This window comes from Caulobacter sp. GW821-FHT10E02, assembly GCF_059415225.1.
This window is the reverse complement of the sequence record NZ_JBWKMV010000006.1, coordinates 1-111,933: the sequence shown is the minus strand read 5'-3', so window position 1 is coordinate 111,933 and position 111,933 is coordinate 1. Positions and strand designations below refer to the sequence as shown.

Annotated in this window: 102 protein-coding genes, 1 tRNA gene and 1 pseudogene (1 of these 104 only partly in view); 55 read left to right on the top strand and 49 right to left on the bottom strand. The window is 68.9% G+C overall.

Features of this window, described 5'->3' with window-relative positions; genetic code table 11:
• The 3 genes from AC07NI_RS25190 to AC07NI_RS25180 form a co-directional block, all read right to left on the bottom strand.
• Positions 1-784, bottom strand: the 5' portion of a protein-coding gene (locus AC07NI_RS25190; RefSeq protein ID WP_494624271.1) for a hypothetical protein. Its footprint begins 161 nt before the window's first position; 784 of the gene's 945 nt are visible here — the first part of the coding sequence; it begins with the start codon at positions 782-784; its stop codon lies off the left edge, out of view.
• A gap of 224 nt (positions 785-1,008) precedes the next feature.
• Complete coding sequence (locus tag AC07NI_RS25185; protein ID WP_494624269.1) at positions 1,009-1,752, bottom strand: hypothetical protein; 744 nt, start codon at positions 1,750-1,752, stop codon at positions 1,009-1,011.
• A 74-nt stretch (positions 1,753-1,826) separates the two neighbouring features.
• Positions 1,827-2,309: a hypothetical protein gene (locus tag AC07NI_RS25180; RefSeq protein WP_494624267.1), complete on the bottom strand. Its 483-nt coding sequence runs from the start codon at positions 2,307-2,309 to the stop codon at positions 1,827-1,829.
• Positions 2,310-2,441: 132 nt separating this feature from the next.
• Here AC07NI_RS25180 and AC07NI_RS25175 point away from each other — a divergent pair, with 132 nt between their 5' ends.
• The 5 genes from AC07NI_RS25175 (at position 2,442) to AC07NI_RS25155 (ending at position 7,454) form a co-directional block, all read left to right on the top strand.
• Complete coding sequence (locus AC07NI_RS25175; protein WP_494624265.1) at positions 2,442-3,794, top strand: hypothetical protein; 1,353 nt, start codon at positions 2,442-2,444, stop codon at positions 3,792-3,794.
• 218 nt (positions 3,795-4,012) lie between these two features.
• Positions 4,013-5,278 (top strand): 3-isopropylmalate dehydratase large subunit, encoded by a 1,266-nt coding sequence (locus AC07NI_RS25170; RefSeq protein WP_494624263.1) that lies wholly within the window; start codon positions 4,013-4,015, stop codon positions 5,276-5,278.
• Positions 5,278-5,802 (top strand): 3-isopropylmalate dehydratase small subunit, encoded by a 525-nt coding sequence (locus AC07NI_RS25165; RefSeq protein WP_494624261.1) that lies wholly within the window; start codon positions 5,278-5,280, stop codon positions 5,800-5,802. Before AC07NI_RS25170 ends, AC07NI_RS25165 begins: the two co-directional genes overlap by 1 nt.
• A gap of 27 nt (positions 5,803-5,829) precedes the next feature.
• A complete protein-coding gene (locus AC07NI_RS25160; protein WP_494624259.1) occupies positions 5,830-6,699 on the top strand; it encodes an isocitrate lyase/PEP mutase family protein in 870 nt (289 codons plus the stop codon).
• A 104-nt stretch (positions 6,700-6,803) separates the two neighbouring features.
• The gene (locus tag AC07NI_RS25155; RefSeq protein ID WP_494624257.1) at positions 6,804-7,454 is read left to right on the top strand and encodes a hypothetical protein; all 651 of its coding nucleotides are present in this window, start codon (positions 6,804-6,806) and stop codon (positions 7,452-7,454) included.
• 20 nt (positions 7,455-7,474) lie between these two features.
• Here the strand turns inward: AC07NI_RS25155 and AC07NI_RS25150 are convergent, their stop codons facing one another.
• From AC07NI_RS25150 to AC07NI_RS25140, 3 genes are all read right to left on the bottom strand, one after another.
• Positions 7,475-8,659, bottom strand: coding sequence for a citrate/2-methylcitrate synthase (locus AC07NI_RS25150; protein ID WP_494624256.1), 1,185 nt, complete (start codon positions 8,657-8,659; stop codon positions 7,475-7,477).
• A gap of 23 nt (positions 8,660-8,682) precedes the next feature.
• Positions 8,683-9,723 (bottom strand): CapA family protein, encoded by a 1,041-nt coding sequence (locus AC07NI_RS25145; RefSeq protein ID WP_494624254.1) that lies wholly within the window; start codon positions 9,721-9,723, stop codon positions 8,683-8,685.
• Between the two features lie 67 nt (positions 9,724-9,790).
• The gene (locus AC07NI_RS25140) at positions 9,791-10,945 is read right to left on the bottom strand and encodes a 2-methylaconitate cis-trans isomerase PrpF family protein (RefSeq protein WP_494624252.1); all 1,155 of its coding nucleotides are present in this window, start codon (positions 10,943-10,945) and stop codon (positions 9,791-9,793) included.
• A 658-nt stretch (positions 10,946-11,603) separates the two neighbouring features.
• On the opposite strand from AC07NI_RS25140, the gene AC07NI_RS25135 reads away from it, so the two are divergent.
• The 5 genes from AC07NI_RS25135 to AC07NI_RS25115 all read left to right on the top strand — a co-directional run bounded on the left by AC07NI_RS25135 (position 11,604) and on the right by AC07NI_RS25115 (position 17,297).
• The gene (locus AC07NI_RS25135) at positions 11,604-13,064 is read left to right on the top strand and encodes a hypothetical protein (protein ID WP_494624250.1); all 1,461 of its coding nucleotides are present in this window, start codon (positions 11,604-11,606) and stop codon (positions 13,062-13,064) included.
• Between the two features lie 25 nt (positions 13,065-13,089).
• Positions 13,090-13,875: a hypothetical protein gene (locus AC07NI_RS25130; protein WP_494624248.1), complete on the top strand. Its 786-nt coding sequence runs from the start codon at positions 13,090-13,092 to the stop codon at positions 13,873-13,875.
• A gap of 215 nt (positions 13,876-14,090) precedes the next feature.
• Positions 14,091-15,938, top strand: coding sequence for a phosphoenolpyruvate carboxykinase (GTP) (locus AC07NI_RS25125; RefSeq protein WP_494624247.1), 1,848 nt, complete (start codon positions 14,091-14,093; stop codon positions 15,936-15,938).
• 80 nt (positions 15,939-16,018) lie between these two features.
• Positions 16,019-16,774 carry a triose-phosphate isomerase gene (tpiA, locus tag AC07NI_RS25120; RefSeq protein ID WP_494624246.1) on the top strand — a complete coding sequence of 252 codons (756 nt, stop codon included), beginning with the start codon at positions 16,019-16,021 and terminating at the stop codon, positions 16,772-16,774.
• Between the two features lie 232 nt (positions 16,775-17,006).
• Positions 17,007-17,297: a hypothetical protein gene (locus tag AC07NI_RS25115; protein ID WP_494624245.1), complete on the top strand. Its 291-nt coding sequence runs from the start codon at positions 17,007-17,009 to the stop codon at positions 17,295-17,297.
• A gap of 122 nt (positions 17,298-17,419) precedes the next feature.
• Here the strand turns inward: AC07NI_RS25115 and AC07NI_RS25110 are convergent, their stop codons facing one another.
• Entirely contained in the window at positions 17,420-18,313 is an 894-nt protein-coding gene (locus AC07NI_RS25110) for a DUF2971 domain-containing protein (protein WP_494624244.1), read from the bottom strand.
• A 405-nt stretch (positions 18,314-18,718) separates the two neighbouring features.
• On the opposite strand from AC07NI_RS25110, the gene AC07NI_RS25105 reads away from it, so the two are divergent.
• Entirely contained in the window at positions 18,719-19,765 is a 1,047-nt protein-coding gene (locus AC07NI_RS25105) for a methyl-accepting chemotaxis protein (RefSeq protein WP_494624243.1), read from the top strand.
• 3 nt (positions 19,766-19,768) lie between these two features.
• Here AC07NI_RS25105 and AC07NI_RS25100 read toward each other — a convergent pair whose 3' ends face one another.
• Positions 19,769-20,500 (bottom strand): enoyl-CoA hydratase/isomerase family protein, encoded by a 732-nt coding sequence (locus AC07NI_RS25100; protein ID WP_494624242.1) that lies wholly within the window; start codon positions 20,498-20,500, stop codon positions 19,769-19,771.
• 110 nt (positions 20,501-20,610) lie between these two features.
• A complete protein-coding gene (locus AC07NI_RS25095; protein ID WP_494624241.1) occupies positions 20,611-20,823 on the bottom strand; it encodes a hypothetical protein in 213 nt (70 codons plus the stop codon).
• A 286-nt stretch (positions 20,824-21,109) separates the two neighbouring features.
• Between AC07NI_RS25095 and AC07NI_RS25090 the strand changes: the two genes are divergently transcribed.
• From AC07NI_RS25090 to AC07NI_RS25075, 4 genes and pseudogenes are all read left to right on the top strand, one after another.
• On the top strand, positions 21,110-22,489 hold the full coding sequence (locus tag AC07NI_RS25090) for an MmgE/PrpD family protein (protein ID WP_494624240.1): 1,380 nt from the start codon (positions 21,110-21,112) through the stop codon (positions 22,487-22,489).
• A 75-nt stretch (positions 22,490-22,564) separates the two neighbouring features.
• Positions 22,565-23,710, top strand: coding sequence for an acyl-CoA dehydrogenase family protein (locus AC07NI_RS25085; RefSeq protein WP_494624239.1), 1,146 nt, complete (start codon positions 22,565-22,567; stop codon positions 23,708-23,710).
• Between the two features lie 6 nt (positions 23,711-23,716).
• A pseudogene (locus tag AC07NI_RS25080) lies at positions 23,717-24,289 on the top strand (YjbE family putative metal transport protein); the annotation flags it as partial.
• A 62-nt stretch (positions 24,290-24,351) separates the two neighbouring features.
• Positions 24,352-24,437 (top strand) — tRNA-Cys (locus AC07NI_RS25075).
• 54 nt (positions 24,438-24,491) lie between these two features.
• Here the strand turns inward: AC07NI_RS25075 and AC07NI_RS25070 are convergent.
• The 11 genes from AC07NI_RS25070 to AC07NI_RS25020 form a co-directional block, all read right to left on the bottom strand.
• On the bottom strand, positions 24,492-25,178 hold the full coding sequence (locus tag AC07NI_RS25070) for a GntR family transcriptional regulator (protein WP_494624238.1): 687 nt from the start codon (positions 25,176-25,178) through the stop codon (positions 24,492-24,494).
• 191 nt (positions 25,179-25,369) lie between these two features.
• Complete coding sequence (locus tag AC07NI_RS25065; protein ID WP_494624237.1) at positions 25,370-26,233, bottom strand: alpha/beta fold hydrolase; 864 nt, start codon at positions 26,231-26,233, stop codon at positions 25,370-25,372.
• Between the two features lie 22 nt (positions 26,234-26,255).
• Entirely contained in the window at positions 26,256-26,840 is a 585-nt protein-coding gene (locus AC07NI_RS25060; RefSeq protein ID WP_494624236.1) for a cation efflux transmembrane domain-containing protein, read from the bottom strand.
• Between the two features lie 32 nt (positions 26,841-26,872).
• Entirely contained in the window at positions 26,873-27,739 is an 867-nt protein-coding gene (locus tag AC07NI_RS25055) for an isocitrate lyase/PEP mutase family protein (protein WP_494624235.1), read from the bottom strand.
• Entirely contained in the window at positions 27,736-29,097 is a 1,362-nt protein-coding gene (locus tag AC07NI_RS25050) for an MFS transporter (RefSeq protein WP_494624234.1), read from the bottom strand. The genes AC07NI_RS25055 and AC07NI_RS25050 overlap by 4 nt, the downstream gene beginning before the upstream one ends.
• A 98-nt stretch (positions 29,098-29,195) precedes the next feature.
• Entirely contained in the window at positions 29,196-29,858 is a 663-nt protein-coding gene (locus AC07NI_RS25045) for a GntR family transcriptional regulator (RefSeq protein WP_494624233.1), read from the bottom strand.
• 50 nt (positions 29,859-29,908) lie between these two features.
• Complete coding sequence (locus tag AC07NI_RS25040) at positions 29,909-30,463, bottom strand: YbhB/YbcL family Raf kinase inhibitor-like protein (RefSeq protein ID WP_494624232.1); 555 nt, start codon at positions 30,461-30,463, stop codon at positions 29,909-29,911.
• Complete coding sequence (locus AC07NI_RS25035; RefSeq protein ID WP_494624231.1) at positions 30,460-31,884, bottom strand: MmgE/PrpD family protein; 1,425 nt, start codon at positions 31,882-31,884, stop codon at positions 30,460-30,462. Before AC07NI_RS25035 ends, AC07NI_RS25040 begins: the two co-directional genes overlap by 4 nt.
• Positions 31,881-32,528 carry a 3-isopropylmalate dehydratase small subunit gene (leuD, locus tag AC07NI_RS25030; protein WP_494624229.1) on the bottom strand — a complete coding sequence of 216 codons (648 nt, stop codon included), beginning with the start codon at positions 32,526-32,528 and terminating at the stop codon, positions 31,881-31,883. Before leuD ends, AC07NI_RS25035 begins: the two co-directional genes overlap by 4 nt.
• Entirely contained in the window at positions 32,528-33,925 is a 1,398-nt protein-coding gene (gene leuC / locus AC07NI_RS25025) for a 3-isopropylmalate dehydratase large subunit (RefSeq protein ID WP_494624227.1), read from the bottom strand. The genes leuD and leuC overlap by 1 nt, the downstream gene beginning before the upstream one ends.
• A complete protein-coding gene (locus AC07NI_RS25020; RefSeq protein WP_494624225.1) occupies positions 33,922-34,785 on the bottom strand; it encodes an isocitrate lyase/PEP mutase family protein in 864 nt (287 codons plus the stop codon). The genes leuC and AC07NI_RS25020 overlap by 4 nt, the downstream gene beginning before the upstream one ends.
• Positions 34,786-34,924: 139 nt before the next feature.
• Here AC07NI_RS25020 and AC07NI_RS25015 point away from each other — a divergent pair, with 139 nt between their 5' ends.
• The 3 genes from AC07NI_RS25015 to AC07NI_RS25005 are packed head-to-tail and all read left to right on the top strand — an operon-like array spanning position 34,925 to position 37,244.
• On the top strand, positions 34,925-36,310 hold the full coding sequence (locus tag AC07NI_RS25015) for an acyclic terpene utilization AtuA family protein (protein ID WP_494624223.1): 1,386 nt from the start codon (positions 34,925-34,927) through the stop codon (positions 36,308-36,310).
• Entirely contained in the window at positions 36,307-36,612 is a 306-nt protein-coding gene (locus AC07NI_RS25010) for a DUF4387 domain-containing protein (protein ID WP_494624221.1), read from the top strand. The genes AC07NI_RS25015 and AC07NI_RS25010 overlap by 4 nt, the downstream gene beginning before the upstream one ends.
• Positions 36,609-37,244 carry a class I SAM-dependent methyltransferase gene (locus AC07NI_RS25005; protein ID WP_494624219.1) on the top strand — a complete coding sequence of 212 codons (636 nt, stop codon included), beginning with the start codon at positions 36,609-36,611 and terminating at the stop codon, positions 37,242-37,244. Before AC07NI_RS25010 ends, AC07NI_RS25005 begins: the two co-directional genes overlap by 4 nt.
• Before the next feature lie 2 nt (positions 37,245-37,246).
• On the opposite strand, the gene AC07NI_RS25000 is transcribed toward AC07NI_RS25005, so the two are convergent.
• The 7 genes from AC07NI_RS25000 to AC07NI_RS24970 all read right to left on the bottom strand — a co-directional run bounded on the left by AC07NI_RS25000 (position 37,247) and on the right by AC07NI_RS24970 (position 43,774).
• Positions 37,247-38,314, bottom strand: coding sequence for a prenyltransferase (locus AC07NI_RS25000; protein WP_494624217.1), 1,068 nt, complete (start codon positions 38,312-38,314; stop codon positions 37,247-37,249).
• On the bottom strand, positions 38,311-39,024 hold the full coding sequence (locus AC07NI_RS24995; RefSeq protein WP_494624215.1) for a class I SAM-dependent methyltransferase: 714 nt from the start codon (positions 39,022-39,024) through the stop codon (positions 38,311-38,313). Before AC07NI_RS24995 ends, AC07NI_RS25000 begins: the two co-directional genes overlap by 4 nt.
• A complete protein-coding gene (locus tag AC07NI_RS24990) occupies positions 39,018-40,364 on the bottom strand; it encodes a glycosyltransferase family 4 protein (protein ID WP_494624213.1) in 1,347 nt (448 codons plus the stop codon). The genes AC07NI_RS24995 and AC07NI_RS24990 overlap by 7 nt, the downstream gene beginning before the upstream one ends.
• Positions 40,361-40,858 (bottom strand): hypothetical protein, encoded by a 498-nt coding sequence (locus AC07NI_RS24985; protein WP_494624211.1) that lies wholly within the window; start codon positions 40,856-40,858, stop codon positions 40,361-40,363. The genes AC07NI_RS24990 and AC07NI_RS24985 overlap by 4 nt, the downstream gene beginning before the upstream one ends.
• 33 nt (positions 40,859-40,891) lie before the next feature.
• Positions 40,892-42,376: an MFS transporter gene (locus AC07NI_RS24980; protein ID WP_494624209.1), complete on the bottom strand. Its 1,485-nt coding sequence runs from the start codon at positions 42,374-42,376 to the stop codon at positions 40,892-40,894.
• A 229-nt stretch (positions 42,377-42,605) separates the two neighbouring features.
• A complete protein-coding gene (locus tag AC07NI_RS24975) occupies positions 42,606-42,917 on the bottom strand; it encodes a hypothetical protein (RefSeq protein WP_494624207.1) in 312 nt (103 codons plus the stop codon).
• Positions 42,918-43,027: 110 nt separating this feature from the next.
• On the bottom strand, positions 43,028-43,774 hold the full coding sequence (locus tag AC07NI_RS24970) for a Coq4 family protein (protein WP_494624206.1): 747 nt from the start codon (positions 43,772-43,774) through the stop codon (positions 43,028-43,030).
• An 89-nt stretch (positions 43,775-43,863) separates the two neighbouring features.
• Between AC07NI_RS24970 and AC07NI_RS24965 the strand changes: the two genes are divergently transcribed.
• The 4 genes from AC07NI_RS24965 to AC07NI_RS24950 all read left to right on the top strand — a co-directional run bounded on the left by AC07NI_RS24965 (position 43,864) and on the right by AC07NI_RS24950 (position 49,332).
• On the top strand, positions 43,864-44,316 hold the full coding sequence (locus tag AC07NI_RS24965) for a MarR family winged helix-turn-helix transcriptional regulator (RefSeq protein ID WP_494624204.1): 453 nt from the start codon (positions 43,864-43,866) through the stop codon (positions 44,314-44,316).
• Entirely contained in the window at positions 44,313-45,884 is a 1,572-nt protein-coding gene (locus tag AC07NI_RS24960) for an MDR family MFS transporter (protein ID WP_494624202.1), read from the top strand. Before AC07NI_RS24965 ends, AC07NI_RS24960 begins: the two co-directional genes overlap by 4 nt.
• A 267-nt stretch (positions 45,885-46,151) precedes the next feature.
• Positions 46,152-47,894 carry an ATP-dependent nuclease gene (locus tag AC07NI_RS24955; RefSeq protein ID WP_494624200.1) on the top strand — a complete coding sequence of 581 codons (1,743 nt, stop codon included), beginning with the start codon at positions 46,152-46,154 and terminating at the stop codon, positions 47,892-47,894.
• Positions 47,887-49,332, top strand: a complete 1,446-nt coding sequence (locus AC07NI_RS24950; RefSeq protein ID WP_494624198.1) for a UvrD-helicase domain-containing protein — start codon at positions 47,887-47,889, stop codon at positions 49,330-49,332. The genes AC07NI_RS24955 and AC07NI_RS24950 overlap by 8 nt, the downstream gene beginning before the upstream one ends.
• 34 nt (positions 49,333-49,366) lie before the next feature.
• Here the strand turns inward: AC07NI_RS24950 and AC07NI_RS24945 are convergent, their stop codons facing one another.
• Together AC07NI_RS24945 and AC07NI_RS24940 are read right to left on the bottom strand one after the other, a co-directional pair.
• Complete coding sequence (locus AC07NI_RS24945; protein ID WP_494624196.1) at positions 49,367-49,909, bottom strand: VapC50 family PIN domain-containing toxin; 543 nt, start codon at positions 49,907-49,909, stop codon at positions 49,367-49,369.
• Positions 49,906-50,646, bottom strand: a complete 741-nt coding sequence (locus tag AC07NI_RS24940) for a hypothetical protein (RefSeq protein WP_494624194.1) — start codon at positions 50,644-50,646, stop codon at positions 49,906-49,908. Before AC07NI_RS24940 ends, AC07NI_RS24945 begins: the two co-directional genes overlap by 4 nt.
• A 347-nt stretch (positions 50,647-50,993) precedes the next feature.
• Here AC07NI_RS24940 and AC07NI_RS24935 point away from each other — a divergent pair, with 347 nt between their 5' ends.
• Positions 50,994-51,509: a helix-turn-helix domain-containing protein gene (locus tag AC07NI_RS24935; RefSeq protein ID WP_494624192.1), complete on the top strand. Its 516-nt coding sequence runs from the start codon at positions 50,994-50,996 to the stop codon at positions 51,507-51,509.
• Between the two features lie 138 nt (positions 51,510-51,647).
• On the opposite strand, the gene AC07NI_RS24930 is transcribed toward AC07NI_RS24935, so the two are convergent.
• Both AC07NI_RS24930 and AC07NI_RS24925 read right to left on the bottom strand, forming a co-directional pair.
• Positions 51,648-52,091: a MerR family transcriptional regulator gene (locus tag AC07NI_RS24930; protein WP_494624190.1), complete on the bottom strand. Its 444-nt coding sequence runs from the start codon at positions 52,089-52,091 to the stop codon at positions 51,648-51,650.
• Positions 52,092-52,197: 106 nt separating this feature from the next.
• On the bottom strand, positions 52,198-54,249 hold the full coding sequence (locus tag AC07NI_RS24925; RefSeq protein ID WP_494624188.1) for a 3-hydroxyacyl-CoA dehydrogenase NAD-binding domain-containing protein: 2,052 nt from the start codon (positions 54,247-54,249) through the stop codon (positions 52,198-52,200).
• 208 nt (positions 54,250-54,457) lie between these two features.
• Between AC07NI_RS24925 and AC07NI_RS24920 the strand changes: the two genes are divergently transcribed.
• Positions 54,458-56,188, top strand: coding sequence for a class I adenylate-forming enzyme family protein (locus AC07NI_RS24920; RefSeq protein ID WP_494624186.1), 1,731 nt, complete (start codon positions 54,458-54,460; stop codon positions 56,186-56,188).
• Between the two features lie 57 nt (positions 56,189-56,245).
• On the top strand, positions 56,246-57,538 hold the full coding sequence (locus tag AC07NI_RS24915) for a TetR/AcrR family transcriptional regulator (RefSeq protein ID WP_494624184.1): 1,293 nt from the start codon (positions 56,246-56,248) through the stop codon (positions 57,536-57,538).
• 179 nt (positions 57,539-57,717) lie between these two features.
• Here the strand turns inward: AC07NI_RS24915 and AC07NI_RS24910 are convergent, their stop codons facing one another.
• The 7 genes from AC07NI_RS24910 to nrdR all read right to left on the bottom strand — a co-directional run bounded on the left by AC07NI_RS24910 (position 57,718) and on the right by nrdR (position 66,234).
• A complete protein-coding gene (locus AC07NI_RS24910) occupies positions 57,718-58,827 on the bottom strand; it encodes an acyl-CoA dehydrogenase family protein (RefSeq protein WP_494624182.1) in 1,110 nt (369 codons plus the stop codon).
• A gap of 31 nt (positions 58,828-58,858) precedes the next feature.
• Positions 58,859-60,058, bottom strand: a complete 1,200-nt coding sequence (locus AC07NI_RS24905; protein WP_494624180.1) for an acyl-CoA dehydrogenase family protein — start codon at positions 60,056-60,058, stop codon at positions 58,859-58,861.
• 219 nt (positions 60,059-60,277) lie between these two features.
• Positions 60,278-61,153: an acyl-CoA thioesterase gene (locus AC07NI_RS24900; protein WP_494624178.1), complete on the bottom strand. Its 876-nt coding sequence runs from the start codon at positions 61,151-61,153 to the stop codon at positions 60,278-60,280.
• On the bottom strand, positions 61,150-61,722 hold the full coding sequence (locus AC07NI_RS24895; RefSeq protein ID WP_494624176.1) for a carboxymuconolactone decarboxylase family protein: 573 nt from the start codon (positions 61,720-61,722) through the stop codon (positions 61,150-61,152). The genes AC07NI_RS24900 and AC07NI_RS24895 overlap by 4 nt, the downstream gene beginning before the upstream one ends.
• A 28-nt stretch (positions 61,723-61,750) precedes the next feature.
• Complete coding sequence (locus tag AC07NI_RS24890; protein WP_494624174.1) at positions 61,751-63,172, bottom strand: CoA transferase; 1,422 nt, start codon at positions 63,170-63,172, stop codon at positions 61,751-61,753.
• A 110-nt stretch (positions 63,173-63,282) separates the two neighbouring features.
• Positions 63,283-65,499 carry a TonB-dependent receptor gene (locus AC07NI_RS24885; RefSeq protein WP_494624172.1) on the bottom strand — a complete coding sequence of 739 codons (2,217 nt, stop codon included), beginning with the start codon at positions 65,497-65,499 and terminating at the stop codon, positions 63,283-63,285.
• Positions 65,500-65,748: 249 nt separating this feature from the next.
• Complete coding sequence (nrdR, locus tag AC07NI_RS24880; RefSeq protein WP_494624170.1) at positions 65,749-66,234, bottom strand: transcriptional regulator NrdR; 486 nt, start codon at positions 66,232-66,234, stop codon at positions 65,749-65,751.
• 170 nt (positions 66,235-66,404) lie between these two features.
• Between nrdR and AC07NI_RS24875 the strand changes: the two genes are divergently transcribed.
• The 3 genes from AC07NI_RS24875 to AC07NI_RS24865 all read left to right on the top strand — a co-directional run bounded on the left by AC07NI_RS24875 (position 66,405) and on the right by AC07NI_RS24865 (position 69,296).
• Positions 66,405-67,151, top strand: a complete 747-nt coding sequence (locus tag AC07NI_RS24875) for an alpha/beta fold hydrolase (protein ID WP_494624168.1) — start codon at positions 66,405-66,407, stop codon at positions 67,149-67,151.
• Positions 67,151-67,810 carry a cysteine hydrolase family protein gene (locus tag AC07NI_RS24870; RefSeq protein WP_494624166.1) on the top strand — a complete coding sequence of 220 codons (660 nt, stop codon included), beginning with the start codon at positions 67,151-67,153 and terminating at the stop codon, positions 67,808-67,810. The genes AC07NI_RS24875 and AC07NI_RS24870 overlap by 1 nt, the downstream gene beginning before the upstream one ends.
• Before the next feature lie 121 nt (positions 67,811-67,931).
• Positions 67,932-69,296, top strand: a complete 1,365-nt coding sequence (locus tag AC07NI_RS24865) for an MmgE/PrpD family protein (protein WP_494624164.1) — start codon at positions 67,932-67,934, stop codon at positions 69,294-69,296.
• Positions 69,297-69,374: 78 nt separating this feature from the next.
• Here AC07NI_RS24865 and AC07NI_RS24860 read toward each other — a convergent pair whose 3' ends face one another.
• Both AC07NI_RS24860 and AC07NI_RS24855 read right to left on the bottom strand, forming a co-directional pair.
• On the bottom strand, positions 69,375-70,397 hold the full coding sequence (locus tag AC07NI_RS24860) for an alpha/beta hydrolase (protein ID WP_494624162.1): 1,023 nt from the start codon (positions 70,395-70,397) through the stop codon (positions 69,375-69,377).
• Between the two features lie 258 nt (positions 70,398-70,655).
• The gene (locus AC07NI_RS24855; RefSeq protein WP_494624160.1) at positions 70,656-71,567 is read right to left on the bottom strand and encodes a LysR family transcriptional regulator; all 912 of its coding nucleotides are present in this window, start codon (positions 71,565-71,567) and stop codon (positions 70,656-70,658) included.
• Between the two features lie 95 nt (positions 71,568-71,662).
• On the opposite strand from AC07NI_RS24855, the gene AC07NI_RS24850 reads away from it, so the two are divergent.
• The 8 genes from AC07NI_RS24850 (at position 71,663) to AC07NI_RS24815 (ending at position 82,851) form a co-directional block, all read left to right on the top strand.
• The gene (locus AC07NI_RS24850; protein WP_494624158.1) at positions 71,663-72,733 is read left to right on the top strand and encodes a 4-oxalomesaconate tautomerase; all 1,071 of its coding nucleotides are present in this window, start codon (positions 71,663-71,665) and stop codon (positions 72,731-72,733) included.
• Between the two features lie 53 nt (positions 72,734-72,786).
• Positions 72,787-73,428: a cysteine hydrolase family protein gene (locus AC07NI_RS24845; RefSeq protein ID WP_494624156.1), complete on the top strand. Its 642-nt coding sequence runs from the start codon at positions 72,787-72,789 to the stop codon at positions 73,426-73,428.
• A gap of 44 nt (positions 73,429-73,472) precedes the next feature.
• Complete coding sequence (locus tag AC07NI_RS24840; RefSeq protein ID WP_494624154.1) at positions 73,473-74,405, top strand: dihydrodipicolinate synthase family protein; 933 nt, start codon at positions 73,473-73,475, stop codon at positions 74,403-74,405.
• Between the two features lie 108 nt (positions 74,406-74,513).
• The gene (locus tag AC07NI_RS24835; protein WP_494624152.1) at positions 74,514-75,920 is read left to right on the top strand and encodes an MmgE/PrpD family protein; all 1,407 of its coding nucleotides are present in this window, start codon (positions 74,514-74,516) and stop codon (positions 75,918-75,920) included.
• A complete protein-coding gene (locus AC07NI_RS24830; protein WP_494624150.1) occupies positions 75,917-77,365 on the top strand; it encodes an MFS transporter in 1,449 nt (482 codons plus the stop codon). The genes AC07NI_RS24835 and AC07NI_RS24830 overlap by 4 nt, the downstream gene beginning before the upstream one ends.
• A 105-nt stretch (positions 77,366-77,470) precedes the next feature.
• Positions 77,471-80,551: a TonB-dependent receptor domain-containing protein gene (locus AC07NI_RS24825; RefSeq protein ID WP_494624148.1), complete on the top strand. Its 3,081-nt coding sequence runs from the start codon at positions 77,471-77,473 to the stop codon at positions 80,549-80,551.
• A gap of 72 nt (positions 80,552-80,623) precedes the next feature.
• The gene (locus AC07NI_RS24820) at positions 80,624-81,382 is read left to right on the top strand and encodes an alpha/beta hydrolase (RefSeq protein WP_494624146.1); all 759 of its coding nucleotides are present in this window, start codon (positions 80,624-80,626) and stop codon (positions 81,380-81,382) included.
• Complete coding sequence (locus AC07NI_RS24815; RefSeq protein ID WP_494624144.1) at positions 81,379-82,851, top strand: MFS transporter; 1,473 nt, start codon at positions 81,379-81,381, stop codon at positions 82,849-82,851. The genes AC07NI_RS24820 and AC07NI_RS24815 overlap by 4 nt, the downstream gene beginning before the upstream one ends.
• 24 nt (positions 82,852-82,875) lie before the next feature.
• Here AC07NI_RS24815 and AC07NI_RS24810 read toward each other — a convergent pair whose 3' ends face one another.
• Positions 82,876-83,073: a helix-turn-helix domain-containing protein gene (locus AC07NI_RS24810; RefSeq protein WP_494624142.1), complete on the bottom strand. Its 198-nt coding sequence runs from the start codon at positions 83,071-83,073 to the stop codon at positions 82,876-82,878.
• Positions 83,074-83,728: 655 nt separating this feature from the next.
• On the opposite strand from AC07NI_RS24810, the gene AC07NI_RS24805 reads away from it, so the two are divergent.
• From AC07NI_RS24805 to AC07NI_RS24740, 14 genes are all read left to right on the top strand, one after another.
• On the top strand, positions 83,729-84,079 hold the full coding sequence (locus AC07NI_RS24805; RefSeq protein WP_494624140.1) for a TrbC/VirB2 family type IV secretion system protein: 351 nt from the start codon (positions 83,729-83,731) through the stop codon (positions 84,077-84,079).
• A complete protein-coding gene (locus tag AC07NI_RS24800) occupies positions 84,079-84,342 on the top strand; it encodes a VirB3 family type IV secretion system protein (protein WP_494624138.1) in 264 nt (87 codons plus the stop codon). Before AC07NI_RS24805 ends, AC07NI_RS24800 begins: the two co-directional genes overlap by 1 nt.
• 5 nt (positions 84,343-84,347) lie before the next feature.
• Positions 84,348-86,810 carry a conjugal transfer protein TrbE gene (gene trbE / locus AC07NI_RS24795; RefSeq protein ID WP_494624136.1) on the top strand — a complete coding sequence of 821 codons (2,463 nt, stop codon included), beginning with the start codon at positions 84,348-84,350 and terminating at the stop codon, positions 86,808-86,810.
• Positions 86,800-87,096, top strand: a complete 297-nt coding sequence (locus AC07NI_RS24790; RefSeq protein WP_494624134.1) for a hypothetical protein — start codon at positions 86,800-86,802, stop codon at positions 87,094-87,096. The genes trbE and AC07NI_RS24790 overlap by 11 nt, the downstream gene beginning before the upstream one ends.
• Positions 87,093-87,818 carry a TrbJ/VirB5 family protein gene (locus tag AC07NI_RS24785; protein ID WP_494624132.1) on the top strand — a complete coding sequence of 242 codons (726 nt, stop codon included), beginning with the start codon at positions 87,093-87,095 and terminating at the stop codon, positions 87,816-87,818. The genes AC07NI_RS24790 and AC07NI_RS24785 overlap by 4 nt, the downstream gene beginning before the upstream one ends.
• The gene (locus tag AC07NI_RS24780; RefSeq protein WP_494624130.1) at positions 87,815-88,045 is read left to right on the top strand and encodes a hypothetical protein; all 231 of its coding nucleotides are present in this window, start codon (positions 87,815-87,817) and stop codon (positions 88,043-88,045) included. Before AC07NI_RS24785 ends, AC07NI_RS24780 begins: the two co-directional genes overlap by 4 nt.
• Positions 88,046-88,053: 8 nt before the next feature.
• Positions 88,054-89,358, top strand: coding sequence for a P-type conjugative transfer protein TrbL (gene trbL / locus AC07NI_RS24775; RefSeq protein WP_494624128.1), 1,305 nt, complete (start codon positions 88,054-88,056; stop codon positions 89,356-89,358).
• Between the two features lie 18 nt (positions 89,359-89,376).
• Entirely contained in the window at positions 89,377-90,063 is a 687-nt protein-coding gene (gene trbF / locus AC07NI_RS24770; RefSeq protein WP_494624126.1) for a conjugal transfer protein TrbF, read from the top strand.
• The gene (trbG, locus tag AC07NI_RS24765; protein WP_494624124.1) at positions 90,060-91,109 is read left to right on the top strand and encodes a P-type conjugative transfer protein TrbG; all 1,050 of its coding nucleotides are present in this window, start codon (positions 90,060-90,062) and stop codon (positions 91,107-91,109) included. Before trbF ends, trbG begins: the two co-directional genes overlap by 4 nt.
• Positions 91,106-92,320 (top strand): TraB/TrbI/VirB10 family type IV secretion system protein, encoded by a 1,215-nt coding sequence (locus tag AC07NI_RS24760; protein WP_494624122.1) that lies wholly within the window; start codon positions 91,106-91,108, stop codon positions 92,318-92,320. The genes trbG and AC07NI_RS24760 overlap by 4 nt, the downstream gene beginning before the upstream one ends.
• 127 nt (positions 92,321-92,447) lie before the next feature.
• Positions 92,448-92,684 carry a ribbon-helix-helix domain-containing protein gene (locus AC07NI_RS24755; protein ID WP_494624120.1) on the top strand — a complete coding sequence of 79 codons (237 nt, stop codon included), beginning with the start codon at positions 92,448-92,450 and terminating at the stop codon, positions 92,682-92,684.
• A gap of 183 nt (positions 92,685-92,867) precedes the next feature.
• Positions 92,868-94,121, top strand: coding sequence for a plasmid replication protein RepC (repC, locus tag AC07NI_RS24750; RefSeq protein WP_494624118.1), 1,254 nt, complete (start codon positions 92,868-92,870; stop codon positions 94,119-94,121).
• A 157-nt stretch (positions 94,122-94,278) separates the two neighbouring features.
• Complete coding sequence (locus AC07NI_RS24745) at positions 94,279-95,193, top strand: toprim domain-containing protein (protein WP_494624116.1); 915 nt, start codon at positions 94,279-94,281, stop codon at positions 95,191-95,193.
• 63 nt (positions 95,194-95,256) lie between these two features.
• On the top strand, positions 95,257-97,314 hold the full coding sequence (locus tag AC07NI_RS24740) for a ParB/RepB/Spo0J family partition protein (protein ID WP_494624114.1): 2,058 nt from the start codon (positions 95,257-95,259) through the stop codon (positions 97,312-97,314).
• A gap of 20 nt (positions 97,315-97,334) precedes the next feature.
• Here AC07NI_RS24740 and AC07NI_RS24735 read toward each other — a convergent pair whose 3' ends face one another.
• Positions 97,335-98,648 carry a citrate synthase gene (locus AC07NI_RS24735; RefSeq protein WP_494624112.1) on the bottom strand — a complete coding sequence of 438 codons (1,314 nt, stop codon included), beginning with the start codon at positions 98,646-98,648 and terminating at the stop codon, positions 97,335-97,337.
• A 122-nt stretch (positions 98,649-98,770) separates the two neighbouring features.
• Here AC07NI_RS24735 and AC07NI_RS24730 point away from each other — a divergent pair, with 122 nt between their 5' ends.
• The 4 genes from AC07NI_RS24730 (at position 98,771) to radC (ending at position 105,489) form a co-directional block, all read left to right on the top strand.
• On the top strand, positions 98,771-99,682 hold the full coding sequence (locus AC07NI_RS24730; RefSeq protein WP_494624110.1) for an SMP-30/gluconolactonase/LRE family protein: 912 nt from the start codon (positions 98,771-98,773) through the stop codon (positions 99,680-99,682).
• A gap of 177 nt (positions 99,683-99,859) precedes the next feature.
• Positions 99,860-104,104, top strand: a complete 4,245-nt coding sequence (locus AC07NI_RS24725) for a strawberry notch-like NTP hydrolase domain-containing protein (protein ID WP_494624108.1) — start codon at positions 99,860-99,862, stop codon at positions 104,102-104,104.
• Positions 104,105-104,271: 167 nt separating this feature from the next.
• Complete coding sequence (locus AC07NI_RS24720; protein WP_494624106.1) at positions 104,272-104,574, top strand: DUF4326 domain-containing protein; 303 nt, start codon at positions 104,272-104,274, stop codon at positions 104,572-104,574.
• 144 nt (positions 104,575-104,718) lie between these two features.
• Entirely contained in the window at positions 104,719-105,489 is a 771-nt protein-coding gene (gene radC, locus AC07NI_RS24715; protein WP_494624104.1) for a RadC family protein, read from the top strand.
• A 65-nt stretch (positions 105,490-105,554) separates the two neighbouring features.
• On the opposite strand, the gene AC07NI_RS24710 is transcribed toward radC, so the two are convergent.
• The 7 genes from AC07NI_RS24710 to AC07NI_RS24680 form a co-directional block, all read right to left on the bottom strand.
• On the bottom strand, positions 105,555-106,550 hold the full coding sequence (locus AC07NI_RS24710; protein ID WP_494624102.1) for an aldo/keto reductase: 996 nt from the start codon (positions 106,548-106,550) through the stop codon (positions 105,555-105,557).
• A 70-nt stretch (positions 106,551-106,620) separates the two neighbouring features.
• Entirely contained in the window at positions 106,621-107,772 is a 1,152-nt protein-coding gene (locus AC07NI_RS24705; RefSeq protein WP_494624100.1) for an NADH:flavin oxidoreductase/NADH oxidase, read from the bottom strand.
• 61 nt (positions 107,773-107,833) lie between these two features.
• The gene (locus AC07NI_RS24700; RefSeq protein WP_494624098.1) at positions 107,834-108,175 is read right to left on the bottom strand and encodes a putative quinol monooxygenase; all 342 of its coding nucleotides are present in this window, start codon (positions 108,173-108,175) and stop codon (positions 107,834-107,836) included.
• 98 nt (positions 108,176-108,273) lie between these two features.
• The gene (locus AC07NI_RS24695; RefSeq protein WP_494624096.1) at positions 108,274-108,744 is read right to left on the bottom strand and encodes a putative quinol monooxygenase; all 471 of its coding nucleotides are present in this window, start codon (positions 108,742-108,744) and stop codon (positions 108,274-108,276) included.
• Positions 108,745-108,837: 93 nt separating this feature from the next.
• Positions 108,838-109,608 carry an SDR family NAD(P)-dependent oxidoreductase gene (locus tag AC07NI_RS24690; protein WP_494624094.1) on the bottom strand — a complete coding sequence of 257 codons (771 nt, stop codon included), beginning with the start codon at positions 109,606-109,608 and terminating at the stop codon, positions 108,838-108,840.
• A 261-nt stretch (positions 109,609-109,869) separates the two neighbouring features.
• Positions 109,870-110,466, bottom strand: a complete 597-nt coding sequence (locus AC07NI_RS24685; RefSeq protein WP_494624092.1) for a TetR/AcrR family transcriptional regulator — start codon at positions 110,464-110,466, stop codon at positions 109,870-109,872.
• 73 nt (positions 110,467-110,539) lie between these two features.
• Positions 110,540-111,052: a hypothetical protein gene (locus tag AC07NI_RS24680; protein WP_494624090.1), complete on the bottom strand. Its 513-nt coding sequence runs from the start codon at positions 111,050-111,052 to the stop codon at positions 110,540-110,542.
• Positions 111,053-111,231: 179 nt separating this feature from the next.
• Here AC07NI_RS24680 and AC07NI_RS24675 point away from each other — a divergent pair.
• Positions 111,232-111,933: LysR substrate-binding domain-containing protein (locus AC07NI_RS24675; protein ID WP_494624088.1), on the top strand; the 702-nt coding region annotated here is incomplete at its 3' end.

The following is a 111,933-nucleotide window of genomic DNA, read 5'->3' as shown; positions in this document are numbered from 1 at the left end:
CGCCGGCCTCGAGATGGGCGTGGGCGGCGGCCCTGGCCTGCTTCCAGGCCCAGCCCCCGTCCCCGGCCTGGCGGAAAAAGTGAACCTGCTCGACGATGTCGTTGATCCACAGCCAGGGTTCGAGCCGCTCGACGGTTCGACCCGCCAGGCGCCAGAGCGGGAAGTAGTCGCGGCTGAACACCACCTGCGACCCGTCCGACAATCCCCAGTAACCGTAGGGCAGCCAGAACCGCCAGGGCACGAAGTCGTCGGGCCGGGTCTTGGGACGCGCCAACTCGCTGGATCCACGGTCCATGATGGCGATGTCGCCCATCACCTGGCAGGCGCCCCTCTGGCTGACCAGATAGCCGAACTCGGGCTTGCCGCCCTGGGATTTGACGCGGACCAGCTCGCCCGGCTCGCCGCGTTTGACGTCGGCCAGACGTCCCGCCCGCCAGCCGGCGGCGCGGATCGCCAGATGGTCCTCCAGGGTCCAGGCGCGATCGCCGGTCAGGCGGGACTGGCCAAGGGCGTATTGGACATCGCCTTCGGGCAGATCCAGAGCGCGCGCCAGGGTCGCGGTCAGGGCTTGGGCGCGGGCGCGGAACGCTTCGGCTTCCAGGGTCTGGTCCAGGGGCGTGGGCGAGGCGCTGACGGCCTCGCGTTCGAACTCGTACCAGTCGCGGTAGCCCAGGGACCGGGTGATCGCGGTTTGAACCTGGGAGAGCTTGCGCTCGCTCAGGGCGGCGGCGAGACGCTTGGCGGCCTTCTTGGGCCGGTCCAGGGACGGATAGTGGAACTTCATGGCAAACCCGATCGCGGTGCCGTCGTCGAGGCGTGTCCACTGCGCCCACAAGCACCTTGATGGGGTGAAAGGGGTCTTGGTCGTCTGTTCCTGCCAAGAAGGCTTCGCCATTGTGGACGGCGCGGCCGGTTGAGCCACGCGACGAGTCTAGACCTGAATCGCACGGGGACGCACGACCTTTATGTCGCGGGCGGCGCGGCGGACGATCGGCCGCCGCTCGGGCGTCAGCGCTCGATCAGGGGCCTGACAAAACGTCCGAAGGCCTGCAGGGTCTCCTCGATCACGCCGAAGATCCGCGCGATGAAGACGTCCGACAGGTAGAAGATCCAGGGCTCCCCGCCGCTGGAAGACTGCTGGAACCAGTCGGAGGGCCAGGCCTCCTTGGTCGCCGCGAAATCGGCGCGTTCGTCGGCCGGCCACTCGTAGCCCAGGTGCACCATCTTGTTGCGGTAGTGGAACAGCGCGGCCAGCACCATCGGCAGGTCCGCGGGCAGCTCGGGGGTCAGGCCGATGGCGTCGGCCAGGTCGCCGATCCCCCTGACGACGTCCCGAAGCTTGGTCTGGTCGAAGTGGCAGTCCCATCGCCGCTCGGCCTTCAGGCGCCATCGCGGATGCGGCGCGACGGCGATCTTGCGCTTCTCGTAAAGCCGCTCGACACCCCGGAAGGCCTGGTCGAACAGGCTCTCGACAAAAGGAGCCAAGGCGCCGACCGCGGCCATGCTGTAGGCCGCGTCGCGATAGACCGAGTGGTGGTAGTGGTCGATGGATTCGTCGATGGCGCGTTGGGCGGCCGATCCGGTGGCTTTGGCGGCGTAGTCCTCCAGCTGGCGAACCTCCGCGCTGAAGTCCTGGGCGTCGCGCCGATGGACGCTCAGAAGGCCATGAATGGCCCTGAGTTGGGCGTCGTAGTCATAGTGGTGGTTGTCCAGCACCATGAACGCCATCTCGCGATCGTCGAACTCGAACATGCCGCCTTCCCCCTCCCGGCGCTTTCCCGCGTCCCGCCGCGCCCCCTGACGCGCTCACGCGATCGTCCGTCGTCTCAAATCGCCTGGCGACGGATCTCGTCGATATGGTCGAGGGTCTCGTCCACGGCCAGCACCGCCCGCAGCTTGGCGTCCTCCAGACTGTTGCGCCAGTGGGCGATGGGCGGGCTGTAGCCGTCGGGGCCCTCGGCGGTGTGGCGCGCGTGGACCTGCCAGCGTCCCTTGCTCTGGGCCGTGATGTTCAGACGCACGCCCTGAATTTCGGCGGCGAAGCCGCCGTCCGTCGGCGTCCAGGTCGTGGCGTCCGCCAAGCGCTGGGCTCGCGCCTGTTCCCGTTTCAGCAGGGTGAGGATCACGTGCATCTCCCCTGAAACCCGAGCCTCCTCCCCCGCCATGCGCTGGATGCTGCGCAGGATGGTCTTGGCCTCGCGCCGATCGCCAAGCTCGGTCATCAGGCCCGCCAAGCTGCTCTGGTTAAGGCTCAGGGCGTCGAGCGTCTCGCGCAGCCGGCCCGCGTCCAGGGGATCATTGGCGACCATGGCGTTCTCCAATACGACGAAACGTCGTAATTACTATACGACGTTTCGTCGTATATCAAGGCCTGAGCCGGTTTGCCTTGGGCCCTGGATCGCGGCGTCGACCCTTGGTGACGATGGAGTTATCGTCTCGACATGCTTGAACCGCCCAGGATTCGACCGGTCGCCGAGGACGATCTGGAGCGGCTGATCGTCAAGTTCGGCGGACGCCGCGCCCATCCCGACGCCGACCGCCGCACCCAGGTTGGCGCGGACTTCTGCCTGGACGGGGCGGTGATCGAGCTGAAGGTCCTGGACGAGGACGGCCTGGACAAGCCCGAACGGCAGGAAAAGCTGGCGGCCCTGTTCGGAGCCCGCCAGCCGGATCGGCCGGTGGTGGTCATCGATCCCCACGCCTTGCCGCCCGAGGATCTGCGACTCTACAAGGCAATCATGCAGGGGCCGATCAAGTCGGGAATCGCCCACGCCAAGAAGCAGCTCAAACAATCGCGGGCCGAGCATCCCCAAGCCGACTGCTCGGTCCTGATGGTGGTCAACAACAGCTTCACCGCCCTGACCCACGAGGAGCTGAAAGCGCTCGTCGTCGAGCGGGTTCGCAACGACACCAGCCAGATCGACGTGGTGGTGGTGGCGGGCTGCTATCTGCACGGCGACGGCTTTGACACCTATGGGCTGTGGCCGATCGATCAGATCGAGATCCATCCCGAGCATCCGTTCACCGGATTCGAAAAGCTTCGCGCCGCCTGGCACGCCCTTTCCGAAGAGGCCATGACCGAGGCCCTGCAGGTCGGCTCCGGCTCCAAGACGCCCGAGGTCGACAAGGTCTTCGACTTGGGCGGGGTGACCTATGTGCGGCCCGCCCGCCCGCTCGGCGGGCCCTCGAAGTTCTTCGTCTCGGGACGGCCGCGCAACAACTCCTCGGGCCTGGAGGTCTGTCCGCCGGTGGCGACGACCTTTCCCGCCCTGACGCCGACCGAATTGCGACGGCTCCGGACAGTGATCGAAGACCCCCATGGGCGGCTGTCCAGCGTCGAGGCCTGGCGACACTATCAGCAGGAAGCCGAGCGCTCTCACGCGAGGCTGAAACCCTTCGTTCCGGTGCCGGTCACGCGGGGCGGGTTCGAGGCCTGGCGACGCAAGCATGACGGCGCCGCCACCCTGGAAGGTCTCAAGACGCACGCCGCCTTCGTGTTCGAGCGCGCCGTCGGCCGTGTGATCGCCGCGGCGCGGGAACACACGCCCGGCCAGGCGCTGCCGCGCCGGGCGATCCTGGTGATCACCGATGAAATCGGTCAGGACCGGGCCAACGACGTCTCGAAGATGGCGGTGATCGAGATGCGTCCCGGCCAGCCGAGCAAGGCGGTCGACCTGATCGGCCATGCGCGCATCTTCCACGAGCACGCGCTCGCGCTCGCGGCCGCCTACGCCGTGGGGCTGGGGCTCGAAGACGTGGTCTGGAGCAAGTGGACTAAACATTCCTGGCGCTGAACGCCTGGCCGCCGCCGAAGACGCCAGCCTGGCGTCACCCGAACGCGACCCTTGGCGGGCAGGCCCCTTCCCGGCCCCAAGCCCGCCGGGGCGCATGTGGACCGTCAGGCTTAAAGGTTCAACTAGTGAACCCATAAATCATTTGATGACACGCGAGAGATTGCCCCATATCGTCTTGGCAAGGTCACCAAGAACCGATGGCAGGGAAGGAAATCCGCATGGGTTTCACACTGGCGGAAAAGATCCTGGCCCGCGCCGCGGGCCTGCCTTTCGTCCACGCGGGCGACGACATCCAGGCCAGGCCGGACTTTGTCATCGTCTATGACTTCCCCGGCTACACCGACACGATCTTTCGCCAGATGAAGGAAGACTTCGGCATCGACAAGATCGCCGATCCCGAGCGCTTCGGCGTCTTCATCGACCACTTCGTGCCGTCGGGCACGGCCAAGGACGAGGCGTTCCACGCCGGCACCCGGGCCTGGTGCGCCGACCAGGGCGTGGCGCTCTATGAGCGCAAGGGCATTGGTCACCAGGTCGCCGCCGAGGTGGGTTACGCGGTTCCAGGCGGCTTTGTCGTCCATTTCGACGGCCACATCAGCCAGTTGGGGGCGTTCGGGACCCTGGGCATGGGTCTGCGTCGCAATGTGCTGGAGGCCTTCGTCAAGGAGACCGTGTCGATCCGGGTGCCCAAGACGACGCGGGTCAATCTGCACGGGCGCCTGCAGCCGGGCGTGATGGCGCGCGACATCTTCCACCATATCGTCCGGGTCCTGGGGCCGGCGTCTTGCAAGTTCCAGGTCCTGGAGATCGGTGGGCCGGGCCTCGACGGCATATCCCTTGAAGGGCGCCAGTCGATCTGCGGCCTGGCGATGTTCACCGGCGCGGTCACCGCGATCATCAATCCCGACCCGGCGACGCTGGCCTACGCCCAAAGCCGGTCCAAGCTCGATATTGCGCCGCTGTTCGGCGACGACGACGCCCAATACGCCGCGGTCCACGACATTGACGTCACCGGCCTGGAGCCTGTGATCGTCCTGCCGCCCAATCCGGCCAATACGCGCGACGTCTCGGAGTATCTCGGTATGGAGGTGCAGGCCGGTTACCTGGGCTCCTGCGTCAGCGGCCGGCTTGAAGACATCCGGATCGCCGCCCAGATCCTCAAGGGACGCCAGGTCAAGCCGGGCTTCTCGCTGCATGTGGTGCCCACCTCGCAGGAGATCATGTCGGCCGCCGCGGCCGAGGGCCTGATCTCCACCCTGGTCGAGGCCGGAGCCTTCACCAGCAGCCCGACCTGCGACTTCTGCGCCGGGCGCCTCGGAGCGATGTCCCCGGGCCAAAAGGCGGTCTCGACGGGGACGCTCAACGTCCCCGGACGCATGGGCAGCAACGAGGCCCTGATCTATCTCTGCAGCGCCGCCACGGTCGCCGCCTCGGCGATCGAAGGCGCCATCGCCGACCCGCGCAAGTACATGGGGGGCCTGTGATGCTGCCGACCATCCGGGGGCGGGTGGCCTGGAAGTTCGAGGAAGAAAACTTCGACATCGACCAGATCATCGGCGTCAAGAACTCCAAGGTCACCGAACTGTCGGAGCTGGTTCAGCTGGCCATGAAAGACTTCGATCCGGCGTTCGCCAGCAAGGTCGCGCCGGGCGACGTGGTCGTCGGCGGCGAGAACTTCGGCTACGGCCATCCCCACTACGCGGCCTTTCGGGGCCTGCGGGAAATGGGCATAGCCGCCGTTGTGGCCGAAAGCTTCTCGCCCGGCTTCTGGCGCGGCGAAATCAGCATGGGCATGCCGCTGGTCCCCTGCCCCGGGATCCTCAAGGCGGTGGAGCGCTGGGACCGCATCGAGGTCGACTGGCTCGGGGGCTTGGTCAGGGTCGGCGACGACGGCGCCGCCCTGCCCTTCGAGTCGATCGGCGAGGCCGATCTGAAGACCATCGAGGCCGGCGGCCTGCTCCCCTTCCTCAAGGCCTCCGTGGCCCAGGGCAAGACGACGGCCGCCTGACGCCCATCAAGATCAAGGAACCGCACCATGGAAGCGCGCAAGAAACTCCGCCACATGCTCGAGCAGCGCCAGCTTGTCTGGTACGCCGGGGCCTATGACGCCCTGTCGGCCAAGATGATCGAGGCCGCCGGCTTCGACGCGGTGTTCGCCACCGGCTTTGGCATTTCCGCCTCGATGCTGGGCCAGCCCGACCTCGAGCTCTACACGATGAACGAGAACCTGGCGGTCGTGCGTCACATCGTCAACGCGGTGAGCGTGCCGGTCGGCGCGGACTGCGACACCGGCTATGGCAACGCCATCAACGTCATCCGCACCGTGCGCGAGTTCGAGGCGGCCGGCGTCTCGGCCCTGATCCTGGAGGACCAGGTGGCGCCCAAGCGCTGTCCGGTCGTCTTCAATCAGGTCGAGATGCTCGACCTGGAGGAAGCGACCGGCAAGATCCGCGCGGCGGCCGAGGCGCGCCAGGATCCGGACCTGGTGATCGTGGCCCGCACCGACGCGCCCACGATCGAGGAGGCCATCGTGCGCGCCAAGGCCTATGTGGCCGCCGGCGCTGACCTGGTGAAAGGCATCAGCCGCACGTTCAAGACCGCGGAAGACCAGCGCCGCCTGCAGGAGGAGGTGGGCGTGCCGATCCACCTGACGATCCTGGGCCCTTTGGAGGATCTTTCCGTCAGCGAGGTCGAGGGCATCGCTGGGATCGCCGGCTATCCGCTGGTCGCCATCATGTCGGCGGCCCATGCGCTGCGGGTCAATCTGGAAGTCCTGGGCCGCACCAAGTCGGCCAAGAACCTGCCTGCGCCGCGTATGGGCGACAAGGAGCTGGCCGCCCTGATGGGCAGCGAGGCGCTGACCCAGCTGCAGCATCGCTATCTTCCAGCCGCTCGGGTGGGCTGACGGCCAGGCGCCCCTGTAGTCCTGGCCGCAGCATGTCGGTTTCCCCGTAGCCAAGCTTGGCGCGATCCCATTGGATGGCCTTCGGTTCGGCGAGGGGAAACGAAATGGCGAACATCGAGGTGATCTGGGCGACGACGGATCTGATCAGCGTCTTCGACGAGGCGCGGGACCTTGGGTTTGACCTGCGCAAGTTCGACCATCAGCCCGAGGACGTTCAGGGCTTCATGCGAAAGGCCACGGTCGACCGGGTGATCCACAAGATCCGCAAGGCCTGGCGTGAGGCCTATGGCGAGGACGGGCCTTCCCGCGACCGGGACTTCAACGCCGTCAAGCGCGGCGTCTATGTCATCACGATCGGCGAGGGTTTCGCCGTCAGCTACGCCAAGGACTGTTCGGAGGTGATGTACATCGGCCGCGGCATCCTGGCCAACCGCCTGCGCTCTCACCTCAACAACTGGATCTTCGACATGTCCCGCTCCCTGCGCGACGTGCCCTTCCGTTTCTACATGGAGCTGGTCGGCGACGGGCGTTCGCCCAACGCCTTCAAGGACTTCGAGCACTACATGCTGGACGAGTTCTCGGCGAAATTCGGGGAGAAGCCGCTGCTGAACAAGATCCGCGGTCGAGAAGGAACCATCAAGCACGGCTTCACAGGCAACTGGAAAAAGCCGCTTGATGGCCGTGGCAAGCAGCACTTGTGGGTGATCCGGCCGACCGAGAAGAACCCCTGGTTCAAATATTACGAGGACGAATAGTCGTTCGAGGCGGCTGGGCCCTATTCGGGCAGCTTGCCGCTGTAGTGGGTTCGCGGCCGCACGACCTCCAGGGTCGACTGCTCCAGCGCGTGGGCGATCCAGCCGGCGATGCGCGCCAGGCGCAGCAGCGTCAGGTCCGGGTGGATCCGCGCCAGCTTCCGATTGAACACCGACAGGGCCAGGATGAACTGCGGCTCCAGGCCGGTGGCTTGCCGCACCAGGTCGGCGATCTTCAGGAAGCGCTCGACGTCCGGATCGCCCGGCAGGTAGCGCTGATAGGTCGCCAGGATGGCCTCGACGCGGCGGTCGGGGCCTTCGTGGATGTAGGGTCCAAATCCCGGCACGGGCTCGCCGGCCTCCAGGCGTGTGCTGATCGGCGCGGTGGGATCGTCCGCGCGCTCGACCTCGGCCAGGAGCCGGGCGGCCGCGCGCTGGCGGATCTGCACGCCGCGCCGGCCGTTGCCGGTGGTCATCGCCGCCACCAGGACCCGGTAGGGCGAGACCCCGGTGTTGGCGAGGGTCCGCGCGGTCAAGGTGGTGGGGTCCAGGTCGTGGTCGGCGCAGAGCACCAGCAGCCGTCGCGTCACCTCGGCCCAGGCCGCGCGATCGGCCGCTGGAACCGCCTCGACCAGCTGAAGGTGGATCGGCGCGGCGCTGGCGCTGTCGCCACCGATCATCAGGGCGGTGGCCCAGCGCAGCATGCCAGCGCCGGTCCGGGCGAACCCCTCGGCCGTCGGGTCGAGGCTGGAGGGGTTGGCGCGCTCCATGAACGGCGCCAGGGCGGCGATGCGATCGGTCAGCTCCAGGCCGGCGATCTGGCCTAGGAAGCCGGGATCCAGGGGCGGCGTCACCGGCGGCGGCGCGGAAAACACCGCGTCCCGGTCCATGTCCCACAGCAGGGCCGCCACGTCCTCGAGCGAGAAAGTCTCGGCCAGTTCGACGACGTCGCGGCCCCGATAATAGGTGCCGGTGGCGGTCACCAAGGTGATGGCCGAGTGGGACAGCAGCGCGGCGATGCCGGCGTCGGCCATCGCGCCCTTCATCCGCTCGACGTCTGTGCGCCAATAGCGGCTCTCGCGGCGGCCAGGCTCCTTCTTAACCCGAAGCAGGCCGCGGCTGGCGTAGGTGTAGAGGGTGGCCATGCTGACCCCCAGCTCGGCGGCGGCGTCGCGGGCGCTGAGATAGAGCCTGTCGCTCCCGTCCATGGCCTTCTCTGTAATCGTGGCGGTCAGGCCGACCTTGCCACGATCCGCTCGCCGTCCACAGTCAGGACCGCGCCGAGCTTGGCGCTGGCCTTGGTCAGCCACTCGATCGTCTTCTGCTCGGCGCCGACCTCGGAGAGGAAGGTCTGATTGGCCTCGTCATGACGCACGAAGCCGAAGCTCACCGACGGATCCTCACCCTTGGCGATGTCGAGCCTGGCCAGCAGGCCGACCCAGTCGTCGTACTTCACGCCCAGATGGCCGGTGTGGAAGGAAAAGCAGCCGAGGCCGTAGAAGATCGGCTTGCCCTTGTGAAAGCCGATGGGCAGCGGATGATGGGGGCCATGGCCCATGACCACGTCGGCGCCGGCGTCGATCGCCGCCTTGGCGATCTCCTTCATGTAGGTCAGGACCTGGGGGCCAAGGCCCCAATGGACGGAGGCGACGACCACATCGACCTGCTCGCGCAAGGCGGCGATGTCGGCCTTGAAGACTTCCAGGTATTCAGGATCGGCCCAGGTGACCACGACCGGCGGAATGCCCGGGCGATTGAACGGCGAGGTCTTGGCGCCCTCGCGGTGCATGGGCACCTGGTAGGCGGTGTGGCCGCGGATCACCGCGATGCCCACGCCGGTCTCGCCGGCCTCGTGGTTGGTGGACCAGTAGACGCAGCTGCGCTGCAGGAAGCCGTAACGGACACCGTCCTTCTCGACGATCACCGGCGCGCGGGCCTCGGCGCTATTGCGGCCCGCCCCCGAATAGCGAAGGCCGGCGGCTTTCAGAACGCCGGTTGAGCCGACGATGCCGGCCTCGCCGTAGTTGACGTTGTTGGCGATGCCGAAGACGTCGACCCCGCTGGCCTTCAGCACGGTCACGCCGTGCTCGGGATCAAGGAAGAAGCCCTCGTGTTCGACGGTGAAGCCGTGCTCGGGGACGTGGAGCATGCATTCCAGGTTGGAGGCGACGAAACCGGCCTCCGCCAGCGTCGGCTGGATGCGCTTGAACGGGGTGTCGCCCGGGTTGGTGTTCATCAGGTTGATGTCGCCGGTCAGCAGAACCGTGGTCATGGCGATAGTCCTTCGTGGAGGGCGCCGGCGATCACGGCGCGTTCGGTTGCGGGTCGATGCAAAAGCGCTAGGCGAGCGCGCGCACGTCGGCCTTGGGCACGAGCACCGCGCCCTGGAAGAGTCGGCGCTGGGTGCGGTAGACGCTGCCTTCGCGGGCGACCCAGCCGGCCCCGTCGCGAACCACGTCGGCGGCGACCATCAGCATGCCCGACGGCGTGCCGATGCGGATGGCGCCCATGGTCCAGTCGGGACCGCGAGCCTGCGCCACGATCGTGCCGTCGATGGCGCTGGCCACGCCCGCGCACACCGCGCCGGTCAGGGGCGAGGCGCGGTGCGGCTGGCCCGACGAGATCATCCGGACGGTGAAGTCCACGTCCTGCGGCGTCAGGATCTGGCCGTCGAGCAAGGTCGCCGTCACCGGCGGGGCGATCATCGAGACCAGGCCGATCCGCTTGGGTCCTTCCGCGCCGGGCTTGGTCGGCAGCAGGGCCGAGGCGGCCTTGGCGATCTTGCGCAGGCGTCCGAGGAGTTCGGTCTGCTTGTCCAGGTCGAGCGGCGACTCCGCGCCGGTCAGGCCAAGGTCGGCGGCGCGCACGAAGCAGACCGGATTGGCCGCGTCGACGATCGAGGCCTCGATCGGATCGCCTTCCTCCGGGGTGAGCAGATCGATGGTGGCGCCGGTCGGCAGCAGCAGGCCCGTCCCTGCGCCGCCGGGCTCTTCGAAGACCAGCTTGATCGGCGCGCCGGTCCCGGCCACGCCGGGGATGGCCAGATCGCCGTCGACCCGGGGCGAGCCGTCCTCAAGCGCGAACTGGGCGCGGATGATGCGGTTGGTGTTGACGTTGTGGATGCGAACCACGGCCTCGCCGCCGCCCGACGCGACAAGGCCCTCCTCGACGGCGAACGGGCCGATGGCCGAGGACATGTTTCCGCAGTTGCCGGCATAGGAGACGAAGGCGTCGGTGACGCCAACCTGGCCAAACAGGTAGTCGACGTCGGCGTCGGGACGGGTCGAGGGACCGACCACGCAGATCTTCGACAGCGACGACAGGCCTCCGCCCATGCCGTCCAGCTGGCGCACGCTCGGGTCGGGCGTGCCCAGGGCGCGCATGAAGATCGCCGGCCAGGCCTCGCGATCGGCCGGCAGATCGCGCTGATGGAAGATCAGGGCCTTGCTGGTTCCGCCGCGGGCGAAGACGGCGGGAATGGCGTGTTGGGCCATGGGCGTGCTCCTGCGCAGGCCGCGCAGGGTCTCGCCCGGCGGTTCAGCCAGGAGACGAGGCGGCGGGCGCTCGTGTTGGGATCAGGAAGGTTCAGGGCCGGTGTCGCGACGATCGGGATCTATCGACGGGTCGCGACCGGAACGAAGGAGGGTCTAAGGACCGCTAGGGGACGCGCATGGGGACATGGGGACCTGCCTTGGGAGGTTCGCGCCGTCCGACTGACTTCGCCATTCACACCCTCCCGCCTTGACTGTTGCTTGTTGCGTAATCGGGTACGAAGAGCGCCGGTTGAGGTCAATCTCGATTGGAAAAATCGATATACTCGCAAGGTGGAGCAGCCCTGCCGCCGAGGTCCGGTGAAGTGGGTTGTTTCCAGGACCGCTTCGAACCGCCCTCCCGACAGTCGAGTTCGGCCGGCGGGCGTGCGCGGGCTGGCCGAGCAGGGCCTTGCGGATCGCCGCGCATCGCGGCAGGATCAGCATCAGCGGTTTTCGACGATCGCAGACGCCGGGGCCCTCGGGCATGCGCTGAACCCAAGTCGAGCATCATGACGATCCAGCAAAACCCAGCGGTTTTCTCGCGCGGGTCGCTGGCTAGGTTGCGGGCAATCCGGCGCCCGCATCGCCGCCACGGCCCGTTCAGCTAGAGAGATCGTGGATGGACCCGATGACTTCGATCGGCGGACGCTTCGTGCCGCCCAGCCTCAAGGACTTTTCGGACCGGGCCCGCCGCCTGAATAGGCTGGTGGGCGAGCCGTTGCACAAGACCCAGAAGCGGCTTTCACGCTTCTACGGGTTCGCCAATCTTTATGAGTTGCAGCAGGCGCTCAAGCAAAGAGCGGCCATTGGGCCTTACGACGAAACGCTGGACGACGGCGGCGCAGCGCGCCGCCAAGCTCTTTGGCGCGCGTTTGAGTCTGACCGACCCGAAGATTCGGTCTTGGCGTTCAAACGCAGCCTGGCGCCGATGATGGGATTGTTCGCCTCGCCGGCCGCCCATGAGGACCAGTACGCCAACGTCCTTGAACGCATCGCCTTCCACTTGCCGCACGACGAGAGGCGCTACGCCACGGCGGGCTATTCCAGTGTCGGCGAGGCGGTTCTGTTTCGCACGCCCCGGGCCGAGCAGGTCGACCGTGCCGTGGGCGAGGCGCTGAATGAGCCTGACTGGATCACGGGCTTCACCCAGCTTTGGCAGCTGGGCCAGGAACACCCCGGGGATCCCTGGCTGCAAGCCGAGATCCTCGACGAAGAGGTCCGGGTTCTGGCGACGATCACGGGCAAGGTCCAGGCTGTCGAGACGCGCCGGCTCTATCCCAAGGCCCGGCGAGTCGTGGCGTTGTTCCAAGACAGCTACGGGGACCTGGAACCTTTGGCGATCGCCACCAGTGTCATCGTGGGCTCGCCGTTTGGTTCGGACACCTGCGGCTACGCCAAGGCCTTGGCGCGCGCCGGCAAGCTGGCCATGGCGGCGGGCGATTGGCGCGAGGCGGTGCGAAGTTTCCGGCGCCTGCGCCGCATGGATCGAACGCCGCGCCTTCTGCCCGAGCCGATCACCATCGATCCCTGGGGGGTCAACCGCTACCTGGAGATCTCGCTGCTGAACACGGGGCGCGCAACCGGCCGCCGCCGCCTTCGCCCCCGGCTCGACCTGATCGGGGACGAAGCCTTCCATTGGCGGATCTTCACCGATTTCGCCGCGCGCGCCGCGGCTGGCGACCTGGAGGCCGTTCGCGCGGGCCTGGCCGATGTCATCCTGCTTCATGGCCGCCAGGCGTTGAAAAGGGATCTCTCCAAGGCGCTGGCCGCGACCGGCGATGAATTGCTGGTCCCCTTTCCATATCTCGATCATTTCGACGCCGGCCTGGCCTTCTTGGCCACCGCGCCGCTCTGGCGGGACCGAGGCCCCCTCACCCGCACGATCCTGGCGGTTCTACGCGATCCCGCCGTGGCCCGAGCGGACCGGCGCGCTAGACCGCTTGAGGAAGTCGAGGATCGTTCAGCCGTTCGCCCTGGCCTGCTGCCGGACGTCCTGAAGGCGTTGGAGCGCACGATCGACGCGGCCTGGGCGCGGCAGGCCCTTGTTGAACCGCTTGGCGCCCAGGGCCTGGGTTCGTAAGCGTGGCCTTTGAGCGTAGGGCGGGATGAGCATGGATGCGGCCGACATCGTCAACAGGATCGGCGAGGGCATGCTCGCTGCATTGGAGACCAGCGAGCGTTTCCTGGGTCTGGAGGAGTTCACCTACCGCAACACCGACATCACCACGGAATACATCACGACGGTGAAGGTCGGCGAACGGCTGACGGGCATCGATCACGTCGTCCGGCTGGAGGCGTCCATGAAGCGGCTTCGCCGGCACGCGGCTGGTCTTGGAAGGGTCAAGACCCTCAAGTCCAGAAGCGCCTGGACGGAGATCGAGTTCGCCCTGAAGAAGATCAACTACGCCTTTGGAAAGCAGCGGATGGACATCGTCGTCAGCGAGGCGGCGAACGACCGTCCGCCGTTGCTGCTCGTCGAGGTGAAGCTTGGAACGCACAATCCTCGGGGGGTGACCGACGACATCGATCGCATCGTCAATCTGTTCGATCTCTACGGCGACGCCGGCGCCCTGGGCCATCACCACATGTATGGCGCGGTCGTGTTTCACGCGATGGAGGAAAAGGGCACGGCGGCGACCCTGCCCGACCACGCAAAAAAGATGCTCGACCATATCGACACCCACTTGGCGGTGAAGCGGGCGGCCCGGCCTGAACTGAATTTCCGCTCGCAGCTGTTGAGCAAGACATTGCGGACGACGTCGATCTCCGGCTCGTTCGACCATTACGATGACGGAACGGTCGAAGCCGTCTTCGAGAAGCACGGCTACGCCTTTCAGGCGGGCCTGGTCTTGATCGGCAACGCGCCGGACGTCACCACGGTGAAGTTCTAGGGCGCCGTGGTCCGACTGTGTGCTTGGGCCAGCGTCGGTAATACTAATCCCCCTTCCGTCACGTCATACCTGGGCGATTACTTGTCAGGCAATGTAGATCTAATTTCGCAGCGACAACGTTGTCACGCGATGTCCGATGTTTCGGTCAGAAATTCTGCCGCTATGTTGTGCGCTAAGGCGGACTCAAGTTTCGCCAGCTTGCAGCAGGACGTGAGATGCAGAACCAAGAGCCGGGCGCTCACGCGCCCCCGACGAAACACGCGCGTCTGTTGGCGTGGGTGGACGAGATCGCCGCTCTGACCAAACCCAAGGCGATCCACTGGTGCGATGGATCGGACGCGGAGTGGACGGCCCTGACCGAGACGCTGGTCGCGGCGGGCACCTTCAAGCGCCTGAACGCCGAGCTGCGGCCAAACTCGTTCTACGCCGCTTCCGATCCGCGCGACGTCGCCCGGGTCGAGAGCCGCACCTTCATCTGCTCCAACGACGAGGCCGACGCCGGCCCCACCAACAACTGGGCCGAACCGATCGGCATGCGTGCGCGGCTGCACGGCCTGTTCGACGGCTGCATGCGCGGACGCACGATGTATGTCGTGCCGTTCTCCATGGGGCCGGTCGGCTCGCCGATCAGCGCCCTGGGCGTGGAGATCACCGACAGCGCCTATGTCGCCGTCTCGATGCGGGTGATGACCCGCATGGGCCAGGCGGCGCTGGAGGCTTTGGGCGAAGACGGCTTCTTCGTGCCGGCCGTCCACACCCTGGGCGCGCCCTTGGCCGACGGCCAGGCCGACGTCGCCTGGCCCTGCAACGACGACAAGTACATCGTCCACTTCCCCGAGAGCCGCGAGATCTGGTCCTATGGCTCCGGCTACGGCGGCAACGCCCTGCTGGGCAAGAAGTGCTACGCCCTGCGCATCGCCTCGGTGATGGCCCGCGACGAGGGCTGGCTGGCCGAGCACATGCTGATCCTCAAGCTGACCTCGCCGGCCGGACTGGTCCGCTATGTGGCCGCCGCCTTCCCCAGCGCCTGCGGCAAGACCAACATGGCCATGCTCGAGCCGACACTGGCCGGCTGGAAGGCCGAGACCGTCGGCGACGACATCTGCTGGATGCGCTTTGGGACCGACGGCCGCCTCTATGCGATCAATCCGGAGGCCGGCTTCTTCGGCGTCGCGCCCGGCACGGGCGTCAAGACCAACCGCAACGCCGTCGACACCCTGCACTCCAACTGCGTCTACACCAATGTGGCCCTGACCGCCGACGGCGACGTGTGGTGGGAAGGCCTGACCGAGGCTCCGCCCGAGGGCCTGACCGACTGGAAGGGCCGCGCCTGGACGCCGCAGTCCGGCGAGCCCGCCGCCCACCCCAACGCCCGCTTCGCCGTCCCTGCCGGCCAATGTCCTGTGATCGCCAAGGAATGGGAAGACCCGGCCGGCGTGCCGATCTCGGCCATCCTGTTCGGCGGCCGCCGCGCCTCGGCCGTGCCGCTGGTCACCGAGGCCTTCGACTGGGAGCACGGGGTGTTCCTGGCGTCCAATGTCGCCTCCGAGGGCACGGCCGCGGCCGAGAACAAGATCGGCGAGCTGCGCCGCGATCCCTTCGCCATGCTGCCGTTCTGCGGCTACAACATGGGCGACTATTTCAGCCATTGGCTGAAGATGGGGCGGGGCGCCGATCCCCAGAACCTGCCGCGCATCTATTTCGTCAACTGGTTCCGCAAGGACGAGCGCGGCAAGTTCGTCTGGCCGGGCTATGGCGAGAACAGCCGCGTGCTGAAGTGGATCTTCCAGCGCCTTGAAGGCGCGGCCGAGGCGGTCGACAGCCCGATCGGCCGCCTGCCATCCCGTGAAAGCCTGGACGTGTCGGGCCTGGATCTGACCGACGCCCAGCTGGACCTGCTGCTGACCGTCGATCCGGAGATCTGGCGCGCCGAGGCCGCCCTGATCCCCGAGGCCTACGCCAAGTTCGGCGAGCGGCTGCCCGCCGCTCTCTGGGCCCAGTTCGAAGCTTTGCAGGCGCGCCTTGACGTGACGTCGCCGGCCCGAGCGCTGGAAAAGGCCTGAGCCCAGGGGCGGCGCGCGCGCTCGCGCGCCGCCCCGTTTTCCTGAAATGACAGCGTCGTTGCCGGCGCTTCGGAGACCCCATGCCCCAAGACGAGGCTCGTCCGCCCCGCAAGTTCGTGGTCGGAAACTGGAAGATGCACGGCGACCTGTCGGCCTTGCCCGTACTGAGCGCGATCAACGACGCCGCGCGTCAGTACCCGGGCGTGGAGATTGGCCTGGCCGTCCCCGCCACGCTGTTGATTCCCGCCTGGCAGACCGCCAGCGCCATCCGCGTCGGGGCCCAGGACATCCATCCGGCCGACAAGGGCGCCCATACGGGCCGCATCTCCGCGCTGATGGTCAAGGACACCGGCGCGACCTTCACCATCGTCGGCCACAGCGAGTGCCGGGCCGATCACGGCGACACCAACGACCAGGTCCGCGACAAGGCCAGCGCCGCCCTGCGCCATGGCCTGTCGGTCATCCTGTGTGTGGGCGAGCGGCTCGAGGATCGCGAGGCGGGGATCGCCGAGCACGTCGTCGCCGATCAACTGGCCGCCTGCCTGCCCGAGGAGACGACGCCGGAAACGCTGTCGGTGGCCTATGAACCGATCTGGGCGATCGGCACGGGTCGCACGCCCACCCCTGAAGATATCGCCAGCATGCACGCGGCGCTGCGCGCCGCCTGCGTCGCGGCGTTGGGCGAACCAGGCCAGCGCCTTCGCCTGCTCTACGGCGGCTCGGTGGCCGCGGCCAACGCCGTGGCCATCCTGGCCGCGCCCAATGTCGACGGCGTGCTGGTCGGCGGCGCGAGCCTGACGGCCGAGGCCTTCGTGCCGATCATCGCCGCGGCCTGAGAGCGCCGCGGGCGGGCGGCGGCGGGCCGCGCGAGGCCGCCGACCGTCCGCTCAAGCCGCGACAATTTGTGCCAAAGGATTATAATAAAATCCCATACGATAATCATTGATAACCTACGCGAGCCGGGTTATAGAGGATGCACGGTGACGGACCGGGCAAGACCCCGGCAGCCATCGCGGGGAAACGCAGTCTGGTTGGGTTGAAAAACAACATCCCTCCCGGAGTCCTCCCATGATCCGCACCTTTGTTCTGGCCGCCACTGCCGCCGCCCTGTTCGCCGCCGCTCCCGCCGGCGCCGCCGAAATCCACGTCAAGACCGCCGGCAAGGCCCCGGCCGAAGTCCGCGCCGAAATCGTCAAGGCCGCCTCGGCCGTCTGCTGGCAAGATGTTCGCGGCGAGAGCCTGGCGACCTACATCTACCCCTCGTGCGTCCGCGCTTCGGTCAACGCCGCCGTCAGCAAGCTGAACAACCCGGAACTGGTCGCCTACAACACCGCCAATCCGCCGGTTCTGGCCCGCTAAGTTTCCGCTTCGAGGGGCGGCGTATCGGCCCCTTTGCGCCCAGTCGCGCAATCGAAGAGCCCTCCCCTCCCCCGGGGAGGGCTTTTTCGCGTTTGACGGTCCGCGAGGGCCACCCGGCCTGATCAGCCGGGGTCGAACGGCTCCAGGTCCATCTTGAACTCCCGCGACGAGGGCCTGGCGGCGAGAAGCTCGACGGCGGGATTGAGCGCGCGGGCCAGCGCGGCCAGTTCGATCCGGCTTTCCGGCGCCATGCGGCACCCCATCACGACCCCGGTCAGAAACGAGTCGCCGAAATAGAGATCTTCGTGCGGCGCCTCCGGGACGCGGCCCTTGCCAAACTGGATGCGCCATTCGCGCTCATAGCTCCAGTCACGGGCCTTGGTGTAGATCTGCGCCTCGGTGAGGGCCTTGCCGTCCACCGGGCGGCCGGCGATGATCCCGGCGAGGCCGGTGCTGTCGGCGAAGCGCGGCATTTTCTCCGCATAGGTGACGGGCCTGGCCGCCGCGAACATGTTGGTCTCCCCCTCGCGGGTGAAGCGCAGCACGGCCCCGTAGTGCTGTTGCCCGTAGTGGGCCCACATCAGCATGTTGTCCGGGCTTTCCGACAGACACAGCAGCTTGGACTGCCGCAGGTGTCCCCGCAGCTGGGCGTTCATCTCGCTAATGGCGTCCATGCGTCGGATCGCCCCCGCCACGATCGGACCGGCTTCCCGGTCGAACGCCTCGCGCGTCAGAGGCGCGTCCGGGCGCTTATGAAGTTGCTTCCACAGCTCGAAGGCGGGCTGTGGGGCGGGGCGGCTGTCGTCGAGCCAGTCCGCCCACAGAAGATCCAGAGCCAGCGCGCGTATGTCCCGGGAATCGGTCTCGAGAAGCAGGTCGAAGCTGATGTCGAAGGGATCGTTGAGCAGCGGGGGCGTGGTCCAGCGCAGCGTGCCGTTCGACAGGACGATCCTGGCGGTCTCCAGGGGCATGTATTTGTAGAGCGGCGTCGAAAGCGGCGGCTCGGAGATGCTCACGAAACAGGGCCTCCGGCGGCGTTGAACGGGGCCGGAGCGCCGGCGGACCGGGGCGCTGGCCGGCGCTCCGCGGCACGACGCTAGCGCGCGTCGAGCAGGGCTGCAAACTCAAGCTGCGCCCGAACGCGCGTTCGGTGCTTACGCCTGAAATAACAAGCCTTTTCCGCATTTTAGCTCTGCGGGGGCGCTTTGTGCATAGTCGGTGTGCGCGCGGTGCAAAAACCCCCCGAGGGTAACCGCTGTCGCGGTGATCGCGTGCCCCGGCCGCGCGCGGAGCCGGACCCTTCCCACCGAGAAATTAGGATCTCGTTCACCACTGCCGGCGCTGTTCGGCGAACAAGGGTCCGCCAAAAAGAGGCCCGTTCCACAGGGTCTGGAAACGTCCGTCCTCGAACGGAACGACCGATGGAAAACGATATCCTGGAGCTGGCCTACGCGGTCTCTCGCGTCACCGAGGAGAAGGTCGATCTGATCGACGGCGTCATGCGCCAGACAAACCTGCTGGCGCTGAACGCCAGGATCGAGGCGGCTCGAGCCGGGGCCTCGGGAGCGGCCTTCGCCGTGGTCGCCGAGGAGATGAGCCTGGTGGCGCGCGACATCAACGCCATCTCCGCCGAGCTGCGCAGCGCGGTGGCGGCCAACATCGCGCGCCTGGGAGCGGCCGGCTCGCGCCTGGTCTCGGAGATGCGCGGCGCGCGCTTGGCCGACCTGGCCCACAACTGCGTGGAGGTCATCGACCGCAATCTCTATGAGCGCAGCTGCGACGTGCGCTGGTGGGCCACCGACAGCGCCATTGTCGGCGCCCTCGAAGCGCCTTCGCACGCCTCCTCGGCCTTCGCCAGCGAGCGGCTGGCCACGATCCTGCGCTCCTACACCGTTTATCTGGATCTGTGGGTCGCCGACGGCCGGGGCCGGGTGATCGCCAACGGCCGTCCCGAGCGTGGCGACGTGGTGGGCCGGGACGTCTCGGGCGAGGCGTGGTTCCAGCGGGCCCTGCGCACGGCCAATGGCGACGAGTTCGCCGTCTGCGACATCACCCAGGCGGCGGGCCTGGGCGGGGCGTCGGCGGCGACCTATTCGACGGCGGTTCGTCGGGGCGGCGCGCTCAATGGGCGTTCGGTCGGGGTCTTGGGCGTCTTCTTCGATTGGGCGCCGCAGGCGGCGGCCATCGTCAAGGGCGTAGGACTGACGGCCGAGGAGCGGGCCGGCACGCGGGTGATGCTGCTGGACGCCCAGCATCGGATCCTGGCCGCGTCGGACGGCGCGGGCCTGTTGACCGAGCGCTATGATCTGCAAGCCGGCGGCCAGGCGCGTGGTCACTACGTCGCGGGCGATCGCCTGATCGCCTTTGCCCGCACGCCCGGCTACGAGACCTATGAGGGCCTGGGTTGGTATGGGTGCATCGAATACGCCGCCAGCGCCGAGGCGCCGGCGCGAGCCCGCGCGGCCTGAGGTCTAGCGGCCTTCGAAGACGGCGGGCCGCTTGGCCATGAACGCCGCTCTGGCCTCGCCATGGTCCAGGCTGGCGGCCAGGGCGGGGATTTCGGCTTCGGTCGTGGCGATCCCACCGGCCACGCGCTTGGTGGACTCCACCGCGAGCGGCGCGCGCGAGGCGATGGTCCTGGCCATCTCCAGCGCCGCCCCCACCACCCCGTCGCCGGTGACGATGTCGGTGATGATCCCATCATGCAGAGCGCGCAGGACGCTGAACGGTTGGCCGGTCAGCAGATGCGGCTTTGCCTTGGCTTCGCCGATCAGCCGGGTCAGGCGACCGGCCGAAGCGGTCAAACCCATCCGAACGGCCGAGCAGGCGAAGCTCGCGCGATCACTGGCCAGACGAATGTCGCAGGCCAAGGCCAGCTCGAGGCCGCCGCCGATGCACCAGCCGTCAATGGCGGCGATCACCGGCGCGCGGCAGGCGGCGATGGTGTCGCACATCGCCAGGAAGTGAAGGATCGCCGCGGTCTGGGTCTCCACGTCGCGTGTCAGCGACTGGGCCAGGTCGTCGCCGGTGCAGAACGCGCCGTTGCGGCCGCTCAGGATCACCGCGCGCACGGCCCGATCGCTTTCGATGGTCGAAAAGGCGTCCAAAAGCCTCTGCCGCTCGTCCATGGCCAGGACATTGGCCGGCGGCGTGTCGAGCTCGACCAGGGCGATGGCGGGTTCTGGGTTCGACAGGTAAATCATGAGATCATGGAATGAACCATGATCGGGCGAGCGGCAAGCCTGCCGTCGCGGCGCCTACGCCCGAAAATTCCCTTGCCGGGCCGGCTGGATGTCCCGATCGCGCGGCGACGTCAGGCCACGGCCGCGTAGGCCCCTTCAAGGCGCGGCCAGCCGGTTTGCACGAAGGTGTATACGCCTCGGGCCTCGATGGCCGCCATGGCCGCGGCCGCATCGAACGGCAGGTCCCGGTCGGGGCGCTCCAGGTCGGCGACCGCGACCAGCCGCCACCCCGGGGCCCGCTCGCCCCCTCGCTCGGGACCCCATTGGGCCGACTTCCTGAACACGGCGTGCTCCGCGCCGTCTCCTGGCGGTCTGCGCCGATAGATCCTGACGAACATGGCCTGGTCCGGTGTTGATCCGCGGGCGATGAACCCTGTCGCAGTGACCGCCGCGCGCGGGTGGGGATGTGAAGCGAGGATTATATTAGAATCGTTTAGTACAATAAGCTTGTTCTGACGAGCATGATCCACTAACCAATTTGCCCAGCACGCCTTCGTCGCGGCCCCTGGCGGCGCGTGGGCCGGCGGCCTGGCCGCCCAATCAGAAGACTTCAAGCGCGGGCGGCGAGACATGACCCAATCTCCGACGATCCAGCTGGCGGAGTTCGCCACCAGCCTTCGCCTGGAGGACGTCCCCGAGGCGGTCCGCGCCAGCTTCAAGACCCTGATCCTCGACAATCTCGGCGTCATGCTGGCCGGCAGCGTCCAACCGGTGTTCGCCAAGGTTTCAGCGGCCATGGCGATCGCCACGGGACCTGGGCCGGTCAGCGCCGTGGACGGGACCAGCGTCAGCCTTTCGACGGCCGTCCTGCTCGACGCCTTGGCCGCGGCCAATTTCGAGTTCGAGCACGTGGCCCCCTGCACCCATCCTGCCTCGGCCTGCTTCCCGGCGCTGCTGGCCCTGGCGGCCGAGCGCGAACTGTCCGGCGAGGTCCTGCTGGCGGCGATGATCGCCGCCTATGAGCTGGCCGCCAGGATCGGCGCTGCCAGCGGCAACAGCGTCGAGCACGAGCGCGGCTTCCACAATCCAGGCCTCAACGGCGCGCTGGCGGCGGCGGCCGGCTGCGCCAGGCTCCTGGGCCTGGACGCCGACCAATGCGCCTCGGCCATGGGCTTGGCGGCCTCCTCCTCGGCCGGCCTGATGGCCTTCCTCGACGAGGGCGCCATGACCAAGCGCCTGCACCCGGCCCGCGCGGCTCAGCTGGGGCTGGAGGCGGCCCTGATGGCCCAGGCGGGCGTGGAGGGTCCGCGCAACGTCCTGGAGTCCCCGCATGGGTTCCTCAACGCGTTCTCGCCCAAGCCCGATGTTTCGGCGCTGTGCGCGGGTCTGGGGACGGCCTGGCGCGGCTCGACCATGATCATCAAGCTGGCGCCCGTTCACGCCTACGCCCTGATCTTCGTCCAGGCGCTCAACGAGGCGCGCGATCGCGGCCTGGAGTGGTCGCCTCAGGCCATCACCTCGGTGGTGGTCGAGGTCGGGCCTGGCGCGATCCACGCCAAGCACATGGACCTGGATCCCAAGACCCTGGTCGCGGTCCAGTACAGCGTCCCCTATTCGCTCGCCCTGGCGCTCGCCCGCGACCTGCGCGATCCCCTGCAGGTCAATGACGGCGCCATCGCCGATCCGCTGGTGCGGGCGGTGGCCGGCAAGGTGGCGTTCGTCGAGTCGCCGACCGGACGTCGCCACGGCGGGATCATCACCATCACCACGGGCGGTCAGACGGTCACGGTCGAGGCCAGCGCCTATCCCGGCTTCCCAGGCAGCGCCGATTTCACCGTCGCCGTCGACCGCAAGTTCGACCGGACCTTGGCCGCGCTCGGCGTCGAACGCGCCGGCCCTGGCCTACGCGCCGCCGTCGACCTGATCGACGCGCCTGGGGGCGTGGCTCGCCTTCGCTCGACCTTGGTGGCCGCCGGCGCGGCGGCGCGCCGCGACCGCAACCTCGGCTGAACCAGCGGTTCTCAGCCTCCTTCCTCGCCCCTTTCCGTCGGCCCATGCCGGCTCTTCAAGCTCCCGGACCTCGTCATGCTCGATCCAGAAACCCTGACCGCCCTGCTCGACACGGTCGCTCGCTTTGTGGCCGAGCGCCTGCGTCCGATCGAAGGCAAGGTGGCCGAGGACGACCTGGTGCCCGAGGAGGTCATCGAGGACATGAAGGCCCTGGGCCTGTTTGGCCAATCGATCCCCGAGGAGTTCGGGGGCCTGGGGCTGAACATGGAGGAAGAGGTCCTGGTCGCCATCGAGATGGCCCGGGCCTCGCCGGCCTTCCGTTCGGCGTTCGGCACCAATATCGGCATCGGCAGCCAGGGGCTGGTGATGTTCGGCACCGAGGCGCAGAAGGCCAAGTGGCTGCCCGGCATCGCCACCGGGGAAATCATCACATCGTTCGCCCTGACCGAGCCGGAGGCGGGCTCCGACAGCGGCGCGGTCCAGACCCAGGCGATCCTCGACGGCGACGCCTATGTGCTCAACGGCGCCAAGCGGTTCATCACCAACGCCGGCAAGGCCCAGCTGTTCACCGTCATGGCCCGCACCGATCCCAAGGTGAAGGGCGGCGCGGGCGTCTCGGCCTTCCTGGTGCCGCGCGACCTGCCGGGCCTGGAGGTCTCCAAGCCCGAGAAGAAGATGGGCCAGCAGGGCGCCCACATCCATGACGTGACCTTCGACAATGTCCGCGTGCCCGTCGAGAACCGCCTGGGCGAGGAAGGCGAAGGCTTCAAGGTGGCGATGAAGGTCCTGGACCGGGGCCGCCTGCACATCTCGGCCGTCTGCGTGGGCGTGGCCGAACGCCTGATCACCGACAGCGTGGCCTATGCCCTGGAGCGCAAGCAATTTGGCCAGCCGATCGCCAATTTCCAACTGATCCAGGCCCTGATCGCCGACAGCAAGACCGAAGCCCTGGCGGCCCGCGCCCTAGTCATGGAGACCGCCAAGAAGCGCGACGCGGGTCAATCGATCACCCTGGAGGCGGCGGCGACCAAGCTGTTTGCTTCTGAGATGGTCGGCCGGGTCGCCGACCGGGCGGTGCAGATCTTCGGCGGCGCCGGCTATGTCGCCGACTACGGCATCGAGCGGCTGTACCGCGACGTGCGGATCTTCCGGATCTACGAGGGCACCAGCCAGATCCAGCAGCTGGTCATCGCTCGCGAAACCCTCAAGCGCGGCGGATAACCGATCATGCTCGACCAGCTCCTGGCTCAGGCGGGCGGCCTCAACGGCGCGTTCTCCGCCTTCCTTTCCGTCCTGATGATCGATCTGGTGCTGGCCGGCGACAACGCCGTGGCGGTGGGCCTGGCGGCCGGCGGCCTGCCGCCCAAGGAGCGCAAGAAGGTCATCCTCTACGGCCTGGGCGCGGCCGTGGTGCTGCGCATCGGCTTTGCCTTGATCACCACCTGGCTCCTGGGCGTGGTCGGCCTGCTGTTGGCCGGCGGCCTGCTGCTGCTTTGGGTGTGCTGGAAGATGTGGCGGGAGCTGCGCGAGCAGGCCACCCACGCCGAGGCCGACGCCCGGGCGATCATCGACGGCGACCCGGCCACCGAGCCCAGCGCCAAGCCGGCCAAGAGCTTCAAGCAGGCGTTCCTGCAGGTGCTGATCGCCGACGTGTCGATGTCGTTGGACAACGTCCTGGCCGTGGCCGGCGCGGCCCGCGAGCATCCGGGGATCCTGGTCTTTGGCCTTTTGCTGTCGATTGTCCTGATGGGCCTGGCGGCCAGCGCGATCGCCAACCTGCTGCACAAGCATCGCTGGATCGGCTTCATCGGCCTGGCGATCGTGCTCTACGTGGCCCTGCACATGGTCTGGGAAGGCCACCGGGCCGTCGTGATCGATCTGGGCAAGACGGCGGCCTACAACGCCGCGGCGCCGGATGTCCTGGACATCTCGCCGGCCGAGGCGGCCAAGCGTCCGCCCGCGCGCTAGGGCGCGGGCTCGGGCGCGGCCTTGGGGAGCGGCGTCAGGCCGTGGCGGCCCGGGCGGCGCGCGGCCGGCCGGCGGGGCTGTCCATGGCCTCGACCATGGTCTCGCGCGAGTGGCCGATATGCTCGCGCATCAGCTTCTCGGCCTTGGTCTCGTCGCCGGCCAGGATCGCCTCGATCAGGCGATCATGCTCGGCCATCGAGGTGCGGATATAGGTCGGGTCGATCAGGTTGTGATACCGCATCCGGTAGATCGGCAGGGTCAGCTGTCCGGCGATCTCGATGACCCGCGCATTGCCGGCCAGCTGGTAGATCAGCTGATGGAAAGCCTGGTTGTGGGCGACATAGCCCGGATCCTGGGCGGCGGCGGCCTTGGCCATGGCGTCGCGGCAAGCCTTCAGGCGCTTGGCGTTGTCGCCGTTCTTGATCTTGGCGGCGGCCAGGCGCGCGGCCAGGCCTTCGATCATCTCCCGGACCTGGAAGATGTCGCGAACCTCGTCGGCGCTGTACTGGCGCACGGTGGCGCCGCGATGCTGCTGGATGTCGATCAGGCCCTCGCCGGTCAGGCGGCGAATGGCCTCGCGGACGGGGCCGGCGCTGGCCCCGAACATCACCGTCAGATCGGCGACGATCAGGCGCTGCCCCGGGGCGAACTGGCCCTCGCGGATGGAGTCGCGCAGCGAATTGCTGACGAAGTCGACGACGCTTTCGGCGCGTTCAACCATGGGACGGGGCCGATCCTTCCAAGGAAACCGTTGTCTATCAAAATACTATCCAACGATTCTAGCACAATGGCCTAGGCGGCCCCAGCGCCCGCGCCGAGGGGCGCGGGACGGGTTCCGATTTCCCGGTTCTTGAAAGGCGATCAGGCGCGTTCCAGGCTCGCGAGCCGCGCGCGGGGCGCGGCCGATCGAGCCTAGCGGCGGGCCGTGTCGGCGAAGCGGTCGATGGCTCGCGACACCCGCGCGGGATCTTCCATCATGGTGAAATGGCCCAGCCCCGGCAGGATCAGGACGTCCAGTTGGGGCAGGTAGGAGCCCAGCAGGTCCAGCCAGGGACTGGTGGTGTCTTGCGGCGTCAGGGTGTGGCGCTTGCCGTCGGGGCCGTAGCTGGTGCTCTGGATCGCCAGCACCGGCAAGGTCTTGCCGATCGCCGCCAGCACCGGCTCGACCCGCTCGATGTCCCAGCGCGTCACCGCCGCCGACAGGGCCAGGACCTGGTCGGGCCGATTGGCGCGAACGGTGGCCAGGACCTTGGCTTTGACCGCCGGATCCACCCCCGGATAGAACATGGTCTCGAAATACCGGACCAGGCCCTCGATCAGATCGCCGGGCGGCGCGGCGCGCGGCGCCTCGGGCTGGGGCTTGACCGCGGCGGCCGAGCGTTCCGGCGCCGGACGCGACTTCAGGGCCTGGGAGCGGCTGCCGTCGACCAGGACCAGTCCGGCCAGCTCGCCCTGATCGTCGGCGGCCATCTGCAGGGCCACCCGCGCGCCCAGGCTGTGGCCGACCACGATGGTGCGGCCCAGGCCGAGGAGCTGGATGATGCGCGCGGCGTCCTTGGCCAGGCTTTCGACGGTGGAGGTCTCGCCGGCCTCGGCGGCCCGGCCATGCCCGCGATGATCGAGAGCGGCGACGGTGTAGTGGCCCTTGAGCGTCTCCAGCTGGGCGGCCCAGTCCTCGTGGTCGCAGAACGCCCCGTGCAGGAAGAGGATGGAGGGGCTTTGGCCCGGGGAACGGCTGCAGGCGACCTGGAGGCCTTCGATCAGCAGCTTCTGCATGGCATGTCTCCCGTTGCTGGGTTCAGGCTTGCGCCTTGTGTTCTTTTCGCGCCGCTTCCCAGACCTCCTTGGCCGCGCCGATGTTCAGCGCCGCGATCCCGACCCCGACCACGACGTCGGGCCAGATCGAAGGATGGGTCAGGGTGGCGAAGCCCGCGGCGATGATGGCGATATTGGCGAAGGCGTCGTTTCGGGCCGACAGGTAGGCGGCCTTGGTCAGGCTTTGACCGGAGGCTCGGAACCGGGCCAGCAGGGCGGCGCAGACGACATTGACCCCCAGCGCGCCCAGGCCCGTCAGGGTCAAGGCCCCGGCCTCGGGCGGCGTGGGCGAAACGACCTTGCCCCAGAGCCCCCAGAGAAAGGCGAGCGCGGGGACCAGCAACAGAGCCGCCAGGCCCATGCTCAGTCGTGCCCGCTCGACCGGCTTCCAGTTGACGGCCGCCAGGATCAGCAGGTTGACCGCCGCGTCCTCCAGGAAGTCGACGCTGTCGGCCAGGAGCGACACCGACCCGGCATGCAGGGCGACGGCGAACTCGACCCCGAAATAGGCCAGGTTCAGGCTGGCGACGGTCGCCACGACCAGGCGAAAATCGCGGCTGGCGATCATCGACGCCTCCCCTGGCCGGCCGTCCAGCGACATCAGCTCTTTGCGTACTGGCGGCGCAACTGGTCCCACTCGCTGGCCCCGAACCGTCGGAAGCTCTCGGCGATGGCCACGTCCGGCGCCTGGCCGCCGGTCGGCAGGCCCTGTTCCTTCAGCTTGTTGAGCGCCGCGTCGACGGCCGGCACGATGACGCGAAGCAGCACGCCAGGGCAGATGGCCAGCTTGTAGCCCATGCCGCGCGCGTCCTCGAGGGAGACGCGGGGGGTCTTGCCGCCCGGCACGACGTTGAGCAGGCAAGGACCCTTCACGCGGGCCGGAACGGCGGCCATTTCTTCCAGGCTCTGGGTGGCTTCGACGAACACCATGTCCGCGCCGGCGGCCAGGGCGGCGTTGGCCCGGTCGATGGCCTCGTCCAGGCCCGCCACGGCGCGCGCGTCGGTGCGGGCGATGATGTAGAAGTCCGGGTCGCGCTTGGCGGCCACGGCCGCGGCGATCTTGCCGATGAACTCGTCGGCCGGGATCACGGTCTTGCCGTCCAGGTGCCCGCAGCGCTTGGGCGAGACCTGGTCCTCGATATGGATGGCCGCCACGCCCTGGCGCTCGAAGTCGCGCACCGTGCGCGTGACGTTGAGCTCGTTGCCATAGCCGGTGTCGGCGTCGGCGATCAGCGGGATCTTTGTGGCCGCGGCCATGAAGCCGGCGTTGTCGGCCATCTCGCTGCCGGTCAGGATGCCGTAGTCGGGATAGCCGTGGGCGGCGGCGGTGCCCGCGCCGGTCATGTAGACCGCCTCGAATCCGGCCTGTTCGACCAGGCGGGCGGTCAGGCCGTCATAGGCCCCCGGGGCCACGACGATGGATTCACGCGCGAAGAGCTCGCGCAGGCGACGTGCGGGCGTGGTCATACGCCGACCTCCGAGGCTGAAAGGACATCGGCGCCGGGCTTGGGCGCCGAACGGGTCAGGCCCAGCAGCTGGCGATAGGCGCCGCTGGCCTGCAGGACCAGGATCGAACCGACGCTGGCGGCGATGATCAGGGTGGTGATCAGGGCCCAGCGCAGGCCATGGGCGCTGGGGAACAGATGGTCGCTGAGCGCCCCGGCCAGGAACGGACCCAGGGAATTGGCGATGATGCCGTTGGCCAGGGTGTGCAGTCCCGCCAGGCGGGCGCGGATCGGGGCGGGCACCAGCTCGGCCATGGCCGAGAAGCCGGCCACCGAGGGGACATAGCCCCAGAAGGAGGCCAGCGGCAGGAAGGCCAGCGACAGCCAGGGGGTGGGCATGGCCAGGCCGATGCTGGCGAACACCGCCATGCAGGCCGCGCCGATCACCGCCACGACCAAGGGCGCTTCGGCCACGCCCTTCTTGCGGAAGGCCTCGATGATGCGGCCCGAGACCAGGCAGCCGGCCAGGGTGAACAGGCCGCAGGTGCCCGCCGACAGGATGGCGGCCTTGGGGCCGGACCAGCCGTGGACCCGCTCGAAGAACATCACGTTCCAGCTCTGCAGGGTGTAGGCGCCCATCTGGATGGTCGAGATGCCGCAGAAGATGGCCACGGCCAGGCGGGGGTTGCGCTTGATGAAGGCCAGGCCGCCGGCCTTCTGGCCCTCGACGGCCGGCGGCGCCGCCTCGCGCTTGGGCTCGCGCATGACCACCAGGATCACCAGGGCCAGGACGAGCCCCGGGATCGCGGCCGCCACGAACAGGCCCTGCCAGGGGGCGAGCGCCCCGAAATACGGAAGGACCCAGGGCCCGTGCTTGGCCAGCTTCAACATCAGCACCCCGCCCAGGATGCTGGCCATCAAGCCGCCGACCACGCCGGCGCTGGTGTAGATGCCAAAGGCCCGGGGGCGGCGGTCCTGGGGCACGGTGTCGCCGACCAGGGAAACGGCCAGCGGGTGCAGCAGGGACTCGCCCACCCCGACCCCGGCGCGGGCGGCGAACATCGCCACGAAACCCGAGCCGAAAGCGGTGAAGAAGGTCGCCAGACTCCAGGCGGCCACGGCGCTGGCCATCACCAGGCGGCGTTTGACGCGGTCGACGATGAACCCGCCCAGCGGGCTGAAGATGGCGTAGCTGGCGCCGAAGGCCAGGCCCGACAGCAGGCCCAGCTGGCTGTCGCTCAGATGCAGCACCGCCTTGATCGGCTTCAAGGCCATGCCGAAGATCACGCGGTCGGCGTTGCTCAGCAGGTAGCCGCAAAACAGCAGCGCCAGGATGATCTTGGCTTCGCGGCTGTAGCCTGGGCTCTGGCTCTTGGCCATGCGCCTCTCCCCAAATGTTGGCGGCAAGGGCCGCTCAGCAGCCATACCACCATGGTTTCTTGATACAAGATTATATTAGAATATCGTCGGCAAATTGGTCAGGACCGGTCCTGGGCGCGGCTGGCCACCACCTCCGCCAGGGCCTCGGCCGAGGTGCGGATGTGGGCGCGCATGGCCTGCTCCGCCGCGTCCGGGTCGCCCGCCAGGATGGCCGAGGCGATGGCCTCGTGCTCGACCGCCGACTGGGCCGCGTGGTCGGGGTTCATCAGGTGGTGGAAACGGAACTGGTACATCGGCAAGGTCAGGTGCCGCGCGATCTCCAAGGCCCGGTGGTTGCCGGCCAGGTCGTAGATCATCGCGTGGAAATCCTGGTTGTGGTCGATGAACGCCAGCTCCCGGCGCTCGACGATGCCGCGCATGGCGTCGAGCGAGGCCTGGACCCGGGCCTTGTGGCGAGGCTCGCGGGCCACGGCCTCGGCGGCCAGGCGCGCGGCCAGGCCCTCGATCATCTCGCGAACCTCGAAGATCTCGCGGATGTCGACGGCGGTGAAAGTGCGCACGGCCGCGCCGCGATGGGGCACGACCTCGATCAGGCCCTCGCCGGTCAGGCGGCTGATGGCCTCGCGCACCGGGCCGGCGCTGATGTTGAGCATGCGCGTGATGTCGGACACCACCAGGCGCTGGCCCGGCGCGAAACCGCCGTCGCGTATGGCTTTGCGGATCGACTCGGCCGCTTGGTCGACCACGGTGTCGGCGCTCATCGTCCTCCTTCGAAGGACGGCCGCCGCGGCGGCCGCTCTTCTTATCGTTCTTATCGTTCGAAGATCCCGACCAGGACGCCGTGAGCCAGGATGGACTCGGCGATCCGGTCGAGCAGGTCGGGCAGTTTCTCGTCAGGGGTCAGGCCCGGCGGGCGCGAAAGCGCCAGGACCTGGAAGAAGTAGCGGTGCGGTCCGTGGCCCGGCAGGGCGCGAGGGCCGTGATAGCCGCTCTCCCCGCCCGTGCTCTTGCCGAACGTCCAGGCCGGGGACGCCAGGGCGCCTTCGGCCACGCCCGACAGGGACGGCTCGGCGCTGCCGGCCACGAAGTGGATCCAGGGCTTGTCGACCGGGGCGTCGGGATCCTGCAGCACGATCAGCCAGCCTTGGGTCCCCTGCGGCGCGGCCGACCAGACCAGCGGCGGCGAGATGTTGTCGCCGACGCCGGGCCCGCAGGCCTTCAGGGGAATGGTCTTGCCGTCCTCGAACCACGGGCTGGTCACCGTCAGGCCGGCGGGCCGGCCCTTCAGCGCATAGTGGTTGATCACCAACCAGGACTCGTCGGCGTGGATGCCGCGCAGGGCCACGCCGGGGGGCGTCTCGCTCATGACTCGAACGGGCTCCTCACCGCGGGGGCCAGCAGGGCCAGCAGCGGCGCCACCGAGCCGGCCGACTCCAGGCCCAGCACCGTCTCGATCACCTGGTCGCGGCGCGCGTCGTCGATGACGCCGTCCACCAGGGTCGAGAACTTGGCGATCACGCCCTCGCGGTCGAGGGGCTTGGCGTAGGTGCGCGGGATTTCGATCATCACCACTTCCTCGCTGCCGTCCTTGAAGGTGGCGGTCAGGCGAGCCGAGCCGCGACGGGTGGGGACGTTGTCGAAGTCCTCGTCGTGAACGGCGCGGATCTTGGGGATCAGGGCCCAGACGTCGTCGCGATTGATGCGGTCGGGCGAGAACTGTTTGGCCAGGGCCGCGCCGTCGAGAATGGCGGCGGCCACGGCGTAGCCGACGTTCATCTGGGCGCCGATCGGGGTGACGGGACGCTCCAGCTCCCACCAGCCGTGGTGATAGGCCGCGTGCGACATGTCGATCTGGATCTTCTCGATGTCGGCCGGATCGACCTTGCGGCGCTTGAGCAGCTCGAAGGTGGCGTCCAGCGGCCCGTGCAGGGCCCCCATGGCCGCGTAGGGCTTGAGCGCGATGCGCTTGGTTTCCCACTGCTCGCCCAGCTTGACGGAGATCTTGCTGGCGTCGGGATCATGGCCTTCGCCGAACACCGACAGGAAGCCGCCGTACTCGCGCTCGAACACCCGCTTGATGCCGGTGTAGCCGGCGCTGGCCAGCATGGCCGCGTAGAAGCCGTTACGCGAGGCGAAGCCGTGGTGCATGCGCTTGGACATGGCCTCGTACTGGGCCGCCATCAGGCCGCACGACTGCGTGCCGGCCAGGCCCAGGGCGTCCTCGAAGGTGGCCGGGTCAAAGCCCAGCACCTTGCCGACCGAGGCGGCCGCGGCGTGGGTGCCGAACACCGAGCCGGAGTGCCAGCCGCGCGACAGCATCTGCGAGCCGTGCAGGGCCATGCCGACCCGCGGGCCGACCTCGAAACCGGCGATCGCGCCCAGCAGGAAGTCCGCGCCGCTGACGTCCTGGCGCGAGGCCTGGGCGAACAGGGCCGGCAGGATGATCGAGGCGCTGTGCAGCGGCGCGGCCGGATGGAAGTCGTCCAGTTCGAAGCCCTGGATGAAGGTGCCGTTGAGCAGGGCCGCGGCCGGGGCCGAGGTCGTCTTGCCCCAGCCGATGATCGGCGCGTCGCCCGCGCCCTCGAAGGCCAGAACCGCGTCGACGGCGGTGCGCGACCAGGGCAGTTGGGCCCCGATCAGGGCGCAGCCCAGGCCGTCGAGGATCACTTCCTTGGCGCGCTCGCGGATCTCTTGCGGAGCCTGGTCCAGGGTCAGGCCCGAGAGCCAGGTGGCCAGGGTCCCGGTCGGGCCGCTCGGATCGGTGGCCGCCTTGATTTCGTCGCTCATCCTTGCGCTCCCACGCTGGTGTCGGCCGAGACTTGTTCCCAAACCCAGGGACGTTCGGCCTTGTCCTTGGCCTGCCAGGCGGTGATCAGCGGATCATCGCGCAGGGTCAGGCCGATGTCGTCCAGACCCGCCAGCAGCGCCTCGCGCCGGAAGGGGTCGATGTCGAATTTCTCCACGCGGCCGCCCGGGGCCCGGATCTCGCAGGTGGTCAGGTCGACCTCGAACGGCTCGTCGCTGGCCTCCGACAGGTCCATCAGGGCCGAGACGGTGTCGCCGGGCAGGCGCACCGGCAGCATGCCGTTCTGGAAGCAGTTGGCGTAGAAGATGTCGCCGAAGCTGTCGGCGATCACGCAGCGTACGCCCATGGCCGCCATGGCGTTGACGGCGGCTTCGCGCGAGGAGCCGCAGCCGAAATTGTGGCCGGCCAGCAGGATCGGCGCGCCGCGCCACTTGGGTTGGTTAACCGGGGTGTCGGGGTTTTCCGAGCCGTCGGGCAGGTAGCGCAGGGCCTCGAAGGCCCAGTGCCCCAGGGCGCCGATGTCGCCCGAGGTCAGGCGCTCGATGCGGATGATCACATCGGTGTCGATATTGGCCAGACGCAGCGGCGTGGCCGCGCCGCTCACGCGCGTGAAGGGGGTGGGCATCAGAGCGTCCTCACGTCGGTGATCACCCCGCGCACCGCGGCGGCCGCCGCCGAGGCGGGGCTGGCCAGGTGGGTGCGGGCGCGCGGCCCTTGGCGGCCGACGAAATTGCGGTTGGAGGTGGAGACGCAGCGCGCCTTGGGCGGCACCTGCTCGCCGTTGGCGGCCACGCACATGCTGCAGCCGGGTTCGCGCCATTCGAAGCCGGCCTCAAGGAACAGCTTGTCCAGACCCTCGGCTTCGGCCGCCCGCTTGACGGCCACCGAGCCTGGCACCACCCAGGCGGTCACGCCCTCGGCGACATGGTGGCCGGTGACCACGGCCGCCGCGTCGCGCAGGTCGCTGAGCCGCGAATTGGTGCACGAGCCGATGAACACCCAGTCCACCTTGGTGCCGAGCAGAGGCTTGCCCGCTTCCAGGCCCATATAGTCCAGAGCGGCTTTCAGGGTTTCCTGATTGTCGGCCTCGCCTTCGGCCGGATCGGGAATGACGCCGTCGACGGCGATGCCGTGCTCGGGGCTGGTGCCCCAGGTGATGGTGGGGGCGATGTCGGCCGCGTCGATGGCGACGTCCTTGTCGAACACCGCGCCCGGATCGGTGGCCAGGGCGCGCCATTGCTCGACCGCGGCGTCGAACGTCGCGCCCTGCGGGGCGTAGCGTCGGCCGCGCAGGTAGTCGAAGACCTTCTCGTCGGCCACGACCATGCCCGAGCGCGCGCCCAGCTCGACCGACAGATTGCAGAGGGTCAGGCGTCCCTCGACCGACATCGCCTCGATGGCCGAGCCGGCATATTCGATCGAGTGGCCAACGCCCGCGTCGGCCCCGAGGGTACGGATCAGGTGCAGCGCCACGTCCTTGGGCGTGACGCCCTTGCCCAGAGCGCCGTCGACGCGGATGCGCATGGTCTTGGGCCGGCGCATGCGCAGGGTCGAGGTCGCCAGGGCATGGGAGCTTTCGGAGGTCCCGACCCCGAAGGCCAGGGCCCCGACGCCGCCGTTGGTGCAGGTGTGGCTGTCGCCGCAGATCAGGGTCGTTCCCGGCAGGGCGATCCCCAACTCCGGGGACATGACGTGGACGATGCCCTGACCTTCCTGACCCAGGTCGAAGAAGCGCAGGCCCTCGGCCTTGGTCAGGTCGCGCAGCGACTTCCACAGGCGCTCGCCCAGCGGGAAGGTCGCCGCCGTGCGGCCCGGCGCGCTGGACACCACGTGGTCGGGGGTGGCGAAGATCAGCTGCGAGTCATGGATCGGCAGCTTGCGCTTGCGCACCTCGGCCAAGGCCGGCGGTCCGGAGAGGTCGTGCAGGACGTGGCGGTCGATGTGCAGCAGCGACCAGCCGTCGCCGAAGTCGCGGATGACGTGGGCGTCCCAGATCTTGTCGAGGCTCGTGCGCGGGCTCATCGTGCGACCTCGTCGTAGGTGCGGCGCAGGGCGTCCCATTCGTTGGCGCCAAAGCGCTTGAAGGCGGTCATCACCCCGGCGTTCAGCGGGGTGGCCTGCGGCTTGCCGGTCTCCAGCAGCGAGGTCAGGGTCTGATCGATGACCGGAATGATGGCGCGCAGCAGCACGCCCGGCAGGATGGCCAGCTTGTAGCCCAGGGCCTGGGCCTCCGGCAGGCTGATCTCGGGGGTCTTGCCGCCCGGGACGATGTTGAGCAGGCACGGCGCCTTGATCAGCTTGGGCACCGCGGCCAGCTCCTCGGCCGTCTGCACCGCCTCGAGGAAGATCATGTCGGCGCCGGCCTCGACGGCCGCCTGCGAGCGGGCCACCGCCTCGTCGAACCCGATGGTGGCGCGCGCGTCGGTGCGGGCGATGACGACGAAGTCGGGGTTCTTCTTGGCGGCGACGGCGGCGCGAATCTTGGAGACGAACTCGTCCTTGGAGATCACCTCCTTGCCGTCCAGGTGCCCGCAGCGCTTGGGCGAGACCTGGTCTTCAATATGGATGGCGGCCACCCCGGCGGCCTCGAAGTCGCGCACGGTGCGGGTGACGTTGAGCTCATTGCCGTAGCCGGTGTCGGCGTCGGCGATCAGCGGAATGTTCAGCGTGCGGGCCATGACCGCGGCGTTCTCGACCATCTCGGTGGCCGTCAGCAGCCCGTAGTCCGGAAAGCCTCGCGCGGCGGCGGTGCCCGCGCCCGTCATATAGGCGGCCTTGAAACCGGCCTGTTCGACCAAACGCGCGGTGAGCCCGTCATAGGCCCCCGGCGCCACCGCCATGTCCTCCCCGGACCACAGCGACCGCAGCGCAGCTCCACTCATTTTCTTATTCTTGCCTAGTTTGTTATGACAGGATTCTCCTACAATATGCTTATAGGGTTTGCAATCGGCGACGTTGGTCAACACCGCGCCGGCGCCGGCCAAGGTCGAGCGCGGCTAAGCGCGCCAAAGGGGAAACGTCATGTCAGACATCGTAGAACCAACCCTGGTGATCGTGCCGATCGGCGCGCTCGGCATGGGGATTTTGGAAGAGCACCTGGCCGCGGGCATCGCCGCGGGCGCCCACGCCATCGCGCTGGACGCGGGCTCGACCGACAGCGGGCCGGCCTATCTGGCCGAGGGGCGGTCCAAGTACAGCCGCGACTCGATCAAGGCCGATCTGCAGGTGCTGATCCGCGCCCAGGCCAAGGCTGGGATCCCGCTCCTGATCGGCTCGTGCAGCACCTGCGGCGTCGACGCCACCGTGGACTGGACCTATGAGATCACCAGGGAGATCTGCGAGGAGGAAGGCTTCTCGCCCAAGATCGCCCTGCTCTACTCGCAGCAGGACGCCAAGGTCCTCAACGACAAGGCCGCGGCCGGGGCGATCGCTCCCCTGGCGCCGATGACGGCCGAGCCGCCCGCGCCGTTCGATCGCTGCGCCAACATCGTCGCCCTGATGGGTCCCGAGCCCTACATGGCCGCCGTCGCGGCCGGCGCCGACATCGTCCTGGGCGGGCGCACGACCGATACGGCCGTGATCGCCGCGGTGCCGCTGATGCGCGGGGCGGGCGCGGGTCCGGCCTGGCACGCGGGCAAGATCGCCGAGTGCGGCGGGGTGTGCACCCGAAATCCGCTGGATGGCGGGGTGCTGATCCGGGTGGGCGTCGATGCGTTCGAGGTCGAGCCGCTGAGCGCGGCCAACCACTGCGACACCGCCAGCGTGGCCGCCCACATGCTCTATGAGAACTCCGACCCGTTCCGGCTGACCGAACCGGGCGGGGTGTTGGACGTCTCGGGCGCGCGCTACGAGGCGCTGGACGAGCGCCGCGTACGGGTCACCGGCTCGGTCTGGGAGCCCAGGCCCTACACCATGAAACTGGAGGGCGCCGCGCCGGGCCCGTACCAGACCATCATGCTGGTGGGGATCCGCGACCCCAACGTGCTGGAGGACGTCGACAAGTTCGTGGGCCTGATGCGCCGCGCCCTGGTGGATCGCACGCACAAGGCGCTGGGCCTTGCCCCCGAGGCCTTCGAGATCTCGATCCGGCCCTATGGCTGGAACGCCGTCGATCGCGTCACGCCCGATCCCGACACGCCGCGGCCGCGCGAGATCGGCCTGCTGTTCGTCGCCACCGCGGCCACCCAGGACCTGGCCACGCGGATCGCCAAGACCTGCAATCCCTACTTCTTCCACCTGCCGGCCAAGCGCGGCGTCCAGATTCCCAGCTACGCCTTCCCGTTCTCGCCGGCCGAGATCGAGCGCGGCCAGACCCACGCCTTCCTGCTCAACCACGTCGTGGCGGTCTCCGATCCCCACGAGCTTGTCCGTTCCAGCTGGCCGCAATTTACGGGAGCCGCCGCATGACCACGCTCAAGGATCTGGCCAAGTCCGTCCGCTCCAAGAACGCCGGCCCGTTCTGGCTGACCATCGACATCGTCTTCCCCGACGCGGAGGCCTATCAGCGGGGCGTGGCGTCCGCGGCCCTGTCGACCCCGTCGGTGGCGGCGCTCTACGCGGTCGATCCGGGCCTGGTGCGCCGGTTCGAGATCCCCGACCTGTTGACCCTGAAGCTTTCCTATCCACGGCCCACCACGCAGGGCGGCCCCGACGAACACGACATGCATGGCGGCCAGCAATATGTGCGGTTGCTGGAGATCGCGCTGTGAGCCTGGATCTCGCCTCGCCCCGCCTGCCGATCGATCCGGCGAGCGTCAAGGGCTTCCTGGACCCCGACGAGGCCGCGGCCCTGCACATCACCGCCCGCCTTCAGTCGCAGTTGGGTCCGTGCCTGGAGATCGGCAGCTATTGCGGCCTGTCGGCCCTCTATATCGGCGCGGCCTGCCAGGAGGCGGGCGGGGTGTTGTTCTGCGTCGACCACCATCGCGGCTCGGAGGAGAACCAGCCCGGATGGGAATGGCACGACCCCAGCCTGTGGGACGCCGAGGCCCAGAGCCTGGACACCCTGCCAAGCCTGCGGCGGACGCTGCGCCGCGCGGATCTGGAAGATTGCGTGATCCCGATCGTGGGCCGCTCGGCCACGGTCGCGCGCCATTGGCGCACGCCCCTGGGCATGCTGTTCATCGATGGGGGCCACACCCGCGAGGCGGCCCTGGCCGACTATCGCGGGTGGACGCGCCACCTGATGCCGGGCGGCATTCTGGCGATCCACGACGTCTTTCCCGATCCCAAGGACGGCGGCCAGGCCCCTTACGAGATCTATCTGCGCGCCGTGGCCTCCGACCTCTATACGCCGTTCGCCGAGATCAAGTCGCTGCGTCTGCTGCGCCGGGAAGTCTAGGCTCAGGCGCGCTCTTCGCCGGTCAGCACGCGCGCGGCGGGCGAGGCGTCATAGAGCGCGTCGTGGGCCAGGATCATCGCCGCCTGGGTCCAGCTGGGTTTTTCGACCGGCCAATAGAGCTTCTCGACGAATTGCCAGCCCATCCAGTAGGCGCCGTCGGCGTCGCGATGGGCCTCCTGCCAGGTCAGCAGAGCCGCGGCCTGGGTGTAGCGCCGCCGGCCGATCAGGGTCATGGCCAGCTCGGCCGACTCCGCCACCGTCACCCACGGTTCGTTGGCCACGCACCGGCAGCCCAGGCCCTGGACGATGAAGCGGGCGCGCCCGGCCTCAAGCCGCGCCTCGACGGCGTCGGACGGCGTCGCCCCGGCCAGGACCGGATAGTACCAGTCCATCGCGAAGCCCGATCGATCCTGGCCGTTGCGGTCGAAGCGTTCGGGCGCGCCGGTCAAGGCGCGCAGCAACCGCTCGCGGCTCAGCCACCAGCGGCTGGTCTGTTCTCCCAGCAGGTCGGCCAGGCGGATGGCGTGGCCGAGGCTGGCGAAGATCGAGGCGTTGCCGGCCAGGACCGCGTCGTCCAACGCCGTGCCATGGCCTTCGAGCGACCAGGAGATGTCGCCCTGCGGCGCCTGCAGGCTCAGCACGAAGTCGATGGCGGCCCGCACCATCGGCCAGTAGCGGCGGACCAGGCCGAGGTCGCCGCTCAGGCGATAGGCGTGCCAGACGGCGGTGGCGGGATAGGCGGCGAAATTGCTGTCGACGACCTGCGGGCTGGGCCCTCGGGCCAGACGCATGTCGTCCTCGATCGGCAGGGCGTTGCCGTAGGGCGCGCTCCAGCCGCCATCGGGCCGCTGGCTGGCGGCCAGCCAGTCCAGGCCCGCGCGGGCCGCGGCGTCCTCGCCCATCACCCCCAGGGCCATCACGCACTCGGCGTGGTTCCAGGGATCGCATGGGCCGCCGTCGAACCAGGGAATGGCGCCGTCGGAGCGCTGAATGGCGAGCATGGCCTCCAGCGCCGGGGCCAGGGTGTTGTGGTTGGGCAGGATGGGGCCCGTCTTGGCCAGGCGCCTCATGGCTGAGTCCCGCGCTCGAAATAAAGCGCCACGCTCTTGCCCAGGACCGGGTTGAGCGCCGTCTCCAGCGCCCGGGTGATCCAGGGCCCCTGCAGAATGTCCCACTCCAGGAAGCGCTGGTAGGCGCGCACCCAAGGGTGATCGTCGCGGCGCGCCCAGAAGGCCGTCTTCAGCCACCAGTAGGGCGCGTGCAGCGCGTGGGCGTGATGAGCCCCCTGGAACCGGAAGCCGCGCACTTCGATCTCGCGGCGCAGGTCGCCGGCCTCGAAGATGCGGATATGGCCGCCGGGCTGGTCGGCATAGCCGCCTGGTCCCGAGGCCAGGGCCCAGCAGATCCGCTCGGGCCAGGCGCGCGGGACGGTGGCCACGAACCGGCCGCCGGGCCGCAGGACCCGGACGATCTCGCCCAGGGCCCGCGGGTAGTCGTGCAGGTGCTCGAGCACTTCGGAGCAGATCACCGCGTCGACGCTGGCGTCCGCAAAGGGCAGCTCATAGGCGCTGGCCTCGATGAACTCGGTGCGACCGCCCGGCTTCAGCTGGGCCAGACGCGCGCGCGCGGTGGCCAGGCAGCTGCGGCTGAGGTCCAGGCCCGTCACCCGCAGGTCGCCGCGCTCGTGGGCGGCGTGGGCGTGGCGCCCCTCCCCGCAGCCGACATCGATTAGGTGATCGCCGGGCTCGAGCCCAAGGCGCTCCAGGCGAACCGTCAGCATCCCGCCGCCTCCGCCAGGACCTTCTCGTACCGCTGGGCCAGGCGGTCCCAGTTGAAGGTCGCCGTGACGCGGGCCAAGCCCGCTTGCGACATCCGGGCGCGCCGGTCCGGATCGTCCAGAACCGCGGCGATGGCCGCGGCCAGGGCCGGGGCGTCGGCGCGGGGCACCACCACGCCGGCCTCGCCGACCACCTCGGGCAGGGCCCCGCCGTCGGTGACCACCACGGGCGTGCCGCAGGCCATGGCCTCGGCGGCCGGCAGACCAAAGCCCTCGTAGAGCGACGGCGTGACGGCGACCGTGGCCGAGGCGTAGAGTTCGGCCAGGTCTTCGGTGCTGAGATCATGGACGAAGCGCACGCGATCGATGAGGTTCAGGCGCTTGAGCAGGGCCGCTGTGGGCCCGTCCGGCCGCAGGCGTCCCACCAGATAGAGCTCCAGCTGCGGTCGCTCGGCGAGGAGGCTCGCATAGGCTTCCAGCAGGAAGCGCGAGCCCTTGAGGGGCACGTCGGCGCTGGCGGTGCTGACGATGCGGCTGGGATGGCGATCGCCCTCCCGTCCCGGGCGAAAGACCGTCTGGTCGATGCCCAGGGGCACGACCTCGATGGCTTGCGGGGAGACCCCCAGCCGCTCGACGATGTCGTCGCCGGCCGCGCGGGAGACGACCAGGACCCGCTTCAGCCGCGAAGCGACGGCCTCCTGCATCGGCAGGAAGCTGTACCAGCGACGGATCAGCGCCTTCATCCACCAGCGCGGCTCGGCCTCGACGGCGAGTTCTCGGTCGCGGTGGATGGGGTGGTGGACGATCCCGACCACGGGCAGGCCCGCGGCCTCGACCTCCAGCAGGCCATGGGCCAGGGTCTGGTTGTCCAGCACCACGTCGAACTGGTTCTTGCGGGCCTTCAGCAACGCCGCGACGCGCCGGCCAAAGGTCTCCGGCTCCATGAACTTGCCGCTGTGGTGGCCGAAGAACTCCATCAGGGCCGTGCGGTCGCTCAGGTGGCGCCAGCGCAGGGCCAGCCGCCCCTTGAAGGGTTGGGCGTAGAGATCGAGCGACGGCACCGGCGTCAGCAGGACGCCGGGCGGAACCTGCGGATAGGGCGGGCCCGAGAAGATCTCGACGCGATGGCCCCGGCGCGCCAGGGCGGCGGCGACCAGCGACAGGTAGATGCCCTGGCCGCCGACCTTGGGGTCGGAGCGATAGCCCAGGAACGCGATGCGAAGGGGCCGCGAGGCCGCCGCGTCGGCGGCGGGGGGCGGCCTGCCGGGCGTCTCTGCGGCGGCGGCGGCGGCGCGCGCGGCGTGGGCGTCTAGAACCCTTTGACGAATGGGACCCAGGCTCATACCGGCTTGGCGGCCCGGTATTCGCGGATCAGGACGATGCCCCAGCCCAGGAAGTAGCCGGCCGTGGCGCCGGAAACGAAGTGGGCGAGCGCCGCGGCCGGTCCGCCCTGGGCCAGCTTCATGGCCGTGGCCACCGCCACCCCGTACTGCAGGACAAAGACGCTGACATTACGCGCCAGCGGCGTCCAACCGCCGGGGCGGGTGATCGTGCCGGCCTCAGGATCGACCGCCAACAGGCGCACGCCGCGCACGAACGGCCAGGGGGCGGCCAGCAGGGCTCCCACCACCCAGGCGCCGATCGCCGCCGCGCCCGGCTCGTGGGCCAGAACGATCCGCGACAGACCCAGGGCGATGAACAGGATCGGCACGATCAGGGCCCGGCTGACGGCCATGGTGCGCGGGCGCAGGGACTGGATCCCCTGGTAGACGAGATAGGCCAGGATGGCCCAGGCCCAGATCGGGGTGCCTCTGACGATGTGGGCGGCGGTCTGCATTTGGGGCTCGCGGGGAGGAGGTGCGGACGCGCCCTACGGCGCGTCCTGGGGATCGAGGAGTTGGTTTTCGCGCTCGCTCTCGCGCTCGCGCAGGATCACCAGGTTCTGCTCGTGGCTCTGGCGGTTGATCTTGTAGTAGCGCAGCGAGCCGATGGCGCAGGCGTAGAGGATGAGCAGGATCGGCAGGTAGAACAGCGCCAGGGCCTCGAGGATCGAGCCCTCGACCGCCCCCGGCTTGGCCTTGGCCGGGAAGGCCACGATCATCAGGAACATGCTCGACAGGAACACCCCAACGCCATTGGCGCACTTCTGCAGGAAGTTGTCGGCCGACAGCAGCAGGCCTTCGGAACGCCGGCCGGTCTTGACCTGGCTGGCCTCGGTCAGGTCGGCGAACATCGAGGTTACGGCGATCTGCGAGCTGAAGATGAAGATGTTGGAGATGAACACCTCCACCAGCAGGATGTAGAGCACCTTCTTGTCGCCGTTGGCCGGCATCAGATCGAGCAGGCGAAGGCCCATCGGGGTCAGCAGGGTGATCGCGCCCAGGGCGAAGCAGGCCATGGCGGTCGTGCGCTTGCCGAGTTTCTTGGAGACGCGCGGCGCCAGGATCACCGCCACGATCGAGGCGGCCATGCCGGCCATGACCAGGGTGCCCAGCTGCTGGGGCTGCAATTCCCAGAAATAGAGATGAAAGTAGACCGACAGGCCCTCGTTGAGCCCCGTGGCCACGGCGGCGAAGACGCCGCCGGCGGTCAGGATCCACAGCTCGCGCGTGGAGAGGGTGCCGCGAATGTCGCTGACCAGGCCCCCCCAGGTGAACTTCGCCGCCGGCAGCTTGTGCAGGTAGGGGATGCGCTTGACGGTGCTCAGGGCCCCCGCGCACAGCACCACCAGAATGACCGTGGCGGCGATGGCGCCATAGGTGTGGTAGCCGGCCAGGCTCAACATGCCGTCGGGATTGTCCGCGTCCTTCTTGAAGATGACCTTCAGGGCGTAGAGGCTCATCAGGAGCGCGCCCAGGATTCCCATCAGGTAGCGAAGGCTGACCAGGACGGTGCGCTGGTTGTAGTCGGAGGTCAGTTCGGGCGCGAGCGCGGTGGCCGGGATCTCGAACAGGCTGTCGAACAGGCGCACGCCCACGACCATCACGGCCATCCAGGCCAGGGTCGCCCCGTCCGACCAGCCCGCCGGCGGGTGCCAGATCAGATAGAAGGCCGCCACGTAGGGCAGGATGGCGGCGAACATGTAGGGGTGGCGGCGGCCCCAGCGCGAGCGGGTGTTGTCGCTCATCACCCCGACCAGCGGGTCCACGACCCCATCGATGATCAGGGCGACCATGATCGCCGCGCCCACCCAGTGGGCGGGCAAGCCGACGACCTGATTGTAGAACAGCATCAGGAAGGAGCCCAGACCGCGGAGCTTGACGCCCTTGGCGGCCGTGCCCACGGCGTAACCGACCATGGTCAGTCGGCTCAGCGGCGGAGCCTTGCCGGGCAAAGCGGAGTCGATGGCGGTCATTTCGCGGACCCCTCGCGCACTTTCGCACCCAAACGCACGACGTCCTCCCGGCTGACCATTATTGGTTCTCCTTATGCCGGGAAATTTCTAGGATTGGATTCTAATAAAATCTAGTCATAAAATCGGGCGGCCTCTGAGCGCGCCTGGCGACCTTGGTGGGTTGGGCGAGGTTCGGGGCCCGGGCGGCCGCTTGCACAGGGGCGGCCGCCCATCTTCCGCGAACCCCTGGTCATCCCGCGCTGGCGGCGCGCACCTTGCCAAACCGGATCGAGACATAGGCGCCCAGCAGCACGAAGCCGACGGCCAGGGCGGCCAGATCGGCGATCTGGCCCAGAGCGACGAAATGACGCTTCAGGAAGTACAGGCCCGTCGCGAGGTTGGCGAAGCCCCAGAAGAAGTTGATCAGCGGCGAGGACAGGCCCTTGCCGCGCGGCTTGGCGAACGGGGTCGGGAAGGGCTCGCCGCGGGTGCCGGCGGCCAGGTGCGGGATGGCGTTGCACAGCAGCGCGCCCGTGAAGAAGAGAACGATCAAGTCTTTCATCGTGACCTCGTTTTAGCCGCCGACGGTTCGGTCCGGCTCGAATATTGTATGAGAATATTCTCATACAATCCAAAATGCGGCGGGCTTATGGCCAAGTCAATCGCGACGGATCAGGCCTCTTCGCCCCCAAGAGCCAAGGCCGCCTGATAGGCGGGGTTGGGCGCGATGCGCAGGCGCGCGCGGGCGGCTTCCAGGGGTTCGTGCAGCAGGCGCTCATAGTCCTCGCCGGGCAGCCAGCTGGCCCGCGCGCCGTTGCGCCAGCCTTCGAAGATGGCCTTGCGCCGCGCCCGGCCCAAGGCCCCGCCGCGGCGCAGGGCCGAGCCCAGGGCGATGAAGGCCCAGCCCAGTCCCTTGGTCTGGCTGAAGGAGAAGGCCACCACGCACGACTCGCCCAGGCCGTCGCGCCCGTAGCCGGTCAGGATGTGCCAGATGTCGTGGACGTCGCGGGTGCGCCGGCCAAACCAGGCGTAGGGACTGGCCACCGGCAGGGCGCGCCGCGCCTTGTCGCTTTCCTTGGCCAGGCCTTCGGCCGAAAGGCCCTCGCTGCGAACGAAATGGACATAGGCCGCCCCGACCGTGCCGGGCGCGAAGCTGTCGAGATAGGCGTCGTCCATCAACCGCTCGGCCAGCTCCACCCGCTCATAGGCCAGGCGCGCGCCCTCGACCGTTTCGATCAGGCGCAGATACCCCTTCTTGGTCGAGGCCGCGTTCAGCGAGCGCATGATCTCGAAGACCTGGGCGGTGTCTTCCTTGTTGTCCCGCAGGCGGGCCAGGGCCTTCAGCGCCCGTCCCCACTGGCGTTTGGGCGGCGCGATGACCGTTGGAGCGGACGGCGCCGGGGTGGTGTTGCTCATCATCGTGATCGCTCCTTCACCGGCGGGGGTTGCGTCCCGGCGGACGAATAGGCAAGTAGATAGGCAACCTATCTATATCAAGGATGAAGAACATGGAAGCGGACGCGCGGTCGCACGCCCCCTCCGATCCCGTCGAACTGGCCGAGGCGCTTCGCCCCGTCCTGCACCGGCTGCTGCGCGCCCTGCGCCGCGAGACGATCGAGGAGCATGGGGTGACGCCGCTGCACGGCCTGCTGCTGGTGGTCATCCACCGTCACCCCGGCATCGGGGTGAACGAGCTGGCGGCCCGGGAAAACCTGCGCGGGCCCACGATCAGCGGTCACGTCAAGTCGCTGGAGGGCCGGGGGCTGTTGCGGCGCGAGGCCCTGGATCCCAAGGATCGTCGGCGGGTCAGCCTGTTCGTGACCGAGAAGGGCCAGGCCCTGCTGGCGACCATGAAACGCAGCCGCACCGATTGGCTGGCCCAGCGCCTGGGCCTGCTGACGCCCCAGGCGCGCCAGGCCATCGCCGGCGCCATCGCCCCCTTGCTGGACGTCGTCGGATGAGCGCCAAGGACACCGCCGACTCCATCGAGGACGACGAGCCGCCCTCCCCCATCGACGCCGACGAGCCGACCGAAAAGGAAATCAACCGGGTCTTCCTGGGCCTGATGCTGGTCATGGGCCTTTCGGCCATCGACCAGAGCATCGTGGCCACCGCCCTGCCGCGCATCGTCGGCGACCTGGGCGGGGTCACCCATCTGTCGTGGGTGGTGACGGCCTATGTCCTGGCCTCGACGACCACCATGCCGCTCTATGGCAAGCTGTCCGATCAGTTCGGCCGCAAGCCGATGCTCTATACGGCCATGGGCCTGTTCCTGCTGGGCTCGGTGCTCTGCGGCATGGCCCAGACCCTCGAGCAGCTGATCGCCTTTCGGGTGCTGCAGGGCCTGGGGGCCGGAGGCCTCCTGCCCCTGACCCAGATCATCGTCGGCGACTTGGTCAGCCCCCACCAGCGCGGCAAGCGCCAGGGGGTGATCGCTTCGGTGTTCGCCGTCTGCAACGTCGCCGGCCCCGTGGTCGGCGGGGTGATCACCGATCTGCTGTCCTGGCACTGGATCTTCTACGTCAACCTGCCGATCGGCGTGATCTCGTTCTTCGTCATCGACCGCGCCCTGCATCGTCCGCAGGTGCTGCACAAGCGCAAGATCGACTTCCTCGGGGCGGGGCTGCTCAGCGCCACGACCGCGGCCTTCCTGTTCGTCCTGGCCACCGGCGGCGCCCAATGGTCCTGGGTCTCGCCGCAGATCCTCGGCGTCGCCGCCCTGGCGATTTGTCTGGGCGTGGTTCTGGTCCTGCACCTTCGCAGCACCGCCCACCCCTTTCTGCCGCTGGAGCTGTTCCACAACCGGGTGTTCCTGGTGGCGTGCGTGGTGCTGGGCCTGACCTTGATGGGCATGCAGGGGGCGACCCTGTTCTTCCCGCTGTTCTTCCAGGCGGTGATGGGCGTGTCGGCGTCGCATTCGGGGTTCCTGACCGGACCCCTGATGATCGGCGTGGTGATGTCCTCGATGTTCAACGGTCGCGTCCTGCTGCGCTCGGGCCGATACAAGCCCACCCAACTGGCGGGGCTCTCGACCGCCCTGTGCGCCTTCTCGGTGCTGGCCTGGGGCGCGGCCACCCACAAGGGCTTCTGGGTGCTGGAGCCGGCGATCTTCGTGCTGGGCCTGGGCCTGGGCCTGGTCATGCCTAACATGACCGTGGCGGTGCAGAACGCCCTGGACGCGGCCCACCGGGGCGTGGGGACCGCGACCCTGGCTTTCTTCCGCTCGCTGGGCGGGCTGATCGGGGCGGCCGGATCCGGCGCGATCCTGACCCACCACATCCTGACCAGCCAGCTCTCCACCTCTGTGGGCAAGCATCCGGCCGAGATGTCGCCGGCCGTGATCGCCGCCCTGCCGGCCGCCGACCGTCTTGCGGTCGTGGAGCTCTATCGAGACGCCATCTCCACGGTGTTCATGATCGGGGTCTTCATCATGGGGCTGGCGCTGGTGGCCATCCAGTTTCTGCCCGAACTGCCGATCGTCGCGCGTCGGCGGACACGGGATGATCCGGCGGCCGCGGTGGACGGATAGGGTTGAACAGCGCGCCGATAGAGGCGCCAATGCACCCCGCCACCGTTGTCATTGCGCGACCGGTATGGATTGCCGCTAGGATCAATCGGTCGCCAGTAAATCTCGAACCAGTGAGGCGCGCCCGCCGGGATCAGGATGACGAGACCCAGCTTGCACCGCTTCCCGCTCAGCTTTAGCGTTGCGCGGGATGCTACGCGACCGTGTGGGAGCGTACGGGGCAGCGGCTAGATCGCGATTAGCCGCCGACCTCGCATCAGAAGGATCGCCGTGCGGATTGTCAGGGTCGAAATCCAGAACTTTCGGGGCATCGGGACGCTCGACTGGCAGCCCTCGCCCGGTATGAACTGCTTGATCGGTCCTGGTGATTCCACCAAGACCACGATCCTTGACGCTATCGAACTGGCCCTCAATCCCAGGTCAAACTATCTGGGCGATGACACCGACTTCCACAATCTCAACTTCGATCTCCCCGTCAGGGTGACGGTGACTCTGGTCGGCATTCCCACTGAGTTCTGCATCGACAGCCGCTACGGGCTTCATCTTCGGGGCTGGGACGAGGCGGCCGCGCGGCTTGTGGACGAGCCGGGGGATGGACTGTTGGAGGCCCTGTCGGTTCGGGTCGAAATCGATCCATCAACTCTCGAAGGCCGCTGGGCGATCTATAACGATCGCCTGGCCGACGACGTCGATCCGCCGTCCTTGCGCTATAAGGATGCGCAGCAGCTGGCGACGACGAGGCTGGGTCCCTACGCCGAACGGCATCTGGGGTGGGGTCGACAATCGATCCTCAATCGCATCGGCGAAGGCGGGCGGATGAGCGAGCAGCTGGCCAGCGCCAGCCGCGCCGCCCGTGCGGCCTTCAAGACCAGCAACAAGGATGTGTTCGCCGTCCCCACAGCTCGCGCCGAGAAGCTGGGTAAGCACTTCTCGGTCCGGGTTCGGCAAGCCTTCACCGCCGAACTCGATGTCCAAGGCTCGGCGATCACCTCCGGAGGCGTCGTTCTCCATGACGGCGACTTGCCGCTCCGCACCTTGGGCACCGGGTCTTCGCGGTTGATCGTCTCGGCCCTGCAGCACAATGCCGGCGGGTCTCACATCGCTCTGGTCGACGAAATCGAACATGGCCTTGAGCCTCACCGCATCGCCCGGCTTCTGAAGTATCTCCGCAATCCGCCGGTGCTGGAGGATGACGCCGCCACGCCCGGCGCCGCCGCGCCGCAGACCTTCCTGACCACCCATTCCAACGTCGTGATCCGCGAACTCGACGCAGGCGACATCCACGCCGTCCGCTCCCATGAAGGGCGAATCCAGGTTCGGTCAGTTGAGCAGACCGCCGAGACCCCGGACATCGCCCAGCGCCAGCTGCGCGCGTCGCCCGAAGCCTTCCTCGCGCGGCGCATCCTGGTCGGCGAAGGCCGCACGGAATGTGGCCTACTGCGCGGTCTGGACGCTTGCTGGATCGCCGAGGGCAGAGACTCTTTCGCGCTGCGCGGCGTGGTGGCGATCGACGGCGGCGGCGTCCCTAACGCCGTGACCCTGACCCAGTCCTTGCTCGATTTGGGGTACGAGTGTCTTGCCCTGCTCGACTCCGACAAGCCGCCGTCTCGAGACTCCGTGGCCAAGGTCGAAGCGGTTGGCGGCGTGGTCTTGGAATGGGGAGAGGACTGCTCGACCGAAGAGCGCCTCTTCCGTGATGTCCCCTGGGCGACGGTGGACGCTTTGGTGGGCCTGGCGATTCAGTGCAACACCGAAGACAGCGTGCTGGCGACCTTTCGGGCGACCTGTAAGGCCATGAAGCTCGCCGAACCGATGGATCTTAGCCTTCCGGTCAGTCTCGACACACCTCAAGTCCGCGCCGCGCTCGGTCTCACGGCGCGCGAGAAGTCATGGTTCAAGACCATTCCGCGGGGCGAACGGCTCGCGGTGCTGGTGTATCCGTGCCTGAAGGACATCCCGGCCACACCATTGGCCAAGCATTTGTCTCGTCTGCGCGCGTGGGTCGATGGCTGATCCGCCCGTTGACGACCTGGCCGCCAGAATCTGCGCGGTACAGGCCGGGTCGATCGTGGCGGCGGCCGGCTGTGGCAAGACCGAGCAGATCGTCAACGCCACCGTCATGAGCCAGGGACGGCGGCTCATCCTGACTCACACTCACGCCGGGGTCGACGCCCTGCGCAAGCGTATGCGGGAGAAGGGGGTGTCGACCAGCCAGTACGCCATCGACACCATCGCGGGCTGGTGCCTGCGCTACGCGGCCGCCTATCCGCGCCGGTCCGGGCTGAAAGTGGCCGCGCCTAAGGGGGATCAAGACTGGACAGCGGTCTACGCCGGGGCGATCGCGCTGCTGGAGAGCGGGGCCGTCACCCAGGTTTTGAGGGTCTCCTACTGCGGTGTATTCGTCGATGAGTACCAGGACTGTGGCGGAGCTCAGCACCAGGTCGTCGCGGCTCTGTCGAAAGTGCTGCCTGTCTGCGTATTCGGAGATCCCCTGCAGGCGATCTTCGATTTTGGGCAAACGCCCGTCGATTGGCGCGGCGAGGTGTTTTCGCGGTTTCCCCAGCTTTCGACCCTGACCAAACCCTGGCGATGGCATCGGCACGGAAACGCCGAGATGGCCAATTGGCTCGAAAAGGTGCGCCCCGTTCTCGAGGCTGGACGCCCGCTGGATCTTGCGGCCCGCCCCGCCTGCGTGACCTGGGAATGGTTGCCTGACCAGGACGGCCCACGCCAATCAAAGATTATCTCCACCTGCCTCAAGGCGATGAAGGGCGACGGAAACCTGGCGGTGATCGCCGACCCGGCTAATCTCAACGGACGGGCGCTGATCGCCAAGAAACTCGGCCGGCAGGGCTTCTCCAACATCGAGCCCATCGAGTGCAAGACCGTCTACGCCGCAGCCAAGAAGCTCGCGGCAACCTCGGGACCAAAGCGCCTGGTCGCGCTGTTGACCTTCCTAGAGCAATGCATGTCCGGCGTGGCGCAGGGCGAGTTCCTCAAGGCCGTGGCTTCGCACAAGTCTGGCGGAAAGCTGGGTCGCGCCAAGTTCGGAGATCTTGTCGAGCTTGGGATGACACTCGACCAAGGTGCGGGCGATGAAGTCTGCCTGGCCTTAATCGATGGCTTCGCCGCCCAGCCGACGACCTTCGTCTTCCGCCGCGAAATGCTGTTTTCCATGCGCTCGGCGCTGAGGATGAAGGTGGCGGGCGACGCCGCCGATCTGTCGGACGCCTTGTGGCGGGTGCAGACCAAGATTCGCCACGCGGGTCGGCAGATCCCCTATTACAGCGTCGGCAGCACGCTCTTGGTGAAGGGGTTGGAGTTCGCCAATGTCGTGGTCATCCACTCGGCCAATATGAACAACAAGGACTGGTACGTCGCCCTGACCCGGGCGACCCACCGGTTGACGGTCCTGTCGCCGAAAGCGGTGATCGCTCCAGGGTTTGCGTAAGCACCTAGCCCATACGCCTCGAGACCGTGAGCGCCTAAATCTTGGAGAGCGCCTTCCACGCGGCGACGAACTTCGGCGTCAGCGCGGCGAGACGGTCTAGGAGATCGTCCAAGGTCATCGGCGGATTCTTCAGTCGGGCGACCTGCGCGGTGAGAGCGGCCGCCAGGGCGTGAGGCGTCTTTTCGAGCAAGAGGCAGAGAAAGCCGTCGGGGCTGATGGCGGCCACGCCGGACGGCAGCTTGGCGAAGTCCTTAAGGTTGCTGGTGACGATCAGGCTGGCCTCGCCCTGGACAGCGCACGCCGCCACGTGGCGGTCTTTGACGTGGTTGGGCATGGTGGCGATCAAGGGCTCGTGGCCCTCGACGAAGGCGTCCTCGAATTGAAGACCGAGGGTCGCGCGAAGGCGTTCGGCTTTGGTGGCGGTCAGGCGGCCGTCCGCCACCAGGTTGCGGGTGGCTTCCTCGACAATGAACGCGCTCCAGCGCGGCTGAAAGCAGCCGGCCGCGGCCGCCGACAGCAGGGTGTCGCGTAAGGGCAGCGGATAGAGGACATCGGCATCGAGGACAGCGACGATCACTGGGGTTTGGCCTTTCGGATCCGCGGCCGACGGCCACCAGGCTTCAGGGCCGTCTCGGAGGGCTTGGCCAGGAGCTCTTCGGCGGTCGCGGTGGACTTAGGCTTGGACTTGGTCTTCTGCGGGTTGGCGAGCATCTGGGCGAGTTTGGACTTGGGCGCGGGCTTGGCCGTCTTGGGCTCGCGCAAGGCCCGTAGGCTGGCGGCCACGTCGGTGGCGCCCAGCTCCTGCGCGCGTTCCACGAAGGCGTTGTAGGTTGCCGCCTGTAGGCCGGCGGCCTTCAGTTTCAGGGCAGGGTCGCCGCTCGGATCGGTCTTTGCCTGATAGAGCGAGACGATGACCGCGTGCGGGTTAGGCAGGAAGGCCAGGCCCATGGCTTGCGCCCCGCTGGGTGCGACCTCGACGAAGCCGAAATCGACCAGGCGACGTAGGCGATCCTGGAAGGTTCGGGGTCCGCGCTGTCCGGCGAACCCGGCCGCGAAGGCCAAGTCTGGCATGCGGCCCAGGCGCACGAAGGCGTTGTCCCAGGTCGCGCACCACAAGGCGACATAGGTGTCCGACAACGGCTGGCCCTTGGACAGCTCGTCCAGGATCCGGCAGATATAGGGCATGGTCTTGGGCATGGTGGTGAAGCCATGGAAACGGTTGCGATCCCACATTCGCGCCTCGGCGTCAGGGAACAGACTATCGCGCAGTTCGACGTCGCGATCGCGGATGGCCTTGCCTTTCACGCTTGGCATAGGAGGGCTCCTTTCAGGCGGTCATAAAATCCGCTGGTTGGCAGACTTGTAGAATAAAACATCAATGAAGTCAGCGACGTAGATATGCACTCAGCCTAGGTAGCTTGGCGTATTGATGGCACCATTGATTATGAGTTTGTCACGGCAGGTGCAGCTCGGATAGTGACTTGGCTTGTTTGCGCCGTTTGGATCGTGTAACCTGCTGATCTGTCACGCGGAATCAAGAATTCGTATGTGCTGGCGGTGATCGGGTGCTGGGCTGTGCTGACCATGTGCTCCCGGTGCTGACTGGGGGATCGGCCAAGGGGGGAGCCTTGGTTGCGTTTGTAGCGTTTATACCGCACCTGATGATGATGACCCGCACGACCGCCTCCAGAAAGATCGACAAGCAGGCTCGCCATCCTGTGCCGGCAATGCTGTCGTTCGACGATCGCCAGATGGCTGCGCAGTTGTCGGACCTGTTGTTGGGCGGGGCTGACGGTCCTGGCCGGCTATGCCTGGCGCGCGGCGATGGCTATGCGATCGCGCTGTCTCCCGCCTTGGTAAGGGTCCTAGAGACGGTCGCGGAAATGGTCACGGGCGGCGCCAGTGTCACCGTACTGCCCAGCCACACCGAGCTGACGACTCAAGAAGCGGCGGACACGCTCAATGTCTCGCGCCAGTACCTTGTGCGCCTGATTGATCGCGGCGACCTGCCCTCCCACAAGGTCGGCGCTCACCGTCGGGTGCTCGCTGAGGACTTGGCCGCCTATCGACGTCGCCGGGACCAGGCGCGCCGCGAGGCCCTGGATGTTCTAGCCGCAGACGCGCAAGAGGCAGGGGGATACGACGCGCCGATGGCGTTCGGGCCGCGACGGGGCTGAGCCTCTTCAAACTGGAACAGCGAAGCCTGGATGGTTGGGCAGTGCGTCCGGCCTGAGCCGGCTCGCCCGTCGTCCGCAAAGAAGCTGCTAACTAGCTGGACGCCGCATCGGCGGCGACAGCTCTACGTGCCCTGACAATCAATCGCCCAGCCGCGCGCGACGGAGAGCCAGTACGCGCTCCAGCTGGGCGCGCACGGCGTCGAGCCGATCCAGGCGTTCGGCCAGATGACCGCAGACAGCGCGGTCCAGGTCCTCGTCGTCCAGGATCTGGGCGATGGTCGCCAGGTCAAAGCCCGTGGCGCGCAGGTCGACGATCGCCTCGAGCCGCGACTGGGCTTCGTCGTCCAGCTGGCGGGCGTTGGAGGCCGTCCGCGTGCAGCGGATCAGCTTGAGATCCTCGTAGTGGCGCACCGTGCGTGGGGTCAGATCCAGCCGCCGGCACATGTCGGTGATCGAGGCCATGCGCCGGGGCGGGGTCGACCGCGGCTTGAAGACCTCGGCCGGCACGGTCGTGGGAACCGCGACCGCGAAGGGCTTGGCGCGTCGATCGGCCGGCGTGTTCGAGGGGGTGTCGAGTTTCATCTCAGAAGCTCCAGGAAATCCGCGCGGGCCCATGGTCTTGGCGGGGCCGCGGCGGGTCGTTCACGTCGCCGGACCAACCAGGCCCGGCGACGCGCGGTGGACGAATTTAAGCGTTGAAGGCCTTGCCGTCGGCGGCCTTCTGGCTGAGCAGCGAGGAGATGCGGAAGCCCTCGCCCAGCTTGTCGGCGTGACGCTCCAGGCCCTCGACCACGGCCTTGGGGCCCACCAGGTCGGCCCAGAAGGTCGGGCCGCCTTGGGTCACCGGCCAGCCGTAGCCATAGACCCAGACCACATCGATGTCCGACGGACGCTGGGCGATCTTTTCCTCGAGGATCAGGGCCGCCTCGTTGACCATCGGATAGAGCAGCCGCTCCTTGATCTCCTGTTCGTCGATCTGGCGCTGGGGCTTGCCGGACTTTGCGGCGAACTCCTTGATCAGCGCCTCGACCTCGGCCGAAGGGGTGCGGTTGCGGTTTTCGTCATAGTCGTAGAAGCCCTTGCCGGTCTTCTGGCCGCGGCGACCGGTCTCGCAGAGGACGTCGCGCAGGGTCTCGCCCTTGGAGGCCTCGGCCTTCCAGCCCAGATCCAGACCGGCCAGGTCGGCCATCTGGAACGGACCCATGGGGAAGCCGAAGTCGGTCAGGACCTTGTCGATGTCCCAGGGCATGGCCCCTTCCATGATCATCTTGTTGGCTTCCTTCTGGCGCACGGCCAGCATGCGGTTGCCGATGAAGCCATGGCAGACGCCGGCGACGACGGCCTTCTTGCCGATCTTGCGGGCCAGGGCCATGCAGGTGGCCAGGACCGTGTCGCTGGTCTTTTCGGCGCGGACCACTTCGAGCAGCTGCATGACATTGGCCGGCGAGAAGAAGTGCAGGCCGATCACCGCTTCCGGACGCTTGGTCTCGGCGGCCATGGCGTTGATGTCCAGATAGCTGGTGTTGGTGGCCAGGATCGCGCCTGGCTTGACGATGGCGTCGAGGTTGCGGAACACCTCCTTCTTGACGTCCATGTTCTCGAACACCGCTTCCAGGACCAGGTCGCAGTCGGCCAGGTCGGCCTGCGACAGCGTCGGCTCCAGCAGGCCCATGGCCGCCTCGACCTGCTCGGTCGTCATGCGGCCGCGCTTGGCGGTGGCCTCGAAGTTCTTGCGGATCGTGGCCACGCCCTTGTCGAGGGGGGCCTGCTCGCGCTCGACGATGACGACCGGCACGCCGGCCTTCAGGAAGTTCATGGCGATGCCGCCGCCCATGGTGCCCGCGCCCAGGATCCCGACCTTGTTGATCGGCAGCAGGGGCAGGTCGGCCGGCACGCCGTCGATCTTGCCGGCCATGCGCTCGGCGAAGAACATGTGGCGCATGGCGCGCGACTGGTCGCCGGTCATCAGCTCCAGGAACAGGGCCCGCTCCTTGGCCAGGCCTTCGGCGAACGGCAGCTCGACGGCGGCCTTGATCGCCGCGACGCAGGCCTTGGGGGCGTCCGCGCCCTTCAGGCGACGGCCGTTGGCGGCGATGAACTGGTCGACGGCGTCGGCCGGCGAGGCCGCCAGCCGCTCGGTGCGTTCGCTGGTGCGCGGGATCGACTGACCGGCCGCGCCGCGCGCCAGGGCAATGGCCTCGGCTTCGAACGCCTTGTCGTCCGCCATCGCGTCGATCAGGCCGATCTCGAGAGCGCGTTCGGCGCCGACCGGCTCGCCGGTCACCACCAAGGTCAGGGCGTCGGCGACGCCGATCAGGCGCGGCAGGCGCTGGGTGCCGCCGGCGCCCGGCAGCAGGCCTAGCTTCACTTCCGGCAGACCCAGCTTGGCCGACCTGGCGGCGACCCGGTAGTGACAGGCCAGGGCCACTTCCAGGCCCCCGCCCAGGGCCGAGCCATGGATGGCGGCGACGACCGGCTTGGTGGAGGCTTCGATCGCCTCGATCACCGTGGGCAGCAGCGGCTCCTTGGGCGGGCGGCCAAATTCGGTGATGTCGGCGCCGGCGAAGAAGGTCTTGCCCGCGCCGACGATGACGACGGCCTTGATGTCGGCGGCGTCCTGGGCTTCGGCGATGGCCGCGACCAGGCCCTGGCGCACTTCGTGGCCCAGGGCGTTGACGGGCGGATTGTCGGACGTGACGACAAGGACGTCGCCTTCGCGGCGGGTGGTGATCTGCGGCATCTGCGCGTCTCCCTCTTTGTTTTGACCGGCGACGCCGATCGCGCAGCGAACCCATACTGCATTTTTTGTTTTAGCCAAGTGCGCGCCGCCGGCGCGGTGAAATCGAAAACCGCACCTGTTGTTTTTGTAGCGCAAACCTGCGCGCTGAACTATGGATGGGGCGCGGTGACGCACCAACAAAACGAACACGGGGAAGGAAACCAAATTTATGGTTTTCACTGAAACCAGCTCAACCCAGGCCTGGCCTGTCGCCTCTCTCAAGGAGATCGAGGCGCGGCTTTGCGCGCCCGGCCAACGCTTCGAGATGGACACCGTGGACATCCGCGGCGTGCCCACGCGGGTTTGGAAGAACGCGCCGCCGACCCTGGATCTGCTGCTCAAGTTCGCCCGCCTGCACGGCGACAAGCTGTTCATGATCCACGAGGACGAGCGGGTCACCTACGAGGCCTGGTATCGGGCCTCGGCGGCCATGGCCCACGCCCTGAAGATGATGGGCGTCGGCAAGGGCGACCGGGTGGCCATCGCCATGCGCAATCTGCCCGAGTGGCCGGTGACCTTCTTCGCGGCCGCCGCCATCGGGGCCATCGTGGTGCCGTTGAACGCCTGGTGGACCGGTCCGGAGCTCAAGTACGGCCTGGCCGATTCGGGGGCCAAGGTCCTGGTCGTCGACGCCGAGCGCTGGGAACGGATCGCCCCGTTCCGCGAGGAGCTGCCCGAGCTCGAACATGTGGTGGTCGGCCGCGCCTCAGGGCCGCTGACCGGGACGAGCGCCCTGGAAGATCTGATCGGCGCGCCCGCGGGCTATGGCGATCTGCCCGACCAGCCCCTTCCGGCCGTCGAACTGGCGGCCGACGACGAGGCGACGATCTTCTACACCAGCGGCACCACCGGCTCACCCAAGGGCGCGCTGGGCACCCATCGCAACATCCTGGCCTGCGTCATGGCCCAGGCCTATGTCGGCCAGCGCGCCTCGCTGCGCCGAGGCGAGGAGCCGACGCCGTCCCAGCCGCGCGTGATCCTGGCGGTGATCCCCCTCTTCCACGTCACGGCCTGCAACAGCACCATGATGAGCGCGATCGGCAGCGGCTCGACGCTGATCTTCATGCGCAAGTGGGACACGATCAAAGCTTTCGAGCTGATCGAGCGCGAGAAGGTCAGCGCCACCGGCGGCGTCCCGACCATCGCCTGGCAGCTGCTGGAGCACCCCGACCGCGACAAGTACGACCTGTCGTCCCTGGAGACGATCGCCTATGGCGGCGCGCCCTCCGCGCCGGAGCTGGTGCGGCGTCTCAAGCAGGATCTGGGCATCCTGCCCAGCAACGGCTGGGGCATGACCGAGACCTCGGCCACCGTCACCAATCACGGCGCCGAGGACTACCAGAACCGACCCGACAGCTGCGGCCCCGCCCTGCCCGTCTCGGCGCTGAAGATCATGGATCCGGAAGGGACGCGCGAGCTGGGCCCCAACGAGGTCGGCGAGTTGTGGGCCAGCGGTCCGCAGATCGTCAAAGGCTACTGGAACAACCCCGAGGCCACGGCCAAGACCTTCATCGACGGCTGGGTGCGCACCGGCGACCTGGCGCGCCTGGACGAGGAAGGCTTCTGCTACATCGTCGACCGCGCCAAGGACATCGTCATCCGCGGCGGCGAGAACATCTACTCGATCGAGGTCGAGAACGTTCTCTACACCCATCCGGCGGTGACCGACGCGGCCCTGGTGGGAGTGCCGCACCGCATCCTGGGCGAGGAGCCGGCGGCCGTGGTGCACCTGGCGCCGGGGGCCAGCGCCACCGAGGCCGAACTTCAGGCCTATGTCCGCGAGCGCCTGGCCGGCTTCAAGGTGCCGGTGCGGATCCTGTTCAGCGAAGAGACCTTGCCCAGGAACGCCCAGGGCAAGATCCTCAAGAAGGATCTCAAGGCGCTGTTCGAGGCGTCCTGACCCTACGGACCTGGGCGGGTGGCGGCGCGGGCGCGCTTTTGTCATAAGCAGGAGACCATGAGCACCGCCGCCACCCGTCCATCCGACCTCGAGGTCGACAGCCAGGCCGGCGCGGAGCCCATCGCCCCGCCTCGGGCGCGTCAGGCGCGCAACAAGCGCGAGAAGATCATCGACGCGGCGACGGTGCTGATGAACCGCTCCGGCATCAAGGGCATGACCCTGCAGGCCGTGGCCCAGTCGATCGACCTGAAGCTCTCGGCCGTCACCTACTATTTCCGGCTCAAGGAGCAGATGGCCTCGGCGGTGTTCGAAAGCACCATCGAGCGCCTGGAGGCGATCGCCGTGGAGGCCGGAGGCGAGCGCACGCCGCGCGCCCGCCTGGACCGGTTCCTGGAGATCTATTTTTCCCTGACCACCAGCATCCGGCGCGGCGAGGCCAGGCCCCTGGCCACCCTGGCCGACGTGCGCACCCTGGATCCGGCCGTGCAGGGGCCGCTGGCCACGCATTGGAACGCGGTCTTCCGGCGCATCCGCGACTTCTTCGGGCCGGCCGAGGCGCCCGCCGACCGGGCCCTGCGCACCGCGCGGGCCCACATGCTGATCGAGACCCTGTTCTGGCTGCCGGTGTGGATCGGTCGCTATTCCGAGCAGGACTTCCCGCGGGTTCGCGCCCGGCTGCTGGACGTGCTCGAGCACGGCCTGGCCTTGCCCGGGGCGAGCTGGAATCCGGCGATCCTGACGCTGGGCGATCTGGACGACGGCGATGCGGCGCGAGCCCAGTTCCTCAACGCCGCCACCCGCCTGATAAGCGAGCGCGGCTATGGCGGCGCGTCGGTGGAGCGCATCGTGGCGGAGCTGAAGGTCACCAAGGGGGCCTTCTACCATCATCTCGACGCCAAGGACGATCTGGTCCTGGCCTGTTTCGAGCGCAGCTACCAGCGGGTGTCGGACGCCCAATGGGCCGCCGACGAGGCCGGCGGCGACCAGTGGCGCAGGCTCAACGCCACCATCGCCACCCTGCTCAATTTCCAGCTCGGCGGCGAATGGCCGCTGCTGCGCTCGACCGCGCTCCTGGGCCTGCCCCAGGACGTCCGCGCCGAGATGGTCGAACGCGCCAGCCGCATGGCCCTGCGTTTCGCCGGCACCTTGTCGGACGGGATCGCCGAGGGCTCGATCCGGGCGGTGGACCCGATGATCGCCAGCCAGGTTGTCATCGCCACGCTCAACTCGGCTTGGGAGCTGCGCAATTGGGCCGCCGGCATGGGCCGCGACGCGGCCATCGAGCTCTACGCCTCGACGCTGTCCCGGGGCCTCCTCGACCGTGACGTGGCCGCGGTCCTGACGCCCTAGACGAACGCCTCTAGGCCCCCAGAGACGCGAAGGGCGCGGCCATGACGGCCGCGCCCTCTACGCTTACGGGCGATCCGCTCGCGGGTGGGGCGCGAGCCGGACAGCCTTAGTTGGCGACGGCGGCCGCCTCGGTCCCAAGCATCCGCCGTCGCCCTTTCTGATCGCCACTGGCGGGACGATCAAAACCCTGAGAGGCGCGCATACCGGTCGCGGTGGAAGCCGGCGTTGCCCCACTGCGCTTCCAAGACCCGGGCGCGCTTGATGTAGAAGCCGGCGTCGTGCTCGTCGGTCATGCCGATCCCGCCGTGCAGCTGGATCATCTCCCGCGAGGCCAGGTTCAGGACCTCGCAGGCCGCGGCCTTGGTCATCGAGACCTGCTCGGCGATGTCGGCGCGGTCGGCGTCGATCGCCGAGAGGGCCGACTCCACGCCCGAGCGCAGCAGCTCGATGCGGGTGAACAGATGGGCGCAGCGGTGTTGCAGGGCCTGGAAGGTGGAGAGCGCCTGGCCGAACTGAACCCGGACCTTCAGATAGTCCAGGGTGGTCTCGAAGGCTTGCTCGGCCAGGCCCAGCATCTCGGCGGCGACGCCGGCCCGCGCCCGATCCAGGACCTTGTCGATCAGGGCCGCGCCGTCTTCGGGGCCCAGCAGCGCCTCGGCCGGCAGCTTGACCCCGTCCAGGGTGATGTCGGCATGGCCGCGCGCGTCGGTCAGGCGGCGCACGGTGCGCTTGATCCCCGCCGCGTCGCCCGGGACCAGGAACAGGGCCACGCCCGTCTCGGTCTTGGCCGAGACGATCAGCAGCCCCGCCTCCTGGCCCTCGGCCACGAAGGCCTTGGAGCCGTTCAGCGTCCAGCCGTCGGCGGTCTTGGTCGCCACGGTGTCGACCTTGGTCGGGTCGTGACGCGGACCCTCGTCCAGGGTCAGGGCCCCGATGGTCTCACCACTGGCCAGGAGCGGCAGCCACAGATCCTTCTGGGCGTCCGTCCCGGCCAGCAGCAGCGCGCCGACCGCTTCCAGGCAGGAAGAAAGAAGCGGCGTGGCCACCAGGTTGCGACCGGCCTCCTCGAGCACCAGGCCAAGGCTGAGATAGCCCAGGCCCGAGCCGCCCTGGGCTTCGGGGATGATCACCCCGGTCCAGCCCATCTCGACCATGCTCGCGAAGGCTTCGCGATCGAAAGGCTCGCCCGCGTTGCGGGTCTTGCGGAAGGCCGTGACCGGCTTTTCGTTGCGGACCCATTCCTGCGCCATGTCGCGCAGCATCGTCTGTTCTTCGTTCAGAACCGCCATCGGCTCGATCCTCTCAAATTCGCTGCGTGACTTATTGGTGGTCGAGCATCCCGAGGATGCGCTTGGCGATGACGTTGTTCTGGATCTCGGTCGAGCCGCCGTAGATCGAGATGGCCTTGCCAAACAGCCAGCCGCGCACGGCGGCCAGGTCGCCGTCGCTGAAGCCCTCGCCTTCCCAGCCCAGTCCCTGCTTGCCCATGATCTCGATCAGCAGTTCCGAGCGGTCCTGGGTGACCTTGGAGCCGACGTTCTTGAGGATCGAGCTCAAGGTCGAGACCGCGGCGTTGCCCTTGCCTTCGACCATGATGCGGATCGCCGTGGTCATGAACAGGCGCCGCTCGATCTCGTAGGCGGCGATGCGGTTGCGCAGGTCGTAGTCGGCCAGTCGGCCTTCGGCGTCGCGGCCGACCTGGCCCACGGCGATCTCGGCCAGGGTTCGGTTGCTGCCGCCGGGACGCTGGGCGCCGCCCGACAGGCCGGTGCGCTCGTGCTGCAGCAGGCGCTTGCCGATCGTCCAGCCCTGGTTGAGCTTTCCGACCAGGTTTTCCTTGGGCACCTTCACATTGTCGAAGAAGGTCTCGCAGAACGGCGAGCTGCCGGAGATCATCTCGATCGGCTTGACGCTGACGCCCGGCGTCTTCATGTCGATCAGCAGGAAGGAGATGCCTTCCTGCTTGTGGCTGGTGTCGGTGCGCACCAGGGCGAAACACCAGTCAGCCCATTGGCCTCCGCTGGTCCAGGTCTTCTGACCGTTGACCAGGAACGCATCGCCGATGTCCTCGCACTTCATCGACAGCGCCGCCAGGTCCGACCCCGCGCCCGGCTCCGAATAGCCCTGGCACCAGCGGATCTCGCCTCGGGCGATCGGCGGGATGTGTCGCTGCTTCTGCTCTTCGGTGCCGTATTCCAGCAGGGTCGGACCAAACATGATCACACCCATCCCGCCGATCGGATTCCAGGCGCCGATCTTGTTCATCTCGTCGGTGAGGATGCGGGCTTCCTTGCCCGACAATCCGCCCCCGCCATATTCGGTCGGCCAGGTGGGAACGCCCCAGCCTTTCTCGCCCATGGCCTTGGTCCAGGCCGTCGACTCCGGGGTGGGGTCGGCCGGAGCCTCGACCGTCGACAGGGCGTTGTCCTTGCCCTTCAGCGAAGGCGGGAAGTTCGCGGCCAGCCAGGCGCGCGTTTCCTGCCGGAAGGCCTCCAGCGCTTCGGGGGATGAGGCGGACATGTTCACTCTCCAAGGGCGCCGACCCTGGGCGAGCGCTGCGCGCCCTACCCTGGTCGTGATGTTTGAAAGATGCATACCGGGTTTTTTGTTATTGGCAAGCGGGCTTCATGGGCGCGCGAACAATCGTTCAAAACCGTGATAGACTGGACACTTAACGGGGAAAACCAGACGAGATCGCGACGGGTCGGCGGCGACGCAACGTAAACCGGCTTTTTGGTTTTAGGTCTCGGACAACCTCTGTCGCAACAAGGATTCCTGGGTCACCGAGGCCACAAGCACGCCGTCGCGACGGAAGATCTGGCCTCGATTGAAGCCCCGCGCCCCGCCCGTGCGCGGGCTTTCGGTCACATAGAGCAGCCAGTCGTCGACCTCGCAGGGCGCGTGCAGCCACAGGGCGTGGTCGAGGCTGGCGGTCTGCACGCTGGGATCGCGGATCGAAAGGCCGTGGGCGCCCAGCGAGGCGCCCAGCATCATCAGGTCCGAGGCGTAGGCCAGGACCAGCCGATGAAGGTCCGGATCGGACGGCAGGGGGGCGGCGGCGCGGAACCACACGCTGTTGCGGCCTGGCGTCGGACCTTCCGACTCCACGCCGCGCACCTCGATGGGCCGGCGCCGCCGGGGATCGCTGGACCGCCAGGCGCGCCCCGGCGGCAGCTGCGCGTCCCGGCTTCGAGGCTCGGGCCAGGCGATCTGCGGCCAGTCGACCTGGTGGCTGGGGCCCTGCTCCTCGATCTGGAAGGAGGCGGCAAGGTTGAGGATCGGCTCGCCGCGCTGGGTGGCGACCACGCGGCGGGTGGCGAAGCTGCGCCCTTCGAAATCGCGCAGCACCCGGTAGACGATCGGCAGGGTCTCGTCGCCCGAGCGCATGAAATAGGCGTGCAGCGAGTGGACCGTGCGGCCCGGCTCGACCGACCGCATGGCCGCGGCCAGGGCCTGGGCGATGACCTGGCCGCCGAACACGCGATTGCGGCCCTCGGGCCAGGTGGCGCCGCGATAGAGATCGACGTCGATCCGTTCGGGATCGAGCAGGCGTTGCAGATCGGCGATCAGGGCCTGCGGCGAATGATCGACCGCGCCGTCGGGTTCGGCGCTCATGCGCGCGCCTCCAGATCCGGATCGGGCGTCTGGCCAGGATCCAGCTGCACGCCGAAGGTGTTGAGCGCCATGGAGACCTGGACGTACTGGCCCACCGTGAACACCAGGTCCATCCGCTGGCGCTCGCTGAAATGCTCGGCCAGCTCCGCCCACAGCGCCTCATCGATGAAGTGGTCGCCGACCAGCTGGTCGGCCGCCAGGATCAGGGCGCGGTCGGCCCGGCTCCAGTCGCCGATTTCCGGGGCGCGCTTGACCGCGGCGATCTCCGCCTCGCTCAGGCCCTCGCGTCGGCCGTGGGCGGCGTGCTGGACGAACTCGTAGCCCGACCGGCACAGCACGCCCACGCGCAGGATCACCAGTTCGCGCTCGCGGGGCGGCAGGCTGTTGCGGCGCGAGAAGATGTAGCCGCCCCAGACCAGGAACGCCTGCAGCAGGTCCGGCGCGTGGACCATGGTCCGGTAGATGTTGATCAGGGGCCGGTTGCGCATGGCCGGGGCGACGACGTCGCGTTGCGCCTCGGTTAGGTCGCCGTCCTGCACGGGGGCGATGCGGGGCTGGGCAAGTCGCATGGGCGTCCCTCCGGACAGGCTCTGGGGGTCAGGTCCGGTCGGGCCAGACGGGCGGGGAGCTGCCCAGCGGGGCGGGCGGCACGAGCCAGTCCGTGGCCGTCTCGCTCATCACGGCCGAATGCTTGAGGGCGTGGATGACCCCGAACGTGGAGTCCATCGGCGCCATCAGGTCCAGGATGTGACGGCCGCGCGGCATCTCCAGCGCCACGCCCGAAGGCTCGCGGCCCATGTCGTAGATCCACTGGCCGGCCCGATCGAGCGAGACGCGCACATGCCAGCTGCCGCCTTCCTGGCTCTGGCGGGCCCGGGCGATCATCGCGCCATAGGCGATGAAATAGCCGGCCGCGTGGTCCAGGGCCTGGCAAGGCAGGGGCTTGGCTTCGGTCTCGCCGAAGGCCAGGGCTTCCTCGTGGTCGATGCCGTTGAGGGTCTGGACCAGGGAGTCGAAGCCCTTCTTGCCCGCCCAGGGTCCGTTGTGGGCGTAGGCCGACAGGGAGACATAGACGATGCCCGGCTGGATCGCGGCGGCCTGCTCGGCCGAGAAGCCGTTGTCGGCCAGGGCGCCGGGCCGGTAGCCCTGGATGAGAATGTCGGTGTCGGCGATCAGCTTGCGCAGGGTCTCGCGCCCGCCTTCGGTCTTGAAATCGGCGGCGGTGGCCAGCTTGCCCCGGCCCGTGTCCTTGTCCAGCCAGTCGGCCCACACGAAGGTGGGGCTGTCGCGGGCGTTCATGCGCAGGACGCTCGCGCCATGGGCGGCCAGGGTGCGGCCGCCGACCGGACCGGCGATGACCCGGGTGAACTCAAGGACGTTCTGGCCCGACAGCGGGCGCGGGCCCTCGGGCAGAGGACGCGGCGCGGCCTCGCCGATTTTCTCGATGGTGATGACGGGGATCGATCTGATCGCGACGGCCTGCGGGTGCTTGGACCACTCCTCGTAGGTGCGCACCATGGCCGCCACGCCGCCGGCCTTGTGGGCCTCGGTTTCGAACGTCAGGCCGTCCCATTCCAGCAGGGCGGCGGCGACCTCGGCGCGGGTCGTGCCGCAGCCCAGGAGTTTGACGACGTTGTCGCGGTGATGGGTGAAGTTGGTGTGCAGGCGCACGCGCCGGCCGTCGCGGGTCGGATAGAGGCCCGACAACTCGTTCCAGGGCTTGGGCGGCCGATTGCCGTCGACCAGCAGATACTTCTCGCTGTTGAACTCGACGGCCGCGTGCAGCATGTCGACCGTGACGGTCTGCTGGCGGCCCGTCTTCAGGCGCCAGAGTTCCGCGGCGGCCAGTCCCGAGACCGCCACCGAGGCCTGGGCGGCCGTTCCCATCAGGAACGACGAGGGCAAGACCGGTTCGCCGCCGGTCAGCACCAGACTGTCCAGGGCGGCCGGATCACCGCCGCCCAGCGCCCAAAGCTCCGCCGCCAGTTGGCGGCTCTTGGCCGTCGCAGATTCCGTCATGGTCGTTCCACCCCAAGTGTTTTCGTTGGTGGGCCCACCCTGAAGACAAGACGGCGGCGGTGACGATCGGCCGGTCGCCCGGCCCCCGCCTCCGCCGCCAGGGGTAGGACCTAGTTGTAGCTCCAGCGCAGGGTCACACCGTAGGTGCGCGGGGCCGACAGGGCCCCGAAGTTCGCGCCGAAGAAGGTCGACTGGAAGGTGCGGGTCGTTTCCTTGGTCAGGTTCTCGCCCCACAGCGACACCGACCAATCGCTCGAGGCGGGCCGGATGACGACGCGCGCGTTGACGAAGTTGGTCGGCGTGCGCACCTCGTACGGGTTGTTGCTGTTGTCGTCGTAGATCTTGCTCTCGTAGGTGTATTCGCCGGACACTTCGGCGGAGAAGTCGCGGGGCAGGTTGAAGCTGTAGGACGGCGCCAGCACCACCTTGTGCTTGGGCGTGCGCGAGATCTGATTGCCCGCGAAGTCCTCGGTGCCGTCGCTGTACTGGTCGAACTTGGCGTCGGTGTAGGCGTAGGAGGCGGAGATCTGCGCGCCGCGGAACGGGCGCAGGACGGCCTCGGACTCCCAGCCCTTCACGGTCGCCTTGCCGGCGTTGTTGACCACGATGCCCAGGCCCACGACCTGGCGGGTCTGCAGGTTGGTGTAGTCGATGTAGAACAGCGAGTTGTTCCAGATCAGGCGACCGTCGAAGAACTTGCCCTTCTGGCCCAGCTCATACTGGGTGGCCTGCTCGGGCTGGAAGGCCTGGACCGCCTCGGCGGCCGTGGCCGGCGAGCCCTGGAAGCCGCCGCTCTTGAAGCCTTTGGAGACCTGGGCGAACACCATCAGGTCCGGCGCGATCTTGTAGTCGGCGCCGATGCGCCAGGTGGTGGCGTCGAACTTGGCCGAGGTGGAGACGTCGAACCGCTCGGTGCTCACGAAGAACGCGGTGCTGTCCTTGTTGCTGACCCGCCAGTCCTTGTCGTCCTTGGTGTAGCGCAGGCCGCCGAACAGCTTGATCTTCTCGCCCACCGGCACGGTCACGTCGGCGAAGGCCGCCACGCTCTCCAGGCCCGCCCAGCGCCGGAAGTTCTCGGTCGGCAGGGCCGTCGGAGCCGGGGCGGTCAGGCTGGCGCGGGTGTAGATCTGCTGGATGTTGGACGAGTGGCCCTTCTGGTCGAAGTGGTAGAGGCCCACCACCCACTTGATCGGGCTTTCCGGCAGCGAGCTCAGGCGCAGCTCCTCGCTGGAGAAGTGCGTGTCCTCGCCTGCGCCGCCATAGATGCCGGCGCGGTTGTAGCTGTCGTTGCCGCCGTCGAAATCGTAGTAGTAGCCGGTCTCCAGGTTCCGGTACGAGCCGATGAAGCTCAGGGTGCCGATCGAAGTGTCCAGGTTGGTGGCGTTGCGCACGCCCCAGGTGTCGCGGTTCTGGTAGCCGTCCGTGGTCGGGGCGGTGTCGTCGCGGCCGTCGGACACGGTCCACAGCACGCGGCGCGTGGAGTCCGGATCCCGGTTGAACACATATTGGGCCGGACCGGAATTGCGGTCCTTGGTGCCGTCCCAGGCAAACAGCGTGTTGAGCTTTTCGGTGGGGGTGAACAGCACCTGCAGGCGGGCGCTCTTGGTGTCCTGGGTGTCCAGTTCGCCGCCGGTGTAGCTGTTCTTGACGAAACCGCCGTGCTCGCGGTCGGCGACGCTCAGGCGAACGGCCGCCTTGCCCTCGACGATCGGCAGATTGACGAAGCCGGCCCCCTCATAGCGCTCATAGTTGCCGACCGTGGCCTCGATCCCGGCCGACAGGCCGTCGACGTCGGGCTTCTTGGTGATGACGCTGAGCGCGCCGCCGACCACGTTGCGGCCGTAGAGCGTGCCCTGCGGGCCCTTCAGGACCTCGATGCGCTCGACGTCGAAGGCGTCGAAATTGGCCGAGGCGGGGCGGCCCATATAGATGTCGTCGATGAAGATGCCGACGCTGGGATCGCCGCCCAGGCCGGTGTCGGCCGAGCCGATGCCGCGGATGAAGGGGCGTGGCTGCATGGTCGGGAAAGCGTCCAGGGCCAGGCCCGGCGTCAGGCTGACGACATCGCCGATCGACTGGATGCGCTTTTGGGTGATCTGCTCGGACGAGAAGGCGGTGATGGTCACCGGGACGTCCTGCAGCCGCTCGGAGCGGCGCTGGGCGGTGACGATGATGTCGCCCAGCACGGTGGCTTCATCGGAAGCGGCTTGAGGTTGGGCCTGGGGCTGCGACGGGGCGGCGGCGACGGGGGCGGCGGCGTCCTGCGCATAGGCGGGCGCGCCCAGGGCGACCATCGCGGTGGCGGCCAGCAAAGTCGTCTTCAGCATCCTAAAAACCTCCCTCAATCTCTCTCGTTTGGCGTTCTGGTTGACGCCTGGGCGGATAAATATTCCACCATCAAACTTTCACAAGGGATTTTATTAGAATCTAAGATGAAAATAATTTGTGAAGAGAGGCAAAAATGCCCGCTTGGCGCGCGCAAAGGCTTGCGCCGCAAGGGGTTTCGCCTTTCGACGGAACAACGATTTGAAGAGGGCGGCGACGTTCGAGACGCGGTCGCCGCTGGCCTCTAGAGCTCAGGCGTCGTCGATATCGGGCCCGGCGCTGTGGTTTTTCAGGCCCTCTGAGCCGAGGAAGTTGGCGAAATCGACGGTCTTCCTGAAGTCGCGGTAGACCGAGGCGTAGCGCACGTAGGAGACCTCATCGAGGACCTTCAGGTGCTTCATGACCAGCTCCCCGACCACGGTGGAGTCCAGCTCCGTCTCCCCCAGGCTCTCCAGCTGGCGCACGATCGCGGAGATCATGCGCTGGACCCGTTCATGGTCGAGGGGACGCTTGCGGATGGCCACGGCCACCGAGCGCTCCAGCTTGTCGCGGTCGAAGGTCTCGCGGCGGCCGCTGCGCTTGAGGATCACCAGATCGCGCAGCTGGACGCGCTCGAAGGTGGTGAAGCGCCCGCCGCAGGCGGGGCAGGAGCGCCGGCGGCGTATGGCCTGGCCGTCCTCGGAGGGGCGGCTGTCTTTGACCTGGCTTTCGGCATGGCCGCAGAATGGACAGTTCATGATCGCCCCCTCCCCGGTGGCGCGGCGTCGCGGGCCGCTTTTGATGCGCCCATGCTCGCAAAGGATTTTACTAAAATCTACTCATAGAGTAGTGAGGTCGCAAAACAGTGTCGCCGCCATCGAGCCCCGACGGGGCCCCGGACGGCGGGCGGCCAATCCTGGGGAGCGCGATGACGACCTACGTTCTGGTGCACGGCGGATTTCACGGCGGCTGGTGCTGGGCCAAGGTCGCCCGCCGCCTGCGCGAAGCGGGCCATCAGGTCTTCACCCCGACCCTGACCGGACTTGGCGAGCGATCCCACCTGGCCACGCCCGAGATCGGGCTGGAGACCCACGTCCAGGACGTCGTCAACCTGCTGAAGTTCGAGCGCCTGGACGACGTCGTCCTCTGCGGCCACTCCTATGGCGGGATGGTGATCACCGGGGTGGCCGATCGCGTTCCCGACCAGATCGCCGCCCTCGTCTATGCCGACGCCTTCGTGCCCAAGGACGGCCAGCGCCTGGTCGATTTCTTCCCGGAGGGCGCGCTGGACCTGCTCACGGCCGACGCCCAGGCCCACGGCGGCCTGCTGTCGAAGCCCACGGCGGCCAGCTACGGGGTGGTCTCCGACCTGGACCGTCGTTGGATCGACGCGCTGCTGACCCCCACGCCGCTGCGCACCTGCACCGACGCCATCGCCCTCAGCGGCGCGGTCGAGCGGTTCGCCGGCCGCCGGGTCTTCGTCTGCGCCAAGGACTATGCGCGCTCGCAGTTCCGCGACCTGCACGCCGGTTTCAAGGACGATCCGACCTGGCGCGCCTTCGCCCTGGCGGGGGGCCATGACCTGATGGTCGACGCCCCCGTGGGCCTGACCAACATCCTGATCGACGCCCTGGAGCCGGCGATCCTGCGGTCCCCGCCGGTGGGCGCCCTCTGATGATCGTCGCCGACAAGACCGCCCTCGTCCTGGTCGACCTGCAGAACGACTTCGTCGATCCGCGCGGCGCGCTGGGTCGGGTCAAGGCCCAGTTCGACGTGTCGGGGATCCTCCAGCCCCTCCAGGCGGCGATCGCCGCGGCCCGGGAGGCCGGCGTCCTGATCGTGTCGCTGCACTACACCGCCCCGATCGGTCGCGGCGGACGCTCGATGTTCAGGCCCGATTTCAAGGCCGCCGTGCCGATCCTGCGCGACGGCGACTTCGCCCCGGGCGCGTTCGGACACAAGTTGATCGAGGTCTTGGGCCCCAGCGACGCGGCGGTCGAGAAGGTTTATCCGTCCGGTTTCGCCCAGACCCGCCTGAAGCTGGAGCTGGAGCTGAACGGGATCGACACGGTGATCCTGGCCGGCATCACCACCAATGTCGGGGTGATGGCCACCTTCCACGACGCGCGCCAGCTGGGGTTCAAGACCCTGGTGCTGGAGGAGGCCTGCGCCTGCCGCGACCAGGCGGTCCACGCCGCGGCCATCGCCGCGATCCGGGGCGCGGCCTACCACGAACAGACCGTGCTCGGCCTGACCGACCTGTTGGCTGAGCTGGACCAGGCCGCGGCGCTGCGCCAGTCCGCAGCGGTGCAGGAGGCCCTGGACACCTACTGACGATCCAGGTGCGGCACTCATGTCCGGGCCGCATCGGTAGTTGAGATATTTGCATTTTACTTCGATCGGCGAGGTCTCGATTAGCGACGGATAAACAACGTCGAGAAGCGGAGCGACCTACGTGACCCTAGTCCAGCAACTGGCCGACCAGAGCGCCAGACTCGTCTTCGATGATCTTCCCGGCGAGGTGGCCGAGCGGGCCAAGATCTCGATCGTCGACACGATCGGGGTCGGGTTGGCCGGGTCGGGCGACCATGCCGCGCGGATCATCGAACAGGTGCTGCTGGGACCGGGCGCGACGAGCGACCCGGGGTCCTGGGCCACCTTGCTGGGCTTGCGCCGCCGGGCCCGGCCGCTCGACGCGGCGATCATCAACGGCACGTCGATCCACGCCATGGACTTCGACAGCATCAACGCCACCTTCGCGGGCCATCCGTCCATCCACCTGCTGCCGCCCCTCCTGGCCCTGGCCGAGAGCCGACGCGCCAGCGGCAAGGCCTTGATCACCGCCTTCGTGGCCGGCTGGGAGACCCAGGCGAGAGTCGGGCGCCTGGCCAATCCCGAGCTCTTCCGGCGCGGCTGGTATCCGACCGGGACCCTGGGCGTGATCGGGGCCGCCGCCGGCTGCGCCCACCTGTTGGAACTGGACGCCGCGGCGACCGCCCAGGCCGTCAGCATCTCGGCGATGTTCGCCTCGGGGGTGATGGCCCACGCCGGCACCATGACCAAGCCGCTGGCCGCCGGGATGGCGGGCTATCACGGGATGCTGTCGGCCTTGTCGGCCCAGGCGGGCATGACCGGGGCGCTGGACGCCCTGACCGACCGTCGAGGTTTTCTGGCCCTGTTCGCCGGCCAGACCGGGCCGCTCAGCCTGACCGAAGGCGCGCCGCAATTTGATCTGCTGGCCTCCGAACCAGGCGTCAAACAGTACCCGTGCTGCGCGGTCTTCCACGCCGCGCTCGACGTCCTGATCGCCCTGATGGCCGAGCACGGCTTCGGCGCCGACGAGGTCGCCCGGCTGGAGGGCAGGCTGCAGACGGCGCGCTACGATCACGTCAACCGCCCCGACCCGCAGAGCGACGTCGACGCCAAGTTCAGCACCCAATACTGCCTGGCCCGCACCCTGACGGGCGGGCGGCCCCGGTTCGAGGACTTCGAGCACGACGCCTATCGCGACGCCAAGATCCGCGCGGTGATGGACCGCATCGCCGTGACCATTCATCCCGACACCGGCCAGGCCGGCCGCCGTGACGGCGGGGCCGAGGTGGTGGTCACCTTGCGCGACGGGCGCACGCTCTCCCAGCGGGTCGAGCGCGCCGTCGACATCGCCGCGGGCGCGCCCATCAGCCCCGAGCGCCTGCGCGGCAAGTTCACCGACTGCGCCCGCCGCGTCCTGTCGGACGATCAGGCCGACACGCTGTTCGAGACCCTCAAGGGGCTCGAGCACGTGGCGAGCCTAGCCGAGGCGCTGGCGCCGTGCGGATGAGCCGGCCTCAAAAAGATCGGCCGCCGGCCGGCGCGGAGGCGCTCGGCCGGCGACCAGAGGCGATCACCGATGAGGGAGTCACTCGGTGATCGTGGCCAGCCAGTCGGCCAGCACCTGTGCGACCTCGAGATTGTTCTGCTCGACCATCATCATGTGGCCGTTGCCGTGAATCCCGAGGTCGGCAAGCTGGAGGTGGCGAACCGGAACGCCGGCCTGGGCCAGGAACCGGGCGGTGATCGCGTCGTAGGGCGCGTGGTAGGAGGCCTCGCCGGTGACGATCAGGGCCGGCATGTCCTTGAGCCGGGGCAGGGTCCGGACCGGCCGCGCCTGAAGCCAGCCGCGCGCCTGATGCGGATCGGCCGGGACGCCTTCGCGCTCGAGCGCGAAATCATCGCCGTCGCCGACCGGCGGATCGAAGGCCAGGGGGTGGCTGGTGACCCCGCAGGGCAGGACGACGTTGGAGCTGTTGGCGCGCCCGCCCTCGCCGCCGCCCGAGTCGCGGAACCAGTCGGGCGGTCCGACATAGTCGACGCCGCGGAACGGCGGACCGCTGGGCTCGACGGCGATGATGGCCTTGACCAGGCCCGGATTGTCGTCGGCCAGGCCCCAGCCGATCGGTCCGGACTGGGAATGGGTCAGCAGGATGCAGGGACCCACCTTCTCCAGCAGCGCCGCTCCGACCGCGCGGTTGAGCGCCTCGTTGTCGGCGGTCGAGTGCAGGCTTTCCACGTGCCAGGCGAAGAACTGGTCGAAGACCGGGTCGCCCGGTTTGCCGCCGCCCGGCCACTGGCTGTGCAGGTCCGCCTGCGGGAACTTCGACTGTCCGGCCGGATGGGTGAAGAGCCGCTCGACGATCTCGGCCCAGGGTTTGCGGCAATCGCCATAGACGTCGCCGAAGAACCCCGAGCGGCCGCGGCCGACCTGGTCGACCACATAGACCGCATAGCCTTGGCGCAGGAACCAGGTGGCCCAACCCTCCCGGCCGTCCGGGGTGGCCTTGAAGGTCGCGCCGGTCTGAAGATTGCCGTGGATCATCACGATCGGCCAGGGCTTGGTGCGCCGCGCCGGGATCTGGAACTCGACATACATCTGGCCCGACATGGTCGTGGGCCCGGGCGGGGGCGCATAGTCGCCGCCGACATAGAAGACCCCCTGCTCCGCGATTTCGAGCGGCGGCGCGGCGGCCGGTCCGGCGGGCGGTCGAGGATCGCGCGTCTTTGTCCGCGTCGCCGCGCCACTGCTGTTTCCCGGTCCCACGTTCCATCCCCGCGTCTGGCTTTTGCGGTTCAGGTGTCAGCAGGCCGGCGTCCATGTAAAATGCAAAGGTCTGAACGACTATTGCATGAAACGCATCAAACCTTAGTCGGCCGGCAGGGTCTCCACGCTCTGCCACTTGGTCTTGATCAGTTTGTAGAAGCTGGCGGCGGACGGCGACAGCTTGCCGCTGCGCCGGCGGATGATGCCCATGGTGCGGGTCACCACCGGCTCGATCAGCGGGCGGCTGATCAGCGGATGGAGGCGGTCGCGCGGCATGGCCATGCGCGGCAGGGCCGCGATGCCGAGCCCCGCCTCGACCAGCCCCAGGGACGTGGTCAGGTGGTTGACCTCGTAGAGGCCGCGCGGTCGCGACCCCAGGCGCGCGAAGGCCTGGTCGATCAGCAGGCGGTTGCCGCTCATCCGCGCGGCCATGATCAGCTTGTAGGGCGCCAGGTCCTCCCAGCGCACCTGGCTGAGCGCCGCCAGGGGATGGTCCTTGCGGCAAGCAACCACGAACGGCTCGTCCAGCAGCGGCTCGAATTCGATCTCCGGCTCCTCGTGGCCGATCAGATTGATGCCGAGATCGGCCTCGCCTTGCATGACGCTGCGCAGCACCAGGTTGGCGCCCTCGTCCATGATCTTGACCCGGATGCGCGGGAACTCCTCGTTGAAGGCCTTGATGACTTCGGGAAGGAAATAGAAGGCGGCCGTCGGCACGCAGGCGATGGTCACCTGGCCCGAGACGCGCTCGGCGATCTCGCGCATCGACAGCAGGGAGCTGTCCAGCTCGTCGATCAGGTGGCGCACCCGCGGGACGAAGTCGCGGCCCACGACCGACAGGCTCACCTGCCGGGTGGTGCGGTCCAGCAGCTGCACGCCCAGTTGCTCTTCCAGTTTCTGGATCCGCCGAGTCAGGGCCGGCTGGGAGATGTTCAGGGCGTAGGCCGCGTCGCTGAAATTGCCCAGGTCGGCGATCGCCACGAAGCTGCGCAGTTCGTTGAGGGAGATGTCCATCCTATATATGTCCTGCGCGCATTATTGGTTCAGACCTTTGCATTTTACATAAGATTGGTGGCCCGCGAAGTTCCCCGCGTCAACGGGGATAAGAGATGCGGGCCATACCGTGCGTACTGATGCGAGGGGGGACCTCCAAGGGGCCGTTCCTGCGCACCAGCGACCTGCCGTCCGACGGCGCGGCGCGTGACGCGGTGTTGATCGGCGTCATGGGCGCGGGCCAGGATCAGCAGATCGACGGCCTGGGTGGGGCGGCCCCGACCACCAGCAAGGTGGCCATGGTCGACCGCTCGACCTCTGCCGACGCCGACGTCGACTATCTGTTCGCCCAGGTCGGCATCTGCGACCCCACCGTCGACACCGGCCCCAACTGCGGCAACATGCTGGTGGCCGTCGGGCCCTACGCCATCGAAACCGGCCTGGTCGTCGCCGGCGACCCCGAAACCCGGCTGACCATCCGCAACCTCAACACCGCCACCCTGGTGGAGGCCATCGTCCAGACCCCGGGCGGGGCGGTGACCTATGTCGGCGACGCGGTGATCGACGGGGTGCCGGGCTCGGGCGCGCCGGTGAAGCTGACCTTCCTGGACGCCCACGGCTCCAAGACCGGACGGCTGCTGCCGACCGGCAAGGCCTGCGAGGCCATCGACAACCTGCCCGTGACCCTGATCGACATGGCCACGCCGGTCCTGATGATCGCCGCCGAAAGCCTGGGCAAGACGGGGCGCGAGACGCCCGCCGATCTGGACGCCGACACCGCCTTCTTCGCCCGGATCGAGGCCCTGCGCCTGGAGGCGGGCCGGCGCATGGGTCTGGGGGACGTGCGCAACAGCGTCCTGCCCAAGGTCATCATGGTCTCCAGGGCGCTGGGCGGCGGCGACATCAGCGCCCGCTATTTCATGCCCCACAGCTGCCATCGCTCGTTCGCGGTCACCGGCGGGGTCTGCCTGGCCACCGCCTGCCTGACGCCCGGCACGGTGGCGGCCGATCTTGTCGCGCCCGCCCCCGCCGGTTCGCTTCGGGTGGTCCGCATCGAACATCCCAAGGGCCAGCTGGCGGTCGAGGTCGAGCGCGACGCGGCCGGCCAGGTCGCCCGCGCCTCCCTGATCCGCACCGCCCGCAAGCTGTTCGCGGGCGAAGTCTTCCTCCCCGACAGCCTCGGCTGATCACGCAACTCCCGCGCTCTGAGCGCGCCATCGTTTCGAAAGTGAAAGGCCACATGGGCGAACTCCCCAAATCCAGCGTCCCCCAGACCCTCGCCCAGTTCGTCGATCCCAGGACGACGGCCCTGGTTCTGTGGGACATGCAAAAGGGCCTGGCGGGCAAGGCCAGCAATGTCGATCAGGTGCGCGCCAACGCCCGCCGCCTGCTGGACGCGGCCGAAGCGGCCGGGGTGCTGGTGGTCTGGAGCCGCCACATCCTGCCGCCGCTCGACCTGACGGTCGGGCCGTTCCTGCTGTTTCTGATGCGCAAGCAGGGCGTGGACCATCCGTCCAAGCTCAAGCCGTTCATGCAGCGCGGCTCGCCGGAATCCGAGTTCCTGGAGGGCTTCGAGCCGGCGGCCCATCACGTGGTGCTCGAAAAGAGCATGCCCTCGCTGTTCGTCGACACCCCGCTGGACCTTCGCCTGAAGGCGCGCGGCGTCCAGTCGATCGTCCTGGCCGGGGTGGCCACCGAGATCGGCGTGGAGTTCACCGCCCGTCACGCGGTGGCCACCGGCTACTACCCGGTCGTGGCCGAGGACGCCTGCGGCTCCTACAGCCCCGAAAAGCACGACGCCAGCATCGCCTTCCTGCGCGCCTGGTCGCCGGTCGCCACCACCCAAGAGATCACCGACGTCTGGGCCGCCGCGCCGCGATAGGCGCCGCCCGCCACCCCAAAACAAGCATCCAAAGGGAGTTAGAAATGTCCGAGAAGAAACTGAGCGTCGTGGTGATCACCACCACGCCCTTCGCCGAGAACGGCGCGATCGACGAGGCCGCCTACCGCACCCAGCTTCGCCGGCTGGCCGAGCACGGGTGCTCGGTCTATGTCGCCGGCAGCGCCACCAGCGAGGCCTACACCTTCACGCCCGAGGAACGCGACCGGATCCTGCAGATCTCGGTCGAGGAGCTGAAGGGCAAGGTCCAGTGCCGGGCCATGGGTTGCGAGCCGCGCACGGCCGACGAGATGATCGATTTCATGAAGGCCGCCGAGCGCGCCAAGGTCGACGCGGCCCAGATCTTCTCGCTTGAGATCGGCCACGCCATCCATCCCAGTCCCGCCGAGATGGTCCAGTACTATTCCAGCGTCATCGAGAAGACCTCGCTGCCGATCTATCTCTCCAGCCACTTCGTCTCCGGCTACGTCCTGCCCGTGCAGGTGGTCGAGACGATCGTCAATCGCTTCCCCGGTCAGGTCATCGGCATGTCCTACGGCGGGCCCGACATCGCCTATCTGGGCCAGCTGATCCACCGGGTCGGCGACCAGATCGAGATCCACTGCGCGGGGCCGACCAACGGCCTTTCGGTGCTGGGCCTGGGCGGCAACGGCTTCATGGGCGGCGAGGGCAATCTCTCGCCCAAGATGGTCGCCGACGTGATCACCGCCTGGCGCAACAAGGACCTGGAGGCGGTGCGCACCTCGTTCGGCAAGCTGATGGCCTACGAGAGCCTCTATGTGAAATACGGCGGTCACTCCTCGCGCGGCCTCAAGCCGCTGATGAACCGCTTTGGCCTGCCGGGCGGACGCCTGCGCGCGCCGCGCATCGAGCTGGCCCCCGAGCTGATCGACGAATACGCGCGCCAGGTCGACGCCCTGAACCTGCCGGGCCTGCCCAAGCTTCAGGCCGCCGCCTAACGGCGCCCAGAGGCGCGACGGGACCGTCCGGCTGTCGAGCGCCGGACGGTCCCGCCAAGCGCCCGGCGTCCAAGGCCAGCGCCTTCGAAAGGTGAGGAGACCAAAGCCATGACTCTGTCCCAGACGATCGCCGAGCGCATCGCCCTGATCGGTCCAGACAGCCTGGACGCGCCGACCCTGCATTGGACCAAGGTCGCCATCCTCGACACCGTCGGGGTCGCCCTGGCCGGGATCGACGAGCCGGCCGTGCGCCTGGCCGCCCGCCTTAAGGCCACCGAGGCCGGGCCCGGCAAGCGCGCCGTCTGGGGCCGCTCGGGGCGTCACGGTCCGATGCTGGCGGCCGAGCTCAACGCCATGGCCGCCCACGCCCTGGACTTCGATTGCTCCAGCGCCTCGCTCGGCGGCCATCCGGCCATGTGCGTGGCCTCGGTCCTGGCGCTGGCCGGCGAGACCGGCGCCAGCGGACGCGACGTGATCGCCGCCGTCGCCGCCGGCTTCGAGGCCCAGGCGCTGGTCGCCCGGGTGGCCAACCCCGCCCACTGGGAGCGCGGCTGGTTCACCACCACCTCGCTGGGGATCTTCGGCGCGGCCGCGGCGAGCGCCCGGCTCCTGGGCCTGGACCCCGGCCAAACCGCCATGGCCCTGGGGGTGGCGGCCAATCTCGCCTCGGGCCTGATGGCCAACGGCGGCTTCATGGCCAAGGCCTTGAGCGCGGGCCATTGCGCGCGCGCGGGGCTGACGGCCGCCCTGTTGGCGCGCGAGGGGTTCACCGCCTCGCCGGAGGTCTTCGAGCATCGCCAGGGGTTCCTGGCCGCGTTCGGCGCCAGCAGGACGCCCGCGGAGCTGGAGATCAAGGCCGACGCGCCGTTGGAGATCGCCCGGTTCGGGGTGGCCATCAAGCAGTACCCCTGCTGCGGCATCTTCCACGCCGCGATCGACATCGCCCGCGACTTTGTCGCCGAGGGCCTGGTCGCCGACGAAATCCAGGACGTGCGGGTGCAGATGCATCCGCGCCGCATGCCCCAGGTCAATCGGCCCGATCCGCGCAACGCCATGGACGCGATGTTCTCCACCCAGTTCTGCGTGGCCACCGCCCTGACCCAGGGAAGCGTGGGGCTGAGCGACTTCGACGGCGAGGCCTACGCCCAGCCCGCGCGCCGCGCCCTGATGGGCAAGGTCAGCCTGGAAATCCATCCGGACATGACCGGGACCAAGCTTGGCCAGGACGTCGGCGCGGAGGTCACCGTGCGCCTGGCCAACGGCCGCGTGTTCAACGCCCGCGCCCCCGGACCCGTGGGCGGGGGAATCTACAATCCCCTCCCCGACGCCGCGCTGGACGCCAAATTCCTGGCTTGCGCGGCGCGAGCCCTGTCGCCGGCCCCGTCCCAGGACCTGCTGGCGCTGCTGCGCGGCCTGGACGACGCCCCCGATGTCGAGCGGCTCGAGCGCCTGCTGGCGCCCGATCCGGCGCCCGACGCCGCGCTCGTGACCCCGCGCGCCGGAGCCTTGGCGTGAGCGCCCCGATCGCCGCGGAGATCGCCGCCCCGGCCGGCGAGGCGGCCTACGCCGTCCACGCCGCCGAAACGGTCAAGGCGACAGGACCCACCGGTCCCGTCTACGACAAGCGCCGCGCCGTCGTCGTCCTGACCCTGCTGCTGCTGGGCTATCTTCTGGCCGCCAGCGACCGGGTGATCTTCGGCCAGGCCATGCAGCCGCTCAAGCACCTGCTGGGTCTGAGCGACGGCCAGCTTGGCCTGCTGTCGGGCCTGGCCTTTGGTCTCAGCTACGCCCTGGTCAGCCCGCTCGGCGGCTATCTCGTCGACAAGGGGCGGCGCAACCTCGTCCTGGCCGGCGCGGTGCTGTTCTGGAGCCTGGCCACCTTCGCCACCGCGATCGGCGGCTCGTTCCTCTGGGTGTTCCTGGCCCGGGCCGGCGTCGGGGCGGGCGAGGCCATGCTCTTTCCGCTGGCCGTGTCGCTGATCAGCGACACGGTCGCGCCCGAGGGCCGCCCCAACGCCTTTTCGCTCTACGCCGCGGCCGGGGTGATCGGCGGGATCAGCGCCAACATCCTGGGCGGCCTGCTGGTCATGCAGCTGCATCGCCATCCTCTGCCGGCCACCTCGCTGCTGGGTCATGTCGCGCCCTGGCAGGGCCTGTTCATGACCTTCGCGGCCCTGGGCCTGATCCTGGCGGCGGTGACCCTGGCGGTGCTGCGCGAGCCGCCGCGCCAGCCCGCGCCCAAGCGGATGATGGCCGAAGGCTCCAGCGCCCTGGTCTTCCTGCGCGTCCATTGGCGACTGTCGCTGGGGCTGTTCCTGGGCGTGGCGGTGCTGCTGATGGGCGGCTTCGTGCTCAACAGCTGGAACATCGTGTTCTTCGAGCGCGTCCATGGCTGGCCTGGATCGCGGGCGGCGATCTGGTCGGCCGGCGTGTGCGGGATCCCGACCCTGGCCGGCTGCCTGTTGTCGGGCCGTATGCTGACGGCGCTCAAGCGGCGGGGCGTCACCGACGCGCCCATGGTTCTGGCCCTGATCGCGACGGCCTGCTTCACCCTGGCCGCGACCCTCGGGCTGTCGATGCCCACGCCCTGGCTGACCCTGGTCTTTTGGCCGATGGCCTCGTTCTGGGGCTATGTGCCCTCGATCGCGGGCCTGGACGCCCTGTCCGAGGCCCTGCCCTCCCCGATCCGCGCCCGGCTGGCGGGCCTGCACACCCTGCTGGTCGGCGTGGTCTCCACCTCGATCGGCCCGCTGCTGGTCGGAACCCTGAGCGACCGCGTCTTTCCCTCCGCCCACGGCCTTCGCCTGGCGATGATCGTGGTGGTGATCGGCGCGGGCGTTCTGGGCGCCCTCCTGATCCAGCAGGCCCGCCGCGGCTATCGCCGCGTGATCGCCGACGCCGGCGAAAGCCCGCCAACCCCAAGCGCGAAAGGAGCAACGCCAGTGACCGCGCCCGGCTGACCACGGCCGACGCGCGACAAGCGTGAACTCACCAACGTCTAAGCCGCCCGTCCGCGATCCGCGGCGGCCGGTCTTGAACCCATAAAAACAAACAGGGGAGTGAACATGAACCAAGCCAACACGCTGCGGACCGCGCGCTCGCGGTCCTACGTCGCTGCGCTGACCGCCTCGGCCAGCCTGCTCGCCTTCGTCGCCGCGGCCCAGACCGCCCAGGCCCAGACCGCCCAGGCCCAAACCCAGACCCCGGCCGCGCCCGCCCAGGCCCCGACCGACACCATGGTCGAGGAGATCATCGTCACCGGCTCGCTGATCCGCGGCACGCCCGAGGACACCGCCCTGCCGGTCCAGACCCTGGGGCTGGAGGAGCTGACCCGCCAGGGCGCGCCCAACATGGTCGACCTCTTCAAGGGTCTGACGGTGTCCAGCGGCATCCTGGGCGACAGCAACCAGTTCGACGGCCGCGCCCAGGGCACCGGCGGCAGCGCCTCGGTCAATCTGCGCGGCCTTGGGCCCCAGCGGACCCTGGTGCTGATCAACGGTCGGCGCATGGCCCCCAACGCCATGCTGGGGGGCAACACCTCCGGCTCGGTGGACACCAACATCATCCCCATCGCGGCCCTGGGCCGGGTGGAGGTGCTCAAGGACGGGGCGGCGGCCACCTATGGCTCGGACGCCATCGGCGGGGTCGTCAACTTCATCACCCGTGAGAACTTCGAGGGACTGGAGCTGTCGGGCGACTATCGCTACGTGCCCGACTCGGACGGCGACTACACCCTGTCGGCCGTCTGGGGCCGCAAGTACGAGCGCGCCAGCGTGCTGCTGTCGGCCGGCTACCAGCACCGCTCGCCCCTGCCCCTGACCAAGCGCGACTTCACCCAGTTCAGCTATGCCGACAACCCGCAGGGCTATTCGGTCACCAACAATCCCGGCGATTTCCTGCTGACCAACGGGGTGCTGTTCACCGATCCCAAGTGCGCGCCGCTCGGCGGGGTGGCGGGGGTGGCCGGCTCGGGCTCGCCGGCCTGCTACAACCGCAGCATCGACTTCTTCAATCTGGTGGAGAAGGAAGACCGCTACCAGCTGTTTGGCCAGGTCAAGTACGACGTCAGCGACCACCATCAGCTCTATGTCGAGGGGCTCTATTCCCGCACCAACGTGCCCGAGCAGCTTTCGGCCCCGTCCAGCACCATGCTGGCCACCCCGACCGCCGAGGCCCTGCAGGGCGCGCCGGCCTTCTTCAACAATCCCATCACCGGCGCGACCCGCTACTGGATCCCGGCCAGCAATCCGGGCCTGGTCGACTTCGCCAATTGGCTGCGCGCGTCCAACCCCGCGGTGGCCAACACCGCGGGCCTGACCGCCACCCAGATCGCCAATTCGCTGTCGACCAACGGGGCGGCGTTCTTCAACACCCTCAATCGTCCGATCATCATGGCCGGCAACCCGCTGTTCGACGCGGGCGGGGCGGCCGAGAGCTCGGTCAAGTTCAAGGCCTATCGCCTGACGGCCGGGCTGAAGGGCGATCTGACCTCCAAGATCACCTACGACGTCAACGTCAACTACAGCCGTGATGTCGGCGACCGGGTCAATTACGACAGCCTGGTCAACCGCTTCCAGCTGGCCCTTCGCGGCCTGGGCGGCCCCAATTGCAACTACAACAGCGGAACGCCCGGCCAGGGCGGGTGCCTCTATTTCAACCCGTTCTCCAACGCCATCGCCGCCAACGTCCTCAACGGCGTGGTCAATCCGCAGTTCAACCCCGCGGTCGCCAATGATCCGACCCTGATCAGCTGGTTCTACAAGCCCACGACCGCCCACCAGGCCTATGGACTGCTGGAGGCCAACGCCCTGATCTCGGGTCTGGCGCCGATCAGCCTGCCGGGCGGCGACGTGGCCTGGGCCCTGGGCGCGCAGTACCGGCGCGAGAGCTTCGAAAGCGCCTATGACGACCTGACCAACGTGCTGATCTCGCCGTGCGTCAATTCCGACCTCTACGGGGTGACCACCTGCTCGCCGGCCAATCAGCGCGGGCCGTTCGGCTTCCTTGGCACCCAGATGCCGATCGATGTGGAGCGCGGCATCGGGGCGGTGTTCGGCGAACTTCAGCTGCCGCTCACCCACGCCCTCAACGTCCAGCTGGCCGGCCGCTACGAGGACTACGGGTCCCAGGGCGGCTCGACCTTCAATCCCAAGATCGGGGTGCGCTGGCAGGCCCTGTCGTGGCTGGCCTTCCGCGGCTCGGCGGGCACCACGTTCCGCGGCCCGCCCATCACCCTGACCACGGCGCGCACGGCCACCTCCCTTCAGCAGGTGCTGGGCAGCTTCAAGGCCGTGATGACCTACACCAATCCCGACCTGCAGCCGGAGAAGTCCGACACCTACAACGCCGGCGTCCTGGTCAAGGCCGGCGGCTTCCGGGGTTCGGTCGACTACTGGCGCTTCAACTTCAAGGACCCGATCAGCACCGATCCGGTGGCCGACATCGTCAACACCCTGTTCCCGACCGGGACGACCGGATCCAACAACTGCGCGGTCGCCGCCTACGCGGCCCTGGTCACCTATGTGTTCGGCAACGCCGCGACCTGCCAGGGCGTGGCCGCGGGCACCAGCGGCGCGCCGCTGATGGTCCATTCCAACAACGGCGCGCGGGTCCAGACCTCGGGCCTGGATTTCATGGGCTCCTATGAGCAGCCGTTCGCGGGCGGCTCGATCAGCGCCAGCGTCGATGCGTCCTATGTCATCGACTACAAGATCGGCGCGACGTCCGTGGCCGGGGTGCAGGTCAACACCGGCTTCGACGCGGTCGGCAAGCTCAACTACCAGACGGTCGCCACCCCGCTGCCGCAATGGAAGGGCTCGGCCAACCTGGCCTATGACCGTGATCGGTTCGGCCTGCGCCTGACGATCAACTATGTCGACGGCTACACCGATCAGCGCACGACCATCTTCCAGGCCAGTCCCTCCACCAACAATGTCGCGCCCACCAAGGGCAAGACGATCGGCTCGTTCACGACCGCCGATTTGACCGCCCGGTTCACCCTGCCGGCGGAGACCACGGCGACGGTGTCGGTGGAGAACCTCCTGGACAAGGACCCGCCCTTCGCGCGGCTGGACATGGGCTACGACCCGTTCACGGCCAATCCCTACGGCCGCACGGTCAAGGTCTCCCTGCGCAAGCGCTTCTAGTCGCGTCCGCGACCTTGGGCGGGCCCGCCCGCCCAAGGTCGGTTTTCCAACACTCTGTCCAGGGAGGTCGCCGTGGCGACGTTCGTTTTGGTTCATGGGGCCTTCCATGGCGGCTGGTGCTGGGCGCGCGTGGCCCAGCGCCTGCGCGCGGCCGGCCACCAGGTGTTCACCCCCACCCTCACCGGCCTGGGCGAGCGGGCCCACCTGGCCTCCCCGGCCGTCGGGCTGGAGACCCACATCCAGGACATCCTGGCGGTCCTGGCGTTCGAGCGGCTGGAGGACGTGGTCCTCTGCGGCCACAGCTATGGCGGCTTCGTCATCACGGGCGTGGCCGACCGCGCGCCGGGCCAGATCGCCGCCCTGGTCTATGTCGACACCGTGATCCCGCAGGACGGCCAGTGCGTCTTTGACTTCTATCCGCCGCAGATCGCCGAGGCGATCATCGCCGACGCCCAGCAGAACGGCGAGGGCTGGAAGATGTCGATCTATCCGGCCGAGCGGTTCGACATCGTCGATCCGGCCGATCGCCAATGGGTCCAGGACCTGATGACCCATCAGCCCCTGAAAGCCTGCCAGGAGCCCCTGCGCCTGACGGGCAAAGCTCCGTTCGCCGGGCGACGGCTCTATGTGATGGCCGAAGGCTATCATCTGCGGCCGTTCGTCGGCGTCCTGGAGCGGCTGCGTCAGGATCCGGCGTGGGAAGCCGTCAGCCTGGCCGGCGGCCACGATCTGATGATCGACGCCCCAGACGCCCTGGCCGAGGTTCTCGTCGGCGCGACCCAGCCGTCTCGTCGCGCGCAGGCCCGGGCCGCTTCGGACGCCGCCCAATGACCGCTCTGGACTCCGGGGCCGCCGGTCCGCCGCCGCTCAAGCGCTCGACGATGTTGGTGTTCGCCCTGGGCACGGTCTCGCGCGGCATCAAGGTCCGCGGCCTCAGCGCCTTCCTGCTGATCTTCTACAACCAGGTCGTGGGCCTGCCGCCGGCCTGGGTGGGGGCGGCGATCATGGCCGCCATGATCCTGGACGGGCTGCTCGATCCGATCGTCGGGGTGATCTCCGACAACACCATCACCCGCTGGGGCCGTCGCCATCCGTACATGTACGCCTCGGCCCTGCCCTATGCGGTGTGCTTCTTCCTGATCTGGAGCCCGCCGGCCGGATGGTCGGACGTGGCGACCCTGGCCTGGATGGCCGCCACGGTGATCGGCGTGCGCCTGTTCGACACCCTCTATGAGGTGCCGGCCTCGGCCATGGTTCCGGAACTGACCAGCGACTACAACCGGCGCACCGAGCAGGTGGGCTATCTCTATCTGATGGGCGTGCTGGGCGCGCTGCTGATGAGCCTCTGCGCCTACAAGGTCATCTTCCGCAGGGACGCCGACAATCCACGCGGCATGCTCGACCTGGCCAGCTACCAGACCTATGGGGCGATCGCGGCCACGGCGATCTTCCTGGCGATCCTCGTCGCCGCCCTGGGCACCCATCACCGCATCAAGTGGTTCCACAAGCCGGCGCGCCGCAAGGTCTCCCTGCGGGTGGTGGCCGGAGAAATCCTCTCCACCCTGTCCTCGCGCGACCTGTGGATCCTGACCGCCTGCGGGATGTTCGTCGCGGTGGCCACGGGCCTGGCCGAAGGGCTGACCATTTATTTCAACCTCTATTTCTGGGAGCTGGAGCCCCAGCAACTGGGCACCCTGGTCATGGCCGGGATCGGCGCCTCGATCGTGGCGGTCTTCTTGGCGCCGAGGATCTCCAAGCGCCTGGGCAAGCCGACGACGGCGGCCCTCTGCTACGCGGCGGCCATGCTGATCGCGCTGACGCCCCTGACCCTGCGCCTGGCCGGGGTGATGCCGGACAACGACTCCCCATGGCTGTTTCGCATCCTGTTTGGCGAGGTGTTCCTGTCCAACGTCTTCGCCTTCACCGCCCAGATCTCGGTGACCTCGATGTTCACCGACCTGCCGGACGCCAGCCAGGTGCGCACCGGACGGCGCAGCGAGGCGCTGCTGATCTCGGCCGACAACGTCCTGCACAAGACGGCCAACGGCGCGGGACTGTTCGCCTCGGGCCTGGTCTTGGCCCTGGTGGCCTTCCCCCAGGCGGCCAAGCCGGGCCTGGTGGACCCCGACACCCTGCAAAAACTGGCCCTGTTCTACATCCCGGCCGTCGCCCTGCTCTATGCCGGGGCGATCGCCAGCCTGCGCTACTGCCGGGTCACCCAGGGCCAGCACGAGCGCAATCTGCAAGTCCTGGCCGAGCGTCAGGCCCAGATCGGCCTGGAGCCCGCCGACGGTCCATGACCTTGGCGGGCTCCAGGCCCGCGATCAGATCTCGCCGAGCGCGATGGCGATCGACACGGCCTGGGCGCGATTGCGCGCGCCCAGGCGCTTGTAAGCCTCGGAAAGGTACTGATTGACGGTGCGATAGGACAGACCCAGCGCGGCGGCGATCTGGACCGCCGTCTTGCCGTCACGCGCGAGGGACATGCATTGCCGCAGGCGCGGGGTGAGAACGCTAGCCATGGAACGCGATACTCTCCAGCTGCTCGAAACAGCCGGCTTCAGACCAAAGCCGCGGTCGACGAACGCATGGTACCGGCCGTTCTCAAGCGGCGAACACTCGTCATGCCGGGCTTTGACGGACGAAAACCGGCATCATTCGCGAATGATTATCAGGTCTAAAACGTAATACAACCTGAAAGTCAGCCGCGTAGTTTATGTATACCTAAAGGAATACTTGGGGACAGGCGTGCAGATGTCCGCGCTGAACACGGGTGTCTTCAGCTCGCCTGCGCTATGCTTTGCGATGACGGGGGGCGGCGAACAGCCAAGCCCTGAGCGACATGCCTCCTCGACTGGCGAACCGGCCAAGGGCCGGCGTCAGGAACCCTGGCCGACGTCGCGCCCCCCGAGACGCGATGCGACCGACTCACCGGACATCGTCCGGACCCTGGAGATATAGGCGGATTTTATCAAAATCCCCTATGAGAATCTCACAAGCCTGCTTTTAGCCCCTCTAGCCGCCGCCCAAGCCGCCATGCTATGCTTAAGCTTCTGCAAACACTGAGTTTTTCCGGTGGTATTTCCACCGTCCGCAGAACTTCGCCCTAAGTTTCCTCGGAATTGTCGCCGCCAAACGGCCTTGCGATGGTCCTCCCGACACAACCGGGAGACGTCCATGCCCCCTGCCCCCAAAAGGTCCTCCTCGCCGCGGCCGTCGCCGTCCTGCGCCCTGGCCATCGGCGTGGTCCTGGCCCTGGTCCTGGCCGAGCCGGCCCTGGCCGCCGGCACGGGCGGCGGCATGCCTTGGGACAGCTGGCTGACCTCCATCGCCGATTCCATCACCGGACCGGTGGCCAAGGCCATCGGGGTGATCTCCATCGCCATCACCGCGCTGGGCGTGGCGGTCTCCGAAGGCGGCTCCTGGGTGCGCAAGGGCATGCAGGTTCTGTTCGCCCTGTGCATCGCGTTCAGCGCCACCACCTTCTTCCTGCCGTTCCTGGGCTTCACCGGCGGGGCGGGGTTCTGATGCCCGGCGCGCCGGAAGGCTTCGAGATCGACCTTCACGGCTCGCTGTCGGAGCCCGTGACCCTGGCGGGGGTGCCGCGCGTCCCGGCCATTCTGATCGGAGCCCTGACGACGGAGTTGTCGCTGGGCCTCCAGACCCCGTGGATCGGCCTGCCGCTGGGCGCTTTGCTCTTTGGCGCGGCGCTTTGGATGACCAAGCGCGATCCCCACGTCTTCGACATCCTGGGCCGCCACCTGCGCCAACCGGCCTATCTGGACGGCTAGGCGCGATGCTGTTCCTCAACGAGTATCGCTCGCGTTCCAGCCGCCTGTCCGACCACCTGCCCTGGGCGCTGCTGATCGCGCCCGGCGTGGTGCTCAACAAGGACGGATCGTTCCAGACCACGCTGGAGTTTCGCGGGCCGGATCTGGCCAGCGCCACCCCGGCCGGGCTGATGGGCGCGCGCGCCCAACTCAACAACGCCCTGCGGCGGTTGGGCTCGCGCTGGTGCCTGCATGTCGAGGCCGTGCGCGCCCCGTCGCGCGCCTATCCCGCCGCCGCCTTTCCCGATCCGGTCAGCCACCTGCTGGACGAGGAGCGGCGCGCGGCCTTCGAGGCCGAAGGGGCCCATTTCGAGAGCCGGTTCTTCGCGACCTTCACCTATCTGCCGCCCGACGACGCCATCGGCCGGGCCGAGAGCCTGCTGGTCGAGAACCTGCCCCAGGGTCGGGGAGCCGGCGCCCTCTATCGCCTGGCCCTGGAGGACTTCCAGGCCACGGTGGCCGGCGTGCGCGACATCCTGGCGGCGGTCTTTCCGATGGTGCGCGCGCTCGATGACGGCCAGACCCTGACCTATCTGCACGCCTGCGTCTCGACCAAGGCCCATGGCCTGACGCCGCCCGATCCTCCGGCCTATCTGGACGCGATCCTGACCGACGATGATTTCCTGGGCGGCCTTCACCCGCGCCTGGGCGAGACCTTCCTGCGCACGATCTCGGTGCGCGCCTTTCCAACCGCCTCCTGGCCGGGCCTCCTGGACCAGCTCAACAGCCTGGGCCTGGCCTATCGCTGGGTGTCGCGCTTCCTGCCGCTGGACAAGGAAGACGCCCGGCGCGCCATCACCACCCTGCGCAAGCGCTGGTTCGCCAAGCGAAAGGGCATGCTTGCCATCCTCAAGGAGGCCATCACCCATGAGCCCTCGCTGCTGGAGGATCCGGACGCCCTGCAAAAGACCCACGACGCGGACGCGGCCCTGACGATCCTGGGCGGCGACGCCGCGGCCATGGGCTATTTCACCCCCACCATCACCCTGACCGACATCGATCCCGATCGCCTGGCCGCCAAGGTGCGCACCGTCGAGGCGGTGATCAACCGCGCCGGCTTCGTGACCAAGGTCGAGGACCTCAACGCGGTCGAGGCCTGGCTGGGCGGCCTGCCGGGCCAGGTCTATGCCGACGTGCGCCGGCCCATGATCAGCACGCTCAATCTCTGCGACCTGCTGCCGCTGTCGGCGATCTGGCCCGGACCGGCGATCAACGCCCACCTGACAGCCGAATGCGCCAAGCAGGGCGCGGCGGGGGTGCAGCCGCCGCTGATGCATGCGCGCACCGACGCCACCACGCCGTTCCGGCTGGACCTCTTCCAGGGCGATGTCGGCCACGGCCTCTATGTCGGGCCGACCGGCGCGGGCAAGTCGGTGCTGCTCAACACCACGGCCCTGCAGTGGCGGCGCTATCCGGGCGCTCAGGTCTTCATCTTCGAGAAGGGCCGCAGCGCGCGGGCGGCGACCTATCTGGTCGGCGGCCAGTATTACGACCTTGGCGGGCAGGCCTCCGCCCCGCCTAGCTTCCAGCCGCTGGCCCGGCTCGATCGGCCCGAGGACCTCAGCTGGGCCCAGGGCTGGCTGCTGGATCTTCTGCGCAACGAAGGCGTCCAGCCCGACCCGGCCATCAAGGAAGAACTGTGGTCGGCGCTGCGCAACCTGGCCGCCGGGCCGGTGGCGCAACGCACCCTGACGGTCCTGTCGGCCACCACCCAAAGCTGGGAGATCAAGGCCGCCCTGGCCCCCTACACCTTGAGCGGGCCCTACGGCTATCTGCTGGACGCGGCGAGCGACAGCCTGGCCGAGGGGCCATGGCAGACCTTCGAGGTCGGCGAGCTGATGGCCACCCCGGCGATCCTGGGGCCGGTGCTGACCTATCTGTTCCATGTGCTCGAGCGCCGGTTCGACGGACGCCCGACCCTGATCGTGCTCGACGAGGCCTGGCTGCTGCTGGAGTCGACCGCCTTCGCCGACAAGATCCGCGAGTGGCTCAAGACCCTTCGCAAGCTCAATGTCGCCGTCCTTTTCGCCACCCAGAGCCTGTCCGACGTCACCGACTCCGCCATCGCCTCCGCCCTGATCGAGAGCTGCCCGACCCGGATCTTCCTGCCCAATCCGGAGGCGCGCTCACCCCAGGTCGCACGGATCTACGCCGCCTTTGGTTTGAACGACCAGCAGGTCGAGATCATCGCCGGCGCCGCGCCCAAGCGCGAATATTACTACCAGAGCGCGGCAGGCAACCGCCTGTTCGAGCTGGGCCTGGGTCCCGTCGCCCTGGCCGCCGTCGGTTCGGCCAGCCCCGCCGACCAAGCCTTGATCGACCGCCTGCTGGTCCAGGTCGGTGAGGACGGCTTCGCCGCCGCCTTCTACCGCGCCAAGGGTCTGGGCGAGGTCGGCGACTTCCTGGACGAGGCCCGGCATGCGGCCTGATCCCGAGCCCGGCTCCGCGGTCGATCCGCTCGTTCCAAAAGCGCCGTCGGGGCGGCGTCTGGCCCGCCTGGCCTTCGTCCTCAGCCTGACCCCCGGGACGGTCATCACCATGGTCCTGGCCCCGGCCCTGCGCAGTCCGGCCCTCTTGGCGACGGGCCTGGCTTTGCTGGGCTTGGCGCTCCTGGCGCGCCACCGCCTGGCCGCCTTTGTCCTGGCCAGACACGCCGGCGCGCGTGAGCCGGAGCCGGACTCCTCGCGCCCCTCACCTCTGGAGATCCCCCGATGATCCGCACGCGCCGCGCGCTGATGTCGTCCGCCCTGGCCCTGGGCGGCGCCCTCGCCCTGACCGGTCTCGCCCCGGCCGCCCGCGCCCAGGTCACGGTCTATGATCCGGCCGCCGTGGCCCAGGCCATCAAGCAGGTGCAGCAGGGCCTTCAGCAGGTCCAGGCGCTGCAGAGCCAGCTGGCCCAGCAGGCGCGGATGCTTCAGACCCTGGGCGTCGACGTCACCGGGCCGCTGCGCGACATCGCCGGCCAGGCCACCAGTCTGCTGCAACAGGCCCGGGGCCTGGGCTACCAGGCCGCCAGCATCAGCCAGGGCTTCGCCGACCTCTATCCGTCCGACCTGACGGGCGCCTCGGCCCAGGACCTGGCCTCGCGCCTGGCGGCCTGGAGCCAGAACAGCCGCCAGACCCTGCAGGAGGCCATGCAGGTGCAAAACCAGATCGTCCAGGCTCAGGGCGCCACCAGCCAGGCGGTGGCCTCGGCCGTGGGCGCCTCCCAGGCGGCCGCCGGCCAGACCGCGGCGGTCCAGGCCACCAACCAGCTGCTGGCGGCCTTGTCGACCCAGCTGACCCAGCTGCAGACCCTCATGATCACCCAGGCCCGTCAGGCCGAAACCTTGGAGGCCGAACGTCGCGCCGTCGTCACTAAGGGCGAGGCCGACCGACAGCGCAATTCGGCGGTGACGCGGAGCGCGCCTCGTTTTTCCGGAGACGTCCTGCAATGACCCGATCCTCGAGCGCCCTGCTGTTGGGCTTGGCCTTGACGCTGGCCCTTCCGCTGGCCGCCTGCGGCCAGAAAACCGCCCAGGCGCCGCAACAGGTCGCCGCCAAGCCTGCGGCCCCCAAGGCCCGTCGCTGCCCGGACCCCGACATCCGAGATTCCAAGGATCCGTGCTCGGTCGCCTACATCCAGCGCGCGCCCGGACGGCTGTCCGAGCGCGACCTCCACTAGGCGCGCGGATGCAGACCGCCTCCCCGGCCGCCCTGGACGAGTTCATCGCGCGCTTCACCAGTCAGGTCGGGGCGGGGTTTGGCCTGATCCAAGGCGACGTGCGTTCGACCTTCGCGGCGCTGATCGTCATCAGCCTGGGCCTGTCGGCCTTGCTGTGGGCCCTGGACGAAGGCCAGAACGTGCCGGCGGCCCTGATCCGCAAGCTGCTGCTGTTTGGCTTTTTCGCCTGGCTGATCGCCAGCTGGCACGCCCTGACCCTGACGGTGATCAAGGGGTTCACGGCGCTGGGGCTGAAGGCGGGGGGCGGGCGCATGAGCGTGGCCGACCTGCTCAACTCGCCGTCCAAGATCGTCTGGGACGGGCTGGAGGTGGCGTTCGACCTCCTCAAATATGTCGGCCGCCTGGCCAGCGAGGGCATGGGGGTGGGCTTCTTCACCCACATCGACACCATCCTGGTCACCGTCATCGTCATCATCGGCGTGATCCTGGCCTTCGTGCTCCTGGGGGTGGAGGTCGTGGTCACGGTGATCGAGTTCTATGTCGTCACCCTGATCTCGTTCGTGATGGTGCCCTTCGGCATCCTCACCCAGACCTCGTTCCTGGCCGAGCGGGCGATCGCCTATGTGCCCGCCGTCGGGGTCAAGCTGATGGCCCTGGCCCTCGTCATCTCGATCGGCGAGCAGATCTTCACCAGCTACACGGTCTCGCCCGAGCCGACCTGGCAGGAAAGCTGCGGGCTGCTGGTCGCCGCCATCGTCTTTCTGATGCTGGCCTTGAAGATCCCCGCCATCGCCGCGGCCCAGGTCAGCGGATCGCCGCAGTTGAGCGCCGGCTCGGCCGCCTCCAGCGTCGTGGGCCTGGCCGCCACGGCCGGCGGCCTGGCCCTGGCCGGACGCTGGGCGGCCGGCGGACTGGCGGCGGGGGCCGGAGCCAGCGCCGCCCGGGGCGCGGCGGGCCTGCGAGGTCTGGCGGGCGGACGCGGCCCGGGCGCGGGATCCGGCAGCGGATCTGCGCCCCCGTCCGGCGGCGGCCCCAGCGGAGCCGGGCCCAGCGGCGGCGGCCCGTCGGTGAGCAGCGTGGTGTCGCGCGCCAGGTCGTCCTTCACCCCGCCGCCGCCGGCCAGCGCTCCGCCATCGGAGCCGCCGGCCTCGCAGGGGACGGCCGGGGCCGAGGAGCCGCCCGCCTCGCCCGCGCCCGCCCGGCGCGGTGCGGCGCGTACCGCCGCCGGCGCCGGGGCCGCGCCCTGGCGCGAGGACGCCGCCGGCCAGCCCGTCGGCATGCCCAAGATCCATCCGCCGACCGACGAAGCCTAAGCGCCGGAGCTCCTCGCCATGTCCCCGACCTTCAAGCGCGCCCAGGAACGCTACGGCGACGCCGCGCCTGCCGAGACGCCCTATCATCGCGCCGCCCAGGTCTGGGACGACCGGATCGGCGGGGCCCGCGTCCAGGCGCGCAACTGGCGGCTGATGGCGTTCGCCTGCGCGGGCCTGGCCGCCCTGTCGCTCGGCGGCTACATCTACGAGCGCCAGAGCAGCCGGGTGCGCACCTATATCGTGCCCGTCGACCGATACGGACAGGTCGGGCGCGTGGAGCTGGCCGACGCCGACTATACGCCCGACCAGGCCGACAAGGCCGCCTTCGTCAAAGACTATGTCGAGAAGGTTCGCGGCAAGAGCACCGACGGGGTGGTGCTGCGGCAAAACTGGGAACGGGCCAAGCGGGCCTCGGGCAAGGCCGCCCAGGCAACGCTCATGCAGTACGCCCGCGACCACAATCCGGCCGAGCGCCTGGGCCAGGAGGCGGTGGCCGTCGAGATCGTCTCGGTGCTGCCGCGCAGCGACGCGACCTTCCAGGTCCAGTGGCGCGAGACGACCTACGACCAGGGCGTGGTCGCCCCGCCGCAGCGGTGGACGGGCCTGTTCACGGTCGGCAGCCGACCGCCGAAGACCGAAGCCCAACTTCTGGAAAATCCGAAGGGCTTGGAAATCACCAGTTTCCAATGGAGCCGCGACCTATGACCCCGTTGTCCTCGCGCCCCCGCGCGGCGCTCTTGGCCGTCCTGGCCGTGGCGAGCCTCGGCGCGGCGCCCCGTCCCGCGCCCGCCGCCGCCGAACGCTCGCCCGCCGCCTCCAGCGCGCCGGGATCCTCGACGGCTCGTCCGCCGATCCCGGGCCTGGCCCGCCCCGTCTCGGCCGGGCCGGCGACGCCGGGGCCCCAGGTTTCGGCCAGGCCCGTGGCCCGCACCGTCCGCCATGGGACCAGGCGCCCCCGCTCCCGGTCCGCCAGCGGATCGCTGGCGACGATCGCCCAGGCCAACGCCCAGGCGCGCGACTGGCCAAGCCCTGGGGCCTACGTCAACTCGGCGCTCTACTACGATTTCGAGCCGGGCCGGCTCTACACCATCCACACCAGCCCCCGGTTCCTGACCACCATCACCCTCAAGCCGGGCGAGAAGCTGATCTCCAAGGCGGCGGGCGACACGGTGCGCTGGGTGCTGGGCGAGACGGAGGCCGGATCGGGCGAGGCCCTCCAGGTGGTGATCTTCGTCAAGCCGATCCGCCCGGACCTTCGCACCAACATCGTGCTGACGACCGACCAGCGGACCTATCTGATCGACGCGGTCAGCACCGCCTCCAGCGCCTATACCAGCGTGCTGAGCTGGAACTATCCCCAGGACCTGGCGCGCGAGGCGGCCGCCCAGCGCGAGCGCGCGGTCGCGGCGGCCCAGACCCAGCAAGCCGCGGGCGTGGCCAGCGACGTCGCGGTCGACCGGCTGAACTTTCGCTATCGCATCGAGCCCAAGGGCCGCCGCCCGCCCCCCTGGACCCCGGTCAGGGTCTTCGACGACGGCGCCAAGACCTATGTCGAGTTCTCGGCCGACCTCGCCACCCGGCCGGCCCCGCCGCTCTTCCTGCTCGGGGACAAGGACCGCGCCGAGCTGGTCAATTATCGCCAGAAGGGCGTCTATTACGTGGTCGACCGGCTGATCGATCGCGCCGAGCTTCGCCTGGGCGAAAAGCGCCAGGACGTCGTGCGTATCACGCGCGCGGGCGGCCAGCCTTGAGCCCGGCGACCAAGCCCGATCCGGGCGTTCCGCCCGAGGTGACGGCCGCGGCCAAGGCCTCGCCGCGCTCGGTGCTGGACGCGCCGCGCCGACCGATCACCCGTTACCGGCCCGTGGTGATCGCCGCGGCCGCCTTGGCGGTGCTGTTGCTGGTGGGCCTGGGGTTCATGATCGCCTTCGGCGGCGGCCATAGGTCGGCCAAGGCCCCGCCTCCGCCGCCGCCCAATCCCGAGCCGGCGGCCGCCGCGCCGATCGATGATCGCCTGCCGGCGAACTACGGCGAGCTGGGTCCGCCGCCTGGGACCATAGCGCCGGCCCCGCGCGTCTCGCCGGCCTCGCCCGCGACGGCGGGACCGGGCGCTTCGGGCGCCGCGCCGCCGCTCACGCCGGCCCAGCAGCGCGGAGCGGAGGAACGCAACGCCGCGGCGAGGGCCGGGCCGTTCTTCGGCGGAGCGCCGGGCTCGACCGCCGCGTCCTCGGCCGCGCCCGCCGCGCCCGCTATGGCGTTTGAGGCCTCGGCCCCGCCGCAGGCGGCGGCCAGCGGCGGCTCGGCCAAGGAGGCCTTCATCGCTCGGGCCTCGGCGGCCGCACCAACCTATGGCCCCGCCCTGCCCCAGCCGCCGTTGTCGCCCTATGAGATCAAGGCCGGCACGGTGATCCCCGCGGCCCTGATCACCGGCCTCAACTCCGACCTGCCCGGCATGGCCGTCGCCCAGGTCACCGAGCCGGTCTTCGATCACCGCACGGGCCGCTTCGTCCTGATCCCGCAGGGCGCGCGGCTGATCGGCAAGTACGACAGCCAGGTCGGCTACGGCCAGGACCGGGTGCTGCTGGTCTGGACGCGGCTGATCTATCCGAACGGGCGCTCGGTCGAGCTGGGCGGCATGACCGGCGCGGACGCCACCGGGGCGGCGGGCCTGTCGGATCGCGTGGACGCCCATCTTCCGGTCCTGGCCCGGGCGATCGGCCTGTCGACCCTGATCTCGATCGGCGCGGCCGCGGCGCAAAACAGCCAGGCGCGCGGCAGCGACAACCTGGTGCTGCAGGACGCCGCCGGCGGGGTGGCCAGCCAGGCCAGCCAGACCGGTCAGCGCCTGGTCGAGCGTGATCTGCAGCGCGCCCCGACCTTGCGGATCCGGCCCGGTTTCCCGGTGCGGGTCATGGTCGACAAAGACCTGATCCTGCCGCCCGAAGCAGTGGGAGGTCCGTGATGCGGCGCGACTCGCTCAGAGGAGTCGATTCTTCTTCAGTTCAAGAAGTTTATTCGCGCGCGGCCGGTATTGGCCGGCCACCTTTATTAGTTCGGGTGGCCGGAATCGCGATCTTATCGTCGGCGCCATGACGACCGCACGCGACCTCGAATATCACGCGCAGTACCAGAAGCGTCTCCGGGCCGCGGCCCGGGCGCGCGGCAAGGGACAGCTGAACGCGCTGGTGGATAGGGATCTCATCGACAGGCTCGATGCGATGAAGGACGGGCGCGGTTTCACCAACCGCACGGCGGCTCTGGAGCAAGCGCTTCGCGAGTACTTCGAGCGGGGGCAATCGGAAAGGAACCATGCCGTGAGCGCATAGAAAAACCCGGCTCGCCGAAACGCGCCGGGCTCTCCAGGTCATTCGCTAGACGGGATTGGCGTCCCGCCCGAGCTCTCAAGTCCTGCTCTTTCTAACCGAATCACCGACATCGCCGCAATCCAAAAACGCGCGTTCGCGCGACGGGAACCTGTGCGCCTGCGGCCTCCCTAGGAGGAGCAGGATATGCAGACCGTCTCGAACGGGATCGGTGACGTGCGCCGTCTGGCGGACGCCCAATGGGCGGCCGCCAAGCTCGCCGACACCTACCAGGGGCTTCCGGAGGGAATCTCCAAGGCCATGCTGCTCGATCGTTTCGAGCGGGCCGCGCCCAGGCTTGGGCTCGGCGACGGAGTCGTGCGTCTGATGCGCGCCCTGGTGCGGGTGACCGCCGAACAGGACTGGATCGGGCGCACCCGGCCCATCGCCTGGCCGTCCAACGATGCGCTCTGCGAGGAGCTGCAGCGCTCGCGCAGCTGCGTCCAGGGCCTGATCCGCGCCGCCGTGCGCGCGGGCCTGGTGCATATGAAAGACAGCGGCAACGGCAAACGCTGGGGCTATCGCGACGATCGCGGCCACATCCTGGAGGCTTTCGGCTTCGACCTGGCGCCACTGGCCGTGCGCTGGGACGAGTTCGCCGACCTGGCGGCCGCCCGCGGCCTCGAGCAGGCCCAGCGCCGCCACCTCAAGCGCAAGCTTGGCGAGATCCGGCGCGAGATCCGCACTGTCTGCGCCGACGCGCTCTATCGCGGCTATGGCGGCTACGACTGGAACGGCGCGGTCGACCAGGCCCTGGGCCGGCTTCCCCGAACCCCCTCCCTTGGCGAGCTGGAGGCGCTGCACGAGACGTTCCAGGCGCTGCTGTCGGCGGTGGACGCAGCCTGGGTCAGGGCCCGTCAGGAAGGTCAATATGAGCCCAGGGGCTCCATGGACGAAGCCCAGAAAGAACCTACAACCCATCCAAGATCTGAAGGATCAACGTATTCATCTCTTCGACGAGAGGTAGTCGAGCCCTCGGCGCGATCGGCCTCCTCGCCGGCGGCGGCTGAAAGTTCGCGGGTGGAGGCGGCGATCAGCCAGGAGGTGATCCCGCTGTCGCTGGTGCTGGAGGCCGTGCCCGAACTGGCCGACCATCTGGACGACCTGGCCGGTGCGTCCTGGGAAGACCTGGTCGACGCGGTCGGGCGCGTCGCGCCGCTGATGGGGATCAATCTGTCGGCCGTGCGCGAGGCGCGCGACGTGATGGGCCGCAACCGGGCCGCCATCGCCCTGGCCACGGTGCTGGCGCGCTGGAAGGACGGGGAGATCAGAAGCTCGGCCGGCGGGTACCTGCGGGCCATGTGCGAGCGTGAAAAGGTCGGCTGCCTGCACCTGCTGCCCAGCCTCTATGGGCTGAAGGACCGGTTCGGAAAATCGCCGCCCAGGCGCGCGGAGCCGTGATCCGGCCGGTGATCGGGCCGGTGAGCGCGCTGGCGGGGCGACCTTGGAGGTTCGGCGGGCCTTCGGCGACGTCGGATGACTTGGCCGGCGTCGGCGGAGGCCAAAGTGAGGGTCTGGCGGCCGGGCCGCGCCTGGGCGGTCGACCGGAACCGCCGTCATGTCCCTTCGCACCATCGTCCGCGTCCTGGGCGGCGACCTCTATGACGGGGGACGCCGCGCCAACGTCCCGGCCCCCGGCCACAGTCGGCGCGATCGGTCCGTCTCGTTGCTCGAGCGCGACGGCCGGCTGATCATCCACACGTTCGGCGGGGCCGACTGGCGGGTGGTGCGCGACGATCTTCGCGCCCGCGGCCTGCTGAGCCAGGAGGCGCCCGGCCAGGCCCGCGAGCGCCTGTCCGGGGCGAGCGACAACGCCTCGCGGCGGTGTCGCCGCCAGACGGCGCAGACCTTGTGGTCGCAGGCTCGCGCCATCACGGGGACCCTGTCCGAACGCCATTGCCGGCTTCGCGGCTTGGTCGGCGCCCCGCCCGACGACACCGTCCTGCGCCATCACGGTCTGGCGCCGCTCTCGGTCTATCGGCCCGGGACGGCGACACGGCCGGCGCTGTTGGCCGGGATTGTCGGGCCAGACGGCTCTCTGTCGGCGGTCGAGATCACCTATCTGGGACCAGGCGGGCGCCGCGCCGCGGGCCTGCGCCTGCCGCGCAAAACCGTCGGCGTGATCGAGCCGGGCAGCGCGGTCCGTTTCGACCCGGCCGCCGAGGCGATGCTGGTGGCCGAGGGGGTGTTCACCACGCTCTCGGCGCGGCGACGTTTCGCCCTGCCGGCCTGGGCGCTGCTGTCGACCTCCAACCTGCGGTTCTGGCGCTCGCCGCCCGGCGTGCGTTCGGTGCTGATCGCGGCCGATCGCGGCCAGGACGGAGAGGCCTCGGCCCGGACCCTGGCCCGATCCCTGACGGCCGCCGGGGTCGAGGCCAGGATCGCCCTGCCTCCGGCCCCGTTCGGGGACTGGAACGAGCTGGACCTGTCTGGCGTCCGGGAGGCGGGCCCGGCGGGGGAAAGGAGAGAGTGAGGGGGCGGGCTGGTGCGCCCGATCGGCAGGATGGTCCTGGCCCGGGGCGCTGGAACCGCCACCATGTCCCGTTCATCCACCTCCAAGACCCTGGCCGTCGCCGCGCCCGCGTCCGCGGCCCCGTCCGACACCCGCATCCGCGTCCGGCTTCGCGACCTGGGTCTGGCGCCCGAGAACCTGCGCTTCGACGAGCCGGCCGACGACCTCGTCCCGCAGCTGGCCGACACCATCGCCGCGGCCGGCGTCCTGATCCCGCCGATCGTGCGCGCCGGCCGCAAGGGCGAGCAGGCCTATATGGCGCTCGATGGTCGCCGCCGGCGGATGGGCCTGCTGCTCCTGCTCGAGCGCGGGGTGATCGACGACGGCTACGAGATTGACTGCATCCTGGCCGTGGGCAAGGCCGCCCAGGCCGCCGCGGCGGTCCTGCCCAACGCCGAGCACGCCCCGGTGCACATCGCCTCCATCATCCTGGCGATCGGCAAGCTGCGGCGTGACAGGATGGACACCGCCGCCATCTCCGCGGCCCTGGGCTATTCGGAACTGGAGATCAAGCGGCTCGAAGCCCTGGCCGGGGTTCATCCCACCGTGCTGGCGGCGCTGCGGCAGGGTCGGCTGACCCTCAAGCAGGTGCGCGCCTTCACGCGCATCGCCGACAAGACCCAGCAGGAGCAGCTGGCTCAGGCCGCGCTCGACGGCCACTTCCAGGACTACCAGCTGCGCAACCTCCTGGATGAGGACGAGGTGACCGCCAGGGACCCCCGCTTCGCCCTGGTCGGGGCCGGTCGCTACGGCGCGGCGGGCGGGCGCCTGGTCGCCGACCTCTTCGGCGAACTGCCCGACAAGGTCCTCGACGCCGACATTCTCGACGCCCAATGGCGCGTCCGGATCGCGCCGTTGATCGAGGCCTACAAGGCCCAGGGCCTGGCGGTCTATGTCGGCCCCGACAGCGGCTATCGCGCCCCGGACGGGTTCGAAACCCTGCCTTACGTTTATCATGGCGACCTGACCGAGGCGCAGAAGGCCGCCCGCGCCAAGGCGCGGGAGGACATCGAGGAGGCCGAGGCGGCGGTGCGCGGCCGGCCCCTCGACGAGGAGACGGCGCTGGACGCGGTCGCCAAGCTCCTGGCCGCCAAGGCCGATCTGGCCGAGGCGGGCCTGACCGGCGCGAGCCTGGGGGCGGTGCTGCTGTCGCCGCATCGCGAACTGGGCGTCGAGGCGACCTATTTCGTGCTTCCCGAGCCCGAAGAGGACGACGACGAGGCCCTGGACGAGGATGACGACGACGACGCGGGGGGCGATGCGGCCGACGCCGCCGCGGCCGCCGGCGGGCGGGTCGTCGAGCTGGCGGTGCCCAAGGCCGTGGTCGCCATCGAGGGCGCAAGCCACAGCCTGCACGAGACGCGCACCGACATCGCCACGCGCGGCCTGATCCGCGACCTGGCCGACCATCCGGGCGCGGCCCTGACGGCGCTGTTGGCCCAGCTCTTCAAGCTCCTGGCGCTGAACGGCCATGTCTACCAGGGCGAGTCGGCGCTGGCCCTGTCGGCGACCCGTTACAAGCGCGGCGGCCTGCCGGCTCACCCGGCCCTGGACGGCGAGGTTCGCGCGCGCCTGCAGGCGCGTCGGGAGGACTATCTGGCGTCGGGCCTGCGCCCGGTGCCCTATGTCGACAGCCTCGCGCACGGGGAAAAGATGGCGCTCCTGGCCGAGCTGGTGGCCGTCAGCCTCGATGTGCGCGAGGCGCGCACCAGCCTGGTGCGTCACGGCGCGCGCGCCGAGGCCGCCGAGATCGCCGCCCTGTGCGACGCCGATCTTAGCGTCTACTGGACCCCCGACGCGGCGTTCCTGGCCGTCCACTCCAAGGCCCAGCTGCTGGCGATGCTGGGCGAGATGGGCGTGGAGGACGCGCGGGCGCCGGGTCTGAAGAAGGACGAACTGGTCGCCTTCGTCGCCGAGGCGGCGGCCCAGCGCCAGTGGACGCCGTCGGCCTTGGCCTGGTCGGCCAAGGTGGAGGCCGAGGAGCCGGCCCCGGACGAGGCCGCTGGCTCGGACGCGGCGGATCCTGTCGCGACGCCCAACTTGGACGCGCCGGAGACCCCGCCGGACGCGGCCGCGGCCTGACTCCTTTCGAGCCCTCGCCGTCAGGTCGAGGGCTCGACCCTTGCTGCGCGACCGCGCGGGAGATCACGGTGCGGGACCTGGGGCTCGCCGGCCAGGCTGGGCAGGGTTCCGACATAGACGCCGTGGGGCCGCACCAGGTCCTGGGTCTCGTACTGCTCCATGGCGTGGGCGATCCAGCCGGCGACCCTGGCGAAACGGTAGAGCAGGATGCTGCTTTGGGCGTCCAATCCGATCTTGCGGCCGATGAAGGCGATGGCCAGCACCAGGTTGGGCGCCTCGTCCAAGGCTTCGCGGGCCACGCCGATCGCCGTGACGAGGTTTTGCAGCTCTCGATCGTCGGGCAGGATCTCGGCCAGACGCCTGAACAGGAAGTCGGCGCGCGGATCGCCGTCCGGATAGGGCTTGGAGCCAAAGCCCGGCGCGGCCTCCCCGTCCTGCAGGCGCCGCAGGATCGGCGCGCCGGGGTCGGCGCTCTGGACCACTTCGTCGATCAGGCGCGCCAAGGCCTGGCTGCGCCCGAAGGTCAGCCGCCGGCCTTGGGCCGAGGCCAGGCCCGCCATTGCCACCTGATAGGCGCTCACCCCCGAATTGGCGACGGCGCGGACGGCGTAGGTGGTGGGATCGAACTCGTGGTCGGCGGCCAGCACCAGCAGGGGCCGCACGACCTCCAGATAGACGCTCGGCGCGCCCAGACCGGCGACGATGGTCTCGTGCAGCGGCGCGTCGGAGGGCGCGCGCGCGCCGGTCAGCATGGCGGCCAGCCAGCGCATCAGCTCCGCGCCGGTGCGGCAGTAGCCGGCGTGCGACAGGTCGTGGGCCCTTGGATTGGCCCGTTCCAGCATCGGCAGCAGGCAGCACACCCGCTCGGTGATGGTGGCCGCGTCCAACTCGTCCAGGATGCGATCGTAGAGCACCGGCCTTTTGAAGGTGCTGGGTCCGAAGATCGTCTTGGGGTCGCCCTGCCACAGCAGACCGCAGACCTCTTCCAGGCTCGCCCATCGCGCCAGCTCCAGCGCGCTCTGGCCGCGATAGTAGGGCCCTTGCGGCGTCAGCAGGGTGATCGCCGTGGTCGGGGCCAGGATTTCTCGCGCCTCGGGCGCGCCGCCGCCGGCTTTGAGGCGCTCGATGTCCTCGCGCCAATAGTAGCGTCCCTTCGACCCGGCGGGCCGGTGCGTGCGGATCTGCTTTCGGCTGACGTAGGAATAGAGCGTGTTGACGCTCACCTCGAGCGCTTCGGCGGCTTGTTCGGCGGTCAGGTACAGGCCGGTTCTCCCTTGATCCGGGCGTCTTTCACCCAGCGCCTCGTCGGTTTGGACGCTCACCCTGGCGAGCATAGGCACGTTTGTGGGTTTGATCTTGATGAAATCCATCAAGATTGACGCTCTTCGTAGGGCTTGGCTATCGGTATGCCCCCGCGGGAGGTCGCGCCGCCGCCCCAGGTTTTCAGGAGATGCCGATGTTCGCGCCACCGCCGGTCCAGGAGACCGAAGTCTTCGCCAAGGTGCCGCCCGAGCTGGAGCTTGATCGTCCCAGCGAATGGCTCGAAGGCCGTCATCACGGCCGCCCGACGTCGTTTTTGGAGGGCCCCTCGTTCGACCGGGCCGGCAACCTCTACTGCACCGACATTCCCTATGGCCGGATCTTCAAGATCGACCCGCAGGGCCGCTTCGAGGTGGCCGCCGAGTATGACGGCGAGCCCAACGGGCTGAAGATCCACAAGGACGGAAGGATCTTCATCGCCGACCAGAAGAACGGGATCCTCGTCCTGCAGCCCGGAGAACGCGAACCCAAGCCCTTCCTGGTCCGCGCCAAGCTCGAGCGCCTGAAGGGCCCCAACGACTTGATCTTCGCCAAGAACGGCGACCTCTATTTCACCGACCAGGGCCAGAGCGGCCATCAGGATCCCACCGGCCGGGTCTATCGCCTGCGCGCCGACGGTCAGCTGGACCTGCTGCTGGACAATGTCCCCAGCCCCAACGGTCTGGTGCTCACCCCCGACGAGACCACGCTGCTGCTCGCCGTCACCCGGGCCAACGCCATCTGGCGCGTTCCGCTGCTGAGCTCGGGGGGCACGAGCAAGGTCGGCACCTTCATCCAGATGTCCGGCGGCGGCGGCCCCGACGGCGTGGCGATGGATCAGAAGGGCAATCTGGCCGTCTGCCATCCTGGTCTGGGCGCGGTCTGGCTCTTCAATCGGTTCGGCGAGCCGGTCCGCCGGATCAACACCTGCGTCAAGGGACGCACCACCACCAACCTAGCCTATGGGGGGGAGGACAATCGCACCCTGTTCATCACCGAGTCGGCGACCGGCACGATCCTGAAGGCCCAGATGGAGGTCCCAGGCCTGGTGATGTTCTCCCACAGCTGACGGCATGGGCGACCCGGCCGGTCCACGACACGCCCTCGTCCGAAGACGGGGGCGTTGTTGTTTGGCGCCGGCGCTGAGGGGGCCGCCGCCTAAAGGGCGAAGGCGGTTCGGGGGCCGGGCGAGCCCGTCGGGTCTGGAGGGAGGAGCCCTCCGCGGCGGGTGAGCCAGGACCTTCCGATGACCGCCTCCCTGTCCCTGTTCGCCGACGCGCCGGCCGACACCGCCGCCAATCTGCTCTCGGCCGCCCGAGCCTTGGCCGCCCAGCTCAATCGCTCGCGGGTGCTCGACCGCAAGCTCGTGGCCGGGGTGATGACCACCACCTTCGGCGCCTCCGATGTCGACGGCGCCTGGACCTGGCGCGACGCCTATGACGCCATCGAGGCGGCCCTGGTGCTGCAGATCCGTCGCCTGACGCCGCAGGTTTCGCGCCTGGAGGATGCGCCGGCCGAGATCTGCGCCCTGCTGGCCAGTCTTTCGGCCCTGACCCCGACCCAGACTCGTCGATCGGAGGCGCAGGTGGCGCTCGACCAGTTCTCCACCCCGCCGGAGCTGGGCGCCCTGGCCGTGCTCGCCGCCCAGGTGCGGCCCGGCGACAAGGTGCTGGAGCCTTCGGCCGGCACGGGCCTCCTGGCCGTTCTGGCCGAAGCCTGCGGCGCGGACCTGACGCTCAACGAGCCGGCCGCCGGCCGCGCGGGCCTGCTCGACGGGCTGTTCGCCCAGGTCCCGCGCTCTCGTCATGACGCGGTCCACCTGAAGGATCTGCTGGCCGCCTCCGGCGCGTTCGACGCCGTGGTGCTCAACCCGCCCTTCCAGGTCCTGGACGCCCATCTTGAGGCGGCGATCGAGGTCCTGGCCGAGGGCGGGCGCCTGTCGGCGATCGTGCCCGCGCGCCTATTCGACGATGCGGCCGCCCTGCAGCGTCTGTCGCGTCGGGGCGCGATCATGGCGCGCATCGCGTTCCCGGCCCGGGCCTATGCCGGGCATGGGACCTCGGTGGAGACCGGCCTGCTGGTGGTCGATCGCGATGCGCGCGGCCCCGCCGCGCCGATCCAGGCCGCCGACACCCTCGCCGACGCGGCCAAGGCCGCCGCCGCCGTGACCGCGCGGGCGAGCGCCAAGCCCAGGCGGTTCATCAGCGTGGCGCAGGTCTCGGTGCTGGCGCCGCGCGCCCGGTCGCTCGCCGCGCCGGCCGGCCGCCTGGGCCTGATCACCGAGACCGCGCCGCTCGATTATCGCGTCATCGAGTGGAACGGCGAGGGTCACGATGTGGGCCTCTACCAGGCCTATCGCCTGGGCCGGATCGTGATCGACGCGGCCTCGCCCCATCCTTCCGCCCTGGTGGAATCAAGGCCCATGGCCTCGGTGGCGCCGCCGGCCCCGACCTATCGGCCGATCCTGCCGGCGCGGCTGGTCGAGGAGCGACGGCTGTCGGACGCTCAGCTCGAAACCGTGATCTATGCCGGCGAGGCCCATTCGGTCATGCTGCCGGGAGCCTGGAGGATCGGCGAGGCCGCCCATATCGCCCTGTCGGTGGCGGCCGATACGCCCGACGTCGTCTACTTCCGCCGGGGCTTCTTCCTCGGCGACGGCACCGGCTGCGGCAAGGGCCGGCAGATCGCCGGAATCATCGCCGACAACATGGCCCAGGGCCGGGTCCGCGCGGTGTGGCTGTCCAAGAACGACGCCCTGCTCGAGGACGCCCGTCGCGATTGGGCCGCGATCGGCGGCGCGGCCAGCGACATCGCCCCGCAGGGCTCGTGGAAGCAGGCCGACGCCATTCGGTTCGATCGCGGCGTCCTCTATTCGACCTACGCGACCCTGCGCCAGCCGGCGCGGGGCGCGCGGGCCTCGCGGCTGGACCAGATCGTCGCCTGGCTCGGCGAGGATTTCGACGGGGTGATCGTCTTCGACGAGGCCCACGCGATGGCCAACGCCGCGGGCGGCGGCCAGGGCGCGCGCGGGCCCAAGAAGGCCTCGCAGCAAGGCATGGCGGGCCTGGCCCTGCAGAACCGCCTGCCCAAGGCTCGCGTCCTTTATGTCTCCGCCACGGGCGCGACCACGCCGGAGAACCTGGCCTATGCCTCCCGCCTGGGGCTGTGGGGCGGGGTCGAAGCGCCCTTCGTCAATCGCGAGTCGTTCCTGGACGCCATCGAGTCCGGCGGCGTGGCGGTCATGGAGCTGATCGCCCGGGAGCTGAAGGCCCTGGGGCTCTACATCGCCCGCTCCCTGTCGTTCGATGGCGTCGAGTACGAGGCGCTCGGTCATCAGCTCACGGACCAGGACGTGGAGATCTGGAACAGCTGGGCCGACGCCTATCAGCTCATCCACCGCAATCTGCGCGCGGCCCTGAAGGCCACGGGCGTGCTGAGCGAGGAGGGCAAGGTGCGCAGCGGCCAGGCGGCCTCGGCGGTGATGTCGGCCTTCGAGGGGGCCAAGCTGCGGTTCTTCGGCCACCTGCTGGCCGGTCTGAAGACGCCCAGCCTGATCGCGGCGATCCGTGACGACCTGGCCAATGATCGCTCCGCCGTCGTGCAGGTGGTCTCCACCAACGCCGCGGTGATGGAGCGCAAGCTCGCCCAGATCCCGGTCGAGGAGTGGAACAACCTCTCGATCGACCTGACGCCCAAGGATCAGGTCCTCGACTATCTGATGTCGGCGTTTCCGGTCCAGGCCATGACCGAGGTCGAGGACGAGAACGGCGAGACCACTCTGGTTCCCCTGCTCGAGGACGGCGCGCCGGTGCTCAGCCAGGCGGCCTTGCGCCTGCGCGAGGAGACCGTCGCCCACCTGGCCTGCCTGCCCGCGGTCCCGGGCGTGCTGGACGCGGTGCTCGAGGCCTTGGGGCCTGACATGGTGGCCGAGATCACCGGCCGGGCCCGCCGTGTCGTCTCGCGGGGCGGTCGCAAGGTCGTCGAGCGCCGCAGCGCCTCGGCGGCCAGCGTCGAGACCGACGCCTTCATGGGCGGCAAGAAGCGGGTTCTGGTGTTTTCCGACGCCGGCGGCACCGGGCGCAGCTATCACGCCGATCTTGCGGCGGCCAACCAGCAGCGGCGCGCCCACTATCTGGTCGAACCGGGCTGGCGGGCCGACGCCGCGATCCAGGGCCTGGGCCGCTCGCATCGCACCAACCAGGCCAGCGCTCCGATGTTCCGGCCGGTGACGACCGACATCCATGGCGAAAAGCGCTTCCTGTCGACGATCGCGCGGCGCCTGGACAGTCTGGGCGCCCTGACCCGGGGTGAGCGCCGAACGGCCGGAAACGGGCTCTTCCGACCCGAGGACAATCTGGAAAGCCCGTGGGCGCACCGCGCGCTGCTGGCCTTCTACGTCGCGCTGTTCACCGGTCAGGTCGAGGCCATGAGCCGGCAGGCTTTCGAGGCCAAGACCGGCCTGTCGCTGGCCGATCAGGAGGGAAACTTGCGCGCTTCGGACGACCTGCCGCCGATGAACACCTTCCTCAATCGGCTGCTGGCCCTGCGGATCGAGGACCAGAACGGGCTCTTCGCCGCCTTCGACGCCATCCTCGCCGGGATCCTGGAACGAGCCAGCGCCTCCGGGGCCCTGGATCGCGGCATGGAGGACATCGTCGCCGACGATCTGGAGGTGCTGGGCGAGGAGATCTTGCGCACCGACGTGGCCACCCGCGCCGAAACCCGCCTGGTGCGGTTCGCGGTCCGCACCCGCCGCCAGCTGATCTCGTCCGACGAGGCGCTTGCCGGCCAGGACGCCGCCGCCCTGATGATGGCGGTCAATTCCAAGTCGGGCCGCGCGGCCCTGGTGGTCCAAGGTCTGACCACCACGGACGACAACGATCGCCTGATCCAGGCCGTCCGCCTGATCCGACCGGAGAAGCGCTCCGTCGCCCCGCTCAAGGCGTTCGAGGAGTCGGCCTGGGAGCCGGTCGACGAGACGGCGTGGCGAACGGCCTGGGGCGAGGAGGTCGCCGCGGCCGACCCATGGATCTCGCGCGAGATGGCGCTGGTCACGGGTCTTCTCCTGCCCGTCTGGTCGAGTCTGCCGGGCAAGCAGGCGACGGTGCGGCGCCTCAAAGCCCCCGATGGCCGGCGGTGGCTGGGCCGGATGTTGGATCCTGGTCAGGTGCCGGCGCTGAAGGTGGCGCTGGGCCTGACCGACACCGCCCAGGCCGTGGGGGAAGGCGGCGTCGCCCGGCGCATGATCCTGGACGAGGGCGCGTCCCTGTCCCTGGCCAGCGGCCTGTGGCTGCGGCGCGCCAAGGTCATGGATCGCTGGCGGATCGAGGTGGTCGGCGCCGCCGCCCAACGCCAGGCCTTCGTCCAGCTCGGCTGCTTCGTCGAGATCATCAACTACCAGCCCCGGGTGTTCATCCCCACCGATCAGGAGGCGGTGCTGTCGGGGGTCCTGGCCCGGTGGCCGGCCCAGACCATCCTGGCGGCGGCCTAGGGCGAAGGACTGCGACGAGCCGGTCTTGCGATCGTGCGGCGTCACCCCGTCCGTCAACGGGCAAGCCGTTGCCCAGGTCCCGGCGGGACCTTGGTGACGGGCGGGGGCCCGACGCCTGCGCGGGCGGGACGCGGCTCGCGGTGAGCGGCGTTTACGGGAGCAAGTCGATGAGCAGGGTCCTCAACAAGCACACGGGCGTATTGCCCACCCAGGCCGTCTACGTCGGGCGCGGCAGCGTGTGGGGCAACCCGTTTCGGATCGGACCGGACGGCGATCGGGCCCAGGTGGTGGCCGCGCACGAGGCCTGGCTGGCGGAGCGTCATGATTTGCTGCGGCGACTCGGCGAGCTGCGCGGCAAGGATCTGGTGTGTTTTTGCGCGCCGGCGGCGTGCCACGGCGACCTGCTGCAGCGGCTGGCCAATGGCTCGCGCGAGGAGCTGGTGGCCTGGTGGCGGGCGACGCGGCGATGAGGACCGCGAAGGCAAGCCCGGGGGGCAGGGCCGGGTCTGTCGAGGCCGCCGCCCGGCGGTCCGGCTCGGGCCTAAAGGGAAAAGGAGGGGAGCCGGGGCGAGCGATCCGGAGCTTGGTCCGGCGCTGGCAGCGCCGAGGGCGCCATGTCCAACTTCCCTACCCTTTCGCCATCCCTATCGGAAAGCCAGGGGCCGGCTGCGGATCCGCGGGCGGCTCCCCTCGCCCTGGCCGAAACCGCGTCGCTGATGCGGTTCGAGGTCGAGGATGATCCAACCGCCCGGGCCCGGTCCGTGGGCTTGCGCTACGGCGTGGACGTCCTGCACGACGTCGAGATCCTGGCGCTGCATCTGGCGCGCGCGGGCCTGAAGCGGCCGGACGCGGCCGCGCAGGCCCTGATCGCGCGGTTCGGGGCCCTGGCCGCGGTGCTCGCCGCCGACCGCGCCGAGCTTTCGCGCCATATCCCCGAGCCGTCCGTGTTCGAGTTGAAACTGCTGCGCGAAACCGCCAGTCGTCTGGCCCGCGCGGTCCTCCCGGCCCGCAGCCTGCTGACCTGCAGCTCCGCCGTGGAGGCCTATCTGCGGACCTTGATGACCGGCCTGCCGCGCGAAGAGTTCTGGGTGCTGTTCCTGGATCGCAAGAACCAGTTGATCGTCGCCGAGCGCTTGGGCCGGGGCACGGTCGACCACGCGCCGGTCTATCCGCGCGAGGTCCTGCGACGCGCCCTGGAGGTCGGGGCCAGCGCCATGATCCTGGCGCACAATCATCCCGCCGGCGACCCGACCCCCTCGCGGCCCGACATCGACACCACCAAGACGGTCGTCCAGGCGGGTAAGGCCCTGGGGATCGCGGTGTGGGACCACCTGATCGTGGGCCGAGACCAGGTGCTTAGCTTCCGGCGCGAGGGCCTGCTGTAGACGCGCCGATCGGGCGGACGTCGCGCCGTCGCGCTCACGCGCGACGGCGTTTCGTCTTGCTTGTCCTAGAGGTCCAGCATCGTCATCTCGCGCTCGCCATAGCGTTCGCCCTCGATGGCGTTGGCCGCCACGGCCGCTTCGATGGCCGCCAGGTCCGGGGCGCTGAGCACCAGGTCGGCGGCGCCGACGTTCTCCACCAGGCGCTCGAGCCTGCGCGTGCCGGGGATCGGCACGATCCAGGGTTTGCGCGACAGCAGCCAGGCCAGGGCCAGCTGGCCGGGCGTGGCGCCCTTGTCGGCCGCCAGGGCCTTGAGCGTCTCGACCAGGGCCAGGTTCTTGGCCAGGGCGTCGGCTTGGAAGCGCGGATGGCCGGCGCGGAAGTCGCCTTCGCCGAAGGTGCTCTGGCCGGTGAAGGCGCCCGCCAGGAAGCCGCGGCCCAGGGGGCTGTAGGGCACAAAGCCAATGCCCAGTTCCTCCAGCGCCGGCAGCACCTCGTGCTCCGGCTCGCGGCTCCAGAGCGAATATTCGCTCTGCACGGCGGTCACCGGATGGACCGCGTGGGCCTTGCGGATCGTGGCGACGCCGGCTTCGGACAGTCCGAAGTGCTTGACCTTGCCGGCGGCCACCAGCTCGCCGACCGCTCCGGCCACCTCTTCGATCGGCACGGAAGGATCAACCCGGTGCTGGTAGAAGAGATCGATGCGATCGGTGCGCAGGCGCTGCAACGCCGCCTCGGCCACGGCCTTGATGTGTTCGGGCCGGCTGTTGACGCCGACCGGGCGCGGACCGCCGTCGGGATCCAGCGCGAACCCGAACTTGGTGGCGATCACCACCTGGTCGCGCATCGGCGCCAACGCCTCCCCGACCAGGGCCTCGTTGGCCTTGGGGCCATAGACCTCGGCGGTGTCGAAGAAGGTGACGCCGCGCTCCACGGCCTGGCGGATCAGGGCGATCATCTGGCCCCGGTCGCCGGCCGCGCCATAGGCCCAGCTCATGCCCATGCAGCCCAGGCCCAGGGCCGAGACCTCCAGGCCGCTGCTTCCCAGAACACGTTGTTTCATGGTCGTTCTCCTTGGTTGTGGCGGTGCGAGCCGAGCGCCTTTGGCGTCCCGGCCCGGCGTGGAGGGGGGTCTATTCGGCGGCCGAGAGGGACGCGGGGGGCTGCATCTGGCGGACCTGGTTGGCCCGGCCCTGCAGCCACCAGGCGACCTGGACGGGCCAGGACCCGAACGGGTCGGTCGGCTCGGCCGCGCCCAGCAAGGCCTCGGCGCGCATCGGGAAGTTCGGATCGACCAGGGCTTCGCGGCCCAGGGCCACCAGGTCGGCATGACCGTCCTCGACGATGGCCTGGGCCTGGTGGGCGTCGACGATGAGCCCGACGGCGGCGGTGGCCACTCCGGCCTCCCGGCGGACCTGGGCGGCGTAGGGCACCTGATAGCCGTAGCTGGACGGGTATTCGTAGCGCGGCGCGATGCCGCCCGAGGAGCAGTCGACCAGGTCCACGCCCAGTTCGCGCAGCGCACGGGCCAAGGTCACCGTCTCGTCGATCGACATCCCTTCGCGCAGGCCGTCGACCGCCGAAACCCGCACCAGCAGCGGCTTGTCGGCCGGCCAGACCGCGCGCACGGCGCCCACCACCTCGAGCGGGAAGCGCATGCGTCCGGCCAGGTCGCCGCCGAAGAGGTCGTCGCGATTGTTGGTGACCGGCGACAGGAAGCTGTTGAGCAGATAGCCGTGCGCGCAGTGGACCTCGAGCACGTCGAACCCGGCGGCCAGGGCCCGACGGGCGGCCGCCACGAAGGCGACCTTCACCTCGTCCATGGCCTGGCGGCTCAGGGCCTCGGGCTCGAGCCAGCCCTCGCCATAGGGTTTGTCGCCGGCCGAGACGACCGGCCAGGGCCGCTCGCCGCGCGCCAGATCGACATCGTCGAGCGGACCATTGCCTTCCCAGGGACGCTGGCTGGCGGCCTTGGGGCCGGCGTGGGCGATCTGGATGGCCGCCACGGCGCCGTCGGCCTTCAGGGCGCGGACGATGCGCGCCAGGCCAGGGATATGGTCGTCCGACCACAGGCCCAGGTCGCCGTGGGTGATGCGGCCTTCGGGAACCACGGCGGTGGCCTCGACCATGACCAGGCCGAACCCGCCCATGGCGAAGCGGCCCAGATGGATCAGATGGTGGTCGTTGGCGATCCCGTCGCGGGCCGAATACTGGCACATCGGCGAGACCGCCAGGCGGTTGCGCAGGCGCACGCCGCGCAGGTGGAAGGGTTCGAAGAGCTTCATGGCGTAAGTCCTGATGGATGGGGAGGCGGCGGCGCGCCGGTCGACCGGCGCGGCGCGGGCTTCAGGTCCGGGCGGCCAGGGGCGAGACCATCACGCAGCGGCGCAGGTCCATCTCGCCTTCGAGGACCTCGGGCAGGGTCGCCACGAAGGCCTGCATGTACGGCAGGGCGAAATGGGCCTCCAGGTCGGCCGGCGCCTTCCAGTTCTCGTAGAGCACCCAGACGTCCGGATCCTCGGCCGAGCGGTGCAGGTCGTAGTTGAGGTTGCCGGGCTCGGCGCGGGCCGGCTCGACGAGGGTCCGCAGCCGGCGGCCCAGTTCGTCACCCAGGCCCTTCTTGGCCCGGACGAATGCGATGAGGCTCAGCTGCTCGCCGTAGGCCGGCGCGATCGTTGAGAGAGTCATGGCGAGATCTCGCTTATGGGGATTTGGGTATTTGGGGCTTTGCCCCGTGGACGGCGCCGTCCATGGCGGGCGACGCCGTCCGCGCGGAGGTCGGGCGATCAGCGGCACTCGGCCAGGGTCGCCGGGTCGGTGGCGGCCGGGGCCGAGCGGGGCTGCGGATCCAGGTCCTGGACGAACTTCAGGCCGCCCTCCGACAGGGGTCGGGCCAGGTTGCGGTCGAACATCGAGAAGAGCTTGACGGTGTAGGGCCGGGCGAAGTGGCTGTTGACCGCGGCCTCGTCGCGCCAGACCTCGTAGAGGACGTAGGCGCGTTCGGCGCCGTAGACCTTGTGGACGTTGAAGGTGATGTTGCCCGGCTCCAGGCGCGAGCAGGTCACCGAGCGATGGAAGACCTTCTCGAACTCGGGCTCGGCGCCCGGCTTGACCTCGAAATTGACGACCAGGGCGACCTCGCCGTTGGGGCTCGGCTGCAGCTGGATCTGGGCCATCGAGGGCTCGGCGGCCATCAGGCCGAAGGCGCCGGCGGCGGCCGCGCCGACCGACAGCAGGATCTTGTTGAAGGGGGTCATGGGATGTCTCCGAATGTTGCGGCTTGAGGGGCGCGCGATCCGGTCGCTCGCGGGGAGCGAGCGGCGACGACGGAAGGCGCGTGGGTTTGGGGATCAGGCGATCGAATAGCCGCCGTCGATCAGCAGGCCGTGGCCCGAGATGAAGGCGGCGTCCTCGGAGGCCAGGAACGCCACGACGCTGGCCATTTCCTCCGGCGTGCCGGCGCGGCCGGGGACGGTGTCGGCGGCGAAGGCGTACTTGGCCTCGGCGCTAGGCCAGATGCGATCCTGGAACGGGGTGTCGATGATCCCCGGATTGATCGCGTTGACGCGCACGCCCTGCTTGAACAGCTCGATGGCCGCGGTCTTGGTCAGCCCCAGCACCGCGTGCTTGCTGGCAATGTAGAGGCCGGCGTTGGCGAAGCCGATCACCCCGCCCATCGAGGCGTTGTTGATGATCACCCCGCCGCCCTGGGCCAGCATGGCGACCGCCTCGTGCTTCATCGACCAGAAGACGCCGCGAACATTGGCGTTGAAGATGGTGTCGTAGGTCTCGTTGGTCTGCTCGACGAAGGGCGAGAAGGCGCCTTCGGTGCCGGCGTTGTTGAAGGCGATGTCGATGCGGCCATAGGCGGCCACGGTGGCGGCGACCAGGTCGATCACGCTCTGCTCGACATTGATGTCGGCGACGACGGCGGTGGCCTCCAAGCCTTCCGCCTGGATCTGCGCGACCAGGGCGTCGATCTCGGTCTTGCGGCGGGCGCTGGCCACCACCCTGGCGCCGCGGCGCGCCAGTTCCAGCGCCGTGGCCCGGCCGATGCCGGAGCTGGCGCCGGTGACCAGGGCGACCTTGCCGTCGAGGGTCCTGAAGGGGGTCTTGGACATGTTGATCTCCATCGGATGTGTTCGCCCGGCGGGCGCCAACGGAGGCGTGTCGGCCGGTGACGAGACATCTAGCGAACGGCGATCGTTCTGATTAGGCGACGAATTGTGATTGTAGTGATGAGCCCAGGAGCATAATCCGCGCGCCCCGCCCATTCAGCTGAGCGAGCGACACCAGGATCGTGCAGATGGTCGGGGCGCCGCCGTCAAACGTCTGGCGTGGAGGAGCAGGTAGACGGTGTCCGCGCGCGACGGATCCAGCTCTCAGACCAGCGCCGTCATCGCCACGTCGACGATGGCGTCCATGTCGGCACGCCGACGGCCGGTCTTGCCCAGCACGCCCAGACCCTCGATCAGGCATAGGACAAAGCGCGCCAGGGTCGCGGCGTCGTGGCGGGTGGTTATCTCACCCTCGGCCTGGCCGTGCGCCAGGGCCTGGGTCAGCAGGTGCTCGAGACGCGAAAACACCGCCTGGAGCCTGGCCTTCACGACTGGGTCCTTGGCGGACATTTCCGTGGTGGTGGCCACCACCAGGCAGCCCCGCTCGCCGCTGACCAGGGACGAGGCCCCGGCGATCGACAACAGCGCCGCGCGCACGCCGGCGCGAGCGCCGTGCCGGGCTAGCTCGGCCTGCAGGCCATCGGTCTGGTCGGCCGCGTAGCGATCCAGCGCCAGCAGAAAGAGGGTCTTCTTGTCGGTGAACGCCTTGTAGAGGCTGCCGCGGGACAGGCCCGCGCCCTCCTCCAGCAAGGCCATGGAGGTGGCCTCGTAGCCGTGGGTCTGGAAGACCTCCATGGCCTGGCGCACCGCCTCGTCGAGGTCGAACTCGCGAGGCCGACCGCGCTCTCTTGAGGTGTTCATGTCCCGGCCCATGCAGGCGATGTCGGCCGTTCGGCCCGCCAGATCAAGAGCGATCCGTGCGGGCCCGTTCAGCCTAGGCGCCCGCGCCCGCGCGCGCCGGCCGCTCGAACTGGTGGGCGAAGACGGCCGTGCAGAGGCCAAAGAAGCCGTTGATCACGCAGCCGGTCAGGAACCCTTGCAGCGGGAAGTTCCACATCCCGGGCGTCAACCCGATGGCCGGTCCGACGATGGCGTGGGCCGCCACGAAGAAGGCCGCGCCGAAGGCCAGGCCGTTTAGCACCACCGACCGGTCGCGTCGCCAGAAGACGGCGTAGGCCGCGCCGGCGAGCGCCGACAAGACCAGGTGGCCCAGCAGGCCCAGATATTCCTCGCGCAGGGTGATCACCGGGGAGGCCAGCGGCGTCGCGCCGCCAAACCAGCCGGCGATCTGCCGCTCCATGGTCGTCAGCTGGGAGGGCGCGCGGCTGACCACTTCGCCGACCACCAGCCACACCGCCAGGACCAACCCCGCCACCACGCCGCCGACGACCGCGCCCCACAGCCGGCGCGGATTGGGCGGGGTCATGATCTCGGTCAGGTACTTCATGGTCGGGCTCCTTTGGTTATATAGGAACCGAGCGGTTCCGAAATTGGCGGGCTTGAGAGGCGCCGCCACGCTCGGCGGACAACCTCCAAGTCCAATCCTAGAGCGGCCGCACAGATACGATTAGGCGAGCAATTGTGACTGTCGTAGTGAATGGTGGATATCAATCAGGACCCTTCGCGATGCACGGTAGCGAGCTGGCCGAGCTGTCGACCTTTCTGGCCGTGGCCCGTCACCGCAGCTTCAAGCAGGCCGCGATCGAGCGGAACGTGGCCGCCTCTGCCATCAGCCATGCGATCAAGAGCCTGGAGGAGCGGGTCGGGGTGCGGCTCTTTCACCGCACGACCCGCAGCGTCTCCCTGACCGAGGCCGGCGAGCGGTTTCTCGCCGAGCTCGATCCGGCGTTCGGCCAGATCGAGCGGGCGCTCGACAGCCTCAACGACTTTCGGGGTTCGCCGTTCGGGACGGTGCGCATCAACATCCCCAACTCCATCGCCCCCTTCGTTCTGCACGACGTCATGGGACCGCTCCTGAAGGAGAACCCGGGGCTGCACCTGGACATCGTGGCCACCGACCGCCTGGTCGACATCGTCGAGGACGGTTTCGACGCGGGCATCCGGTTTGGCGAGCGGCTGATGCAGGACATGGTCGCGGTCCACATCAAGACGGTGCTGCGGTTCGCCGTGGTCGGATCGCCGGCCTATTTGGCGGGGCGCAAGGCGCCAGTGCGTCCGGGGGACCTGCGCGACCACGCTTGCATCCGCTACCGCTATCCCAGCGGCGCCATCTACAACTGGCAGTTCGAAAAGGCCGGCGAGGCCATCGACGTGGAGGTCGACGGGCCGATCACCCTGGACGACCAGGAGCTGATGGTCGAGGCGGCC

What these genes read in the sequence shown, in the direction of transcription:
- AC07NI_RS25185 (WP_494624269.1), bottom strand. Translation starts at nt 1,752, where the DNA reads ATGTTCGAGTTCGACGATCGCGAGATGGCGTTCATGGTGCTGGACAAC.
- AC07NI_RS25180 (WP_494624267.1), bottom strand. Translation starts at nt 2,309, where the DNA reads ATGGTCGCCAATGATCCCCTGGACGCGGGCCGGCTGCGCGAGACGCTC.
- AC07NI_RS25175 (WP_494624265.1), top strand. Translation starts at nt 2,442, where the DNA reads ATGCTTGAACCGCCCAGGATTCGACCGGTCGCCGAGGACGATCTGGAG.
- AC07NI_RS25170 (WP_494624263.1), top strand. Translation starts at nt 4,013, where the DNA reads ATGGGTTTCACACTGGCGGAAAAGATCCTGGCCCGCGCCGCGGGCCTG.
- AC07NI_RS25165 (WP_494624261.1), top strand. Translation starts at nt 5,278, where the DNA reads ATGCTGCCGACCATCCGGGGGCGGGTGGCCTGGAAGTTCGAGGAAGAA.
- AC07NI_RS25160 (WP_494624259.1), top strand. Translation starts at nt 5,830, where the DNA reads ATGGAAGCGCGCAAGAAACTCCGCCACATGCTCGAGCAGCGCCAGCTT.
- AC07NI_RS25155 (WP_494624257.1), top strand. Translation starts at nt 6,804, where the DNA reads ATGGCGAACATCGAGGTGATCTGGGCGACGACGGATCTGATCAGCGTC.
- AC07NI_RS25150 (WP_494624256.1), bottom strand. Translation starts at nt 8,659, where the DNA reads ATGGACGGGAGCGACAGGCTCTATCTCAGCGCCCGCGACGCCGCCGCC.
- AC07NI_RS25145 (WP_494624254.1), bottom strand. Translation starts at nt 9,723, where the DNA reads ATGACCACGGTTCTGCTGACCGGCGACATCAACCTGATGAACACCAAC.
- AC07NI_RS25140 (WP_494624252.1), bottom strand. Translation starts at nt 10,945, where the DNA reads ATGGCCCAACACGCCATTCCCGCCGTCTTCGCCCGCGGCGGAACCAGC.
- AC07NI_RS25135 (WP_494624250.1), top strand. Translation starts at nt 11,604, where the DNA reads ATGGACCCGATGACTTCGATCGGCGGACGCTTCGTGCCGCCCAGCCTC.
- AC07NI_RS25130 (WP_494624248.1), top strand. Translation starts at nt 13,090, where the DNA reads ATGAGCATGGATGCGGCCGACATCGTCAACAGGATCGGCGAGGGCATG.
- AC07NI_RS25125 (WP_494624247.1), top strand. Translation starts at nt 14,091, where the DNA reads ATGCAGAACCAAGAGCCGGGCGCTCACGCGCCCCCGACGAAACACGCG.
- tpiA (WP_494624246.1), top strand. Translation starts at nt 16,019, where the DNA reads ATGCCCCAAGACGAGGCTCGTCCGCCCCGCAAGTTCGTGGTCGGAAAC.
- AC07NI_RS25115 (WP_494624245.1), top strand. Translation starts at nt 17,007, where the DNA reads ATGATCCGCACCTTTGTTCTGGCCGCCACTGCCGCCGCCCTGTTCGCC.
- AC07NI_RS25105 (WP_494624243.1), top strand. Translation starts at nt 18,719, where the DNA reads ATGGAAAACGATATCCTGGAGCTGGCCTACGCGGTCTCTCGCGTCACC.
- AC07NI_RS25100 (WP_494624242.1), bottom strand. Translation starts at nt 20,500, where the DNA reads ATGATTTACCTGTCGAACCCAGAACCCGCCATCGCCCTGGTCGAGCTC.
- AC07NI_RS25090 (WP_494624240.1), top strand. Translation starts at nt 21,110, where the DNA reads ATGACCCAATCTCCGACGATCCAGCTGGCGGAGTTCGCCACCAGCCTT.
- AC07NI_RS25085 (WP_494624239.1), top strand. Translation starts at nt 22,565, where the DNA reads ATGCTCGATCCAGAAACCCTGACCGCCCTGCTCGACACGGTCGCTCGC.
- AC07NI_RS25070 (WP_494624238.1), bottom strand. Translation starts at nt 25,178, where the DNA reads ATGGTTGAACGCGCCGAAAGCGTCGTCGACTTCGTCAGCAATTCGCTG.
- AC07NI_RS25065 (WP_494624237.1), bottom strand. Translation starts at nt 26,233, where the DNA reads ATGCAGAAGCTGCTGATCGAAGGCCTCCAGGTCGCCTGCAGCCGTTCC.
- AC07NI_RS25060 (WP_494624236.1), bottom strand. Translation starts at nt 26,840, where the DNA reads ATGATCGCCAGCCGCGATTTTCGCCTGGTCGTGGCGACCGTCGCCAGC.
- AC07NI_RS25055 (WP_494624235.1), bottom strand. Translation starts at nt 27,739, where the DNA reads ATGACCACGCCCGCACGTCGCCTGCGCGAGCTCTTCGCGCGTGAATCC.
- AC07NI_RS25050 (WP_494624234.1), bottom strand. Translation starts at nt 29,097, where the DNA reads ATGGCCAAGAGCCAGAGCCCAGGCTACAGCCGCGAAGCCAAGATCATC.
- AC07NI_RS25045 (WP_494624233.1), bottom strand. Translation starts at nt 29,858, where the DNA reads ATGAGCGCCGACACCGTGGTCGACCAAGCGGCCGAGTCGATCCGCAAA.
- AC07NI_RS25040 (WP_494624232.1), bottom strand. Translation starts at nt 30,463, where the DNA reads ATGAGCGAGACGCCCCCCGGCGTGGCCCTGCGCGGCATCCACGCCGAC.
- AC07NI_RS25035 (WP_494624231.1), bottom strand. Translation starts at nt 31,884, where the DNA reads ATGAGCGACGAAATCAAGGCGGCCACCGATCCGAGCGGCCCGACCGGG.
- leuD (WP_494624229.1), bottom strand. Translation starts at nt 32,528, where the DNA reads ATGCCCACCCCCTTCACGCGCGTGAGCGGCGCGGCCACGCCGCTGCGT.
- leuC (WP_494624227.1), bottom strand. Translation starts at nt 33,925, where the DNA reads ATGAGCCCGCGCACGAGCCTCGACAAGATCTGGGACGCCCACGTCATC.
- AC07NI_RS25020 (WP_494624225.1), bottom strand. Translation starts at nt 34,785, where the DNA reads ATGAGTGGAGCTGCGCTGCGGTCGCTGTGGTCCGGGGAGGACATGGCG.
- AC07NI_RS25015 (WP_494624223.1), top strand. Translation starts at nt 34,925, where the DNA reads ATGTCAGACATCGTAGAACCAACCCTGGTGATCGTGCCGATCGGCGCG.
- AC07NI_RS25010 (WP_494624221.1), top strand. Translation starts at nt 36,307, where the DNA reads ATGACCACGCTCAAGGATCTGGCCAAGTCCGTCCGCTCCAAGAACGCC.
- AC07NI_RS25000 (WP_494624217.1), bottom strand. Translation starts at nt 38,314, where the DNA reads ATGAGGCGCCTGGCCAAGACGGGCCCCATCCTGCCCAACCACAACACC.
- AC07NI_RS24995 (WP_494624215.1), bottom strand. Translation starts at nt 39,024, where the DNA reads ATGCTGACGGTTCGCCTGGAGCGCCTTGGGCTCGAGCCCGGCGATCAC.
- AC07NI_RS24990 (WP_494624213.1), bottom strand. Translation starts at nt 40,364, where the DNA reads ATGAGCCTGGGTCCCATTCGTCAAAGGGTTCTAGACGCCCACGCCGCG.
- AC07NI_RS24985 (WP_494624211.1), bottom strand. Translation starts at nt 40,858, where the DNA reads ATGCAGACCGCCGCCCACATCGTCAGAGGCACCCCGATCTGGGCCTGG.
- AC07NI_RS24980 (WP_494624209.1), bottom strand. Translation starts at nt 42,376, where the DNA reads ATGACCGCCATCGACTCCGCTTTGCCCGGCAAGGCTCCGCCGCTGAGC.
- AC07NI_RS24975 (WP_494624207.1), bottom strand. Translation starts at nt 42,917, where the DNA reads ATGAAAGACTTGATCGTTCTCTTCTTCACGGGCGCGCTGCTGTGCAAC.
- AC07NI_RS24970 (WP_494624206.1), bottom strand. Translation starts at nt 43,774, where the DNA reads ATGATGAGCAACACCACCCCGGCGCCGTCCGCTCCAACGGTCATCGCG.
- AC07NI_RS24965 (WP_494624204.1), top strand. Translation starts at nt 43,864, where the DNA reads ATGGAAGCGGACGCGCGGTCGCACGCCCCCTCCGATCCCGTCGAACTG.
- AC07NI_RS24960 (WP_494624202.1), top strand. Translation starts at nt 44,313, where the DNA reads ATGAGCGCCAAGGACACCGCCGACTCCATCGAGGACGACGAGCCGCCC.
- AC07NI_RS24950 (WP_494624198.1), top strand. Translation starts at nt 47,887, where the DNA reads ATGGCTGATCCGCCCGTTGACGACCTGGCCGCCAGAATCTGCGCGGTA.
- AC07NI_RS24940 (WP_494624194.1), bottom strand. Translation starts at nt 50,646, where the DNA reads ATGCCAAGCGTGAAAGGCAAGGCCATCCGCGATCGCGACGTCGAACTG.
- AC07NI_RS24935 (WP_494624192.1), top strand. Translation starts at nt 50,994, where the DNA reads ATGATGATGACCCGCACGACCGCCTCCAGAAAGATCGACAAGCAGGCT.
- AC07NI_RS24930 (WP_494624190.1), bottom strand. Translation starts at nt 52,091, where the DNA reads ATGAAACTCGACACCCCCTCGAACACGCCGGCCGATCGACGCGCCAAG.
- AC07NI_RS24925 (WP_494624188.1), bottom strand. Translation starts at nt 54,249, where the DNA reads ATGCCGCAGATCACCACCCGCCGCGAAGGCGACGTCCTTGTCGTCACG.
- AC07NI_RS24920 (WP_494624186.1), top strand. Translation starts at nt 54,458, where the DNA reads ATGGTTTTCACTGAAACCAGCTCAACCCAGGCCTGGCCTGTCGCCTCT.
- AC07NI_RS24915 (WP_494624184.1), top strand. Translation starts at nt 56,246, where the DNA reads ATGAGCACCGCCGCCACCCGTCCATCCGACCTCGAGGTCGACAGCCAG.
- AC07NI_RS24910 (WP_494624182.1), bottom strand. Translation starts at nt 58,827, where the DNA reads ATGGCGGTTCTGAACGAAGAACAGACGATGCTGCGCGACATGGCGCAG.
- AC07NI_RS24905 (WP_494624180.1), bottom strand. Translation starts at nt 60,058, where the DNA reads ATGTCCGCCTCATCCCCCGAAGCGCTGGAGGCCTTCCGGCAGGAAACG.
- AC07NI_RS24900 (WP_494624178.1), bottom strand. Translation starts at nt 61,153, where the DNA reads ATGAGCGCCGAACCCGACGGCGCGGTCGATCATTCGCCGCAGGCCCTG.
- AC07NI_RS24895 (WP_494624176.1), bottom strand. Translation starts at nt 61,722, where the DNA reads ATGCGACTTGCCCAGCCCCGCATCGCCCCCGTGCAGGACGGCGACCTA.
- AC07NI_RS24890 (WP_494624174.1), bottom strand. Translation starts at nt 63,172, where the DNA reads ATGACGGAATCTGCGACGGCCAAGAGCCGCCAACTGGCGGCGGAGCTT.
- AC07NI_RS24885 (WP_494624172.1), bottom strand. Translation starts at nt 65,499, where the DNA reads ATGCTGAAGACGACTTTGCTGGCCGCCACCGCGATGGTCGCCCTGGGC.
- nrdR (WP_494624170.1), bottom strand. Translation starts at nt 66,234, where the DNA reads ATGAACTGTCCATTCTGCGGCCATGCCGAAAGCCAGGTCAAAGACAGC.
- AC07NI_RS24875 (WP_494624168.1), top strand. Translation starts at nt 66,405, where the DNA reads ATGACGACCTACGTTCTGGTGCACGGCGGATTTCACGGCGGCTGGTGC.
- AC07NI_RS24870 (WP_494624166.1), top strand. Translation starts at nt 67,151, where the DNA reads ATGATCGTCGCCGACAAGACCGCCCTCGTCCTGGTCGACCTGCAGAAC.
- AC07NI_RS24860 (WP_494624162.1), bottom strand. Translation starts at nt 70,397, where the DNA reads ATGTCGGGCCAGATGTATGTCGAGTTCCAGATCCCGGCGCGGCGCACC.
- AC07NI_RS24855 (WP_494624160.1), bottom strand. Translation starts at nt 71,567, where the DNA reads ATGGACATCTCCCTCAACGAACTGCGCAGCTTCGTGGCGATCGCCGAC.
- AC07NI_RS24850 (WP_494624158.1), top strand. Translation starts at nt 71,663, where the DNA reads ATGCGGGCCATACCGTGCGTACTGATGCGAGGGGGGACCTCCAAGGGG.
- AC07NI_RS24845 (WP_494624156.1), top strand. Translation starts at nt 72,787, where the DNA reads ATGGGCGAACTCCCCAAATCCAGCGTCCCCCAGACCCTCGCCCAGTTC.
- AC07NI_RS24840 (WP_494624154.1), top strand. Translation starts at nt 73,473, where the DNA reads ATGTCCGAGAAGAAACTGAGCGTCGTGGTGATCACCACCACGCCCTTC.
- AC07NI_RS24835 (WP_494624152.1), top strand. Translation starts at nt 74,514, where the DNA reads ATGACTCTGTCCCAGACGATCGCCGAGCGCATCGCCCTGATCGGTCCA.
- AC07NI_RS24825 (WP_494624148.1), top strand. Translation starts at nt 77,471, where the DNA reads ATGAACCAAGCCAACACGCTGCGGACCGCGCGCTCGCGGTCCTACGTC.
- AC07NI_RS24815 (WP_494624144.1), top strand. Translation starts at nt 81,379, where the DNA reads ATGACCGCTCTGGACTCCGGGGCCGCCGGTCCGCCGCCGCTCAAGCGC.
- AC07NI_RS24810 (WP_494624142.1), bottom strand. Translation starts at nt 83,073, where the DNA reads ATGGCTAGCGTTCTCACCCCGCGCCTGCGGCAATGCATGTCCCTCGCG.
- AC07NI_RS24805 (WP_494624140.1), top strand. Translation starts at nt 83,729, where the DNA reads ATGCCCCCTGCCCCCAAAAGGTCCTCCTCGCCGCGGCCGTCGCCGTCC.
- AC07NI_RS24800 (WP_494624138.1), top strand. Translation starts at nt 84,079, where the DNA reads ATGCCCGGCGCGCCGGAAGGCTTCGAGATCGACCTTCACGGCTCGCTG.
- trbE (WP_494624136.1), top strand. Translation starts at nt 84,348, where the DNA reads ATGCTGTTCCTCAACGAGTATCGCTCGCGTTCCAGCCGCCTGTCCGAC.
- AC07NI_RS24790 (WP_494624134.1), top strand. Translation starts at nt 86,800, where the DNA reads ATGCGGCCTGATCCCGAGCCCGGCTCCGCGGTCGATCCGCTCGTTCCA.
- AC07NI_RS24785 (WP_494624132.1), top strand. Translation starts at nt 87,093, where the DNA reads ATGATCCGCACGCGCCGCGCGCTGATGTCGTCCGCCCTGGCCCTGGGC.
- AC07NI_RS24780 (WP_494624130.1), top strand. Translation starts at nt 87,815, where the DNA reads ATGACCCGATCCTCGAGCGCCCTGCTGTTGGGCTTGGCCTTGACGCTG.
- trbL (WP_494624128.1), top strand. Translation starts at nt 88,054, where the DNA reads ATGCAGACCGCCTCCCCGGCCGCCCTGGACGAGTTCATCGCGCGCTTC.
- trbF (WP_494624126.1), top strand. Translation starts at nt 89,377, where the DNA reads ATGTCCCCGACCTTCAAGCGCGCCCAGGAACGCTACGGCGACGCCGCG.
- trbG (WP_494624124.1), top strand. Translation starts at nt 90,060, where the DNA reads ATGACCCCGTTGTCCTCGCGCCCCCGCGCGGCGCTCTTGGCCGTCCTG.
- AC07NI_RS24755 (WP_494624120.1), top strand. Translation starts at nt 92,448, where the DNA reads ATGACGACCGCACGCGACCTCGAATATCACGCGCAGTACCAGAAGCGT.
- repC (WP_494624118.1), top strand. Translation starts at nt 92,868, where the DNA reads ATGCAGACCGTCTCGAACGGGATCGGTGACGTGCGCCGTCTGGCGGAC.
- AC07NI_RS24745 (WP_494624116.1), top strand. Translation starts at nt 94,279, where the DNA reads ATGTCCCTTCGCACCATCGTCCGCGTCCTGGGCGGCGACCTCTATGAC.
- AC07NI_RS24740 (WP_494624114.1), top strand. Translation starts at nt 95,257, where the DNA reads ATGTCCCGTTCATCCACCTCCAAGACCCTGGCCGTCGCCGCGCCCGCG.
- AC07NI_RS24735 (WP_494624112.1), bottom strand. Translation starts at nt 98,648, where the DNA reads ATGCTCGCCAGGGTGAGCGTCCAAACCGACGAGGCGCTGGGTGAAAGA.
- AC07NI_RS24730 (WP_494624110.1), top strand. Translation starts at nt 98,771, where the DNA reads ATGTTCGCGCCACCGCCGGTCCAGGAGACCGAAGTCTTCGCCAAGGTG.
- AC07NI_RS24725 (WP_494624108.1), top strand. Translation starts at nt 99,860, where the DNA reads ATGACCGCCTCCCTGTCCCTGTTCGCCGACGCGCCGGCCGACACCGCC.
- AC07NI_RS24720 (WP_494624106.1), top strand. Translation starts at nt 104,272, where the DNA reads ATGAGCAGGGTCCTCAACAAGCACACGGGCGTATTGCCCACCCAGGCC.
- radC (WP_494624104.1), top strand. Translation starts at nt 104,719, where the DNA reads ATGTCCAACTTCCCTACCCTTTCGCCATCCCTATCGGAAAGCCAGGGG.
- AC07NI_RS24710 (WP_494624102.1), bottom strand. Translation starts at nt 106,550, where the DNA reads ATGAAACAACGTGTTCTGGGAAGCAGCGGCCTGGAGGTCTCGGCCCTG.
- AC07NI_RS24705 (WP_494624100.1), bottom strand. Translation starts at nt 107,772, where the DNA reads ATGAAGCTCTTCGAACCCTTCCACCTGCGCGGCGTGCGCCTGCGCAAC.
- AC07NI_RS24700 (WP_494624098.1), bottom strand. Translation starts at nt 108,175, where the DNA reads ATGACTCTCTCAACGATCGCGCCGGCCTACGGCGAGCAGCTGAGCCTC.
- AC07NI_RS24695 (WP_494624096.1), bottom strand. Translation starts at nt 108,744, where the DNA reads ATGACCCCCTTCAACAAGATCCTGCTGTCGGTCGGCGCGGCCGCCGCC.
- AC07NI_RS24690 (WP_494624094.1), bottom strand. Translation starts at nt 109,608, where the DNA reads ATGTCCAAGACCCCCTTCAGGACCCTCGACGGCAAGGTCGCCCTGGTC.
- AC07NI_RS24685 (WP_494624092.1), bottom strand. Translation starts at nt 110,466, where the DNA reads ATGAACACCTCAAGAGAGCGCGGTCGGCCTCGCGAGTTCGACCTCGAC.
- AC07NI_RS24680 (WP_494624090.1), bottom strand. Translation starts at nt 111,052, where the DNA reads ATGAAGTACCTGACCGAGATCATGACCCCGCCCAATCCGCGCCGGCTG.